Source organism: Actinoplanes aureus (genome assembly GCF_015704865.1).
Classification (GTDB): Bacteria; Actinomycetota; Actinomycetes; order Mycobacteriales; family Micromonosporaceae; genus Actinoplanes; species Actinoplanes aureus.
This window is the reverse complement of the sequence record NZ_JADQTO010000017.1, coordinates 1-110,796: the sequence shown is the minus strand read 5'-3', so window position 1 is coordinate 110,796 and position 110,796 is coordinate 1. Positions and strand designations below refer to the sequence as shown.

112 protein-coding genes, 1 tRNA gene, 4 pseudogenes and 1 riboswitch (1 of these 118 only partly in view) are annotated in these 110,796 nt (G+C 72.3%); of the genes and pseudogenes, 55 read left to right on the top strand and 62 right to left on the bottom strand.

What is annotated here, in order from left to right:
- The 3 genes in view from I4J89_RS31115 to I4J89_RS31105 are tightly spaced (at most 24 nt apart) and all read right to left on the bottom strand, a layout consistent with a single transcriptional unit that may run on beyond the window.
- Positions 1-124: the start of an ATP-binding cassette domain-containing protein gene (locus I4J89_RS31115; RefSeq protein ID WP_196417676.1), read on the bottom strand. It extends 752 nt beyond the left edge of the window; 124 of the gene's 876 nt are visible here — the first part of the coding sequence; the start codon lies at positions 122-124; its stop codon lies off the left edge, out of view.
- Positions 121-492, bottom strand: a complete 372-nt coding sequence (locus I4J89_RS31110) for a GntR family transcriptional regulator (RefSeq protein WP_196417675.1) — start codon at positions 490-492, stop codon at positions 121-123. The genes I4J89_RS31115 and I4J89_RS31110 overlap by 4 nt, the downstream gene beginning before the upstream one ends.
- A 24-nt stretch (positions 493-516) precedes the next feature.
- The gene (locus tag I4J89_RS31105; protein ID WP_196417674.1) at positions 517-1,365 is read right to left on the bottom strand and encodes a dihydrodipicolinate synthase family protein; all 849 of its coding nucleotides are present in this window, start codon (positions 1,363-1,365) and stop codon (positions 517-519) included.
- Positions 1,366-1,436: 71 nt separating this feature from the next.
- Here I4J89_RS31105 and I4J89_RS31100 point away from each other — a divergent pair, with 71 nt between their 5' ends.
- Positions 1,437-2,321 carry a LysR family transcriptional regulator gene (locus I4J89_RS31100; RefSeq protein WP_196417673.1) on the top strand — a complete coding sequence of 295 codons (885 nt, stop codon included), beginning with the start codon at positions 1,437-1,439 and terminating at the stop codon, positions 2,319-2,321.
- A gap of 70 nt (positions 2,322-2,391) precedes the next feature.
- Positions 2,392-3,984, top strand: a complete 1,593-nt coding sequence (locus I4J89_RS31095) for a methyl-accepting chemotaxis protein (RefSeq protein WP_230859883.1) — start codon at positions 2,392-2,394, stop codon at positions 3,982-3,984.
- Between the two features lie 35 nt (positions 3,985-4,019).
- Here I4J89_RS31095 and I4J89_RS31090 read toward each other — a convergent pair whose 3' ends face one another.
- Complete coding sequence (locus I4J89_RS31090; RefSeq protein ID WP_196417672.1) at positions 4,020-4,664, bottom strand: dihydrofolate reductase family protein; 645 nt, start codon at positions 4,662-4,664, stop codon at positions 4,020-4,022.
- A 6-nt stretch (positions 4,665-4,670) separates the two neighbouring features.
- A complete protein-coding gene (locus I4J89_RS31085; RefSeq protein ID WP_196417671.1) occupies positions 4,671-5,393 on the bottom strand; it encodes an AAA family ATPase in 723 nt (240 codons plus the stop codon).
- Positions 5,394-5,407: 14 nt separating this feature from the next.
- Between I4J89_RS31085 and pip the strand changes: the two genes are divergently transcribed.
- Positions 5,408-6,307, top strand: a complete 900-nt coding sequence (gene pip, locus I4J89_RS31080; protein ID WP_196417670.1) for a prolyl aminopeptidase — start codon at positions 5,408-5,410, stop codon at positions 6,305-6,307.
- Here the strand turns inward: pip and I4J89_RS31075 are convergent.
- Complete coding sequence (locus I4J89_RS31075) at positions 6,304-7,242, bottom strand: formylglycine-generating enzyme family protein (protein ID WP_196417669.1); 939 nt, start codon at positions 7,240-7,242, stop codon at positions 6,304-6,306. The two genes, pip and I4J89_RS31075, sit on opposite strands and share 4 nt — an antisense overlap.
- Positions 7,243-7,328: 86 nt before the next feature.
- On the opposite strand from I4J89_RS31075, the gene I4J89_RS31070 reads away from it, so the two are divergent.
- Both I4J89_RS31070 and I4J89_RS31065 read left to right on the top strand, forming a co-directional pair.
- Complete coding sequence (locus I4J89_RS31070) at positions 7,329-9,695, top strand: arylsulfatase (protein ID WP_196417668.1); 2,367 nt, start codon at positions 7,329-7,331, stop codon at positions 9,693-9,695.
- A gap of 224 nt (positions 9,696-9,919) precedes the next feature.
- Complete coding sequence (locus I4J89_RS31065; protein ID WP_196417667.1) at positions 9,920-10,408, top strand: flavoprotein; 489 nt, start codon at positions 9,920-9,922, stop codon at positions 10,406-10,408.
- Between the two features lie 27 nt (positions 10,409-10,435).
- On the opposite strand, the gene I4J89_RS31060 is transcribed toward I4J89_RS31065, so the two are convergent.
- Both I4J89_RS31060 and I4J89_RS31055 read right to left on the bottom strand, forming a co-directional pair.
- Positions 10,436-11,791: a DUF808 domain-containing protein gene (locus I4J89_RS31060; protein ID WP_230859882.1), complete on the bottom strand. Its 1,356-nt coding sequence runs from the start codon at positions 11,789-11,791 to the stop codon at positions 10,436-10,438.
- Positions 11,792-11,915: 124 nt separating this feature from the next.
- Entirely contained in the window at positions 11,916-12,404 is a 489-nt protein-coding gene (locus tag I4J89_RS31055) for an endonuclease VII domain-containing protein (RefSeq protein ID WP_196417666.1), read from the bottom strand.
- 187 nt (positions 12,405-12,591) lie between these two features.
- Here I4J89_RS31055 and I4J89_RS31050 point away from each other — a divergent pair, with 187 nt between their 5' ends.
- Positions 12,592-13,068: an NUDIX domain-containing protein gene (locus I4J89_RS31050; protein ID WP_309238542.1), complete on the top strand. Its 477-nt coding sequence runs from the start codon at positions 12,592-12,594 to the stop codon at positions 13,066-13,068.
- A 12-nt stretch (positions 13,069-13,080) separates the two neighbouring features.
- On the opposite strand, the gene I4J89_RS31045 is transcribed toward I4J89_RS31050, so the two are convergent.
- Positions 13,081-13,743 (bottom strand): tetratricopeptide repeat-containing protein, encoded by a 663-nt coding sequence (locus I4J89_RS31045; protein ID WP_196417665.1) that lies wholly within the window; start codon positions 13,741-13,743, stop codon positions 13,081-13,083.
- A 1,121-nt stretch (positions 13,744-14,864) separates the two neighbouring features.
- Here I4J89_RS31045 and I4J89_RS31040 point away from each other — a divergent pair.
- On the top strand, positions 14,865-15,602 hold the full coding sequence (locus I4J89_RS31040; RefSeq protein WP_196417664.1) for a Clp protease N-terminal domain-containing protein: 738 nt from the start codon (positions 14,865-14,867) through the stop codon (positions 15,600-15,602).
- Positions 15,603-15,850: 248 nt separating this feature from the next.
- Positions 15,851-16,036, top strand: a complete 186-nt coding sequence (locus I4J89_RS31035; protein WP_196417663.1) for a hypothetical protein — start codon at positions 15,851-15,853, stop codon at positions 16,034-16,036.
- A gap of 23 nt (positions 16,037-16,059) precedes the next feature.
- Here I4J89_RS31035 and I4J89_RS31030 read toward each other — a convergent pair whose 3' ends face one another.
- Complete coding sequence (locus I4J89_RS31030) at positions 16,060-16,710, bottom strand: TIGR03086 family metal-binding protein (protein ID WP_309238541.1); 651 nt, start codon at positions 16,708-16,710, stop codon at positions 16,060-16,062.
- Positions 16,711-16,752: 42 nt separating this feature from the next.
- Between I4J89_RS31030 and I4J89_RS31025 the strand changes: the two genes are divergently transcribed.
- A complete protein-coding gene (locus I4J89_RS31025; protein WP_196417662.1) occupies positions 16,753-18,606 on the top strand; it encodes a tetratricopeptide repeat protein in 1,854 nt (617 codons plus the stop codon).
- 917 nt (positions 18,607-19,523) lie between these two features.
- Complete coding sequence (locus I4J89_RS31020; protein ID WP_309238540.1) at positions 19,524-20,924, top strand: amino acid permease; 1,401 nt, start codon at positions 19,524-19,526, stop codon at positions 20,922-20,924.
- Here the strand turns inward: I4J89_RS31020 and I4J89_RS50030 are convergent.
- Together I4J89_RS50030 and mycP are read right to left on the bottom strand one after the other, a co-directional pair.
- Positions 20,878-21,435: a suppressor of fused domain protein gene (locus I4J89_RS50030; RefSeq protein WP_196417661.1), complete on the bottom strand. Its 558-nt coding sequence runs from the start codon at positions 21,433-21,435 to the stop codon at positions 20,878-20,880. The two genes, I4J89_RS31020 and I4J89_RS50030, sit on opposite strands and share 47 nt — an antisense overlap.
- Before the next feature lie 67 nt (positions 21,436-21,502).
- Entirely contained in the window at positions 21,503-22,669 is a 1,167-nt protein-coding gene (mycP, locus tag I4J89_RS31010; RefSeq protein WP_196417660.1) for a type VII secretion-associated serine protease mycosin, read from the bottom strand.
- Positions 22,670-22,742: 73 nt separating this feature from the next.
- Positions 22,743-22,886, top strand: a riboswitch (adenosylcobalamin (AdoCbl) riboswitch).
- Positions 22,887-22,894: 8 nt separating this feature from the next.
- Here mycP and I4J89_RS51655 point away from each other — a divergent pair.
- From I4J89_RS51655 to I4J89_RS30985, 6 genes and pseudogenes are all read left to right on the top strand, one after another.
- Entirely contained in the window at positions 22,895-23,089 is a 195-nt protein-coding gene (locus I4J89_RS51655; RefSeq protein ID WP_196417659.1) for a CbtB domain-containing protein, read from the top strand.
- Positions 23,080-23,799: a CbtA family protein gene (locus I4J89_RS31000; protein WP_196417658.1), complete on the top strand. Its 720-nt coding sequence runs from the start codon at positions 23,080-23,082 to the stop codon at positions 23,797-23,799. The genes I4J89_RS51655 and I4J89_RS31000 overlap by 10 nt, the downstream gene beginning before the upstream one ends.
- Before the next feature lie 147 nt (positions 23,800-23,946).
- Positions 23,947-24,330 (top strand): hypothetical protein, encoded by a 384-nt coding sequence (locus I4J89_RS50020; protein ID WP_230859946.1) that lies wholly within the window; start codon positions 23,947-23,949, stop codon positions 24,328-24,330.
- Complete coding sequence (locus I4J89_RS50015; protein WP_309238553.1) at positions 24,276-24,536, top strand: tyrosine-type recombinase/integrase; 261 nt, start codon at positions 24,276-24,278, stop codon at positions 24,534-24,536. The genes I4J89_RS50020 and I4J89_RS50015 overlap by 55 nt, the downstream gene beginning before the upstream one ends.
- A gap of 43 nt (positions 24,537-24,579) precedes the next feature.
- A pseudogene (locus I4J89_RS30990) lies at positions 24,580-24,885 on the top strand (helix-turn-helix domain-containing protein); the annotation flags it as partial.
- Between the two features lie 16 nt (positions 24,886-24,901).
- Positions 24,902-25,159, top strand: coding sequence for a hypothetical protein (locus tag I4J89_RS30985; RefSeq protein ID WP_196417655.1), 258 nt, complete (start codon positions 24,902-24,904; stop codon positions 25,157-25,159).
- 254 nt (positions 25,160-25,413) lie between these two features.
- Here I4J89_RS30985 and I4J89_RS30980 read toward each other — a convergent pair whose 3' ends face one another.
- Positions 25,414-25,713 (bottom strand): hypothetical protein, encoded by a 300-nt coding sequence (locus tag I4J89_RS30980; protein ID WP_196417654.1) that lies wholly within the window; start codon positions 25,711-25,713, stop codon positions 25,414-25,416.
- Between the two features lie 194 nt (positions 25,714-25,907).
- Between I4J89_RS30980 and I4J89_RS30975 the strand changes: the two genes are divergently transcribed.
- Together I4J89_RS30975 and I4J89_RS30970 are read left to right on the top strand one after the other, a co-directional pair.
- Positions 25,908-26,291: a TSUP family transporter gene (locus tag I4J89_RS30975; protein WP_230859880.1), complete on the top strand. Its 384-nt coding sequence runs from the start codon at positions 25,908-25,910 to the stop codon at positions 26,289-26,291.
- Positions 26,292-26,342: 51 nt separating this feature from the next.
- Positions 26,343-26,894, top strand: a complete 552-nt coding sequence (locus I4J89_RS30970) for a DUF899 family protein (RefSeq protein ID WP_196417780.1) — start codon at positions 26,343-26,345, stop codon at positions 26,892-26,894.
- On the opposite strand, the gene I4J89_RS30965 is transcribed toward I4J89_RS30970, so the two are convergent.
- The 3 genes from I4J89_RS30965 to I4J89_RS30955 form a co-directional block, all read right to left on the bottom strand.
- Complete coding sequence (locus tag I4J89_RS30965; RefSeq protein ID WP_196417653.1) at positions 26,852-27,685, bottom strand: nitroreductase/quinone reductase family protein; 834 nt, start codon at positions 27,683-27,685, stop codon at positions 26,852-26,854. The genes I4J89_RS30970 and I4J89_RS30965 overlap by 43 nt on opposite strands.
- A 322-nt stretch (positions 27,686-28,007) precedes the next feature.
- Positions 28,008-29,039: a phosphotransferase gene (locus I4J89_RS30960; RefSeq protein ID WP_196417652.1), complete on the bottom strand. Its 1,032-nt coding sequence runs from the start codon at positions 29,037-29,039 to the stop codon at positions 28,008-28,010.
- Positions 29,023-29,934: an EamA family transporter gene (locus I4J89_RS30955; RefSeq protein WP_309238539.1), complete on the bottom strand. Its 912-nt coding sequence runs from the start codon at positions 29,932-29,934 to the stop codon at positions 29,023-29,025. Before I4J89_RS30955 ends, I4J89_RS30960 begins: the two co-directional genes overlap by 17 nt.
- Positions 29,935-30,003: 69 nt before the next feature.
- On the opposite strand from I4J89_RS30955, the gene I4J89_RS30950 reads away from it, so the two are divergent.
- Positions 30,004-30,858, top strand: coding sequence for a LysR family transcriptional regulator (locus tag I4J89_RS30950; protein ID WP_196417651.1), 855 nt, complete (start codon positions 30,004-30,006; stop codon positions 30,856-30,858).
- Between the two features lie 95 nt (positions 30,859-30,953).
- Complete coding sequence (locus tag I4J89_RS30945; RefSeq protein WP_196417650.1) at positions 30,954-31,355, top strand: MmcQ/YjbR family DNA-binding protein; 402 nt, start codon at positions 30,954-30,956, stop codon at positions 31,353-31,355.
- 10 nt (positions 31,356-31,365) lie between these two features.
- Here I4J89_RS30945 and I4J89_RS30940 read toward each other — a convergent pair whose 3' ends face one another.
- Positions 31,366-31,641 (bottom strand): hypothetical protein, encoded by a 276-nt coding sequence (locus tag I4J89_RS30940; protein ID WP_196417649.1) that lies wholly within the window; start codon positions 31,639-31,641, stop codon positions 31,366-31,368.
- A 216-nt stretch (positions 31,642-31,857) separates the two neighbouring features.
- Here I4J89_RS30940 and I4J89_RS30935 point away from each other — a divergent pair, with 216 nt between their 5' ends.
- The 3 genes from I4J89_RS30935 to I4J89_RS30925 all read left to right on the top strand — a co-directional run bounded on the left by I4J89_RS30935 (position 31,858) and on the right by I4J89_RS30925 (position 34,394).
- The gene (locus tag I4J89_RS30935; RefSeq protein ID WP_196417648.1) at positions 31,858-33,489 is read left to right on the top strand and encodes an alpha/beta hydrolase; all 1,632 of its coding nucleotides are present in this window, start codon (positions 31,858-31,860) and stop codon (positions 33,487-33,489) included.
- A gap of 87 nt (positions 33,490-33,576) precedes the next feature.
- The gene (locus tag I4J89_RS30930) at positions 33,577-33,987 is read left to right on the top strand and encodes a helix-turn-helix transcriptional regulator (protein WP_196417778.1); all 411 of its coding nucleotides are present in this window, start codon (positions 33,577-33,579) and stop codon (positions 33,985-33,987) included.
- Positions 33,984-34,394, top strand: coding sequence for a VOC family protein (locus I4J89_RS30925; protein WP_196417647.1), 411 nt, complete (start codon positions 33,984-33,986; stop codon positions 34,392-34,394). Before I4J89_RS30930 ends, I4J89_RS30925 begins: the two co-directional genes overlap by 4 nt.
- On the opposite strand, the gene selB is transcribed toward I4J89_RS30925, so the two are convergent.
- From selB to I4J89_RS30910, 3 genes are all read right to left on the bottom strand, one after another.
- The gene (selB, locus tag I4J89_RS51305) at positions 34,378-36,126 is read right to left on the bottom strand and encodes a selenocysteine-specific translation elongation factor (RefSeq protein ID WP_196417646.1); all 1,749 of its coding nucleotides are present in this window, start codon (positions 36,124-36,126) and stop codon (positions 34,378-34,380) included. The genes I4J89_RS30925 and selB overlap by 17 nt on opposite strands.
- A gap of 1 nt (position 36,127) precedes the next feature.
- Positions 36,128-37,432 (bottom strand): L-seryl-tRNA(Sec) selenium transferase, encoded by a 1,305-nt coding sequence (gene selA, locus I4J89_RS30915; protein WP_196417645.1) that lies wholly within the window; start codon positions 37,430-37,432, stop codon positions 36,128-36,130.
- 27 nt (positions 37,433-37,459) lie between these two features.
- A tRNA-Sec gene (locus I4J89_RS30910) sits at positions 37,460-37,555 on the bottom strand.
- Positions 37,556-37,632: 77 nt separating this feature from the next.
- On the opposite strand from I4J89_RS30910, the gene selD reads away from it, so the two are divergent.
- On the top strand, positions 37,633-38,643 hold the full coding sequence (gene selD, locus I4J89_RS30905; protein WP_196417777.1) for a selenide, water dikinase SelD: 1,011 nt from the start codon (positions 37,633-37,635) through the stop codon (positions 38,641-38,643).
- 123 nt (positions 38,644-38,766) lie between these two features.
- Here selD and I4J89_RS30900 read toward each other — a convergent pair whose 3' ends face one another.
- Entirely contained in the window at positions 38,767-39,390 is a 624-nt protein-coding gene (locus I4J89_RS30900; RefSeq protein ID WP_196417644.1) for a response regulator transcription factor, read from the bottom strand.
- On the bottom strand, positions 39,387-41,090 hold the full coding sequence (locus tag I4J89_RS51650) for a sensor histidine kinase (protein WP_196417643.1): 1,704 nt from the start codon (positions 41,088-41,090) through the stop codon (positions 39,387-39,389). Before I4J89_RS51650 ends, I4J89_RS30900 begins: the two co-directional genes overlap by 4 nt.
- A 132-nt stretch (positions 41,091-41,222) precedes the next feature.
- On the opposite strand from I4J89_RS51650, the gene I4J89_RS30890 reads away from it, so the two are divergent.
- From I4J89_RS30890 to I4J89_RS30880, 3 genes are read left to right on the top strand one after another with little or no spacing between them, the layout of a single operon-like run.
- Positions 41,223-41,699, top strand: coding sequence for a hypothetical protein (locus I4J89_RS30890; RefSeq protein WP_196417642.1), 477 nt, complete (start codon positions 41,223-41,225; stop codon positions 41,697-41,699).
- 19 nt (positions 41,700-41,718) lie between these two features.
- Positions 41,719-42,579 (top strand): alpha/beta fold hydrolase, encoded by an 861-nt coding sequence (locus tag I4J89_RS30885; protein WP_196417641.1) that lies wholly within the window; start codon positions 41,719-41,721, stop codon positions 42,577-42,579.
- A gap of 41 nt (positions 42,580-42,620) precedes the next feature.
- Positions 42,621-43,031 (top strand): SRPBCC family protein, encoded by a 411-nt coding sequence (locus I4J89_RS30880; RefSeq protein WP_196417640.1) that lies wholly within the window; start codon positions 42,621-42,623, stop codon positions 43,029-43,031.
- An 8-nt stretch (positions 43,032-43,039) separates the two neighbouring features.
- On the opposite strand, the gene I4J89_RS30875 is transcribed toward I4J89_RS30880, so the two are convergent.
- Positions 43,040-43,825, bottom strand: coding sequence for a polysaccharide lyase family 7 protein (locus tag I4J89_RS30875; RefSeq protein ID WP_196417639.1), 786 nt, complete (start codon positions 43,823-43,825; stop codon positions 43,040-43,042).
- 157 nt (positions 43,826-43,982) lie between these two features.
- Here I4J89_RS30875 and I4J89_RS30870 point away from each other — a divergent pair, with 157 nt between their 5' ends.
- Both I4J89_RS30870 and I4J89_RS30865 read left to right on the top strand, forming a co-directional pair.
- Complete coding sequence (locus tag I4J89_RS30870; protein ID WP_196417638.1) at positions 43,983-44,492, top strand: SigE family RNA polymerase sigma factor; 510 nt, start codon at positions 43,983-43,985, stop codon at positions 44,490-44,492.
- On the top strand, positions 44,489-45,073 hold the full coding sequence (locus I4J89_RS30865) for a hypothetical protein (RefSeq protein ID WP_196417637.1): 585 nt from the start codon (positions 44,489-44,491) through the stop codon (positions 45,071-45,073). The genes I4J89_RS30870 and I4J89_RS30865 overlap by 4 nt, the downstream gene beginning before the upstream one ends.
- Before the next feature lie 2 nt (positions 45,074-45,075).
- Here I4J89_RS30865 and nrfD read toward each other — a convergent pair whose 3' ends face one another.
- From nrfD to I4J89_RS30830, 6 genes and pseudogenes are all read right to left on the bottom strand, one after another.
- Positions 45,076-46,032 (bottom strand): NrfD/PsrC family molybdoenzyme membrane anchor subunit, encoded by a 957-nt coding sequence (nrfD, locus tag I4J89_RS30860; protein ID WP_196417636.1) that lies wholly within the window; start codon positions 46,030-46,032, stop codon positions 45,076-45,078.
- Positions 46,029-46,940, bottom strand: coding sequence for a 4Fe-4S dicluster domain-containing protein (locus I4J89_RS30855; RefSeq protein WP_230859879.1), 912 nt, complete (start codon positions 46,938-46,940; stop codon positions 46,029-46,031). Before I4J89_RS30855 ends, nrfD begins: the two co-directional genes overlap by 4 nt.
- A gap of 7 nt (positions 46,941-46,947) precedes the next feature.
- Positions 46,948-50,121: pseudogene (fdh, locus tag I4J89_RS30850) on the bottom strand (formate dehydrogenase); the annotation flags it as partial.
- 672 nt (positions 50,122-50,793) lie between these two features.
- Positions 50,794-51,357, bottom strand: a complete 564-nt coding sequence (locus tag I4J89_RS30840; protein WP_196417634.1) for a hypothetical protein — start codon at positions 51,355-51,357, stop codon at positions 50,794-50,796.
- A gap of 89 nt (positions 51,358-51,446) precedes the next feature.
- Positions 51,447-52,064, bottom strand: coding sequence for a lytic polysaccharide monooxygenase auxiliary activity family 9 protein (locus I4J89_RS30835; protein WP_196417633.1), 618 nt, complete (start codon positions 52,062-52,064; stop codon positions 51,447-51,449).
- Positions 52,065-52,340: 276 nt separating this feature from the next.
- Positions 52,341-54,776, bottom strand: a complete 2,436-nt coding sequence (locus tag I4J89_RS30830) for a hypothetical protein (protein WP_196417632.1) — start codon at positions 54,774-54,776, stop codon at positions 52,341-52,343.
- Between the two features lie 41 nt (positions 54,777-54,817).
- On the opposite strand from I4J89_RS30830, the gene I4J89_RS30825 reads away from it, so the two are divergent.
- Positions 54,818-55,549, top strand: coding sequence for a PP2C family protein-serine/threonine phosphatase (locus I4J89_RS30825; protein ID WP_196417631.1), 732 nt, complete (start codon positions 54,818-54,820; stop codon positions 55,547-55,549).
- Here I4J89_RS30825 and I4J89_RS30820 read toward each other — a convergent pair.
- The 3 genes from I4J89_RS30820 to I4J89_RS30810 all read right to left on the bottom strand — a co-directional run bounded on the left by I4J89_RS30820 (position 55,542) and on the right by I4J89_RS30810 (position 57,564).
- Complete coding sequence (locus tag I4J89_RS30820) at positions 55,542-56,237, bottom strand: alpha/beta fold hydrolase (protein ID WP_196417630.1); 696 nt, start codon at positions 56,235-56,237, stop codon at positions 55,542-55,544. The two genes, I4J89_RS30825 and I4J89_RS30820, sit on opposite strands and share 8 nt — an antisense overlap.
- 69 nt (positions 56,238-56,306) lie before the next feature.
- Positions 56,307-56,552: a hypothetical protein gene (locus I4J89_RS30815; RefSeq protein WP_196417629.1), complete on the bottom strand. Its 246-nt coding sequence runs from the start codon at positions 56,550-56,552 to the stop codon at positions 56,307-56,309.
- A gap of 418 nt (positions 56,553-56,970) precedes the next feature.
- Complete coding sequence (locus tag I4J89_RS30810; protein WP_196417628.1) at positions 56,971-57,564, bottom strand: TetR/AcrR family transcriptional regulator; 594 nt, start codon at positions 57,562-57,564, stop codon at positions 56,971-56,973.
- A 69-nt stretch (positions 57,565-57,633) separates the two neighbouring features.
- Between I4J89_RS30810 and I4J89_RS30805 the strand changes: the two genes are divergently transcribed.
- Entirely contained in the window at positions 57,634-58,908 is a 1,275-nt protein-coding gene (locus tag I4J89_RS30805) for a lactate 2-monooxygenase (RefSeq protein WP_196417627.1), read from the top strand.
- Here the strand turns inward: I4J89_RS30805 and I4J89_RS30800 are convergent.
- Entirely contained in the window at positions 58,905-60,008 is a 1,104-nt protein-coding gene (locus I4J89_RS30800; protein WP_196417626.1) for a glycoside hydrolase family 130 protein, read from the bottom strand. The genes I4J89_RS30805 and I4J89_RS30800 overlap by 4 nt on opposite strands.
- Before the next feature lie 153 nt (positions 60,009-60,161).
- On the opposite strand from I4J89_RS30800, the gene I4J89_RS30795 reads away from it, so the two are divergent.
- On the top strand, positions 60,162-60,938 hold the full coding sequence (locus tag I4J89_RS30795; RefSeq protein ID WP_196417625.1) for an SDR family NAD(P)-dependent oxidoreductase: 777 nt from the start codon (positions 60,162-60,164) through the stop codon (positions 60,936-60,938).
- Positions 60,939-61,194: 256 nt separating this feature from the next.
- Positions 61,195-62,427, top strand: coding sequence for a polysaccharide deacetylase family protein (locus tag I4J89_RS30790; protein ID WP_196417624.1), 1,233 nt, complete (start codon positions 61,195-61,197; stop codon positions 62,425-62,427).
- A 12-nt stretch (positions 62,428-62,439) separates the two neighbouring features.
- On the opposite strand, the gene I4J89_RS30785 is transcribed toward I4J89_RS30790, so the two are convergent.
- On the bottom strand, positions 62,440-62,628 hold the full coding sequence (locus I4J89_RS30785; RefSeq protein ID WP_196417623.1) for a hypothetical protein: 189 nt from the start codon (positions 62,626-62,628) through the stop codon (positions 62,440-62,442).
- A 21-nt stretch (positions 62,629-62,649) separates the two neighbouring features.
- A complete protein-coding gene (locus tag I4J89_RS30780; protein WP_196417622.1) occupies positions 62,650-64,863 on the bottom strand; it encodes an ATP-binding protein in 2,214 nt (737 codons plus the stop codon).
- 61 nt (positions 64,864-64,924) lie between these two features.
- On the opposite strand from I4J89_RS30780, the gene I4J89_RS30775 reads away from it, so the two are divergent.
- Both I4J89_RS30775 and I4J89_RS30770 read left to right on the top strand, forming a co-directional pair.
- Complete coding sequence (locus I4J89_RS30775; protein WP_196417621.1) at positions 64,925-65,557, top strand: GNAT family N-acetyltransferase; 633 nt, start codon at positions 64,925-64,927, stop codon at positions 65,555-65,557.
- A gap of 26 nt (positions 65,558-65,583) precedes the next feature.
- On the top strand, positions 65,584-66,012 hold the full coding sequence (locus I4J89_RS30770) for a hypothetical protein (protein ID WP_196417620.1): 429 nt from the start codon (positions 65,584-65,586) through the stop codon (positions 66,010-66,012).
- Between the two features lie 4 nt (positions 66,013-66,016).
- Here I4J89_RS30770 and I4J89_RS30765 read toward each other — a convergent pair whose 3' ends face one another.
- From I4J89_RS30765 to I4J89_RS30755, 3 genes are read right to left on the bottom strand one after another with little or no spacing between them, the layout of a single operon-like run.
- The gene (locus tag I4J89_RS30765) at positions 66,017-66,868 is read right to left on the bottom strand and encodes a hypothetical protein (protein ID WP_196417619.1); all 852 of its coding nucleotides are present in this window, start codon (positions 66,866-66,868) and stop codon (positions 66,017-66,019) included.
- A 16-nt stretch (positions 66,869-66,884) separates the two neighbouring features.
- Positions 66,885-69,095 (bottom strand): putative bifunctional diguanylate cyclase/phosphodiesterase, encoded by a 2,211-nt coding sequence (locus I4J89_RS30760; RefSeq protein ID WP_196417618.1) that lies wholly within the window; start codon positions 69,093-69,095, stop codon positions 66,885-66,887.
- A 50-nt stretch (positions 69,096-69,145) separates the two neighbouring features.
- A complete protein-coding gene (locus tag I4J89_RS30755) occupies positions 69,146-69,406 on the bottom strand; it encodes a hypothetical protein (protein ID WP_196417617.1) in 261 nt (86 codons plus the stop codon).
- A 103-nt stretch (positions 69,407-69,509) separates the two neighbouring features.
- On the opposite strand from I4J89_RS30755, the gene I4J89_RS30750 reads away from it, so the two are divergent.
- On the top strand, positions 69,510-73,229 hold the full coding sequence (locus I4J89_RS30750; RefSeq protein ID WP_196417616.1) for an AfsR/SARP family transcriptional regulator: 3,720 nt from the start codon (positions 69,510-69,512) through the stop codon (positions 73,227-73,229).
- A gap of 208 nt (positions 73,230-73,437) precedes the next feature.
- Here the strand turns inward: I4J89_RS30750 and I4J89_RS30745 are convergent, their stop codons facing one another.
- Positions 73,438-74,451 carry a LacI family DNA-binding transcriptional regulator gene (locus I4J89_RS30745; RefSeq protein ID WP_196417774.1) on the bottom strand — a complete coding sequence of 338 codons (1,014 nt, stop codon included), beginning with the start codon at positions 74,449-74,451 and terminating at the stop codon, positions 73,438-73,440.
- Positions 74,452-74,618: 167 nt separating this feature from the next.
- Here I4J89_RS30745 and I4J89_RS30740 point away from each other — a divergent pair, with 167 nt between their 5' ends.
- Positions 74,619-76,502 carry a glycoside hydrolase family 127 protein gene (locus I4J89_RS30740; protein WP_309238537.1) on the top strand — a complete coding sequence of 628 codons (1,884 nt, stop codon included), beginning with the start codon at positions 74,619-74,621 and terminating at the stop codon, positions 76,500-76,502.
- A gap of 60 nt (positions 76,503-76,562) precedes the next feature.
- Positions 76,563-76,736, top strand: a complete 174-nt coding sequence (locus tag I4J89_RS30735) for a CsbD family protein (RefSeq protein WP_196417615.1) — start codon at positions 76,563-76,565, stop codon at positions 76,734-76,736.
- Positions 76,737-76,788: 52 nt separating this feature from the next.
- On the opposite strand, the gene I4J89_RS30730 is transcribed toward I4J89_RS30735, so the two are convergent.
- From I4J89_RS30730 to pdxR, 5 genes are all read right to left on the bottom strand, one after another.
- Entirely contained in the window at positions 76,789-77,619 is an 831-nt protein-coding gene (locus I4J89_RS30730) for a PIG-L family deacetylase (protein ID WP_196417614.1), read from the bottom strand.
- Positions 77,620-77,704: 85 nt separating this feature from the next.
- Positions 77,705-78,610, bottom strand: a complete 906-nt coding sequence (locus I4J89_RS30725) for a TPM domain-containing protein (protein ID WP_196417613.1) — start codon at positions 78,608-78,610, stop codon at positions 77,705-77,707.
- A 226-nt stretch (positions 78,611-78,836) separates the two neighbouring features.
- Positions 78,837-79,736, bottom strand: coding sequence for an LLM class flavin-dependent oxidoreductase (locus I4J89_RS30720; protein ID WP_196417612.1), 900 nt, complete (start codon positions 79,734-79,736; stop codon positions 78,837-78,839).
- Between the two features lie 44 nt (positions 79,737-79,780).
- The gene (locus tag I4J89_RS30715; RefSeq protein WP_196417611.1) at positions 79,781-80,209 is read right to left on the bottom strand and encodes a MarR family winged helix-turn-helix transcriptional regulator; all 429 of its coding nucleotides are present in this window, start codon (positions 80,207-80,209) and stop codon (positions 79,781-79,783) included.
- A gap of 26 nt (positions 80,210-80,235) precedes the next feature.
- Positions 80,236-81,594, bottom strand: a complete 1,359-nt coding sequence (pdxR, locus tag I4J89_RS30710; RefSeq protein ID WP_309238536.1) for a MocR-like pyridoxine biosynthesis transcription factor PdxR — start codon at positions 81,592-81,594, stop codon at positions 80,236-80,238.
- A 46-nt stretch (positions 81,595-81,640) separates the two neighbouring features.
- On the opposite strand from pdxR, the pseudogene I4J89_RS50005 reads away from it, so the two are divergent.
- A pseudogene (locus tag I4J89_RS50005) lies at positions 81,641-81,871 on the top strand (carboxymuconolactone decarboxylase family protein); the annotation flags it as partial.
- 20 nt (positions 81,872-81,891) lie between these two features.
- Here I4J89_RS50005 and I4J89_RS50985 read toward each other — a convergent pair.
- Complete coding sequence (locus tag I4J89_RS50985) at positions 81,892-82,020, bottom strand: hypothetical protein (RefSeq protein WP_255521853.1); 129 nt, start codon at positions 82,018-82,020, stop codon at positions 81,892-81,894.
- A 53-nt stretch (positions 82,021-82,073) separates the two neighbouring features.
- Here I4J89_RS50985 and I4J89_RS30700 point away from each other — a divergent pair, with 53 nt between their 5' ends.
- Positions 82,074-83,102: an MFS transporter gene (locus tag I4J89_RS30700; RefSeq protein ID WP_196417610.1), complete on the top strand. Its 1,029-nt coding sequence runs from the start codon at positions 82,074-82,076 to the stop codon at positions 83,100-83,102.
- Here I4J89_RS30700 and I4J89_RS30695 read toward each other — a convergent pair.
- On the bottom strand, positions 83,050-83,934 hold the full coding sequence (locus tag I4J89_RS30695) for an oxidoreductase (protein WP_196417609.1): 885 nt from the start codon (positions 83,932-83,934) through the stop codon (positions 83,050-83,052). The two genes, I4J89_RS30700 and I4J89_RS30695, sit on opposite strands and share 53 nt — an antisense overlap.
- Before the next feature lie 82 nt (positions 83,935-84,016).
- Positions 84,017-85,240, bottom strand: coding sequence for a CehA/McbA family metallohydrolase (locus I4J89_RS30690; protein WP_196417608.1), 1,224 nt, complete (start codon positions 85,238-85,240; stop codon positions 84,017-84,019).
- A 104-nt stretch (positions 85,241-85,344) separates the two neighbouring features.
- On the opposite strand from I4J89_RS30690, the pseudogene I4J89_RS30685 reads away from it, so the two are divergent.
- Positions 85,345-85,798 (top strand): annotated as a pseudogene (locus I4J89_RS30685) (M20/M25/M40 family metallo-hydrolase); the annotation flags it as partial.
- Between the two features lie 119 nt (positions 85,799-85,917).
- Positions 85,918-86,439, top strand: coding sequence for an AAA family ATPase (locus tag I4J89_RS30680; RefSeq protein WP_196417607.1), 522 nt, complete (start codon positions 85,918-85,920; stop codon positions 86,437-86,439).
- On the opposite strand, the gene I4J89_RS30675 is transcribed toward I4J89_RS30680, so the two are convergent.
- From I4J89_RS30675 to I4J89_RS50980, 3 genes are read right to left on the bottom strand one after another with little or no spacing between them, the layout of a single operon-like run.
- Entirely contained in the window at positions 86,440-86,907 is a 468-nt protein-coding gene (locus I4J89_RS30675) for a DUF1203 domain-containing protein (RefSeq protein ID WP_196417606.1), read from the bottom strand. It abuts the gene before it with no gap.
- A 56-nt stretch (positions 86,908-86,963) separates the two neighbouring features.
- A complete protein-coding gene (locus tag I4J89_RS30670) occupies positions 86,964-87,617 on the bottom strand; it encodes a response regulator (protein ID WP_196417605.1) in 654 nt (217 codons plus the stop codon).
- Positions 87,614-88,762, bottom strand: coding sequence for a sensor histidine kinase (locus I4J89_RS50980; RefSeq protein WP_196417604.1), 1,149 nt, complete (start codon positions 88,760-88,762; stop codon positions 87,614-87,616). The genes I4J89_RS30670 and I4J89_RS50980 overlap by 4 nt, the downstream gene beginning before the upstream one ends.
- A gap of 194 nt (positions 88,763-88,956) precedes the next feature.
- On the opposite strand from I4J89_RS50980, the gene I4J89_RS30660 reads away from it, so the two are divergent.
- Positions 88,957-89,616 carry a hypothetical protein gene (locus I4J89_RS30660; protein ID WP_196417603.1) on the top strand — a complete coding sequence of 220 codons (660 nt, stop codon included), beginning with the start codon at positions 88,957-88,959 and terminating at the stop codon, positions 89,614-89,616.
- A 56-nt stretch (positions 89,617-89,672) separates the two neighbouring features.
- Here the strand turns inward: I4J89_RS30660 and I4J89_RS30655 are convergent, their stop codons facing one another.
- The 4 genes from I4J89_RS30655 to I4J89_RS30640 form a co-directional block, all read right to left on the bottom strand.
- The gene (locus I4J89_RS30655) at positions 89,673-90,122 is read right to left on the bottom strand and encodes a nitroreductase/quinone reductase family protein (RefSeq protein ID WP_309238535.1); all 450 of its coding nucleotides are present in this window, start codon (positions 90,120-90,122) and stop codon (positions 89,673-89,675) included.
- A gap of 23 nt (positions 90,123-90,145) precedes the next feature.
- The gene (locus tag I4J89_RS30650; protein WP_196417601.1) at positions 90,146-90,412 is read right to left on the bottom strand and encodes a hypothetical protein; all 267 of its coding nucleotides are present in this window, start codon (positions 90,410-90,412) and stop codon (positions 90,146-90,148) included.
- A gap of 125 nt (positions 90,413-90,537) precedes the next feature.
- Positions 90,538-91,068, bottom strand: a complete 531-nt coding sequence (locus I4J89_RS30645) for a GtrA family protein (protein WP_196417600.1) — start codon at positions 91,066-91,068, stop codon at positions 90,538-90,540.
- Between the two features lie 62 nt (positions 91,069-91,130).
- Positions 91,131-92,477 (bottom strand): hypothetical protein, encoded by a 1,347-nt coding sequence (locus I4J89_RS30640; protein ID WP_196417599.1) that lies wholly within the window; start codon positions 92,475-92,477, stop codon positions 91,131-91,133.
- Between the two features lie 25 nt (positions 92,478-92,502).
- Between I4J89_RS30640 and I4J89_RS30635 the strand changes: the two genes are divergently transcribed.
- On the top strand, positions 92,503-92,934 hold the full coding sequence (locus I4J89_RS30635; RefSeq protein ID WP_196417598.1) for a hypothetical protein: 432 nt from the start codon (positions 92,503-92,505) through the stop codon (positions 92,932-92,934).
- Between the two features lie 2 nt (positions 92,935-92,936).
- Here the strand turns inward: I4J89_RS30635 and I4J89_RS30630 are convergent, their stop codons facing one another.
- The gene (locus tag I4J89_RS30630; protein WP_196417597.1) at positions 92,937-95,648 is read right to left on the bottom strand and encodes a helix-turn-helix transcriptional regulator; all 2,712 of its coding nucleotides are present in this window, start codon (positions 95,646-95,648) and stop codon (positions 92,937-92,939) included.
- Between the two features lie 63 nt (positions 95,649-95,711).
- Between I4J89_RS30630 and I4J89_RS30625 the strand changes: the two genes are divergently transcribed.
- Positions 95,712-97,160: an FAD-dependent oxidoreductase gene (locus tag I4J89_RS30625; protein WP_196417596.1), complete on the top strand. Its 1,449-nt coding sequence runs from the start codon at positions 95,712-95,714 to the stop codon at positions 97,158-97,160.
- A gap of 945 nt (positions 97,161-98,105) precedes the next feature.
- Here the strand turns inward: I4J89_RS30625 and I4J89_RS30620 are convergent.
- On the bottom strand, positions 98,106-98,732 hold the full coding sequence (locus I4J89_RS30620; protein WP_196417595.1) for a TetR/AcrR family transcriptional regulator: 627 nt from the start codon (positions 98,730-98,732) through the stop codon (positions 98,106-98,108).
- A gap of 65 nt (positions 98,733-98,797) precedes the next feature.
- Here I4J89_RS30620 and I4J89_RS30615 point away from each other — a divergent pair, with 65 nt between their 5' ends.
- The 3 genes from I4J89_RS30615 to I4J89_RS30605 all read left to right on the top strand — a co-directional run bounded on the left by I4J89_RS30615 (position 98,798) and on the right by I4J89_RS30605 (position 100,800).
- Complete coding sequence (locus I4J89_RS30615; RefSeq protein WP_196417594.1) at positions 98,798-99,523, top strand: MBL fold metallo-hydrolase; 726 nt, start codon at positions 98,798-98,800, stop codon at positions 99,521-99,523.
- A 210-nt stretch (positions 99,524-99,733) separates the two neighbouring features.
- Positions 99,734-100,495 carry an AzlC family ABC transporter permease gene (locus tag I4J89_RS30610; protein ID WP_230859878.1) on the top strand — a complete coding sequence of 254 codons (762 nt, stop codon included), beginning with the start codon at positions 99,734-99,736 and terminating at the stop codon, positions 100,493-100,495.
- Positions 100,492-100,800 carry an AzlD domain-containing protein gene (locus I4J89_RS30605; RefSeq protein WP_196417593.1) on the top strand — a complete coding sequence of 103 codons (309 nt, stop codon included), beginning with the start codon at positions 100,492-100,494 and terminating at the stop codon, positions 100,798-100,800. The genes I4J89_RS30610 and I4J89_RS30605 overlap by 4 nt, the downstream gene beginning before the upstream one ends.
- 30 nt (positions 100,801-100,830) lie before the next feature.
- Here the strand turns inward: I4J89_RS30605 and I4J89_RS30600 are convergent, their stop codons facing one another.
- On the bottom strand, positions 100,831-101,253 hold the full coding sequence (locus I4J89_RS30600) for a hypothetical protein (RefSeq protein WP_373688176.1): 423 nt from the start codon (positions 101,251-101,253) through the stop codon (positions 100,831-100,833).
- Between the two features lie 19 nt (positions 101,254-101,272).
- Positions 101,273-101,554, bottom strand: coding sequence for a hypothetical protein (locus tag I4J89_RS30595; protein WP_196417592.1), 282 nt, complete (start codon positions 101,552-101,554; stop codon positions 101,273-101,275).
- A 112-nt stretch (positions 101,555-101,666) separates the two neighbouring features.
- Between I4J89_RS30595 and I4J89_RS30590 the strand changes: the two genes are divergently transcribed.
- Positions 101,667-102,584: an oxidoreductase gene (locus I4J89_RS30590; RefSeq protein WP_196417591.1), complete on the top strand. Its 918-nt coding sequence runs from the start codon at positions 101,667-101,669 to the stop codon at positions 102,582-102,584.
- Here the strand turns inward: I4J89_RS30590 and I4J89_RS30585 are convergent.
- The 3 genes from I4J89_RS30585 to I4J89_RS30575 all read right to left on the bottom strand — a co-directional run bounded on the left by I4J89_RS30585 (position 102,574) and on the right by I4J89_RS30575 (position 104,661).
- Entirely contained in the window at positions 102,574-103,440 is an 867-nt protein-coding gene (locus I4J89_RS30585; protein WP_196417590.1) for a hypothetical protein, read from the bottom strand. The genes I4J89_RS30590 and I4J89_RS30585 overlap by 11 nt on opposite strands.
- Before the next feature lie 125 nt (positions 103,441-103,565).
- On the bottom strand, positions 103,566-103,757 hold the full coding sequence (locus tag I4J89_RS30580; protein WP_196417769.1) for a DUF397 domain-containing protein: 192 nt from the start codon (positions 103,755-103,757) through the stop codon (positions 103,566-103,568).
- A gap of 7 nt (positions 103,758-103,764) precedes the next feature.
- Positions 103,765-104,661 (bottom strand): helix-turn-helix domain-containing protein, encoded by an 897-nt coding sequence (locus I4J89_RS30575; protein WP_196417589.1) that lies wholly within the window; start codon positions 104,659-104,661, stop codon positions 103,765-103,767.
- Positions 104,662-104,847: 186 nt separating this feature from the next.
- Here I4J89_RS30575 and I4J89_RS30570 point away from each other — a divergent pair, with 186 nt between their 5' ends.
- Positions 104,848-105,126, top strand: a complete 279-nt coding sequence (locus I4J89_RS30570) for a hypothetical protein (RefSeq protein ID WP_196417588.1) — start codon at positions 104,848-104,850, stop codon at positions 105,124-105,126.
- Positions 105,127-105,135: 9 nt separating this feature from the next.
- A complete protein-coding gene (locus tag I4J89_RS30565; RefSeq protein ID WP_196417587.1) occupies positions 105,136-106,776 on the top strand; it encodes a hypothetical protein in 1,641 nt (546 codons plus the stop codon).
- A 113-nt stretch (positions 106,777-106,889) separates the two neighbouring features.
- On the opposite strand, the gene I4J89_RS30560 is transcribed toward I4J89_RS30565, so the two are convergent.
- Positions 106,890-107,900, bottom strand: coding sequence for a DUF2867 domain-containing protein (locus I4J89_RS30560; protein WP_196417586.1), 1,011 nt, complete (start codon positions 107,898-107,900; stop codon positions 106,890-106,892).
- 49 nt (positions 107,901-107,949) lie between these two features.
- Here I4J89_RS30560 and I4J89_RS30555 point away from each other — a divergent pair, with 49 nt between their 5' ends.
- From I4J89_RS30555 to I4J89_RS30540, 4 genes are read left to right on the top strand one after another with little or no spacing between them, the layout of a single operon-like run.
- The gene (locus tag I4J89_RS30555; protein WP_196417585.1) at positions 107,950-108,564 is read left to right on the top strand and encodes a TetR/AcrR family transcriptional regulator; all 615 of its coding nucleotides are present in this window, start codon (positions 107,950-107,952) and stop codon (positions 108,562-108,564) included.
- Position 108,565: 1 nt separating this feature from the next.
- Positions 108,566-108,754, top strand: coding sequence for a hypothetical protein (locus tag I4J89_RS30550; RefSeq protein ID WP_196417584.1), 189 nt, complete (start codon positions 108,566-108,568; stop codon positions 108,752-108,754).
- A 47-nt stretch (positions 108,755-108,801) separates the two neighbouring features.
- Positions 108,802-109,296 carry a DinB family protein gene (locus tag I4J89_RS30545; protein ID WP_196417583.1) on the top strand — a complete coding sequence of 165 codons (495 nt, stop codon included), beginning with the start codon at positions 108,802-108,804 and terminating at the stop codon, positions 109,294-109,296.
- Complete coding sequence (locus I4J89_RS30540; RefSeq protein ID WP_196417582.1) at positions 109,296-109,865, top strand: dihydrofolate reductase family protein; 570 nt, start codon at positions 109,296-109,298, stop codon at positions 109,863-109,865. The genes I4J89_RS30545 and I4J89_RS30540 overlap by 1 nt, the downstream gene beginning before the upstream one ends.
- Positions 109,866-110,796: the final 931 nt, after the last annotated feature.

Here is a 110,796-nt window from a genome sequence, read left to right as displayed (position 1 = left end):
CGGCACCGTTGCGGCCGAGTAACCCGTAGATCTTGCCGCCGGGCAGGTCGAGGTCGACGTCGTCGACGGCAACGGTGTCGCAGTAGCGCAGTTGCAGGTGGGTGGTCTGGATCGAGAGCGTCATCTGGCGTCCCCCGGTTCGGAGTGCTGTTGAAGGCGGGCCACGATGTCGGCGACCGGGATGTCCAGCGCGCGGGCCTCGGCGAGCATCGGGTCCAGCACGTCGGTGAAGAACCGCTCGCGCCGTTGCTCGCGCAGCCGCTGCCGGGCGCCGGCGTCGACGAACATGCCGACGCCGCGCCGCTTGTAGATCACGCGCTCGTCGACGAGCTGCTGGAACGCCTTGGCCGCGGTGGCCGGGTTGATCCGGTAGTACGCCGCGTACTGCGTCGTGGACATCACCTGCTCGTCGGCCTTGAGCACGCCGCGCAGCACGTCGCCTTTGATCTGCTCGGCGATCTGCCGGTAGATCGGGCTGCGGTCGTCGAACATCGGTGACCCGCCTTCATCGGTTCATTACTCTAGTAAAGAACCGTAGAGGTGCGGTGCAAGTCCGTCAACCGCGGGCAGCAACGGCAGGCGTACGTCCGGGGTCGGGATCTGGCCCGCCGCGTGCAACGCCGCCTTGATGACCGTGGGGTTGGGCTGGGCGAACGCCGCGGCGGACAGCCGCGCGAGCCGGCGTCCCAGCGGCCGCGCCCGGGCCGCGTCGCCGGCGCGCCACGCGTCAGCGAGCGCGACGAAGGCCGCCGTCTCCAGGTGCGCGGAGGCCAGAATGCCGCCGGCGGCACCCAGCGCGAGCATCGGCGACAGGAACACGTCGTCGCCGCACAGCACGGTGAACCCCGGCGGCGGATCGGCGAGCAGCGCGACCGCGTCCGCGTCGACCGCACCGGTGGCGTACTTGATCCCGATCACGCCGTCGATCGCGGCGAGCCGGCGCAGCGCGGCCGCGGACAGCTGCTGCCCGGTCCGATACGGCACGTGGTACACCACCAGCGGCACCGGGGCGGCCGCCGCGAGGGCCGCGAAGTGCGCCACCACGCCGTCCTCGCCGGGCCGCTGGAACGGCGGCACCAGCGTCAGCGCCGCCGCCGCGTCCGGCGGCACCTCGGCCAGCTGCGCCGGCGTGTTGGCCCCGACCAGCAGCCGCGCGCCACGCTCCCGGCACACCCGCGCCACCACATCGAGCACCCCGCGCCGCTCGGCGTCGCTCAGCGCCGCCGGCTCCGCCGTCGTGCCGAGCGCCACCAGCCCGGACGCGCCGGCATCAAGCAGGTCAAAAGCCAACTTCTCGAGTACGTCCCAAGCCGGCGACCCGTCAGCGGCGAAAGGAGTGATCAGCGGTACGTAGACACCATCCATACCATCCACGCTGCCCGACCCCGACCGTAAGCACCAGCTCCGATTCCTGACGCAAACCGTAAGCTGAACTGATGCTCGACGTGCGCCGGCTCCGTCTGCTCCGTGACCTCGACCGGCTCGGCACCATCGCCGCGGTCGCCGCCGCCAATACCTACACCCCGTCCGCCGTCTCCCAGCAACTCGCCGCCCTGGAACGCGAAGCCGGCGTCGCCCTGCTGGAACGCACCGGCCGGCGGGTCGCGTTCACCCCGGCCGGGCGGGTCCTGCTCCGGCACGCCGCAACCGTCCTGGCCGCCCTGGAGGAGACCGACGCCGCCCTCGCCGCCGTCCGTAGCGGACCGGCCGGTCCGCTGCGCATCGGCGCCTTCCCCAGCGCGGTCCGTACCGTCCTGCCCGCCGCCCTGGTCGCGCTCGGCCGCGCCCACCCCGCCCTGGAACTGCTGGTCAGCGAACTCGACCCGGCCGCCGTACCGGCCGCCCTGCGGGACCGGCGCCTCGACGCCGGCCTGGTGCACGACTACGACGTCGCCCCGGCCACGGCCGACACCGACCTCGACTCGGTGCCGCTGCTCGACGAGACGGTCCACCTCGCCACCCCGGCCGATCTGGACGCCGAAGGCATCGCCGACCTGCGGGACCAGCCGTGGATCATGGCCAGCCCGGGGACCCTCTGCCACGAGGTCACGCTGCGGGTCTGCTCGGCGGCCGGCTTCACCCCCCGGGTACGCCACCGGGCCGACGACTTCACCGCCGTGCTCGCCCTGGTCGCGGCGGGGCAGGGGGTCTCGCTCGTACCGCAGCTCGCCGCCGACCGGCCGCCCGCCGGGCTGCGGCTGATCACCGCGCCCACCCGCCGCCGGACCCGGGTCGCGTTCCGCCGCGGCGCCGCCGAACACCCCGCCGTCACCGCGCTCATCGCCGCGCTACGAACATCGGCTCTCACCTTTGCCCGGTAGTTGCCGATAGGCAAGTAGGCCGGAGGTCCCGCCACGGGCCCGGCGAACAGAAGCCAGAGGTGTCTCGACCATGAATAAACTGACCATCGGACGCCGCCTGGGTGCGGGCTTCCTCGTGGTCGTCCTCGCCATGATCGCGCTGGTCACCGTGGGCGTGTCCCAGGTCAACGGGATCAACGACAAACTCACCGTGATCAACGACGTCAACGCGGTCAAGCAGCGCTACGCGATCAACTTCCGGGGCAGCGTGCACGACCGAGCCATCGCGATCCGCGACCTGGTCTACGCGAGCGACCAGGCCGGCATCGACGCCGAGAAGGCGCTGATCGATGAGCTGGCCGCCAAGTACGCCGACTCGGAGACGAAGATGAACGACATCTTCGCCGACGCCGCCAAGGCCAACGACGCGGAGCGGGCCGCCCTGGCCGGCATCGCCAAGGTGCAGGACGACACCAACCCTCTGGTCGGGCAGATCATCGAGTTGCGGGAGAACGGGCAGCGCGCCGCCGCGATCGCCCTGCTCAACAGCGAGGCCAAGCCGGCCTTCATCGAGTGGCTCCGCGTGATCAACGTGTTCATCGACATGGAAGAGGCGATGAACAAGACGGAGACCGCCGACGCCCGGGACACCGCCGACAACTTCCTGATGACCATGGCCCTGGTGCTGCTCGCCGCCATCGCCATCGCGATCGCCGTCGCCTGGCAGGTGACCCGCAGTATCACCCGCCCGCTCGGCGAGGTGGCCGACACGATGGCCGCCGTCGCCGCCGGCGACCTGACCCACCGGCTGGACGTCCGCTCCGGCGACGAGGTCGGGCAGATGAGCCGGTCGGTCAACACCGCACTGGAGTCGATCGGCACCGCGATGAGCCGCCTCGCCTCCGGCGCCGAGACCCTCGGTGCCGCCAGCGAGCGGATGAGCCGGCTCACCACCCAGCTCGCCGACGGCGCCCAGAAGTCGTCCGAGCAGGCCGACCTGGTCGCCTCCTCGGCCGACGAGGTGTCACGCAACGTGCACACCGTCGCCGCCGGCGCCGAGGAGATGGGCGCGTCCATCCGGGAGATCTCGACCAGCGCCAACGAGGCCGCCACCGTCGCCGGCCGGGCCGTCATCGCGGTACAGACCACCACCGCGTCGGTGTCCCGGCTCGGCGCGTCCAGCCGCGAGATCGGCGACGTCGTCAAGACGATCACCAGCATCGCCGAGCAGACCAACCTGCTGGCGCTCAACGCCACCATCGAGGCGGCCCGCGCCGGCGAGTCCGGCAAGGGCTTCGCGGTGGTCGCCGGCGAGGTCAAGGACCTCGCCCAGGAGACCGCCCGGGCCACCGAGGACATCGCCCGCCGGGTGCAGGCCATCCAGGCCGACACCGCCGGAGCGGTCTCCGCGATCCAGGAGGTCGCCGACGTGATCGAGCAGATCAACAGCTACCAGACGACGATCGCGTCGGCGGTGGAGGAGCAGACCGCCACCACCAACGAGATCAACCGCAGCGTCACCGAGGCGGCCGGCGGCTCCGGCCAGATCGCCGCCAACATCGGCAGCGTCGCGACCGTCGCCCGCACCACCACCGATCTGGTCAACCAGTCCGAGCTGGCGGTGGGCGAACTGTCCCAGGTGACCGGTGAGCTGCGCACCCTGGTGTCGAAGTTCCGGTTCTGATTCCAGCGACGAGCACGGCGGGGTGGGGCTGAGCCTCACCCCGCCGCTGTGTCCGCCGAGACCGTGTACCGCAGCCACAGGTGGTCGTCGCGTAACCGCTCGGACCCGGCCAGCCGCAGCCGTGTCCCCGCGGCCGCGGTGAACAGCGGCACGGTCTCCCCCGCCGCCACCCGCGGCGAGACGATGACACTCACCTCGTCGACCAGGCCGGCGTCGAGCAGCCGGGCGTTGAGAGTGCCACCGGCGTCCACCTTGACCGTGCGCACGCCGTACCCCGCATGCAGTTGGGCCAGCCCCGCGGCCAGATCGACCCGATCGCCGGCGGTGACCACCCGCCGGGCCCGGTGCTCGTGCGGCGTAGCCGCACAGCACATGATCACCACATCGCGCCAGTGCGGCACGGCGCGCAGCCAGTCCAGGCGGGTGAGCCGGCCGCGGCCGTCCACGATCACCAGCAGCGGCCGCTGATCGCCGTCGGCCGGCGGTGACGGCGGCGGATCCTCACCCGACAGGTCGACGCCCTGCTCCGCGGCGGCGGCCAGCATGGTGCCGCTGCCGGACAGGATCGCGTCGGCCGGGATCCGCGCGGCGATCTCGTAGTGCAGCCCGAGATCGACCGGGAAGCCGGTGAGCCGGCCGTCGACGCTGACACTGTTGTGGATCACGACTCGTGGCCGCATGGGCGATCACTCCTCGAACAGCCGCTGCAGGAATCGTCCCGGGTCCGCCAGAAACGCCCTGGTCAACACTACGGCGTCGGCCTGGTCGTAGCCGATCTCGGCGATGTCGCCGGCCTTGCCGATCTCGTAGATCGTGGCCTGCGGGCAGGCCAGCAGGACCGGCGAGTGCGTCGCGATGACGAACTGGCTGCCTAGTTGGACCAGTTCGGCGATGCGCAGCAGCAGCGCCAGGCAGCCCTGCACCGACAGGGCCGCCTCCGGCTCGTCCAGCAGGTACAGCCCGGCCGGCCCGAACCGGTGGATCGCCAGGTCCAGGAACGACTCGCCGTGCGACCGCTCGTGCGGCGACACCCCGCCGTAGCCGGCCACGATCTCACCGATCCGCTCGATCTCGGTGGCCACGTTGTAGAACGACTCGGCCCGCAGGAAGTAGCCGGTCCGCGGCCGGCGGCCCGGCACCCGCGACAGCACCAGGTGCTCGCCCAGCACCGACTCGCTGGGCCGGGTCGCGAAGTTGAACGCCGTGCTGCCGCCCTCCGGGTTGAACCCGGCCGCCACCGCGATCGCCTCCACCAGCGTGGATTTGCCGGTTCCGTTGTCGCCTGCGAGCAATGTCACCGGGCTTGGTAGCTTGAGCCCGCCGCGCTCGCGCAGCGCCCGCACCGCCGGCAGGTCGAACGGATACCCACCGGCCGGGGCGCGGTCGAGCAGAACCTGCTTGATGAACACCTGGGGAGCCTCGCATGCCGGAGCTGGACGTGGGTGACGGCAACGTCATCCACTGGGAAGAACACGGAAACCCGGACGGCAAGCCCGCACTGATCGTGCACGGCGGCCCCGGCTCCGGATCCTCGCCCGGCTGGCTGCGCCCGTTCGACCTGGACCGCTACCGGGTGATCAGCTTCGACCAGCGCGGCTGCGGGCGCAGCCGGCCGCACGCCGCCGACCCGGCGACCGACATGCGGCACAACACCACCTGGCATCTGGTCGCCGACATGGAGAGACTGCGCGAGCATCTGCACATCCCGGCCTGGCTTCTGCATGGCGGGTCCTGGGGATCCACCCTGATTCTCGCGTACGCCGAACAGCACCCCCGCCGTGTCACCGAGATCGTGCTCGCCGCGGTGACGATGACCCGGCGCGCCGACATCGACTGGCTGTACCGCGGCGTGGGCCGCTACTTCCCCGCCGAATGGGAACGGTTCCGCAGCCTGGTCCCGGACGATGACGTGGTCGGCGGCTACGCCCGGCTGATGGAGTCACCCGACCCGGCGGTCCGCGAGAAAGCGGTGGTGGAGTGGTGCGCCTGGGAGGACACCGTCCTGTCCGGCGAGACCCGCGGCCGCTCCCAGCCATACGGCGACCGGCCGCCCCTGGACCGGCTCGCGCTCGTGCGGATCTGCACCCATTACTTCTCGCACGCCGCCTGGCTGGAGGAGGGTGTCCTGCTGCATCACGCCCACCGGCTGCTCGGCATCCCCGGCGTGCTGATCCACGGCCGCCTCGACCTCGGCGGCCCGCTGTCGGTGGCGTGGGAACTGCACAAGGCCTGGCCCGGTTCCGAACTGATCGTCGTCGACGAGGCCGGTCACCTGCTCCCCCGCGATCATGTCCGCCTGGCGCTGGACCGGTTCGCGGCCTAGACCGGATCCAGGGCCACGGTCCGGAAGCCGATGTTGCCGGTCGACGAGTCCGGGGTGTTCGCCGACCGGGCCGCGTTGCGGTAGCGGTTGCAGTACGAGTCGTGGCACAGGTACGAGCCACCGCGCATCACCCGCGCCGACCCGGACTGCGGGCCCGCCGGATCGTTCGCCTGCGACACCGCGTAATAGCGCCGGTCCCACCAGTCGGCACACCACTCCCACACGTTGCCGACCGGCTGCCACAGCCCGTAACCGTTACGCCGGTACGACCGCACGGGCGCCGTGGTCAGCCACCCGTCCGCGCCGTCGTTGTGCCGCGGGAAGTCGCCCTGCCAGATGTTGCACGGCCAGTCGGCGGGCAGCTCGTCGCCCCACGGGTAACGCCGCCCGGCCAGGCCACCGCGGGCGGCGCACTCCCACTCCGCCTCGGTCGGCAGCCGCCGGCCCGCCCAGTAGCAGTACGCGACCGCGTCGTTCCAGCTCACGTGCACCACCGGGTGGTCGTCCCGGCCGTCCAGATCCGACTTCGGGCCGCCCGGGTGCGCCCAGTCGGCGCCGCGGACGCCGTACCACCACGGTGTCGCGGTGGCCGGGCCCATCACGTCACCCGGGTCGGCGGCGATCGCCAGGTGGAAGACGGCGGAGAAGCCGTACCGTTCCGCCTCGGTCAGATATCCGGAGGCCGCCACGAACGCCGCGAAGTCACGGTTGGTGACGGTGGTCGCGTCGATGTGGAACTCGGGCAGGCTCACCTCGTGCACCGGGGTCTCGCCGTCGCCGTACCGGTCGTCGCCGTGCTGGTCGCCCATCAGGAACGTCTGCGCGGGGATGGACCGCTGCTCGATGCCGTGCCCGGACCCGCCCCGCGCAGGGCGTACGACCGACGCCAGCGGCCCCGCGCCCCGGGCCGGCGCGCAACATCCCTGTTCATGCATGCTCCGATCCTCGCCACCGGCCGCGGCCCGGCGCTTCACCCGGAGCGGATGAGGCGGGCACCGGCGGTGGCCCTGAGACTCGGCGGATGACCAGCACACCTGACCGGCACGCCCGTACCGCCCTGCCCATTCCGGACCGTCCCGCGCCCGGGCTGACCACCTACGACGCCAAGGACCCGGAAACCACGTACCCGCCGATCGAGCCGCTGCGACCACCCGCCGGCGCACCGAACGTGCTGATCGTGCTGCTCGACGACGTCGGTTTCGGCGCCTCCAGCGCCTTCGGCGGCCCCTGCCGGACACCCACGGCCGAACGACTCGCCGCCGGCGGGCTCAGCTACAACCGCTTCCACACCACGGCGCTGTGCGCGCCGACGCGCGCCGCACTGCTGTCCGGCCGCAACCACCATTCGGTGGGCATGGGCAGCATCACCGAGACCGCGACCGCGGCGCCCGGCAACAGCTCGCTGCGGCCCAACACCAAGGCGCCGCTGGCGATGACCCTCAAACTCAACGGGTACGCGACCGCGCAGTTCGGCAAATGCCACGAGGTCCCGGTCTGGCAGTCCTCGCCGATGGGCCCGTTCGACGCGTGGCCCTCGGCCGGCGGCGGCTTCGAGAAGTTCTACGGCTTCATCGGCGGCGAGAACAACCAGTGGGATCCCGCCCTCTACGACGGCACCACCCCGATCGAACCGCCGGCCACCCCCGACGAGGGCTACCACCTGACCGAGGATCTGGCCGACCGCGCCTGCAACTGGATGCGCCAGCAGAAGGCGCTGATGCCGGACAAGCCGTTCTTCGTCTACTTCGCCCCCGGCGCCACCCACGCACCGCACCACGTCCCGCCGCAGTGGCCCGAACGCTACCGCGGGCAGTTCGACGACGGCTGGGACGCCCTGCGGGAACGCACCCTCGCCCGGCAGAAGGAACTCGGCGTCGTGCCCGAGGACGCCCAGCTCACCGAACGGCACTCCGAGATCACCGCCTGGGACGACATGCCCGACGACCTCAAACCCGTGCTGGCCCGGCAGATGGAGGTGTACGCCGGCTTCCTGGAACACACCGACCACCAGGTGGGCCGGCTCATCGACACCGTCGAGCAACTCGGCGTCCTGGACAACACGCTGATCTACTACATCGTCGGCGACAACGGCGCCTCCGCCGAGGGCACCATGAACGGCGCCTTCAACGAGATGGCCAACTTCAACGGCATGGCCGCCCTGGAGACCACCGAGTTCCTGCGCGGCAAGCTGGACGAGTTCGGCTCGCCGACCTCCTACAACCACTATTCGGTCGGCTGGGCGTGGGCGATGTGCACCCCGTTCCAGTGGACCAAGCAGGTGGCCTCGCACTGGGGTGGCACCCGCAACGGCACCATCGTGCACTGGCCGGCCGGGATCACCGAACGCGGCGGGCTGCGCTCGCAGTTCACCCACGTCATCGACGTGGCGCCGACCATCCTGGAAGCGGCCGGGCTGCCCGAGCCGACGACGGTCAACGGCGTGCAGCAGTCCCCGATCGAGGGCACCAGCATGCTTTACTCGTTCACCGACTCGGACGCGCCGGAACGCCACGACCTGCAGTACTTCGAGATGTTCGGCAACCGCGGCGTCTACCACCGGGGCTGGAGCGCGGTCACCAAGCATCGCACCCCGTGGAACATGATGGGCCCGCCCCCGCCGCCCTTCGGCGACGACGTCTGGGAGCTGTACGACGGCACGAACGACTACAGCCAGGCCGACAACCTGGCCGCCAAGATGCCGGAGAAACTGGCTCACCTGCAGCGGCTGTGGCTGATCGAGGCGACCAAGTACACCGTGCTGCCGCTCGACGACCGTACCGCCGAGCGCATCGACCCGGGCCTGGCCGGCCGGCCGACGCTGCTGCACGGCAGCTCGCAGCTTCTCTACCCGGGCATGGGACGGCTGTCGGAGAACAGCGTGCTCAACATCAAGAACAAGTCGTTCACTGTCACCGCCGACATCGAGGTCCCGGCGGACGGCGCCGGCGGCGTGATCATCGCGCAGGGCGGCCGGTTCGGCGGGTGGACGGTCTACGTGCGCGACAACCGGCTCCGCTTCGTCTACAACGTCCTCGGCATCCGGCATTTCGCCACGTCCGCCGACGCCGACCTGCCGGTCGGCCGCCACCAGATCAAAATGCATTTCGCGTACGACGGAGGCGGGTTGGGCAAGGGCGGCGATGTCACCCTGCACCATGGCGACGCGGTGGTCGGGCACGGCCGGGTCGAGGCCACCCAGCCGATGGTCTTCTCCGCCGACGAGACCACCGATGTCGGCTATGAGTCCGGGACCACGGTCTCCGCCGACTACACGACCGCGACCAGCCGGTTCACCGGCAGAATCCACTGGGTGCGCATCGACCTCGGCGACGACGAACATGACGTCGACCCGCAGGAACGCCTGCGCGTCGCCATGGCCCGCCAGTGATTCGTGCTTGCGCTTATCTCCGCACCCCGGTGGCGCAGGTGGGTGACCCGGTCGCCCTGGTGCCGATGTGCCGCCGAACCCCACCGGCACCAGGCGGACCTGCAGCTCGTCGACCAGCCAGGTAGGCCGCGCTGGCCGCGGCAAGGCCGGCGGCCTCATCCGGTCCTGCTCGTAGGCGATGAAACCGTCGCCTTCGCTTCGCTCATGCGCTTACTCTGGCCGCCGTGCCCGGCCTACTGCATCTGGTGACCTGCGCGGCGACGCCGCTGCGCCGCATCGGCGAACTTCTCGACCAGCTGGTCGCCGCCCGCTGGGAGGTCCAGGTCATAGCGACGCCGGCGGCGGCCACATGGCCGTTCCTCACCGGGGTACGCGCGACCACCGGCCGCCCGGTGCTGCACCGGATGCCGCTGCCGGACGAGCCGTGGCCGGTCACCGCGGCGGCCGCGGTCCTGGTCGCCCCGGCCACCTTCAACACGATCAACAAGGTGGCCGCGGGGGTGAACGACAACCTGGCCGTAGGCGTGCTCAACGAACATCTCGGCGGGCCGGTCCCAGTCGTGATGGCCGCCCACGTCAAGCCGGAGCTGCGCGCCCACCCGGCGTTCGCCCGCAGCCGCCGCTTCCTGACCGAGGCCGGGGTGGTCTTCACCGACCTCGGCCACCCACTCGACTGGACGCAGACAGTCGCCGCCCTGGACCCCCATCGGTAGGGGATGCCAGGGCGGCGACTGTGCTGCTCAGTGCTCGGTGTCGTCGCTCTTGGCCGGCCGCTTCACCTCGGTGCCGCTCGTGGTCTCGCCCGCCGTTTCCACCCGGGTCACCGGCGTGCCCTCGGCCTGGCTGTTGGCCGCGGCCGCGTTCGGTGCTTCCACCTCGGTCGCTGGCGTGCCCCCGGCGTCGGTCTTGGTCGCGGCCGTGTTCGGCGTTTCCACCTCGGCCGCGGCCGTGATCGGCGTTGCTACCTCGGTCGCTGAGGTGCCCCCGGCCTCCGTCTTGATCGCGGCCGGGCTCGGCGTCTCCGCCGCCGCGCTCGCGATCTCCGGCGTGGTCGCCGCCACGGGCCCGGTCTTCACCGTGCTCGCCGTCTCCGCCTGGGTCGCGTCGCCGGGCTGGCTCGTGGGTGTGCTCGCCGCCTCCGGCGTAGCAGCGGCCTTGTGCTCGTCCGAACCGTGCGACTTCTTACGGTGGAACGTCACGCTCATCACCGCCACGACCACCGCACCGACGATCAGGCCGAGGATCGCGCTGGCCACCGTGTTGACCAGCCATCCGACCACGCCGCCGACAGCGCCGGTGGCGTCGTGGGCCGCCTCCTCCATGTGGTGCACGAACTCGTACAGGAAGTGCACGCCGAGCTCGTCCATGCCGACCAGCAGGATGTGACCGCCGACCCACAGCATCGCCGCGGTACCGATCACGCTGAGCGCGGTCAGCACCTTCGGCATCGCCTTCACCAGGCCACGCCCCAACCGCGCCGAACTCTTACTGTCCCGCTCGGCCAGCCGCAGACCGACGTCGTCCATCTTCACGATCAGGCCGACGGCCCCGTACACCAGCACGGTCATGATCACCGCGACCACCGACAGGATCAGCAGCCGCGACACGAACGTCTCGCTCGCCACCTCGTTCAGCGAGATCACCATGATCTCCGCCGACAGGATCAGGTCGGTCCGGATGGCCCCGGCGACCAGCGTCTTCTCATCCGGCTGCTGCTCGGCCTCGCCGTGCTCGTCATGGTGGGCGATCCGCTCCCAGACCTTCTCCGCGCCCTCATAACACAGATAGGCGCCGCCGAGCATGAGCAGCGGCGTCAGCAGCCCCGGCAGGAACTGGCTGAGCACCAGGATCACCGGCAGGATGATCAGAAACTTGTTGCGCAGCGATCCCAGAGCGATACGCCGGACGATCGGAATCTCACGCTCGGCCGCCAGCCCCCGCACATATTGCGGGGTGACGGCAGCGTCGTCGATGACCACGCCGGCGGCCTTGGCACCGGCCTTAGCGGCAGCCACCCCGACGTCATCGACAGACGCGGCTGCCGCACGCGCCAGCACCGCCACATCGTCCAGCAGGGCTGCGAGTCCAGCGCTCAAGAGAGGTCCTTCCCAGGTTGACGAGCACTTGTGCAGGCTCATTCTCGTTCAGTGGGGCTACCCACGCATGACCAGCCTCATGCCAGGCGCCTCACGGTAGCGGCACCGCCGAGATCAACAGAGCTCAGGCGCCCCCTTCCGCTTCGAGATATACGGCCCCGGCGCGCAGGATCTCCGGACGTTCGCGGGCCTGGCCGATCATCGTGTTGCAGCGATTGCACAGCAGCCCACGAACCCGGCTGCTGTTATGGCAGTGATCGACCACCAGGCGGACCGAAGGCGCAGTGGGCTTTCCGTCGAGGCGAGGACGGCCGGTGCGGACCATGGCGATGTCGTCCTCGTGGGTTCCACAGATCTTGCAGCGGTACAGCTGCGCCTCGCGGAGCAAGTCGTACCGCTCCGGCGTGATGCGGTACTTGTCCCAGAGGTTCGCGGCACGGACACCCTCGGGACCGATGCGCTCCCGTTTCAGGCGCGTCTTGAGTCGCTTGGCGTCCAGACATGCCTGGCAGTGCGTAGTCATGTGGCCCCGAGGCGACCGAAAGCTCGCCTCGGGCCAGAACCTCCCGCAGTACCGACACTTGATCGTCGCGGCAGCGGTCTCGTCTTCCATGCGGCGCACGGTAGTCGCTAGGTCCGACATTCTCGGACTACAACAGAACAGTCATTATGGTGTATCAACGTTTTGTCCGTTTCCCGCATCCTCCGCAATTATTGGATTACCGGTAATCGCAATCCAGTAATCAACGCCGAACGCCGCGCCGCGCAAGGCCGCCGCAGCCCGTGGATAACCTGGCGCGGTGACCCCGGACGACTTCACCGCCACGCTGCCGCGCAAGCGAATAGGAGCCGGAATCCTGCTCTCCGACGACCGCGGCCGGACGCTGCTGGTCGAGCCGACGTACAAGGACTACTGGGAGATCCCCGGCGGCGCGGTCGAGGCGGACGAGTCGCCGTACGCCGCGGTGGTGCGCGAGCTCAAGGAGGAACTGGACCTGCCCGTGCAGCCGGGCCGGCTACTGGTGACCGACTGGGTACCGCCGAGCCCGGGCCGCACCGAGGGCCTGATGCTGCTGTTCGACGGCGGGATTCTCACCCCGGAGCAGACGGCGCGGATCCGGCTGCCGGCCGACGAACTACGCGGCTGGGCCTGGTGCACCGAGCAGCAGGCGCACCAGCGGCTCTCCGGACTGCTGGCCCGCAGGATCGTCGCGGCGGTCCGGGCCCGGGCCGAGAACACCGTGGTCTACCTGGAGAACGGCTTCTTCGTGGCGTGACCCCCAGGCCGCTCACCAGGGGTAGATGTCGATGTCCTGGCTGAACCGCCCGTGTCCCCGCACCCGCGTGACCATGGGGTGCCTCGCACCGATGACGGCGGCGAACTCGCGAACCGCGTCCCGCCGCGAGTCGCCTTTCCCGCACCGGTGCGCGTCCATGGCGACGTTCACAGACATCCCCAGCACTACCGGGTGGCGGGCGCCCAGCAGATCGACCAGATCGTCGCGCGCCGCCAGGCCGAACTCCAGGGCCGCCAGCGAGTTCCCCACCGCGTCGTAGGCGTTCGCCACCTCGGGTGACTCTCCCCAACCGTGTCGGCAAGACCTCGATGTGCCGCCGTCGCCTGTTCCAGGGCCGGCCCGGTGTCGCGCGTGCGGCGCAGGATCGCGGCCAGATTGGATTGCAGGCATCTCGTCTCCGGGTGGTCCGTGCCGTTCGACCAGGTCCGCGGTCAGTTCGCGGGCCGCCGCGAGTGCGCGGGTGAAGCGCAGGTCGGCGGCGTGCGCCACGGCGATGTGGCACGTGTGCGGATGGTCCTCGCCGTAGATCAGGCGTGCGTGTCGCAGCGCCGCGCGACTGTGCCGCGGCGCGGCGGCGTAGTCGCCCGATTCGCTGAGGGTCGTCGTCAGCGCCCACCGGGTGCGCAGCGTCTCGACGTGGTCCGGCCCGAGCACGGTCTCCCGCCGCCGGAACGTGTCGAGATGGAGCCATGCTTCGGGCGTCCAGCGTCTGCGGTGACTCCGGGCCGCACGCGGTCGACGAGAGCCGGGCCGCGGACTCGAACAGGTCGCGGCTTTCCGCGACCCGGCCTTCCCTGAGCAGGACGTACGCGTAGAACTTGGCGACGGCGAGCCAGTCCTCGTGTTCCTCGCCCAGTACCTGGCGGCCCTGCTCGGTGGCGGTCCGGCTGAAGTCCCGGCAGCCGGCCAGGTCACCGGCCCGGTACAGGTAGTGGATGAACCGGTAGACGAGCCGCCAGGCGACCGGCGCGTCGTGCCGGTAGGGCTCGGTCGCCTCGATGTGTGGTCGCAGCGCCCGGTAGTCCGGCCACGCGGCGGTGTCGCTGGGCGGGTTGCGTACCGCTACGGCGAGCAGGACGAGTGACGCGAGCCGGTACTCGGCACGGGTCTGCGGCGGGCTCGCGTCGGCGACCACGGACTGGGTGAGGCGGTGCAGCCGCACGGCGTTCCCGGCGACCCGCAGGATCCCGAAGTTGGTGAGAACGGCGAGGGCGCGCGCGGCCTCACCCTCCTCGCCGGGCAGCAGTGGGTGCCCGCCGCCGCCCTCGATGGGCCATGACGAGGGCACCGGTTCGGGGGCGAGCAGTGCCAGCACCCGCAGCAGGTGCAGCGCCGGCGGATGGTGCTCGGCCAGGCGGTCGAGGGCCAGCAGGATCGCGGCGCTCAGCGACCGGGGGTACGCGCCCGTCGGCCCGCCGTCCAGGGCGAAGGTGGGCCGGTTCGCCAGCAGGTGGAGGTAGTCCGGCACGGAGATGCCGGTCTGGGCGAGGTAGCCGACGGCCTGTGTCAGTGCGAGCGGCAGGTCGCCCAGCGCTTCAGCGAGCCGGGCCGCGGACTGCGCGGGCAACTCGGGCAGCCTGGCCTTGATCAGGGCGGTGGAGTCGTCGCGGCCCAGGACGTCGACGGGCACCGCGGGGGTCAACTGGGTGAGCGGCCAGCGCACCGCGCTCCGCACTACTGCCTCCGCGAGGTGGGTGGCGACGCATACGAAACTGCTCACACCCTAAGCCCACCCGGCGATTCCCGTATAACCCTCTTGGGGTTACAGTGGGGGCATGCCGAAAATCAACGTGTACCTCCCCGACGACCTCGCCGACGCCGTCAAGGACACCGGCATCCCGGTCTCGGCGATCTGCCAGCGCGCCCTGGAGCAGGCGGTCCGCCGGATCACCGCGATCCGCGCGACGTCACTCGCCCAGCTCACGCGCGACGACCTCGACGAACGCTTCCCGCTGTTCACCGCCCGCGCCCGCACCGTCCTCACCCTGGCCATCGGGCAGACCGCACCACCCGCGACGGTCGGCACCGGCCAGCTGCTCACCGGCATCCTCGACGAAGGCGACAACCTGGCGCTGCGCGTCCTGCAAGCCATCGAGATCGAACCCGCCCAGGTCCGCCAGGCCCTGCAACGGCACACCGGCGAGGAGCCCGGCCCGGCATCCGGCGACGGCGAGTCACATTTCAGCACCGCGGCCGCCGGCGCCCTGGAGCTGACCGTGACCGAGGCGACCGCGCTCGGGCACAACTACATCGGCTGCGAACATCTGCTGCTCGGCCTGGTCAGCGAACCCGACGGCACCGCCGGCCAGGCATTACGCGAGCTGGGCGCCGACCCCCGCCTGACCCGCCGGGCGGTCACCGCCGCCCTGGCCGGCTACGTCCACCTGCGCGCCAACACCGCCGCGCAGCCACCGGCCGCCTCCACGCAGGCGCTGGTGACAGCCTTGCAAGAACACCTGAAGCCGCTGATCGCCCGGATCGAACGCCTCGAACAACGCCTCGACCCACAATGACGGCCCGCATCGCGGCACTGCTGCTATTCCTCTTCCTGCTTACCCCGCTGCTAATCGCCGGCTGATCCCGGGGGCACGCTCTTTTGGGGGTACGCCCCACGAAACGGTCCCGCCCTGCCACCGATCACCGAGCCGCACCGGGCCGAAACGCGGCCGCCGGGCCCAGGCAGGTGGTTGCGCTCCCGGCGACCCCGCCGATCACCCAAGATCTAGTGGAGGGTTCCTCGTCACGGAAAGCGGGTCGCGACATGTCCCATCCGAGTCACCGGCAGCTGGCCACGGAGATGCTGGCCAGCCTCGGCGGCAAGTTTCCCGGCACCCCGTCGATGATCGCGGCGGCCCACGCGCACGCCGTCCTGGCGCTCGCCGACGAGGTGGCCGCCCTGCGCCAGATCCTGCAGGGCCGCGCCGGCGATCCGGAGCGCCCGGCCTGACCGGAACCCGGCGACAGCGCCGGTCAGTTCGCCGGCTGCCACCGCGGGTCGCGGCCGGTGCGGGCCAGCAGCACGGCGAACGCGTCACTGTCGTCGGGGGCGGTTACCTCGGGGCCGAAGGCGCCCATCTGGCGGCCGGTGTCGCCCATGATGTCGAGGAACTCGCCGGTGGCGGAAAGCAGCACCGGCTCCACCGTGTACGGCTGGCCGGTGGCGATCGCCAGGTCCCAGGCGTGCACGACGAGCATCATGCCGACGACGCGCTGCGGCAGGCCCAGCCCGGGTGAGGTGCCGTCCAGCGTGGCCGGGTCGGACCACACCTCGCCGAGGGTGCGCACGTCGCCGGTGAACTCGGCGCGCCAGTCACCGGTGAGACGATCCGGTCCGGGCGCCCAGTCGACCTCTTTGCTGTGCGCCAGCGCCTGGAAGTTCTGCGCCACCTGCAGCAGGTGGTTGAGCAGGTCGCGCACCGTGAACTCGGTGCACGGCGTGCGCTCGTCGAGCTGGTCGTCGCGGACCGACTGGACGACGGCGGTGACGGCGGGTGCGGCGGCGTCGAGCAGATCACTGATCTCGGTGGACACCCGCACCACCCTACGGAGCGGGGCGGCGCGGGACCAGACCGTCATCCGGTCGGGGCGGCCCGCCGGGTTCAGAACGGTTGCCGTCGGCACGCTTTCCTCATCTGGGTAGCCCGCTGACCGACCGTGCGGCGCATGCAGCCCTCCCGCCCGGATCACGTCACCGCCCTCGCCGCCCTGTGGCCGTACCTTCGCCCCGAACGTGTCGGCGCCACCCAGCCGGTGGCGCGGCTGCTGCCGGCGGCGCGCGGCCGCTGCGGTGTCTACGTGCTCACCTTCGCCGACGGCCGGCTTCAGGTCGGCCAGGCGGCCAACGTGGTGAGCCGGTTCGCCACCCACCGCAAGAGCTGCGACGACCTGGTGGAGATGCACTTCTGGCGGTTCGCCCGGGCCGGGCTGGACAGTGCCGAGCAGGCCGCGCTGCACGCCCTGCAGGACGCCGGGTTCGCGCTGCGCACCGACGCCGGGTTCAGCGCCGCCGAGCTGCGGGCCTGGCTCGCCTCGCCACCGGCCGACACACCCGGCTGCGACGCCCGCCCGGTACGCCCACAGCTGCGCGCCTCCGGCCGGGACCGGTTCGCCCGGCTCGCCGCCGACCCCCGCTTCGACCCGCTGATCCCGGCGCTGCGCCGCTATCTGGCGCGCACCATGCCGTTCCCGCGCCGCACCGAGCTGTCCGGCTGGTCGGCCAGCGCGTGCCCGCAGACCGGCGCCGGCCTGCTGACGGTGACCGTGCACGGCATGGAGACGTTGTCCGCCGGTGCTGCGGCGGACGACCCGGACCGCACGATCATCCAGGTCAACCTGGACGCGGCGACGGTGCAGCGCTACCAGGGTGCCGTGGACCGGTTCGGTGCCGCACACTGCCGCACCGCCGGCCCCGGTGTACTCACCGTCAGCGTCGACGGCGCCCGGAACCTGATGCGCCTGCTGGACGTACCCGGCGTGGTCGACGCGGCCCGCCGGCTCAACCTCGACCTGATGCGCAAGGGCCCGGCCGTGCGGTGGCGCAGCCACTCGTTCGACCTGGCCGACCTGCTGCTGGAACCAGCCGCCGAGATCGGCGGAGACCCGTTCGCCGCCGGGCTGGCCTGCGACGAACGCGGTGACATCCCCCGCGCCGAGCACCTCTACCGGCGGGCCGCGCTGGCCGGCGACCCGCACGCCGCGTTCCGCCTCGGCGAGCTGTGGTCCGAACGCGGCGACGCCGACCAGGCCGAACCCTGGTACCGGATGGCCGGAGCCGGCGGTTTTCACGGGGTGCGCCGCCATCCCGCGGCCGGCAGCGTCTACGCCCTGATCGAGAAGGGACGCGACGCCCAGGAACAGGGCGAGCTGGGCCGGGCCGCCCAGTGGTACCGGCGCGCGGCGGTAGCCGGTTCCACGGCGAGCTACCTCGACCTCGGCGACGTTCTCGCGCTGCGCGGCCAGTTCGGTACGGCGGCCGACGCCTACCGCTCCGCCGCCGGATCCGGGCACCCGCACGGCTGGTACCGGCTCGGCGTGCTGCGCCACGAGCACGGCGACCTCGACGAGGCGGAAGCCGGCTACCGGCGCGCGATCGACGCCGGCCACCCGGCCGGATGGGCCGGTCTCGGGCTGCTGCGCCACCAGCGCGGCGACCTGGCCGAGGCCGAGGCGTGCCTGCGTACCGCGGTCGCCGAACGGCACACCGAATCCCACCTGCACCTCGGTGACCTGCTGCATGAACGCGGCGACCACGACGCCGCGGAACAGCAGTACCGGCTGGCCGCGGCGGCCGGGCACACCGCGGCGGTGACCCGGCTCGGCCGGCTCTACCTGCACCTGGACGAACTCGACGCGGCGGAGCCGCTGCTGCGGGCGGTCGCCGCCGACGACCCGGAGGCGATGTACCTGCTCAGCCAGCTGCTGGACCGCCGCCGCCAATGCGCCGAGGCGGACGGCTGGCTGCACCGGGCCGCCGACGCCGGCCACGAGCGGGCCGCGGCCCTGGTGGCCGCCGGATAGCCCGGACCGCCCGGATGTCCGGCCGGCGCTGGTTCCACGGCCTGGACAAGGCCTACGGCGGCGACGGCGCCGCGCTCACCGAACAGATCGGCCCGGTCCGGTTCGCGCCGGTGGTGGCGGCGGCCCGCAGCGCCGCCTGGCGGCAGCAGGCCGGGGACGCCCCCGGCCGGGCACGGCAGGGGAACGGACCCGGCCGCCGCGACCCACCTGGTCCGTGCGCACGGACCAGGTGGAGAACAACCGTGCCCGGCTCGGGTCGATGGGCCGGGAGCGGTAGCGCTGACGCCCCGGCCGGGCCCTACTACGTCCCCCGGCTACGAAGCCGCCGCCGCGCGCCTGGGCAGCAGCATGCTGAGGAGGCCCCGTCCCCCGGACATGCCCGGCGAAGTGACGGCCGCCCGGTTCGTCCGGGGGTTGACCACGGGGCGCGCGGCTAAAGCGTTCTCTCAGCGCGCCCACCCGCCGGCTCGAGCAGCGCGGCCACGATCCCACGCCCGCTGCGGCGGACTCTTCCCGCTCGGCTGCTCACCCTGCGAAGGTGACGCCTTGTGATCCCGCAGCGGTGGCGGCGCCGATGCGGGTCCTGGCCGAGAGCGCGGATCTGGTGATTGGCCTGCCCACGGCCGGGATCGCATTCGTCACTCTGGATGCGATCACGACCCGGACGTGATATTCCGGACGGGGCGGCCTGGCCTCGGCACGGGCTGGGCCGCACCGTCCGGGCACGCCCGCCGCATCAGCCCGGCGGTCGCCGGGCGACCTGGCGTGGCAGGTGATCGCGTGGCCGCGGCGGGACGGCGTGGCTGGGGTTGGTGACGGCGGGTCACGCGTACCCGGAACGGGGTTTGCGCACGGAAGACGACGAGCCGGGGTCGCGTCGCGGCCTCGTGTGGCAGCCGATCGCGAGGGGGTTTGCGGTGACGGAGCTGGAACGCGGTGAGGGGATCTTCCGGCGCAAGCCGGTCGACGAGATCACCGACGAGCGGGAGACCGGGCTCACGCGGACGCTCGGGCTGTGGCAGCTGACCGCGATCGGTGTCGGCGGCATCATCGGCGCCGGGATCTTCGCGCTGGCCGGGGCGGTGGCGCACGAGACCGCCGGGCCCGCGGTGCTGATCTCGTTCCTGCTGGCCGGCATCGCGAGCGCGGCGGCCGCCCTGTCCTACGCCGAGTTCGCCGGGCTGATCCCGAAAGCCGGATCGGCCTACACCTACGGGTACGCGGTCCTCGGCGAGGTGGTCGGCTGGTTCATCGGCTGGGACCTGCTGCTCGAATACACGGCGATCGTCGCCGTGGTGGCGATCGGCATCTCCGGCTACTTCAACTTCCTCATGAACGAGCTGGGCGCCGACCTGCCGGCCTGGTCGCTGGGCGCGCCCGGCACCGGCGACGGGCACGTCGTCGACCTGTTCGCGGTCATCCTGTGCCTGTTCATCGCGTTCCTGCTGAACCAGGGGATCCGCACGGCGGCCCGGTTCGAGACGGTCGTCGTCGTGATCAAGGTGGCCGTGGTGCTGCTTGTCGTCGGCGTCGGGGTCTTCTACATCGACACCGCCAACTACGACCCGTTCTTCCCGTTCGGCGTCGGCGGGGCGATCACCGGGGCGGCCACCGTGTTCTTCGCGGTGTTCGGCTACGACGCGATGAGCACCGCGGCCGAGGAATCCAAGGACGCCCGCCGGCACCTACCGAAAGCGATCATCTACTCGCTGGCCATCTCGATGGTCCTGTACGTGCTGGCCACCCTCGTGCTGACCGGCATGCAGGACTACCGGGAGATCAACCCGGTGAGCGGATTCTCCTCGGCGTTCCTCGCGGTCGGCCTGTCCGGGCTGGCCGACGTCATCGCGGTCGGCGCGATCATCGGCATCCTGACCGTCATGTTCACGTTCCTGCTCGGCGTCACCCGCGTCTGGTACGCGATGAGCCGCGACGGACTGCTCCCCCAGTGGTTCGCCAAACTCCACCCGGACCGGCACGTACCGACCCGGGTCACCTGGATCGCCGGCATCGCGTCCGCGGTCATCGCCGGATTCCTGCCGATCCGCGAGGCCGCCGAACTCACCAACATCGGCATCCTGCTCGCCTTCGTGGTGGTGTGCGTCGCCGTCATCGTGCTGCGCTACCGCAGGCCCGACCTGCCGCGCACGTTCAAGGTGCCGGGCATGCCGGTGGTGCCGATCATCGGGATCGTGTTCTCCCTGTGGCTGATCACCTACCTGGCGCCGGAGACCTGGCTCCGGTTCGCGGTGTGGTTCGTGATCGGCGCCGTCATCTACTGGACGTACGGTCGCCGGCACTCCCTGCTGAACCGCTGATCGCCGCCTCCAGGAACACCACCTTGCCGTTCGGGGTGTCGATCTCGCCGAGCAGAGGGTCCCGGGCGAACACCAGCACCGGATCCACATCGATCCGGTCACCGGCGTCGAGCAGCGCACCCCGGCTGTTCACGAAGGTGGCCGCCCGGTGCAGCAACGCGAACGGCCACCGCGGCGGCTCCGCCTCACCGTCGCGGGCCGCCCGCATGGTCAGCTCGAAACCCCAGCCCGACCAGTCCGGGTCGTCGTCCTCGGACTTGCCGTACAACTCGCTCAGGCCGTAGGTGACGTAGTGCCAGTGGCCGTCGGCGGGAAACGCCGAGCAGCCGTGCAACGTGCTGCCGGACTCGGCGGCCGGGACGAAGGTGACGTGCCGGGGCTCGACGCCCGGATACAGGCGGGCGAGCGCGGCGTCGATGGCGTCCCGGCCGGGAGCGGCGACGCCGGGCTCGGACAGGCCGCGCACGGCGCGCGACTGCCCGCGGCTCGCGCCGGGTTCGGTGCTGGTCACCGCGGCATTATGCACCGGCCACGGCCCTGTGTTGATCTTCGACGGGGATAGTGTCCGAAGACCGGGATCAGCCGGCGGCCGGACGCCAGCCGCGCCGCCGTCCCCGGCCGGCGACGGCGGCGACCACACCGGCACACCCCAGCACCCCGAACACCGCCCCGGCGAACCAGAACGCCCGAACCCGGGCCTGCCCGCGCCGCTGCGCGAGAGCCACCGCGTCCCGGACGGGGGCGGGCGTCGCCGCCGCCGGTGACCCGGTGGCCGCGGCGGGCAAGGCCCCGGTCAACGCCCGGTACGGGTTCAGCAGGCCGAACCCGTACTCGTCACTGCGCGACCCGGCCGGCGACGGATCCGCCGACGCGACCAGCCGGCGGCCGATCTCCGCCGGATCCGCCCGCGGGAACCGCTGCCGCAGCAGCGCGGCCGTCGCCGCCACGTACGGCGCCGCGAAACTCGTCCCCCGCGCCGCCCGATGCCCACCACCCGGCGCCGCCACCGTCACCCCGTCGCCGAACGCGACCAGATCCACCCACGGACCCCACTGCGAATAGTCCGCGCGCCGCCCCTCCGCGGTCACCGCACCGACCCCGATCACCCCCGGATACGCCGCCGGAAAAGGCACCGGATTGCCGTCACCCACCCGGCCCGCGTTCCCGGCCGCCGCCACCACGACCACCCCGGCACCGACCGCGGCCGCCACCGCCCGCCGCACCCGCACGTCGTCCTCGGTCATCACCAGCGAAATGTTGATCACCTGGGCGCGGCCGGCCGCCCACTCGATCGCCTCGGCGAACTGCGCCGCACTACCCCGCGACCCGACCACCGCACCGCCGGCGTCGCTCTGCTCACTGACCCGCACCGGCACGATCGTCACGTCCGGCGCCAACCCCCGAAACCCGCTACCCGCCACCGGACGCCCGGCGATCACACTCGCCACCCCGGTGCCGTGCCCCACACAGTCACGCCGCCCGTCCACGCCGCCGCGCAACAGATCCCGGCCCGCGGCGACCCGCCCCCGCAGATGCGGATGCCGCGGATCCACCCCGGAATCCAGCACCGCCACCCGCACCCCGGCCCCGGTCGCCAAACCCGACAGCCGCCCCGGCGCATACGCCGCCACCTCGAACGGAACCCCGGCGGCGACCCGGCCCGACGGCGGCACACAAGCCGGCGCGGCAGCCGCCGGCACCGGCCAGCCCACCACCAGCGCCACCGCAAGCCCAGCCCGCAACATCACGCCGACCCCCAGTGATCGGCGTGGATGCTACCCGGCCCGGTTGTGCCCGGACCGCCCCGGCCACTAGGTTGAGGACACGAAATCTGCGGCGTCGTGAGGGAAACCGGTGAGAATCCGGTGCGGTCGCGCCACTGTGAACCGGGCAACCGGTGAGTCAGGACACTCACGCGACGCAGGCCCCATCGATCGGGACGCGTCATCCCGTAGGAGGTTGATCCCACCGTGCCCAAGGCACAGCCCCTCGCCGTACCGGCCATCTCCCGCAAGGTCCTCGCCACCGCCACCGGCGTGACCGGCCTCCTGCTGCTGCTCGCCTACCTGGTCGCCTTCGACCAGGGTGCCGTCTCCCAGAGCGGCATGCTCCTGCACGAGCTCATGCACGACGGCCGGCACCTGCTCGGTGTTCCGTGCCACTGAAGGTCGGCTACGCACCACTCCTGCTCCGGGGGCTGCTCGCCGGCCTGATCGCGGGACTGCTCGCCGGCGGCTTCGCCTACCTCTTCGGTGAACCGCACATCGACGCGGCCATCGCCATCGAGGAAGCGGCCGCCGGCCACAGCCACGGCGACCAGGCCGAGATCAGCCGCGACACCCAATCCGGCGCCGGACTGTTCCTCGCCACCGGCCTGTACGGCGTCGCACTCGGCGGCATCCTCGCCACCGCGTACACCCTGCTACGCCGCCGCCTGCACACCACCGACACCCGCGCCGCCCTCGGCCTCACCGCCGCCGCGCTGCTCGGCTACGTCCTGGTGCCCTACCTCAAATACCCGCCCAACCCGCCCGCCGTCGGCGACCCGGCCACCATCAACCAGCGCACCATCGCCTACCTCGCGGTCGTCGTGCTCGGCCTGGTCGCGGTCTGGGCCGCCGTCCTCGCCGCCCGCACCCAGACCGACGACTGGCGCCGCGCCCTCGCCGCCACCATCGGCTTCCTGGCCGTGGTCACCGTCGCCCACCTGCTCCTGCCCACCTTCGACGAGGTACCCGACACGTTCCCGGCCACCCTGCTGTGGGACTTCCGGATCTCCTCACTCGGCACCCAGGTCGTCCTCTGGACCGCCCTCGGGCTGATCTTCACGGCCCTGCTCGCCCGCGTCCCGGCACGCGAAAAGGTCGCCGCGTAACGATCCGCATGCAACAACTCGACCTCGCGATGCAGGCCCGACTGGCGGCAGGTCAGTAGATCACGGAGGTCAGCTGCTGTCGATCAGCTCTCGCATGTTGCATCCGATGCGAGAACGATGCGTTGCAGGGTACGAGGCGCATCGGCGTTGACGGTTGCTCGGGCGCAGCGGGCGTCCGGGCCGAATCTTGGCGCGGCAGCGTTCCTGGACTCCGCTGTGGTGCACATGGACCTGCCGCAGGCGGTGTTCGACGCGATGCTGGAAGGCTTCGACGCCACGCCGGCGCGGGTGACGCACGAGTTGAACCTCATCCGGCACAAGGGCGACTACGAGGGACGCCCGGACGCCAACCGGCCGTTGAGCCGGGCCCACCTGGACAAGTTCTTCGGCACGGTGGACGCGCGGGCGCGCAACGCCGCGGAGTTCACCGCAAAGGCGCACCGCGACGCGGCCCTGTTCCTCTCACGCCGCGGCAGATCAACCTGCGCTTCGCGGCGATCCGGGACGAAGCGGGGCTGCCCGCGTACCTGAACCCGCATTGTCTGAGGCACACGTACGCGACGACGCTGATCGAGATGGGTTGGCCGATGGCGCTGGTGCAGGACCAGCTCGGGCACACTCACGTCGCCACGACAGCCGTCTACACCGCACTGTCGGACGACTTCAAGGACCGGGTGCTCTACCAGAGCCTGGGCCTGACGTGGGACGACGACAGCGAGCAAGGAGCAACCTCATGACCGGCGGGCCGGCGGGCCGGCGTTCGAGTGGAAGCTACGCGAGCTCATGGCGGTGCGCGGCATGTTCTCCACCTCCGACCTCATCGAGCCGCTGGCCGACCGCGGCATCGTCCTGTCACGTTCCCAGGTCTACCGGCTGGTCGCCGAGACCCCGGAACGGGTCACGATCCCGCTGATCCTGGCGCTCTGCGACATTCTCGACTGCCAGCTCACGGACCTCGCCGCCACCCCGGACCCGGCCAAGGCGACCCGACCGGCCAAACGTGCAGCCCGTAAGAAGACCGTGGGCGAGACGCCGCTGCCACCGTCGGCCGTGCCGCCGTCGTTCTTCGGCAGATCCGGTCCATGACCGGCACCTGCGCCGAATGCGGCCGCACAGACTGCCGGATCGCCGCTCACAACCGCTGCTCGCGCTACCCGCGCTGCTCGCGATGATGGACGACCGAGACCGGCTCGCCCTGGCCCAGCGGCTGCTGCGCGACCTGCCTGACGATCCGCCCGCACGCCTCGCGGCCGTCCTTGCCCTGCTCTTCGGCCAACGCCTCACCCACCGGGCCGCCCAGATGCCACCAGCACTACTCGCCGAACAGATCGGCCTATCCGTGGGCGCTGCCGCCAAGTAGTCCAAAGCCACCGGCGGTTCCCGTGCCACCTACGCCGGCCTGCGCACCCCATGACCGACCATCCAGCATCCACTTCGCCGCCGCATCATAGCCGTCAGACCCCAGCTGGCCCGGCTCCGCAGCACAAGTCCCGACGACATGACCCTTAAACGAATCCCGCCTCGAGCCGATCCGGAGTGAAACGAGGAGGGGTCCCCCCGGCATTCGAGCTCAGGGCGGGACCCCTCCCGGCGACCTACTGGCGGTGCGGCAGCCTAGGAGTTGCTCAAGTCGACGTCAGCCTTGATGACCGTCGTCCCGGTAGGACAGTAGTACCTGCTGTACGCGCCCGGGTACGGGTAGGACCAGGCACCGTAGAACTTGGAGATGACGTACTTGTAGTAATTGTCCTGGCAGGAGGCGATAACCCGGAACCGGCCGGTCCCCGCGGTGCACTCCGCCAAAGCGCCGCCGTTCGGCTGATAGAGCCGCGTGGTGCAGTTGACCGGGTATGCTTGCGCGGCGGCCGGAGTGAGCGCGACCAGCGCGCCGACGCCGACAATGGAAGCCGCCAAAACGGACTTGATTCGCTGGGTCCGTGACCCCCGTGAAATGTGCATGGCGTAAGTTATCCAGCGCCTATTGGCCCGCGCTTTGACGGATCGAAAACCTCGATATGGGGAGTGAGAAGAAGGGCAGATCTTCGGCCGGGGCGTCGCTGACACCCTGACCATGCTGTTCGGATTCGCCGCCCTGCAGGCCGTCATCCTTGAACAAGGCCCTCAGCCTCGTCGTGGTCCTCACCGCCCTGCCCACCGCCGTCACCGTCGCCGCCCTCATGGGCGTCGCCGGCGGCGAGCTCCTCATCCCCACCATCGTGCTGCTGTTCGGCACCGACATCAAAGTCGCCGGCAGTCTCTCCCTCGCCGTCTCCCTGCCCACCATGCTCGTCGCCTTTGCCCGCTACAGCCGCGACGGCAGCTTCACCGTCCTACGCTGCCACGCTCGCCTCGGCATCGCTCTCTCGATAGCCGGAACCGTGCTCGGCGGACTCCCGCTCGGCGTCCACCCCGAAGCCATCCTCGTGCCCGGCCTCGCCCTACTCCTGCTCCTGTCATCGATCAAAGTCTGGCGCCATGCAACGACGGAATGAGCGAGCAGCAAGCACCGAACTGCGCCAACGCCAGACCCATTCGTCACGAGGATTCCGATTCCACCCCGACTGGGAGGACTCCTGCGGCACCTGCACGCCCGCGACACCGAATACGCCGTCATCGCCCGCGCACCACTGGCGAAACTGGAGAAGTACCGGGCCAAGCGAGGCTGGCGGATCCAGCTGTACTCCTCCCACGGCTCGGACTTCAACTACGACTTCCACGTCACCCTCGACGCGTCCGTCACACCGATCCAGTTCAACTACCGCGACGCGGACGAACTGCGCGCCGCCGGAATGGACTGGATGCTCGACACCGCGAGCCAGCCGATGGAACAACCCGGCATGAGCTGCTTCCTGCGCGACGACGACCAGGTCTTCCACGCCTACTCGACGTTCGGCCGGGGCACCGAGCAGACCGGCGGGGCGTACGGATTCCTCGACATGACCGCCCTCGGCCGCCAAGAGGACTGGGAACAGCCGGCCGGGCGGGCCGGGACCGGACTTCAGATGACCACCGTGGTGCCGGCATCCACGGGGGGACGCCGGCACCACGAGCGTCACATCGCGTCGAGGACCGGAAGCAGGGCCTCCTCCTCGTGATCCAGATGCGACTCGAGCTGCCGGGTCAGCCGGTCCACCTCAGCGGCCAGCGCCGACCGCTCCAGACCCGGATCGGTGAGCACCTCCCGCAGCCGGGCGATCAACTCGGCGATCTTGTCGTGTTCGGCCCGCAACTCGGCCACCACCGGCGCCAGATCCGGCCGCTGAACCTCGATACCGGGAAACAAGCCCTGGTCCTCACGCACATGATGACCATGCAGGCCGGCACACAGGCTCAGACAGTTCACCCGCAACTGCGCGCCCAGCACCGGACCCGACCGCGCCACCTCGGCACGGATCAGCGCCAGCTCCCGCCGGAACGCGTCGTGCACCAGCTTCAAGAACCCACTGGGCGCGGCGACAACGACGCGCGGCGGGCCCGGCACGACGGTCAACGCCACCACCGGCAACTCGCGGCCGGACTTCTGCTCGTACTCGGCCCAGCCCGGATCCTGCTCCACCGCCCGGGCGAACGCCTCCTCCCGCTCGGCGCCGGCCAGCACCTCAGCGGTGACCTCGTAGGTGAACGTCCCGTCCTCGACGGTGGCGACCGGATCGGCCAGCAGATTGTGGAACCAGGCCGGATCACGCGGCGACCCACCCGCGGAGCCGATCACCAGCATCCGCTCGCCGCCGTCCGGCAGATAGCCGAGCGGCACCGTGTGCGGCCGGCCGGTACGCGCACCGGTCGTCGTCAGAAGCAGCAGACGAGCACCCTCGAACATGCCACCGACCACACCGCGGTTAGCCCGGAACTCCTCGATGACAGAGGTATTGAAATCGTTCGGCATTCTCAACTTTCACGTCTTTTGATCTTGCACAGGGATGAGTCGCACGCATTGCTCGCCGGGCAACGGCCGCGGGCGAGCGCGAGAAGGCATGGCAAGGCGACGGAAAGAAGGCGGGCCACGGGCAACAGGCGACCGGGGCGGCCGCCGGGCGGTCACGCGCCGGCCGGGTGCCCCACTCGGTAATGGCTCAAGGCCGACCCGGCAGTCACGAGCGACACCCTACCCGGCTCCGGCAAGCGTCGTCGTCCCGTTTTCGGGTTGTCGGCGAAGCCGTCCTTTGGGTTTTGACCGGTGCGGCTTGCCGCACGTCCTGTAGGGCGTCCTAGGATGGTAGAGCCTGATCGGCCCAGTCCACGATCACCTGGAACACCGGCGCCCGGCCCTCGAACATCTCCACCAGCTCGCGCCGGTCATAACCACCGGCACGCGGCCGGCTCCACGCCGACGCCAGCATCCGCGGCGCCAGCCAGAAGTACTTGGCCGCCCCGGTGACCCGCACCGCCCGCCGCACCAGGTCCTCCCCCACCACCCCACGCAGACCCCGGACATACGAACCGGTCACCGTCTCCAGGACCTCCGGCAGCGACGAAGCGTCGGCGAGACCGTCCCAGAACGTATCCAGGGCCAGATTCGCCGCATCCTCACCGATCGCGCCGGGTCCCGCGTACGCCCAATCGAGCAGGACCGGCCCACGACCGGAACCGATCAGATTCATCGGCCACAGGTCGTGATGGCACAGGGTGCGCGGCAGCGCATCCGCCGCCGCCAGCAACTCGTGCCGGCGCTCCCACATCCGCCGCAGCCCGGCACGCAACGCCGGCGGCCAGGCCGCCAGCGCGGCCGGATGATCCCAGTCCAGGCCGGCCGGCACCGGCTGGGCCAGCGTGTACTCACGCAGGAAATCCCGGGCCAGCCAGGGAATGCGCGGCGGCCTCCCCAGCCAGCCGGCCTGAGCGACGCCGATCCGGTACGCGACATCGCCCAGTTCCGCCGCCCCCAGCGACATACCCGCCGTCCCGGCCACATCCTCCAGCCACAACGCCACCGAACCGTCCGCCCGGTCCTGGATCCCGTAGCACAGCGGCCCGGTCAGCCCGCCGTCGGCGAACGCCGAGCCCGGAAACTCCGCCGCGTACGCCAGCGGCTCCCGCCGCCAGTAGTTGAAATGCCCCGGCTCGTCACTGGCCGCCAGATGTGCCGCCGCACCGGCCCGCCGCGGCGTCGCCAGCTTCAGGATCGCGGTGTCACCGTCGCGCCGCACCCGCCACACCCCACCGGTGATCTCGTTGGCCGTGCTGTGCTGCAGTTCCTCGGCGGTCCACCCGTGACGGATGAGATCACTCGGCAAGGTCACCACCAGAACATATGCCAGGCCGCTCCCCCGGCGCCGGCAAGACGGCGCCGGAGTGGCGGACACCCGCCGGACTGACCGCCAGGACGTTCACCGTGACCACCACCACGATCCCCAGCCACTCGTGGGACCGCAGCGTCTCACCGAGCAGGACCAGGCCGGCCAGAGCGGCGAAGACCGGGTGGACGCTCATCACCACACCGAAGAAGCGGGCCGGGACGCGGCGCAGGGCGATCAGGTCGGCGGCGTACGGGACCACCGAGGAGAAGACGCCCGCACCGACGGCGAACAGCAGGGCGGTCGCGGTCAACCCGCCCCGCGCGGCGAGCACCAGCACCACCGGCAGATACAGCAGCGCCGACACCGTGGTGGCCGCCGCCGGCGCCTGCAAGCCCGGCAGCCGGGCACCGACCAGCCGGTTGAGCAGGATGTACGCCGCCCAGCAGGCCGCCGCGACCAGGCCCGACCCGATGCCCGCCCAGTCACTGGCCGCGTCCGGCAGCACCAGCACGTAGACACCGACGCCGGCACCGGCGGCACACAGCAGATCCTTCCCGGTACGCGAGCCGGCCAGCGCCACCGCGAGCGGACCGAGAAACTCCAGGGTGACGGCGAGCGCGAGACCGACCCGGTCGACAGCCGTGTACAGGCTCAGATTCATGATCGCGAAGACCAGCCCGAGCAGCAGCGTCGGCCACCACTGCGCCCAGGTGAAGCGGCGCGGATCGGGACGGGCCACCGGCAACAGGACCGCCGCGGCCACCACCTGCCGCACGGCCACCACCCCGGCCGGGCCGATCGCCGGGAACGCGTGCGCACCGGCCGCCGCGCCGACCTGGTTGCTGGCCGCGCTGCCGATCATCGTGGCGAGCCCGCTGAGCAGGCGTTCTTGACTCACCGCCACAGTCTCGGCGCGAACCGGCGGCGGAGAGAAATACGCTCCGCGCACCGGTTATACGCTCGGCGCATGAATGTCGAACTGCGGCATCTGCGGGCGCTGATCTCCGTGGTGGACGCCGGGACGTTCACCGACGCGGCCGCGGAACTCGACGTGTCGCAGGCGGCGGTGTCCCGGTCGATCGCGGCACTGGAGAGCGCGCTGGGCGTACGCGTACTGGAACGCTCCACCCGGCACGTCGCGCTCACCGCACGCGGCACCCAGGTCCTCGCCGCGGCGCGGCGCGTCCTCGACGAGGTCGCCCATCTCCAGCGCATCGCCGAGCAGTCCCGCGGCGAACTGCGCGTCGGCTACGCGTGGGCCGCGCTCGGCAAGCACACCCGCCGCCTGCAACGGGCCTGGACCGGCGCTCCCCTGGTGTTCGTGCAGTCCAACACCATCACCGCCGGCCTGAGCGAAGGCACCGCGGACGTCGCCGTCGTCCGCCGGCCGCTGCCGGATCCGCGCTTCGCGACCGCACTGATCGGCACCGAAGGGCGGTGCGCCGCGGTGGCCACCGACAATCCCCTGGCCCGGCGGCGGACCGTGCGCATCGACGACCTGGCCCGCTACACCGTCGCGATCGACGACCGCACCGGAACGACCACCCTGGACCTGTGGGACCCGGGGCCGGGCCCGGTGGCGGTGCGGGCCACGCACGGCGTAGACGAGTGGCTCACGCTGATCGCCGCAGGCCAGGCGGTGGGTGTCACCTCCGAGGCGACCGCCAACCAGAACCCGAGGCCGGGAGTCGCCTACCGGATGCTGCGCCACGCGCCCCGCATCGAGGTCCGGCTCGCCTGGTGGCGCGACGACCCGCCGGCCGGCTTGGACGAGCTGATCCGGCTGAGCAGAGATGCCTATGGGTCGTCAGCCCGCCTGTAGGGCGGTCGTTCCAGTGGGTCACTGCCTCTAGAGCATCCTAGGAAGATAGGTTATTACGGTACGCGAGGCGGCCGGGCTTGTGGTTACCTTCCAATGTGGCGCACCCCATCATGTTCGACGACGCCGATCCGATGCTGGGCCGGGTCCGCGCCGTCGCCCTGGACTTCCCGGACGCGGCGGAGAAGGTCTCGCACGGGCGGCCGGCCTTCTACACCACGAAGGTCTTCGCCTACTACGGCGGATCCGTGAAGGTCGGCGGCGTCTACCGCCAGCACGACCATTCGGTGCTGGTCCTGCCCGGTCCGGGTGACCGCGAGGCGCTGCTCGAGGAGGAACGCTGCTACCTGCCTGCCTACCTGGGCACGGCCGGATGGGTCGGTGTGGACCTGGACGAGGACACCGACTGGGACGAGATCGAGGAACTGCTCGACGCCAGTTACCGGCTGACCGCCGGGGTCCGCCGAGTCGCCGCGCTCGACGCGCGCGGCGGTTCGTAGCGCGGCTCGCTCAACCGCCCGAGCGGGGCGGGCGCCGGCGGCGTGCGGTGGTGAGGGCGACGGCCAGGACCGCCCCGACGATCAGGCAGGTGATGACGACGCCGACCGTACCGGCGACGACCATCAGCACCGACAGGCCGGCCCAGAGCAGCCCTCCCCCGACCGCCAGCAGGATCCGTACAACGCGCCGGGGCAATACGCGCACCGGCCGGGTCAGTGAGGGGTAGTCGGCGGTCAGCCGACCGACGATCTCGTCGAACTCCCGACGCGTGTCTCTCGTGGCCATGTCGACCTCACCCGCCCTATCCCGATACCGCATCACACCCGGCCAGTCTTACCCAGCAATGGTGCCGCGCACTCCCGCTAAGCCATCCTAGGAAGATAGGTTTGCGGTGCCGACATGGCACACGTTCTGGTCGCTGACGGTAGGGATCCGGGGGCCGGTGCCACCTCATCCGTCGCGGATGAGGTTGTGCCCGCCCGGTCCCGCGACGATCGCCGGATGAGAATGTGGCTGCACCGCCGGCGGTACACCTACTCCGGGCTGGCCGGCGCCACGGTCATGTTCTGCCTGTCGCTGACGCCGTCGCTACTCCCCCGCGGCTACCTGTTCCAGGGACTGATCAGCGGGCTCCTCGCCGCCATCGGGTACGGAATCGGCACACTCGGCGTCTGGCTGGCCCGGCAGCTGTCCGGGCGTACCCCGGCGGTCCCGCACCGCCGGGCCTGGCAGGTGCTCGCCGGCCTGGCCCCGGTCGCGATCGTCGTCCTGTTCCTCGGCGCCCGCTGGCAGGCCCAGATACACCGGCTGATCGGCATGGATCCACCGCCGGCGTTCGGTTACGTGCTGGTCCTGCCGATCGCCGTGCTGACCGGAGCGGGCTGGGTGGGGCTGGTCCGGCTGCTGCGCCGGGCCGCGCGGTGGCTGGCCGCGCTGCTCGGCCGGTGGGTACCGGCCGCGGCCGCTCGGGCCCTGGCCGTGGTCGCGGTGGTACTGCTGCTGCTCGGGCTGCTCGACGGTGTGGTGCTGCGGGCGGCGTTCAGCGCGGCGGACGCCTCCTTCCGTACGCTCAACGGCGAGATCCGGCCCGACCAGGCCGCCCCGGCGGACCGGCTGCGCTCCGGCGGCCCCGGTTCCCTGGTGTCCTGGGAGTCCCTCGGCAACCAGGGCCGGAACTTCATCGGCGGCGGGCCGGACGTCACCGAGCTGGAACGGTTCGGCGGTCCCGGCGCCCAGCCGCCGGTCCGGGTCTACGTCGGCATGAACGCGGCCGCCTCGTCGCGGGAACGGGCCGCGCTGGCGGTCCGCGAGCTGCGACGGACCGGCGCCTTCGACCGGGCGGTACTCTGTCTGATCACGACCACCGGCACCGGCTGGGTCAACGAGCTGGCGGCGGATCCGCTCGAGTACCTGTACCACGGTGACACCGCGCTGGTCGCGACGCAGTACTCGTATCTGCCGAGCCCGATCTCGTTCCTGGTCGACAAGGAGCGGGCCCGCGACGCCGGGCGCGACCTGTTCGACGCCGTCTACGGGGTGTGGTCCCGGCTGCCCGCCGCCGGCCGGCCGAAGCTGCTGGTCCTCGGGGAGAGCCTCGGCTCGTTCGGTGCGGAGGCCGCGTTCAGCGGGGTCGCGGACATCCGCAACCGCACCGACGGCATGCTGCTGATCGGTCCGCCGAACCGCAACCAGCTCTGGGGCGACCTCGTCGGCGACCGGGAGCCGGGCACCCGCGCGGTGCTGCCGGTCTACGAGCAGGGCGAGACGGTACGGTTCGCCGCCGACCCGGCCGGCCTGAACCGCGCCGGATACATGTGGCCCGTGCCGCGCGTGGTGTATCTCCAGTACCCGTCCGACCCGATCACCTGGTGGTCGCCGCGGCTGATGGTGAGCCGCCCGGACTGGCTCGCCGAGCCGCGCGGCTCCGACGTGCTGCCCGCCGTGCGCTGGTACCCGTTCGTGACGTTCTGGCAGGTCTCGGCGGACATGGCGTTCGCGAACAACGTTCCCGCCGGTCACGGCCACAACTTCGGCACCGCACCGGCCGCCGCCTGGGCGCAGATCGCGCCGCCGCCCGGATGGACCGGCGAGCGGACCGCCGCGCTCGTCGGCCTGCTCGCCGGGGAACGCTGACGGCACGGGTTGGCACCGGGCGGCTTCACCGGGCACGCTGTGCGGGTGACCGGTAACCACGACCCGCACCTGCGCGAGCTGGTTCTGATGCGCCGTGTCCGCGACCGGATCGACCGGGACTACGCGCAGCCGCTCGACGTGGAGGCCCTCGCCCGGGGCGTGCACATGTCCGCCGGGCACCTGAGCCGGCAGTTCCGGGCGGCGTTCGGCGAATCGCCGTACAGCTATCTGATGACCCGCCGCATCGAACGCGCGATGACCCTGCTGCGCCGCGGCGACCTGTCGGTCACCGACGTCTGCTTCGCGGTCGGCTGCTCGTCGCTCGGCACGTTCAGCACGCGCTTCTCCGAGCTGGTCGGGATCTCACCGAGCGATTACCGGCGGATCGCGGTCGGCGACGCCGCAGGGCTGCCCAGCTGCCTCGCCAAGCAGGTGATGCGACCGATCAGGAACAGAGAAGCCACGCCCACCCGGACGCACCTAGCATCGCAGGCATGAACGTCACCATTCACAACACGTTCCTGCCGGCCGACGACCCCGAGCAGTCGCTGGCCTTCTACCGGGACGCGCTCGGCTTCGAGGTGCGCGGCGACGTCGGGTACGGCGACATGCGCTGGATCACGGTCGGCCCGGTGAACCAGCCGCAGACGTCGATCGTGCTGCACCCGCCGGCCGCCGACCCGGGCATCACCGACGAGGAGCGCCGCACCATCGCCGAGCTGATGGCCAAGGGCACCTACGCGGGCATCGTGCTGAGCACCCCCGACCTCGAGGACGTCTTCGAGAAGCTCCAGGCCAGCGGCGCGGACGTGGTCCAGGAGCCGATGGACCAGCCGTACGGCGTGCGCGACTGCGCGTTCCGGGACCCGGCCGGCAACATGGTCCGGATCAACCAGGCCGGCTGATCCGCCGGTCGTCGGGCAGCCGCTCGGTCACCCCGGTCCGGTCCAGCAGTTCGAGCAGCGGCACGGCCACCCGGCGGGTGGTGTCCAGGGCCCGGCGCGCGTCGCTGAGCGTGAACGGCTGCGGCAGCCGGGCCAGCACGCCGGCCGCCCGGTCCGGGGCGCCGGGCGGCAGCAGCACGTTGTCCGCGATCCGCACGACCAGGCCGGCCCGCACCGCGGCACCGATCTGCCGCGCGCCCAGGCCGAGCTCGGCGAGCCGGTTCGCCTCCGGCGCCGCGAACGGCCGGTCCGGGTCGAAAGCCTTCGCCACGGCCGCGACGAGTTCCCGGGGCACGCCCGGTTGTCCCGTACCGACCCGGCCGCCGGACAGCCGCAGCGGGGGCCGGACCAGGGCTTCCACCAGGGACCGGTCCGGCAGCCCCAGGCGGTGCCGCAGATCCTCCAGGGGCGCGCCGGGCGAAAGCGGGTCGCCGGCGGCGTGCCGGGCCACCTCGTCCCCGAGCCGTTTCGCCAGGCCGGCCCAGTGCTCCGGGTCGGCGAACCAATCGCCGGCCACCGGATCCCCCACGTCCGCCAAGCCCATCCGCCGCAGCTCGTCGCCCCGGATCAGCCGGCGCCGGCGCAGCTCGCCGGCCAGGTCGGGAACGCCGATCATCCGGTCCAGCTCGAGAGCCCGCCGGGCGGCCGCGCCGCGCCGGGTCAGCGCGGGCGGCGCCACGTCGAGGACGGTGACCCCGCCGGCGACGTGATGGCGGCCCGGATCCCGCAGCAGCGCCCGGTCACCGAGCCGCAGCGGCAGCGGCCGGTCCAGGCGCAGCCGGGCGGTGTCCACACCGAGCGGACGAACCCGGACCGGCACGGCGGCCGAGCCCGCGTGCAGGGTGACGGTCACCGGCAGGGCGGCCACCGGGTCGCCGTGCACCCGGACGTCGATCAGGTCGGTGAGCCGGAACCGGCCCGGAGTGAGCAGCGCGGCGCCCCGGGTGACCTGGTCCCGGTCGACGCCGCGCAGGTTCACCGCCACCCGCGCGACGGCCCCGACGTCGGTGGCCGGTTCGCCGAGGCTCTGCAGGCCGCGGACCCGGACCGGCCGGGACGCCCCGGTCAGCTCCAGCTCGTCGCCGGTACGCAGCGAACCCGAGCCCAGGGTCCCGGTCACCACCGTGCCCGCGCCTCGGATGGTGAACGACCGGTCGATCCACAGCCGGACCGGATCCGCGAGCGAGGGCGCCGGCAGGGCACCGGCCAGGCGGTCCAGGGCCGCCCGCAGATCGTCGAGGCCCGCACCGGTACGCCCGCTGACCGCCACCGCCTCGACCGCCTCGAGCGAGGTCGCGGCGATCCGGGCGGACGCGGCCTCGACGGCCGGGCCGGGGTCGGCCAGGTCGGCGCGGGTCACGACCAGCAGGCCGTGCCGTACGCCGAGGGCGTGCAGGGCGGCCAGGTGCTCGGCGGACTGCGGCATCCAGCCCTCGTCGGCGGCGACCACGATCATCGCCGCGGGCACCGGGCCGACACCGGCCAGCATGTTCGGCACGAACCGTTCGTGGCCCGGCACGTCCACGAACGCGACAGTCGCCCCGGAGTCCAGGGTGGTCCAGGCGAAGCCGAGGTCGATGGTCATGCCCCGGCGGCGTTCCTCGGCCCAGCGATCCGGCTCCATCCCGGTCAGAGCCCGGACCAGCGTGGACTTGCCGTGGTCGACGTGGCCGGCGGTCGCGACGACGTGCACGTCAGCGTCCGGGACCGGCACTCGGACCGCCGGCGACGGCCAGCACCGCCCGGGCGACCTCGGCGTCGGCGGATGGCGGCACGCACCGCAGGTCGAGCAGCAACCGGCCGCGTTCGACGCGTCCGAGCACCGGCGGATCCCCGGTTCGCAGCGATTCGGCGTACCCCGCTGGCAGAGACAGCGACCACGAGGCGAGCGTGAGCTCCGGAGCACCGCCCCCACCGACGACCGCGACCGACGCGACCACCTCGGCGTCCCCGCCCACCTGGTCGCGCAGGCGTTGGGTGCGCGAGCGCAGGGTCTCCGGGTCGGCGCGCAGCGCCGCCCAGGTCGGCGTGACCGGCCCGCCCAGCGTGGCGGCGAGCGCCGCGAGCGTCAGCTTGTCCACCCGCAACGCCCGCGCCAGCGGATGCCGCCGCAGCCGCTCCACCAGGTCCGCGTCACCGAGCAGCAGCCCGGCCTGCGGGCCGCCGAGCAGCTTGTCGCCGCTGGCCACCACCAGGTCGGCGCCGGCCCGCAGGGTGCCGGCCGCGTCCGGCTCGTCCGGCAGCAGCGGGTCGGGCCGCAGCAGGCCGGAGCCGATGTCGGCGACCACCGGCACGCCCAGCCCGGTCAGTTCGGCGATCCCCGCGGCGCTGGTGAAGCCGCGCACCACGAAGTTCGACGGGTGCACCTTCAGGACGAACCCGGTGCGCGGCCCGATCGCGGCGGCGTAGTCGGCGGCCGACGTGCGGTTGGTGGTGCCCACCTCGCGCAGCCGGGCCCCGGTGGACTCCAGCAGGTCCGGCAGCCGGAACCCGTCACCGATCTCCACCATCTCACCGCGGCTGACCACGATCTCCCGCCCGGCGGCCAGCACGGTCGCGGCGAGCACCAGGGCGGCCGCGCCGTTGTTCACCACGTGCACCTCGCCCGCGTCCGGCACCGCGGCCGCCAGCGCGGCCATCGTGCCGCGCCCGCGCCGGGCCCGCCGCCCGGTGCCGAGATCCAGCTCCACATCGGTGTATCCGCTGGCCGCGACGATCGCCTCGGCCGCCGCCGGGGACAGCGCGGCCCGGCCCAGGTTGGTGTGCAGGACGACGCCGGTGGCGTTGAGGACCGGGCGCAGGCCGCCCGCGGTGACCGGAAGCGCCGCCACCGCGGCGTCCGCGACGGCGGCGGGCGCGAGCTCACCCTGCCTCGCGCGCTGCTGGGCGGCGACGACCGCGGCCTTGACCGTGGCCCGGCCGAGCCGATCCTCGGCGGCACGCAGGCGCGGATCTTCCAGGACCGCATCGGTACGGGGTACGCGCCGCCGAGGATCCACGCCCGCTTCCTCTCCGATGTCGACGTTTGGCGGAGGCGGACGGGAATCGAACCCGCCCGGCCCGGATACCGGGCCACAACGGTTTTGAAGACCGCGAGGAGCACCAGCCACCTGAACGCCTCCGCCGATCACCGTAACCGCATCGGCGTACCGTCGCCGGGCTGGAACGTGATGTCGCCCCGGCGGCGCCGGGTCCGCAGCTGTGCGACAGTGCCAGGGTGACGAGGCTGACGACTTACGCGCACGGCGGCGGCTGCGCCTGCAAGATCCCGCCCGGCGAGCTGGAGGGCGTGGTAGCCGGGCTGATCGGCGGCGCCGCGCCGGCCGGCCCGGGCGAGCTGCTGGTCGGGCTGGACGACGGCGACGACGCCGCGGTCGTGCGGATCGCCGCCGGCACCGCCGTCGTCGCCACCGCCGACTTCTTCACCCCGGTCGTCGACGACGCCTACGACTGGGGCCGCATCGCCGCCGCCAACGCGCTGTCCGACGTGTACGCGATGGGCGGCACCCCGGTCGTCGCGGTCAACCTGCTCGGCTGGCCGCGCGAGAAGCTTCCGATGGAACTGGCCGCCGAGGTGCTGCGCGGCGGCCTGGACGTGGCCCGGCAGGCCGGCTGCCACGTGGCCGGCGGGCACAGCGTCGACGACCCGGAACCCAAGTACGGCATGGCGGTCACCGGCATCGCCGACCCGGCCCGTCTGACGCGCAACGACGCCGGCACCGCCGGGCTGCCGCTCACCCTGACCAAGCCGCTCGGGATCGGCGTACTGAACAGCCGCCACAAGGCCACCGGCGAGGTGTTCCCGCAGGCGATCGCCGCGATGACGACCCTCAACCGGGACGCGGCCGTTGCCGCCGCAGCGGCCGGGGTCACCTGCGCCACCGACGTGACCGGCTTCGGCCTCCTCGGCCACCTGCACAAACTCGCCCGCGCCAGCGGGGTCACGGCCGTGGTCGACGCGGCCGCCGTCCCCTACCTCGAGGACGCGCGCAAGGCACTGGACGACGGCTACGTCAGCGGCGGCACCCGCCGCAACCTTGACTGGGTGCGCCCGCACACCGATCCCGGCCGCACTCCCGAGGACGAACTTCTGCTCCTGGCCGACGCGCAGACCTCCGGCGGCCTGCTGATCGCCGGCGAGATCCCCGGCCACCCCGTGATCGGCGAGCTGGTCCCGCGCCGCGGCGACGTCACCCTGCGCATTCGATAAAACCCTTTTGGTACGCCCTACCCGGTCACTGAAACCACACCTCCCGCCGCGACCAGCGCGGCCACCCGCCCGGTCGCGGCCGCAGCGCGACCGCCGGGCTGATGCGGGACGCAGCAGCCCGGCTCAGCCCAGCCCGCACGCCCGGGCGAGAGCGATGGCGTCCTCGCGGCTGGCAACACCGAGCTTGCCGAGCATCTCCGAGATCCGGTTCCGGATCGTCTTCGGTGCCAGGAACAACCGCGCCGCCACCTGGGTTGTCGACAGTCCCCGGACGAGCAGTTCGAGGATCTCCAGGTCGCGAGAATCCAGGGCCGCAAGGCTCGCCGGCGGCGGCGCCGCGCGGGTGGCCGCCACCACAGCGGCCTGCGCACCCCGGCCCAGCACCAGGGCACCGCGGGCGGCCGAGTGGATCGCGGCGAGCACGTCCTCCGGATCGGAGTCCTTCAGCAGGTAGCCGTCCAGGCCGGAACCGAGACTGCGTACCACGGACTGGTCGTCGGCGTGCATCGTGAACAGCAGGACCCGCAGGCGTGGCCGGCGCTGTTTGAGGGCGGCGCCGAGGCTGATGCCGTCGCCGTCGGGCAGCCGCAGGTCCAGCACGGCGATGTCGGCTCCGGCGGTGACCGCGAGGGCCTCGGCGGCCGAGCGGACCGCGGCGACGAGTTCCAGGCCGGGATCGGACTCGACCAGCGCGGACAGGCCGGCCAGCACGATCGGGTGGTCGTCGGCCACCAGCACCCGGATCATCCGGCCGCCCCGTCGCCGGCCGGCAGTTCCACCCGCAGCCGGGTGCCCCGGCCGGCGCCCGCGGCGACATGCAGGGTGCCGCCGAGCTCCTCCGCGCGGCGCCGCAGCGACGACAGGCCGACGCCCGGGGCGAACGGGCCACCGACACCGTCATCGGTGACCTCGACGAGCACCGTGCGGTCGGGAGTAGTGCGTACCTGCACGGCGACCCGCTGCGCGTGGGCGTGCCGTAGCGCGTTGGTGAGGCCCTCGGCGACCGACCGGTAGACCGCGACCGCGATCTCCGGAGCGAGGCGCGCGTCCAGGTCGCTGCCGAGCGTCACCTCCGGACCCTGCCCGGCGAACGAGCCGGCCAGGCGGTCGAGGGCCGCGGCGAGATCACCGTCGTCCAGGACCGACGGGGTCAGGCCGGAGACGATGCGGCGCAGGTCGCTGCGGCAGTCGGCGAGATCGCCGGCCAGGGCTTCGAGGACCGGGGACGGCCGGTGCCGCAGTTCGGCGCGGACCCGCATGCTCATGCCGACGAGCACCGGGCCGAGGCCGTCGTGCAGGTCGCCGAGGATCCGCGCGCGCTCGGTGTCGCGTTCGCGGGCCAGATCCCGGCGGGCGTGGCCGGCCTCGACGGCCAGGTCGACGGCCTTCGCGACCAGCGACACCGTCGGCAGCAGCTGCCGGACGATGCGCTCCTGGCGCGGTTCGGGGCCCTCCGGGTGGCGTGGCTCGAGGTAGAGGCTGCCGACCCGGTCGCCGCCGACGGTCAGCGGGTACAGCGCCCAGTGCCCGGGCACGTCGGGCAGGTCCGGGCCGACGACCAGGCCGACCTGCCGGTGCCCGCTGGCGGCGGCCACCATGGCCGCGGCCTTGCCCAGCAGCTCACGCGGATCCTCGGTACGGGTGTGCAGGTCGGCGGTGATCTCGGCGACGTCGGCCGCGGACAGGGCGCCCGGGCCGTACCGCCGGGTCAGGAACTGGCGGCGCAGCCACAGCCCGGCCGGCAGGAAGAGCACCGCCGCCACCACCGCGGAGAACGCCCCGGAGACGTCGGGCCGGGGCACCCCGGTGTGCTCGCCGCCGATCCGGACCAGGGTGCCGACACCGGCGCCGATCAGCAGCGTGGCGGCCGCGACCGCGGCGTCGACGAGCGGTTCGTCGACCGGGCGCAGCTCGCGCATCGTCGCCAGCCGGCAGATCAGGGCCGCGGTGCCCCACAGGCCGAGGGTCGTCACCACCGCGGCCACCCGCGAGCCGCCGGACGAGAACGCGGCCAGGACCGCGGCCACCAGCGCGGCCGACCCGGCGACCAGCCAGACCAGGCGGCGCCGTGACATCCGGTCGGCGGCGATGTCCACGCTCCAGGCGATCACCGCGAGGGCGGCGACGATCAGCGGGACGGCGAACCGCTGCCAGCGCTGTTCGACGGCTTGCCAGCCGGATGGCGCGCCGAGCGCCGTCATGGTGACGATCGCGGGGACGACGGCGAGCGCGACGAGGGCCCGGCCGAGACGGGACCGCGGGTCGCGGTCGAGCAGCAGCGCGGCGGCGATGCCGAACGCCGGCCAGCCCAGGCCGTACAGGGCGCCGGTCGGGAGGGTGGTCTCGCCGAGGCCGAGCAGGCCCGGTGCCGCGCCCGCCGCGGTCGCCAGCGCCGCACCGGCGACCGGTCCGGACACTCCGCGGTGGACTACGACGGCGTCGTTCACAGGTCCATCGTGCAGCACTCGTCGCGGCGGTCACAGCGGCGCGGGACGGCCCGGGACTTCGCGGGACTGGTGCCCGGGACATCCCGGCGCGCACGGTGAATCCAGTCCGTCATTCACCAAGGAGGTTCTCCGATGTCGTACACCACCTCACACCGCACCTCTCGCGGCCTCTCCGCGTCTGTTCTGGTCGGTGGAGCGTTCCTGCTCTCCACCGTCGCGAACCTCGCCTTCCGGGTCGCCGACATCCTGTTCACCGACAGTGATCCATACCGGCCGGAGGGACCGGTGGAGAGCATCGTCAGCATCGCCGTGGTCGGCGGGATCGGGCTGCTCGTCGCCCTCGCCGTCGCGCTGCCGCTGATCCGCGACCCGGCCCGGGCCCGGGTCGGCGCGATCGTCCTGGGCTCGCTGGCCCTGGTCACGCTGCCGGTGTGGTGGTCCGGCGCACCGGCCGTCCTCGGCGCCGCGGCGGCGTGGCTGGCCGGGCTGACCAGGGACGGGTCGCCGCAGCCCGGTGTGGCCCGCGGCTTCGGCATCGTCGGATTCGTCGTCGCGGTGCTGGTGGTCGTCGGCGTGTTCGCCGGCAACCTGGCGTCACTTCTGGGCTGATCTGGGTAACAGCTGCTCCATGTTCGAGGGATTCAAGGACGAACGGGTCGGCGTCGGTGAGGTGGAGCTGCGGGTACGGCACGCCGGTGAAGGGCCACCGGTGCTGCTGATCCACGGTCATCCCCGCACCGGCGCCACCTGGCATCGGGTCGCACCGCAACTGGTCGAACGCGGTTTCACCGTGGTCTGCCCGGACATGCGCGGCTACGGGAGCTCCGGGAAGGCCACGCTGCGCCCGGACCACTCCCAGCAGTCGAAACGGGCCGTCGCGCGAGACCTGGTAACGCTGATGCGCCACCTGGGACACACCGAGTTCGCCGTCGCCGGCCACGATCGCGGCTGCTACGTGGCGCTGCGGCTGGCCCTCGACCACCCGCGGGCGGTACGCCGCCTGGTCGTGATGGACGGCGTACCGATCAGCGAGGCCCTGGCCCGCTGCGACGCGAAGTTCGCCCGCGACTGGTACCACTGGTTCTTCTTCGCCGTGCCGGACAAGCCGGAGCGAGCCATCATGGCCGACCCCGACGCCTGGTACACCGCCGACCCGGAAGCCATGGGCCTCGACAACTACCAGGAGTTCCGGTCCGCCATCCACGACCCGGCGACCGTGCGCGCGATGCTGGAGGACTACCGCGCCGGCCTCGGCGTCGACCGCGACCACGAGGAGGCCGACCGCCGGGCCGGGCGCACCGTCGGATGCCCGGCGTTGTTCCTGTGGTCCACCCGCGACGACATGGAGGACCTCTACGGCGACCCGCTGGCGATCTGGCGGTCGTGGGCGGACGACGTCCGCGGCCTGCCGATCGAGTCGGGCCACCACATGGCGGAGGAGAACCCGGCCGCCGTCGTCGCCGCGCTCGACCGGTTCCTCGCGCAGTAGCCGGCCGGTAGACCCGCTAGGGTCGGTCCCGTGGAGGACGGATGGCAACGGTGAGCGTCGAAACCGTCATCGGCGTACCCGCCGCTCAGGTGTGGGACGCCATCGCCGACGTCGGCGCGGTGCACCGGCGGCTGCTGCCGCACCGCGTCGCCGACGCCCGCGTCGAGGGTGCCGTACGGATCCTGACCATGCCGGACGGAGCCGAGGTCCGTGAACTGATCGTCGCGGTCGACCATGACGCGCGCCGGATGGCGTACACGGTCACCGGCGGCCAGCGGCTGCCCCTGACCTATCACCACGCCGCGTTCCAGGTGTTCGAGGAGGGCGAGGCGAGCCGCCTCGTCTGGCTGACCGACGTGCTTCCGCACCCCATGGCCGCGCACGTGCGGGCCCGCGTCGAGCGCGGCATCGACGAGATCAGGGACCACCTCGAGCGGGCACACCGCGCTTGACGCCTGGTTCAGCCGTGCTTGACCGTGAGGCTGTAGAACTTCACCTTCGCGCCGTTGGTGGTGCTCTCCGACGAGGACTGGTTGTACGAGCCGGCCTTGAAGTACTGCCGGTACGGGCTGAACGCCGACGGGATCGAGTAGCCGGTGCGCGTACCGTTGACGGTCAGGTTGAGCCGGTTGCCGGTCACGTTGAGGACGTAGGTCCACTTCACGCCGAGCGCCACGTTGCCGACCTTGTGCAGCGTCTGCCCGCTGGCGTCCGGCGAGTTCTGGGTGCCGAGATAGATGTCGCCGTTCGGGCGGTAGTAGAGCTCGGCCAGCGGCTTGGTGGACGTCCCGCCGGTGCCGAGCTTCACCTGGCCGACGGCGACGTTCTTGGTGACCGACACGACCCGCAGCTGGGCGCTGAGCGTGTGGTTGCCGGCCAGGGCCCAGTCCGCGGCGCTGCCGTTGGGGTTCATCTCGCGCAGTTCGCAGCGGGCATACTTCGAGTTCGGCGTGGTCACGCCCTTCTCCGGCGCCCAGAACGTCATCGAACCGTCGTTCTTGTCGGTCCAGAAGAAGGCGGGATCGGTGTATCCGGAAGCGCCCTTGAGCCGGGCCGGCGGGATGGTGTCGGGCTTGCCGGGGCTGCCGGTCGGCAGTTGCAGCGACCAGATCGACAGGTCGAAGTTGCCGCCGGGCGGCAGGTTCGGGTCCAGCGTGGCGGCCGACGCCTGGCTGATGCCCACGGCGCCGAGCGTACCGACGACGGTGGTGGACAGGGCGGCGGTGAGCAGGGTGCGTCTGTGCATGGGGATGACCTCGATACCGTACGGGGGATTCCGGTAAAGACAGTTAAATAAAGCAGCTCGTCGATGCGTACTCAAGCGTTTTCGCCTTAAAGAACCTTAAATCGGACCGGGCCGGCGGACAGGTAAGCGGAGGACCGCCCTCGGGCGTGAAGAGATCGTGGAACAGGAACCGGGAGACTTCGCGGCCTTCTACCAGGCGGCCGGCGATCACTGTTTACGAGCTGTGCTGGTCGTGGTCGGCGACCGCCACCTCGCGGAGGATCTGGTCGCGGAAGCGTTCGCCCGGGCCTGGTCGTCGTGGTCCAAGGTCGCCCAGCACCCGGCGCCTGTGGCATGGGTGGTGCGTACCGCGCTCAACACGCGCATCTCCTGGTGGCGGCGCCGCCGCCGGGAGGTCCACACGGCCGACGTGCCCGAGCGCGACCGCCCGGACCAGGCCGTGACGTCCGAGACCGTGCCGGACGCCCGGCTGATGGCCGCGCTCAAGGCCCTGCCGAAGCGGCAACGCGAGGTCGTGGCGCTGCGGGTGCTGCTCGACCTCGACGCCGAGACGACCGCGCGGACCCTCGGGATCGCCACCGGGACCGTCGGCGCCCATCTCTCCCGGGCGACCCGCGCACTGCGCATCCACCTGGGTACCGCCACCGAACAGGAGCCGCTGCGATGATCACCGACGACGAGGTGTACGGCCACCTCCGCGACGAACTGGCTCCCGTCCGGATGGGCCCGGACGTAGCCGCCGTCAGCGCCCGCGGCCGGACCCTGCGCCGCCGGCGGCGGGTGGCCCCGGCGGCCGGCCTCGCGGTGGCGGCGGTCGCCGCCGGTCTGATCCTGGGAATCCCCACCGGCACACCGCCCCGGATGGAGTCGGTGGCCTGGTCGGTCGAGTCGCAGCCGGACGGTTCGGTCACGCTGACCGTCCGGCAGCTTCAGGACCCGGAGGGCCTGTCCGGGACGTTGCGCAAGGCCGGGGTGCCCGCGAAGGTCGAGTTCAAGCGGCTCGGCCCCGGGGAGGCCGGTGGCTGCGCCGAGACCGGCCAGGTGAGATCGCCCAAGCTGCCGAGGGTGGTCTCCCCGGAGTGGGGCGCCGACGAGCAGCGGATGACCATCCGGCCGGATCTCATGCCGCCGGGCACCACTCTGCACATCGTCATCTTCCAGATGCCCGACCCGAAGGATCCCGCCGGACACGACTGGAGTGCGCACCTGAGCCTGGTCGAGGGCGAACCGATGCCCTGCACCCCCTGAGATCAGTCAGCCGCGGCCCGGCGAGCCAGCCGCTCCCGCTGGGGGACGACCGTGTACTTCGGGTCCCTCGCCGAGGCCATGCCGCCCTCGAAGATGCCGAAACGGGTGGCCAGCGAGGCGGCGAGCAGCGACAGGCCGGACAGCCCGGACACCACCCGGCTGCGCCGGCCGAGCAGCGCGCCGGCCACGCCGAGCGCGGTCAGCGCCCGGCCGGCGCGCAGCAGCCGGCCGGGCCGGCCCTGCGTGTAGGGCTCGCTGAGGATGCCTTTCGAGGTCTCCACCCGGTGCGCGCCGTAGAGTTCCAGGGCCGCGCCGAGCACGGCCATCCGCCGGGCCGGCCCGGCCTGCGATACCGGCGCGCCGAGCAGGCCGACGCCGGCGCCGCTGGCGAGGGCGCTGCCGGCGAAGACGAAAGGCAAATCGGGGTACGCCGCGTGCCAGCTCGGCGTGGCGGTGCCGGACAGCAGCACCGCGGTGTACGTGGCAAGCGCGGGAGCGGTGGCCGCGGCGGCGTACTGGCCGGCGGTGCCCAGCGGCGTGATCAGCCTGCCGACCGGAGCCGGCAGCAGCGGCGCGGCCTCCGCGACGGCGGAGACCCCGGCGGCGGCGCCGAAGGCGCTGAGGATCCAGGTGCCCATCGACATCGGCGAGGTGGGCTTGGCGACCCGCAGCATGTGGTGGAAGCGTTCCGGACGGCCCAGGTCGGCGACCAGGAAGTAGGTGCTGGCGAGCAGGGCGCCCAGCGCGGTGGTACGGCCGGCGCGGCGCAGCGCGGGCCGGCCGGTGGCGTCCCCGCCGGCCGCGAGCAGGGCGGATCCGGCGGCGAGCCCACCGGTGAACAGGTACGCCGCGACGTCGTGGGTCCAGACCGCCGGGCGGACGACGGGCCGGCCGTAGTAGGAGCGGAAGTCGGCCGGCGGCACCATCGGCCGGTCACCCCTGGACCCCTTGGGGCTCATGACCGCCCACCCAGGAAGGACACGGCGACCGCCGCCGCCATCGCCAGGCCGGCCAGCCCGGCCCGCTTCCACATGGCCGGCAGGTCGCGGGTGGACACGACCGGGTCCGGCGGCAGCCCGTACACCTCGGGTTCGTCCAGCAGCAGGAAGAACGCACCGTCGCCGCCCACGCCGTCCTCCGGATCGTGCCCGTACAGCCGGGCCTCGGTGACGCCCTGCCCGCGCAACCGCTCGACCCGCTCGCGGGCCCGGCCGCGCAGTTCGTCGAGCTCGCCGTACTGGATGGACTGCGTCGGGCAGGCCTGCGCGCAGGCGGGCGTCAGCCCGTCGCCGATCCGGTCGTAGCAGAGCGTGCACTTCCAGGCCCGGCCGTCGTCCTCGCGCCGGTCGATCACACCGTACGGGCAGGCCGGTACGCAGTAGCCACAGCCGTTGCAGATGTCCTCCTGCACCACCACCGTGCCGAACTCGGTGCGGAACAGGGCGCCGGTCGGGCAGACGTCGAGACAGCCGGCGTGCGTGCAGTGCTTGCAGACGTTGGACATCATCAGCCAGCGGAAGTCGGTGCGCGGCGCGTCCAGGGTCCGGCCCGGCAGGTCCTTGCCGGGCATGCCGAGGAACTGCGGCCCGGTGGTTCCGGCGGCCGCGAGGGCGTCCACCGCGGGCTGCTCGATGAAGGCGACGTGCCGCCACGAGTTCGCGCTCAGCCCGCCGGTGTTGTCGTACGAGCTGCCGAGCAGGTCGAAGCCGTCGTCGGGGACACCGTTCCACTCCTTGCAGGCCACCTCGCACGCCTTGCAGCCGATGCAGACGCTGGTGTCGGTGAAGAACCCCATCCGCGGTGGCGCGTCCGGGTAGCCCGCGTCCGGCGCGGGATCCAGCGGGCCGTAGAGGCTGTTACTTCCCATGATCCTCCGACCGCTTGCGGTAGCCGTCCACGAGCTCCAGAAGAGCGGGCCCGACCGGCCGCCGGCCGGGCCGGATGTCGCAGGTGCCCACCTTGCTCTCCTGGATCAGCACGTTCGGGTCGAGCGTGATGCCGATCAGGTCGTTCGCCGAGTCGCCGGTGACCAGGCCCGCGCTCCCCCAGTGATACGGCATCCAGATCTGGTGCACGGTCCGGCCGTCGACGCGCAGCGGGGTGAGCCGGTCGGTGACCAGCACCCGGGCTTCGATCGCGGCGCGCGAGGTGACGATGTGCGCCCAGCCGAGATTCTCCAGGCCGCGTTCCGCGGCCAGCTGCGGGGAGACCTCGACGAACATCTCCGGTTGCAGTTCGGAGAGGTACGCCAGCTGCCGGCTCATGCCCCCGGCGGTGTGGTGCTCGGTGAGCCGGCTGGTGGTGAAGACGTACGGGTAGACGTCGTTCGCCATGGGATTGGTCGGGTTGTCCGGGCGGTCGTACACCTTGCGGGCCGGGTTGGCCTGCTGGCCGTAGAGCGGGTTGCGGACCGTCGACTCGGCCGGCTCGTAGTGGGTCGGCAGCGGTCCCTCGATCAGGCCGCTCGGCGCGTACAGCCAGCCCTTCCCGTCGCCCTGCATGATGAACGGGTCGTCACCGGAGATCGCCGCGACACCGGTGGCGCCGTCCGGCGGCCGGTACGACGGCGGCTTGTTCTTCTCGAAGTCCGGCACGTCGTACCCGGTCCACTCGCCGGCCTCCGGGTCCCACCACACGTACTTCTTCCGCTCCGACCAGGGCCGGCCCTCCGGGTCGGCGGAGGCCCGGTTGTAGAGGGTGCGCCGGTCGGCCGGCCACACCCAGCCCCACTCGCGGGCCACCCAGTCCTGCTCGCGGCCGGGCTTACGACGGGCGGCCTGGTTCACGCCGCCGGCGTAGACACCCGAGTAGATCCAGCATCCGCAGGCCGTCGACCCGTCGGCCTTGAGCGCCGTGAAGGTCGGCAGCAGCTCGCCGGTGGCCACGTCGAATCCGTTGATCTCCTTGAGCACGTCCTCGCCGGTGGGCTCCTCGTCGGCCCAGGTCAGGTTGAGCAGTCCCTGGTCGCGGGGCAGGGTGGAGCCGGCCAGCCGCTCCCGGACCAGGCGGCCCAGCTGGTGGAAGAACCACAGCTCGGAGCGGCAGTCACCGGGTGGGTCGAGGGCCTTCTCGCGCCACTGGAGCATCCGCTGGGTCTGGGTGAACGTGCCCTCCTTCTCGGCGTGCGAGGCGGCCGGCATGAAGAACACCTCGGTCCGGCACTGCTCGGGGACGATCTCGCCGGTGGCGATCTCCGGCCCGTCCTTCCAGAACGTCGCGCTCTCGATCATGAACAGGTCGCGGACCACCAGCCAGTCGAGGTTCGCCATGCCGAGCCGCTGTGCCTTGCCGTGCGCGGAGCCGACCGCCGGGTTCTGGCCGAGCAGGAAGTAGCCCTTGATCTTGCCGTCGATCATGTCGAGGACCTGCTGGTACGTACCGTGGTCGCCGGTGAGCCGAGGCAACCAGCCGTACCCCCAGTCGTTGTCCGCGGTTGCCGCGTCGCCCCAGTACGCCTTGAGCAGGCTCACCGCGTACGCCTCCGCGTTCGCCCAGAACCCCTGCTGCTCGGGATTGCGGATCGCGTCGATCCACTGCCGGAACGTCTCGTGCTGCCTGTGGTGCGGCATCGGCAGGTAGCCGGGAAGCAGGTTGAACAGCGTCGGGATGTCGGTGGACCCCTGGATGCTGGCGTGCCCGCGCAGCGCCATCACGCCGCCGCCGGGCCGGCCCATGTTGCCGAGCAGCAGTTGGATGATCGCGCCGGTGCGGATGTACTGCACACCGACGCTGTGCTGGGTCCAGCCGACCGAGTAGACCAGCGCGGTGGTGCGCTCGCGGCCCGAGTTCGCCGTCCAGGCCTCGCAGACCTCGTCGAACTTGTCGCGCGGCACGCCGCAGACCCGCTCCACCATCTCCGGGGTGTAGCGGGCGTAGTGCCGTTTGAGGATCTGGAAGACACAGCGCGGGTGCCGCAGCGTCGGGTCGCGGGGCACGTCGGCGGGCACCGGCGGGCCGTGCGACTCCTGCTCCAGGCCGGAGGCGGTCTCCCGGTCGGTGTGCGCCTCGCCCTCCTCCTGGCCCTCGTCCTGCTGCCCGGCGTACTGCCAGCTGGACTGGTCGTACACGTTCAGCTCGGGGTCGTAACCGGAGAACAGCCCGTCCAGGTCCTCGGTGTCCCGGAAGTCCTCGCTGACGATCATGGAGGCGTTGGTGTACGCGACCACGTACTCCCGGAAGTCCTTCTCGTTGCTCAGGATGTAGTTGATCACCCCGCCCAGGAAGGCGATGTCGGCACCCGCCCGCATCGGCACGTACGTGTGCGCGAGCGCGCTGGTCCGGGTGAACCGCGGGTCGATGTGGATGACCTTCGCGCCGCGGTTCTTCGCCTCCACCACGTACTGGAAGCCCACCGGATGTGCTTCCGCCATGTTGGAACCCTGGATGATGATGCAGTCGGCGTTAGCCAGATCCTGAAGGAATCCGGTGGCCCCGCCACGGCCGAAGCTGGTCCCCAGACCGGGAACGGTGGCGGAGTGTCAAATACGCGCCTGATTCTCGATCTGTATCGCGCCCAGCGCGGTGAACAGCTTCTTGATCAGGTAGTTCTCCTCATTGTCCAGCGTCGCGCCGCCGAGGCTGGAGATGCCGAGCGTACGGTTCAGCGGCCGGCCCTCGTCGTCGGCGTCCTCCCAGGTCGCCTCGCGCGCCGCGAGCACCCGGTCGGCGATCATGTCCATCGCCGTGTCCAGGTCGAGCTCTTCCCAGTCGGTGCCGTAGGGCCGGCGGTAGAGCACCGTGCGGACCCGGCGGTCGCTGGTCACCAGGCTCTTGCTGGCCGAACCCTTCGGGCAGAGCCGGCCCTTGGAGATCGGGCTGTCCGGGTCGCCCTCGATCTGGACGACCCGGCCGTCCTTCACAAAGATCCGCTGTCCGCAGCCGACCGCGCAGTACGGGCAGACGGACCGGGCCATCGAGTCGGCCGTCTCGGTACGCGCGGTCAGCTCCCGGGAACGCCGGGACTGCGCGGCGGCGCCCCGGCCCAGCGGGTCGGTGCCGGTGAGTTGCCGGTACACCGGCCACCCCTCGATCCAGGTGCGGACGCCCATAGATCGACCCTAAACCCGTTGCCTGGCCCCCGCATGCCGGACCGGGCTCAGCGCCCGCCGCGGCGGCGTCCGCGAGGCCGGCTTCCGTACCCGTACCGGTTTGCCGGGCGCCCTCGGTGTGCGGCTGAGGCGCGCCACCACCCGGTCGCGGCCGGCCAACCGCATCCGCGGCGGCCGCGGGTTGCTCGCCTTCGCGCTTCGGAGCGCGAGGCGTCCTGGGCTGACAGCGATGTCGTCGGCCTGACCGGGATCGGCCGGACGAAGCGGACCGATGTGTCGGGCACCTCGACTCGTTCCAGGACCGTGAGTCCGAGGGTCAGCCCGCATCCGGCGCATGGCGTCGTTGTGAGTCGTCGTGCGGTGTTGATCACTAGTGGATGTACCGATCTGCTGCGACATTTCCGTGCGGAGACGGCGCTCCGCGGAGAAGATCCGCGCATGACGGAGAAGCGGCCGGGTGTCACGACGGCGCGCCCTACTCGCTTGGTCCATGCGGGATGTCAGTGCGCGAGGCTCGCACGCTTGCAAATCACGGCGTGGCTACTCGGCGCGGTGAATGTCTCAGCTGATGTACAACGGCCTGTCCCTTGCGGATGACGGCGTGGCGGGAGGCGCCACCTGGCTCCGGCGACGCTAGCAGCGCGCCGGCGGACGACTCCACCGGTTATTGAGTCAGAGCCCGGCGGCCGCGTCGTACCGGCGGCGCAGGTCGGCCATTTCCTCGTCGGTCAGGGCCTCCTTGAGCGCCAGCTGCGCGTACTTGTCCGGGAACATCTCGCGCAGCCGGTCGACGTACATGACGTCGGCGGTCGCCTCGACCACCTGGATGCCCGGCGGCTCGGTGGCCATGTCCAGGATCACCGGGCCGGCCAGCTTCACCGCCACGTCCCAGGGACGGTCCGGTTCGGCGACCCCGCAGAGGTGGAAGCCGTACACCGTGCGCACCTCGGCGAGCGTGGTGACATCGGACGGCTCGTGGCCGTAGACGCGGACCCCGCAGATCACCGACGGCTTCGCCGGCTCCCCGGTGGCCGTCGGCTGGACGTGGTGTCCGGCGTGGTTGTGCTCCTCCGGGTTCGACTGTTGGAGCGTGGTACGCATCCGGGTCATGATCTGCGCCTGCAAATCCGCCGGCTCCGCCTTCGGGCCGCCCGAGTCGGCCAGTACGACCGCACCGGCCGACGCCGCCAGCAGTATCACCGCGGCCCACACGTAGCGGCTGTAGCGGGTAGTCATGGTCGTTTCTCACCTCGTTGTGGTCCGGGCTACCGGCCCAGGACGTCAGCCGACGTCCTGGGCCGGAAAGCGGTGCCTGGTCGTGCCGATCAGGCGAAGGTCACGTCGCTGCACCACATGTAGGCCTGGTCGAGGTGCGAGGCCTGCCAGATGACGAAGACGATGTGATGGCCGGTGTATCCCGAGGTGGAGACGTTGAACTGGATGTTCTGCGACGGCGCGTACCGTCCGGTCTGCGTGATGAAGTCGAGGTTCCCCCAGCCGAGGCGCTGGGTGGCCGGGTTGAACCCCTGCTTGCTGACGTAGACCCGGAAGAAGTCAGCGCCGTGGCTGGCCTGGTCGTACAGGTGGATGGTGAAGTTGCGGCTGATGGCCGTGGTCTTCCAGGCGCCGGGCTGGTTCAGGCTGTCGTTCCTGGCCAGACCATTGCTGCAGAGCTGACCGTCGGGCGTGCGGGCCTGGTACTGCTGGCCGAGGCCGTCCCGCAGCGCGCTCATCCAGTTCCACATGGTGTCCGGGTTGGCCTGGAACGCCTGCCAGCACATCGGGTCCTGTTGCTGCATGGCCGGGTTCATGTGCTGGCTGCCCCAGGTCTTCCAGCACTGGTAGGCGCGCGTTGCGGGGCTGATGATCGTGCCGTGGGCCTGGGCCGCACCGGACCAGGGCAGCAGGCCGATCACCGTCGTGAGCAGCGTGACAAGCACCATGACGTGCCGGCGAACCGCTGATGGGGATCGGCGACCGGATCGACGGGACTCGTGTGGGGGCACGGGATGTCCTCCATTCTTCGGCGTTCGGGGGAATGGGAGCGCTCCCGGTCAGCATCACATCTCGCTGCCCGAATATCAACCGATGTCTATTGATTTCGGCGTCTGCCGAGGTAGACGGCGCGGTCAGGGTCCTCTCCGGCCCAACGTGGGTGCTGTCTGGCAGCCGTTGAGACAGCATTGGGCTTGGGCCAAGACCCTGACTGCGGGAGCCCTCTATGCGGTCAGCAGCGGTTCGACGAAGATCACCGACTGCCCGGGGCGGCCCGATTCGGGCAACCGCTCGACCGCGCCGTCACGGATCGACAAGCGCACGCCGGTCGCGGGCTCGGGCGGGAAGTGCCACGGCTGAAAGCCGAACAGGACGTGGTCACGGTCCTCCCAGACGGGCTCGCCGTACGCACCGTGCGGCCCGCGCCGGCCGCGCTCGGGCAGCCACCACACCTGCGGGCGCACGTCCGGGCCCGGCCGGACCGGGAACAGCGTGAGCGCGGCCGGCTCGACGCGTGTCGTCCACAGCTGTTCGCCGCCGGGTGCGAGGCGGGCCCTCGTGTCGACCGGTACCGTCACCGCGCTGCCGCCGGGCCGCGCCACCCGGACACCACCCATCGTCCGTGCGAGTCCGGTCCCGGTGAGGGGGTCGATCTGATCCAGGGTGTCCGGGTGGCGCTCCGGAGCGCTGCCGGGCGTCCAGCGCATGATGGCGTGATCCTGCTGGTCGCGGAAGTAGAGGGTGTCACGGTACGCCCCGAGCAGCCCGACGGACCGGTCCTCCGGCCATGGCATGGTCTCGGCCGGCCCACCGGTCAGATCGATGACGCGCAGCCGGTACCGCGATTCGAGGCGATGATGCGCGCTGTCGACGACCGCCACCCGGCGACCGTCGCCCAGCAGCACCGGCACCGGGCCGCGGAGCTCGCCGATCTCGGTCGTCTCGCCATCGGCGGAGATCAGCTGGGCGGGCATGTCGTGGCCGAGCACGAGCACACCGCACGCGGTCCGCAGCGCTCGCGCCCGCCTCTGCCCGGGCTCGAGCTGGGTGAGTTCGACCCGCACGCCGTCCCGCCACTCGACGACCGTGCCGTCGCCGGCGATCATCCCGGCGATGGGCGGCGCGCCGAACGGCGGCTGGGGCGGCTCCTGCCGTTCCTGTCGCGGGCCGCCCATGGACAGCCGCGGACCCGCTGTCGTATTGACCGTCAGGCGGGCCAGTCCAGGCCTCAGGAAAGCGCCCGATTTGTCCCGGCCGGGCGGACGCGGCGCAGCAGGTGGAGCCACAGGCGGAGGCGGCGCGGACGGCCGTGTCCCAGACCGAGGCGCAGCAGCCGGACGCGGCGCAGCGGGCGGAGCCACAGGCGGAGGCGGCGCGGACGGCCGTGCCCCAGACGCAGGAGCGGCAGCCGGGCGGGACGCCGGCGGCGCGGCGGCAGGACGGGAGGCAGACGGCGGCCCGCCAGACGGACCGGGGACCGGCGACGGCGAGGGATCCGGCGCGGGACGCCGGCCGAGCCTCAGCCGCAGCGTCTCCACACCGTCCGCGTGCAGCACACCGCTCTGCTCCGCGAATGCCACCCCAGCCCGCAACTCCCCCTCGCTCACCAGCAACCGCCCGGCCAGCTCCGCCGCCGCGACCTCATACGGCTCCCCCGGCGCCCACCGCAGCACCGACCGCAGATCCTCGGCCAGGTCGCCGTACCGATATCGGGCGTCCTGCTGCTCGAGCGACCGGACCCGATCCGGCGGCAGGGACAGCACGGTGTCGACCCGGGCGGGCTGCCCGGGCTGATAGCCCGCTGCCGCGGAGCCGGTCAGGATCCCGGCCGCCGCCAGCAGCGGCAGCGCGTCCCGGCGGCTGCGCACCGGCGGGACGCCGAGTTCGGCGGCGATCTCGTCGAGGCGGCGCTGCTGCCCGGCCAGCCGAGCCACCACCTCCTCGTGCTGGGCGGCCTTGCGCTGGTCGAGGTCGGCGTGGCCGGTGGTCAGCGGCGCGCGGGGCGGCTGCCACAGCGGCACGTCGAGCCAGCCGGCCGGGCGGTGGTGGGCCTGGCACCAGGCGTCGACGTCCGCCACGGTCACCGGGCCGCCGCGCTCGCGGGCCGCCGCGGCGACCACGCCGGCCAGTTCCATCGGCTCGTACTGGAGTTCGGACTGCCATCCGGTGTAGCCGGGGCCGACGGCGGGCCGGGAGCGCACCAGCCAGGCCGGCGGCGCGGGCACCGGCTCGGGCCAGAAACGCAGCAGCCACCGGTCGCCGGCCCCGTCGGGGGTGTCGCGGCGGCGGCGCGACACCCGTACCCGGAACCGGCCGGCGCCGTCCAGGTCCAGGTCCACCGGGCCGGCGCCGCCGGTGAGATAGGTCAGGGACAGCCCGCCGGAGCCCGCCGCGTACGGCGTCTCCACGACGTCGTCGAACCCGGCCTGGTCGGCGGGCGGCGGGCCGTCGTGCAGTTCGAGCCGGACCACGTGGTGACCGTCGCCGGCGCGGCAGGTGAGCCAGCCCCGGCCGGCGGCCGCGAACGTGCCGGTCGGCTCCTCACCGTCGCCGCTCTCGCGTGGCGGCTGCAAATCGTCGCCCGGCGATGGGTCGCGCAGCACGATGAGGCCGTACTCCGGCAAATAGTCGTCGTTCTCGAACTCGCGTACGACTGTCACGCCGGGCAAAATACCGGAATTCACCGGCTACCGTGGGGCAGGTGGAGATCAGCACTGCTCAGTGGACGGTCGCGGGACGACGGTTGACCGGGGCGGCGGGCAGTGTCGTCGGTGTCCGCTACCGGGAGAACTACGACGTGCTGCACCTGGACGCCGGGCGGCCGCTCGCCGTGGTGGCCGACGGCATGGGCGACGGCCCGGGCAGCCGCGCCGCCGGGCGCACCGCGGTGGACGTCTTCGTGCGGCGGAGCGTGCTCGGCCCGTACCCCGAATGTTTGCGCTCCGCGGTGGCCGAGGTGCAGCAGGCCGTGCGCGCGGCCGGCCGGGGTCTGCCCGGCCTGACCGGCTGCACCCTGACCGCGTTCGTGGCCGACCCGGCGGACGGCACCGGCTGGCTGGTGCAGCTGGGTGACTCGCGCGCCTACCGGCTGCGCGACGGGCTGCTCGAACTGCTCACCGTGGACCACACCGTGGCCTGGCTCGGCCTGGTGAACGGCTGGTACGCCGCGGACTCCGCGCAGGCCCAGACGGATCGCTACCGGCTGACCCGCTATGCCGGGCATCCCGGCGCGCCGGAGGCGGACCTGCTCAACGTCAGCCTGAGGCCCGGTGACGGGTACCTGCTCTGCACCGACGGCGTCGCCGACCAGGTGAGCTATCAGCGGGTCGCCGAGGTGCTGCAAGCCGATCGGGATCCGGTCGCGACGCTGCTGGACGACACCCTGCGAACCGGCGCCGACAACGCCACCGCGGTGTTCCTGCGGGTCAGCTGAGCAGGCGATCGGCCATGGCGACGATCCGGCCGGTCACCGCTCCCGGGTCCACGATCTGGTGGAGATGCCGGCCGGGCACCTCGTCGACGTCCCAGCCGCGCTGCCGGGCATCCTCGGCGATCTTGTCGTAGGGCGGCCCGAACAGCAGATAGCCGCAGGGCATGCCGTCCCAGCCGGCCGGGACGGGCACCCGCTGCTCGTAGTAACCGAACGGCAGCCGGGGCTGCTCGGCGGAGACGGCCTGCCGGGTCCGCCGATCCGGGAACATCGGCGCGACCTCGGACTCGCCGAACCAGGACGTCCACTGCGGCAGCCGGCCGTCGGCGGCCACCGTCGGCCGGAGCACGTCGAGCAGCTCGGGCGTCAGGACCGGGGTCGGCCCGGTGCGGGCCGGCAGCGCCGCGTCGACGAACACACAGGCGGCGACCGGCTGCCGGAGCGCCTCGGCGACGACCGGGACGAACAGGCCGGCGTTACTGTGCGCGACCAGCACGAGCGGCACGTCCGCGGGCGCGCCGGCGGTGACCGCCTCGACGACCGCGGGCCAGAACGGCGGACCGGCGTCCGCCACGCCGAGCAGCGACGGCACGACCGCGATCCGGCCGGAGCCGGTCAGGCGGTCCGCGACGGGCTGCCAGGTCAGCGGCCCCACCGACGGGCTGTGCACGAGAACGAAGGCGGCGTCCACGAGGTCACCCTCGCGGACGCCGCCTTGCCGTCGCTACCCGGTGGATCACGCCGAGAGCGAACAGGGCGCTTACGAGTTGAGCAGGACCGCGTTGAGGATCACGCCGAGCACGCCGCCGGCGACACCGGCCGCGGCCGCGTACCAGCCGAGCGGGCGGTCACCGAGGTAGCCACCGACGAGGCCGAGCACCAGCGCGGCCAGGCCGAAGACGAGGGGGCTGAGCAGGACGGCGGCCACCGCGAAGACGAAAGCGAGGATGGTGCAAACGCGGGCGGCGGTGGTGGCGGGGCGCCGGGTGCTCGTCGTCTGGGTCATTGCGGTTCCCTCCGCGATCGAAGTTCGTTGACGCGCTAGGTCTACCCACGACGATCCAATTCACAAACCCGGTTCGTGGTACGCGTCACCCGCCGTAACCACCGCCGCCGGGGTGGTAGGGCCGCTCACGGTCGGCGATCGGCGGGGACCCGAGCACCTACCCCGGCGGCGCCGCCGGGGCGGACCGCGATTCCCGCGTTCGCCGTCGTGACCGTCAGGTGATGCTGTTTCCCGGCGGTCGCGCTGGGGCGGTGAGGGTAAGCCGGGCTCGCGCCGGGAAAGCGGGAACGGCGTCGGCTTCGGCGCGACGACGGTTACGCGTACCCCGAAGAAGCAGGACCGAGGCTAGATGTCCCGTCGCGCGCCTCTGCGGGCGAGGCGCTGAGCCTGCCCGTCATGCACATCGCTGCCGTTCCCGTCACGCGTACCGGATGAATTGGCGTGCGAGAATCTCTCGCAAGGTCTCCCACCGCGGTACGGCGCCGGCGGTGCCGGGGATGGCCGCGATCTGCGCGGTGGCGCGGATCGCGGCGAGCGTGGTCAGCATGACGTCGCGGAAGCCGGGCGCGGCGGCGTAGGACGGCATCAGCTCGGCGGCCAGGGCGACGATGTCGTCGTGCACGGTGGTCAGCGTGGCGGCGAGCAGGCGCGCGGTCTCCGGGTCGGTACGCGCGACCGTGAAAACCTCGTGCACCACCGCGATGACCGGCCGGTTGTGCGTCTCCCACAGCTGGTCGAGCAGCCGGTGCAGCCGCTCCTCCGCCGTGTCCCCGGTGATCGACGCGGCGCGCAGGCCGGCGACGAACTGCTCCATCAGCCGGATGATCGTGGCGTCGACCAGCAGCGCCTTGGTCGGGAAGTGGTGCTGCTGCGCGCCCTGGCTCACCCCGGCCCGCTGGGCGACCCCGCGCGTGGTGGTCGCGGCCAGACCGACCTCGACCAGGCTGCGCAGGGTGGCGTCGAGCAGCGCGTCGACGGTGGCGGCGCGGCGTTCCGCCTGGGTACGTGGCACGCCACCAGTTTACAAGTCACGTGACTTGTTTCTATCGTGACTCGCGAACCCGCACAGAGGAGAAGCGCGATGGCGGCAGGTCCGGGACGCGTCCGGCAGAACCAGGTCTATCGGGCCGGCGTGCTCGGCCGCCGCCCGGCCGTGCCTACCGACTTCGCCGAGCTGGAACGCCGGGCGCGCAAGGCCAGCAGCCGGACCGCGTGGGCGTACGTGGCCGGCGGCGCCGGGCTGGGCCGGACCATGCGCAACAACCGGGAGGCGTTCGACCGGTGGGCGATCGTGCCGCGGATGCTGCGCGGCGCGGCCGACCGGGACCTCTCCCGCGACCTGCTCGGCACCCGGCTGCCCGCGCCGATCCTGCTCGCCCCGGTCGGCGCCGGCCAGCTGATGGCAAGAGACAGCGACCTGCACACCGCCCGGGCGGCCGCCGCCACCGGCGTCCCGTACGTCTACACCAACCAGGGCGGCACCCCGATGGAGGACGCCGCCGCCGCGATGGGCGACTCGCCGCGCTGGTTCCAGCTGTACTGGAGCACCGACGAGGGCCTGGTCGACAGCCTGATCCAGCGGGCCGAGGCGATCGGTGCCGGGGCGCTGGTGATCACCCTGGACACCACCGTGCTGGGCTGGCGGCCGCAGGACCTCAACCTGGGCTCGCTGCCGTTCGCGCGCGGGCTCGGGATCGCGCAGTACACGTCCGACCCGCGGTTCCGGTCGCTGGCCGCCGAGCGGGTGCTGGAGAATCCGGCCGAGGTGACGCTGGCCGCGGTCCGGTCGCTGCTCACGATGGTCCGCAACCACCCCGGCGGGTTCCTGGACAACCTGCGCTCCGGCCGGCCCCGCGCCTCGGTGGAGACGTTCCTGGACATCTACTCCAACCCGCGGCTGAGCTGGGACCACATCGCCACCGTCCGGGAACGCACCAGCCTGCCGGTCGTCCTCAAGGGCATCCTGCACCCCGACGACGCCCGCCGCGCCTTCGAGCTCGGCATGGACGCGATCGTGGTCTCCAACCACGGCGGCCGGCAGGTGGACAGCTCGATCGCCGCGCTCGACGCCCTGATCCAGGTGCGCGAGGCGGTCGGCCCGGAGAAGACCGTGCTGATGGACAGCGGCATCCGCAGCGGCGCCGACGTGTTCACCGCGCTGGCCCTCGGCGCCGACGCGGTCCTGCTCGGCCGCCCCTACATGTACGGACTGGCCGTCGCCGGCCAGCGCGGCGTCGAGGAGGTGATCGCCAACGTCATCGCCGAGCTGGACCTGACGATGGCCCTGACCGGCGTCACCGACCTGGCCGGCATCACCCGTGACCTGGTGCAGCCCGTGCCCGGCAGAGCCGTCTAGGCCGCGCGGCCGTCGGACTGCGACGACACCGGCTCGACGGGCTGCCAGACCGGATCGGCGGACCCGCCGTCGCCGCGTTCCAGGCGGGCGACGCCGATGTAGCGGTCCGAGACGCCGTAGAAGAGGTAGCCGACCTCGCCGATGCACGCCAGGCCGCTGGGGAAGACGATGTGCCGGTCGATGCCGGCCGTCTCCTCGGTCGTCTCCGGGGCGAGCACCGGCGAGGCCGTACGGTAGAGGACCCGGGCGACGTCGTCGGCGTCCAGCAGCATGGCCCCGGCCGCGTAGTCCAGCCGGGGCACCCGTCCCCCGTCGTGGTGCTCGCTCACCCCGTGATGCACGAGCAGCCAGCCCTCCGGGACCCGGATCGGCGGCGGGCCGGCCCCGATCTTGGTGCTCTCGTACGGGTAGCAGGGCTCGGCGACCGGCCGGTGCTGACCGAGCAGGGTGAGCGCGGCGAGGTCGGCCGTGACCGCGTCGACCGGGGCGAACGACACCCAGATGCTGTGCCGCGGATCGGTCACGCCGGCCGGCAGGTCCATGTGCGGATCCCACATCGGCCGGTGCAGGAAGGCGTACGACGGCCGGCCGTCGGGGGCGCGGACCACCTCCGGGAAGAGCACCACGTCCTTGTTGGGGAAGACGTTCATGTCGTGCTCGAGAGCGGGCTGGTACGCGAAGTGCAGCGGCCCGAGCCGGCGCCAGGTGCGGAAGTCGTCGGAGACCGCCAAGGCCGGCCGGGCACCGTACGCCCCGCCTTGCGCGGTGTACGACAGGACGTACATGCCGAGCGTCTCCATCCAGGTGGCCCTCGGGTCCTCGATCCCGCCCCGCCCGCCGCCACGTTCCCACGGCTCGTCCGGCGCCATCACCACGTCACCGCGCCGTACGCCGGCCGGCACCCCGTCGTCGAGCACCAGTTCCACCATCCGCAGGCGGGACACGTTGCCCTCGGCGGTCACCCGGGCCAGCAGATGCCACCGGCCGTCCGGTGTCCGTCCCACCGTCGGGTTGAACGCTCCCCAGAACTCCATCGGGTCATCCGGGTCCGGCGACATGATCGTCCCGATCCGGCGGAACCGGTAGGTCGGTGCTGTCATAGCGGGTCCGCCTCTCTCCTCGCCCGGTGACCCGCGATATTTACCCTAAATCCGACATTTCATGTCACCTCGTGAATCGAGCGCTCGGTTTCGCGAAACCGGCCTGGGGTAGCCGAACCACGACAGCACCGCCCCCCACCGGAAGGAACCGCTGTGGAGACCACCGGCAAGCCCCTCGCCGCCGTCACCGGCGCGTCGAGCGGCATCGGGTACGAGCTCACCAAGCAGTTCGCGCAGCACGGCTTCGACGTGGTCGTCGCCGCCGAGGACGAGCGGATCCACACGGTCGAAGCCCTCGCCGCGGTCCGCACCGACCTGGCCACCCCCGAGGGCGTCGAGGAGTTCTACGCCCGGATCACCGCGACCGGCCGTCCCCTCGACGCGATCGCGATCAACGCCGGGATCGGGGCCGGCGGCTCGTTCGCTTCCACGGATCTCGCCGCCGACCTGGCGATCGTCGACCTGAACGTGCGCTCCTCGGTGCACCTGGCCAAGCTGGCGGTCCGCGACATGGTGGCCCGCGGCCAGGGCCGGATCCTGTTCACCTCGTCGATCGCGGCGACCCAGCCCGGCCCGTTCGAGTCCGTCTACGCCGCGTCGAAGGCGTTCCTGCTCTCCTTCTCCGAGGCGCTGCGCGAGGAACTCAAGGACACCGGCGTCACGGTCACCGCGCTGATGCCCGGCCCGACCGAGACCGAGTTCTTCGACCGCGCCGGCATGCAGGACACCCGGGTCGGCGCCAGCGACAGCAAGGACGACGCGGCGCAGGTCGCGAAGCAGGGCTTCGAGGCGCTGATGAAGGGCAAGGACCACGTGGTCGCCGGCTCGGTGACCAACAAGGTCATGGCCGGCGCCGCCAAGGTCACCCCGGAGACGGTCAAGGCGCGCATGCACCGCGCCATGTCCGAGCCGGGTTCCGGCCAAGACTGAAAACCCTCCGGGGTACGGGTGACCGGCCGTCCCGCCGGACCGGGACCGTCCCCGGCCCACCGCGCGATCACCTGCCCGCTCCCGGCCCCAGCGCGACCGCCGGGCCCGGGCGGGTGGCCGCGCGTCCGCTCGCCGGAGACGCACCCGAGGTGCACCCAGCCGCCCGGTAAACCCGGGCCCTCCGGGACCGACCCACACAGGCATGAGTCCCAGGTGGTGGCGAGCGGCCGCGGCGGCAGCGACAACGATGATGAGTGTGTCCGGCCTCTTCACGGCCTTGCCGGCGGCAGCGGCACCCGCGTCCGCGAAGACGGTGTACTTCACGTTCGACGACGGGCCCGGTGCGGGCACGGCGGAGCTGCTGGACGCGGCCGCCGCCTACGACGCCAAGGTGACGCTGTTCTACGTCGGTCGCAACGGTGAGGCGAGGCCGGAGCTGGTGGCACGTGCCGCCGCTGAAGGGCACGTGATCGGGAACCACACGTACAGCCACAAGTCGCTTCCCGCGATGAGCATCCGCGAGATGCACCAGCAGCTGACGAAGGCTCAGGAGGCGCTGCGGCCCCATGTGAGCAACTGCTGGCGGCCGCCGGGCTGGGCCACCTCCGCGGTCGTCGAGCAGACCGCCAAGGAGCTGGGCCTGCGCCAGACCCTGTCGGTGATGGACCCGGCGGACAGCCGGCGCGTGTTCGTCCCGGCGGCCTGGACCGATCCCGACATGATCGTCTCGGCCGTGCAGGAGCAGGTGTTCGACGGCGCGATGGTGACGCTGCACGCCGAGGGTGCGCACGCCTGGCCCCAGTTGCAGGCCTTCAAGCAGCTGCTGCCGTTGCTGACCGCCGAGGGCTACACCTTCAAGGCGCTGCCCTACTGCACCATGCCGACCCACAAGCTGCTCGCGGTCGGCGACAGCGTGACCAGCGGGACCGGCACCGCGAACTACCGGAGCCGGCTGGACTCGCTGCTGCGCCGGGGTGCCGAGCCGCGCGGGCTGAACCACCGCTGGGTGGGCAGCGTGGCGAACAGCCCCGCCATCGGGCTGAACCACGACGGGCACCAGGGCTGGACGGTCCAGCAGATGGATCGCAGCATCGGCGTGCTGCAGGCCCGGTACCGGCCGGACGTCATCCTGGTGAACGCCGGCACGGCCGACATCGTGCGCGGCGCGAACGCCGCCACCGTCGCCCGCCGGGTCGCCGGGCTGCTGCGGCACATCCGGCAGAACCAGCCGGAGGCGAAGGTGTTCGTCTCCATCCCGCCGGCACTCGCCGGTGGACGGAACCCGGCAGCGCAGCGGCAGAACGCCGCTCTGCAGCGGGAGATGCCCGGCGTGATCCGCGCGGCCGGCCCCGGCTTCCACCCCGTCGACCTGAGCGGCGCCGGTGCCGCGGACTCCGCGAAGATCGCCATCCGGTACTACCAGGCGATCCGCGGCACCCTTCCGGGCAGCGGCCGGTGGCCCTCCGTCCCGAAGCCGAGCCACCGCTGATCCGCCACGGCGTCAGCCCGGGACCGAGCCGTCCCCGGACGCGCCCAGCAGGCGGAGCACGCTGGTACGCAAGGCCGTGATCGCCTGGTCCCGGGACATGCCGCCGGCGTCCACCTCGTCGCCGGCGGCGTGGCCCACCCGGACGACCACCGCGGCCAGCCAGCCCGCCGGCAGCTGGTCGTCGAACTCGCATGTGCTCACTCGTACGCTCGCCCAGTAGTTTCAGGCAGCGGCCCGCTGCCGGCAGCGGGCCGCGCCGCCGGGATCGCCGAGCCGCTCGAAGCGGGCCGCCGCCTCGGCGAAGTGCTCGCGCGCCGCCCGGTGCCGTCCGTGGCGCGCGGCGATCTCGCCGAGTGCCTCGTGGGCGCCGGCCACGCCGGTGCCGTGCCCGATGCCGTCGAGCACCGCGAGCATGCCGCGGAACTCGCGCTCGGCCTCGGCGTACCGGCCGTGTGCGACGGCGGCCCAGCCCCGCTCCTGGTGGCAATAGCCGAGGATGAACACGTCACCCAGGCGCCGCGCCGCCGCGGTGGCCGCTTCCAGATGCGCCGCGGCCTCCTCCTCCCGTCCCTCCTGGCGGTACGCGACCGCGAAACCCAGGTACACCCAGCCGTGGATCGGCTCCTCCGCGACCGGCAGCAGGTCCCGGGCCCGGGCGAGCACCGGGATCGCCCGGCCCGGCCGCCCGGAGTCGTTGTAAACGCCGGCGAGTGCCACCCGTACCTCGATCTCCTCCTCGTCCCGGCCCAGCGCGACGAACCGATTCATGGCCTGCGTCAGTGCCTGCTCGGCCTCGGCGTAGCGGCGCAGGCCGCGCAGCGCCTCCCCCAGCGTGCGACTGGACTGGGCCTGCTCCCACTCGTCGCCGAGCCGGTCCGCGAGCGTGACCGACTCCTCGGCGGCCAGCCGTGCGGCCGGCAGGTCACCGGCCATCCGGTGCGAGTGCGCCACCCAGCGCAGCGCCCGCGCCCGCCGCAGGTCGTCGCCGAGCCCGGCGGCGGCAGCCGCGCCCGCCTGCCACAGCGGTAGCCGGTAGACGTGGTCACCGGGTTCGGTCAGCAGCGGGTGCACGGCGTCGGCGAGGTCGTACGCCGCGGCGAACCGGCCGGCGCGGACGGCGGCGGCCAGCACGGCCACGGCGTTGTCCAGTTCGTCGGCCCGCCACTGCCCGGGTGCGGCGTTGCTGGTCAGCCACGCCAGGAGCCGGTCCAGGCAGGCCGCCCGGTCGGCGGTGGTCTCCTCGGCCTCGAACACCTCGCGGGCGTAGAGGCGCAGCAGGTCGTGCAGCCGGTACCGGTCCGGCGCCGGGCTCTCCACCAGCATCGCGTCGGTGAGGCGGTCCAGCGCTGCGGCCACCTCGGGCTGCTCGCGGCCGGTCATCGCGGCCGCCGCGGCGAGCCCGAAGTGCTTGCCGGGCTGGGCGCCGGCCCGGCGGAACACCAGCCGGTCGGTGCCGGCGAGCGACTCGTACGCGCTGCCGAAGGTGCTGCGCACCGCCGCGTCGCCCGAGCTGAGCTCGCCGAGCCGGCGCCGCTCGTCGTCGAGCCGCCCGGCGAGATCGCTGACGCTCCAGCCCGGCCGGGCGCGCAACCGGGCACCGGCCAGCTGGACGGCGAGCGGCAGCCCGGCGCACGCCGCGAGGACACGGTCGGTGCCACCCGGGTCGGCGCGCACGCGGTCCGCGCCGATCGCGGCCTCGAGGACGGCCCGGCCGTCGCCCGCCGGCAGCTCACCGAGCCGCACGAGCCGGGCACCGGGCGGCCGGAGCTGCCGGCGGCTGGTGATCAGGACGAACGAGCCACCGGCTCCGGGCAGCAGCGGGGCGACCTGGTCGTCGGTGCCGGCGTCGTCGAGCAGCACCAGCAGCCGGCGGCCGGCCACCGCGGTACGGAATCGGGCGGCCAGCTCAGCGGTGCCGCCGCCGGGCGCCGGGTCCGGGTCGCCGAGCGCGCGCAGGAAGCCGACCAGGACGACCTCCGGCGGCACCGCGTCGGTGTCGGAGCCGCGCAGGTCGAAGTAGAGCTGCCCGTCCGGGTACCGGCCGACCAGGTCGTACGCGGCCCGCAGAGCGAGTGCCGTCTTGCCGGCGCCCGGCACACCGGTGATCAGCACCGTGGAGCCGCCCTCGCGCGCGGCGGCACCGACGGCCCGCAGCTCACCGGCGCGGCCCACCAGCGGTCGCGGCGCGGGCAACTGGGCCGGCCGCGGCTCCGGCGCGGCGGCGGCCGGTCGCCCGAGGCGGTGCTGCCAGAGGGTGAGGCCGGTGAGGGTGAGCGCCAGCAGAGCCACGGCGGGCCAGGCCAGCCAGGCGAACGGTTGCACGGGCGCCGGCAGCTCACCGCCGGTGGCCACGTTCACGGCGACCGCGAGCAGGACGCTGAGCAGTCCGGAAACGACGATCTGCAGTACTGTCACGCGTTCCCGGCGGGCATCCACGCGATCGATTGTGGCGGATACCGTTTGCGTTATCCGCGGTGATCATCGAAAGGACGGCACAGTGGATCTGGTAAGTGAATGGGTGCGTGGCTGGGCGGTCTCCCGCTCCACCGAGCCGCCGGAGCCGGTGCCCGGCGGATGGCGCGTCCGGGTCGGGCTGCCGGGCCACCGGGTCCGCTACGTCCTGCCCGAGCACGACGAGCGGGTCCTGGCCGACCTCGGCCGCCGCCAGGCCACGCCGGGCACCTGGATCAAGGTCGCCGGGGAGCCGGGCCGGCTGCGTGCCGCCCTGCCCGCGACGTGGACCATGGCCGAGACCGCCTTCCTGATGCGGGTGCCGTTCGGCGCCGACGGTGGCGGGACTCCGCCGGAGCCGTACACCGTCCGGACGGTCGGCAGCGGGCCGGTGGTGATCGCTGAGATCCTCGACGGCGCCGGGACGCGGGCCGCCTGGGGACGGCTGGCGCCGGCCGGGCCGGTCGGCGTGGTCGACCAGGTGGAGACCGAGGCCGCGCACCGCCGCCGCGGGCTGGGCAGTGTGGTCATGCGTACGCTCGCCGGCCATGCCGCCGGTCTCGGCATGCACACCGGCGTACTGGCCGCCACCGAGCAGGGACGCGGCCTGTACCAGGCGCTCGGCTGGACGGTCTTCGGCACGCTCGCCGCCGCGTACGTGCCGGAGGCGCTTGACTGACGGCCCGGGTGGGAAAGACATCGGCCATGGTCGAACGAAGATCCCTGGAGAGCCGCCGGATCTCACTCATGGAGCGGCTGGGCGGGCCGCCCGGCCGGTTCGCCGTGCTGTCCGTTGTCCTCGGCCTCTTCTGGTTCCCGGTCCGCCTGTACCTCGACCAGGGCGAACCGATCGCGCAGAGCGTCGCGCTGTCCGGCCTGTACGGCGGCTTGTGGGCCCTGCTCGTGCCGGCGATCGCCTGGGTCGACCGGAAGGCGCAGAACCGCCCGGCCGGCACCGAGCCGGACGACCCCGCCTGGGTCCGCCGTGGCGCGATCATCGGATTGGCCGTCGGCGTGCCGTTCTACGGCGCCCTGCTGGTGTTCTGCCTGGTGACCGGACTTTCGTTGGCGTACCCGGTGCTCATGGGAACCATCCTGGCGGCCATCGTGGCGATCGCCGTGACCCGCCTGTGAACGATCAGCCGTGCCGGTGGTGCTTCTTCACGAAGGTGTAGCCGGGGGCCAGGGTGTCCTCGTCGATCTGCTCGTTCTCCACCGCGCGCCGGTACGCGGCCAGCTGCTTCGGTGAGGGCTGGGCGCCCGGCGGCAGCTTGCGGATGAAGCCGTTGACCCAGTGCTCACGCCGGTCGGCGCCGTCGCCCATCGGGATCGGTTCGACCAGCGGGGCGTAGAAGAGCATCTCGGCGGGCTCCTCGCCGTCGACCGCCGGATAGGACGGTTGGCCGTCGGCGCCGACGCTGCCGGGCACGCGTGTCACGTACCCCTCCCGGATCAGCTGGTCCACCGCGTTGCGGAACAGGAAGGCGCCGCGCGCGCCGCGGCCGAGGCCGCAGCGGGCGGCCACGGCCGCCTCGGTGGAGACCGCGCTGCCGTCGTCGAAGACCCGGCCCAGCCTGCGCACCACGCCCAGCACCTGCCCGTGGTTGGACTTGCCGGGCTCGAACTCGCGGGTCACGACCGTCGGGTCGTACTCGTGGAAGTAGCCGATCCCGTCGACGCTCACCGGATCCTCGACGGACACCGTGCGCAGGCCGATCTCGTCCTTGGCGGGCCGCCACGCGATGCCGACCAGCACCCCCGGGTGGAGGTCGGCCGGCCAGTCGATGCCGTGCAGGTGCCGGCCGGCGTCCCGGCGCACCGCGGCCTCGAACGAGGAGCGGGTGGCGGTACCGCCGTACGCCCGGTGCTCCAGGACGACGGTGACGCTCTCCCGGTCACCGAGGCCACGCGCGATCTCCTCCGGCACCGGGCAGACGGCGTCGTCGAGGTCGGCCCGCAGCAGCGCGAGCCGGCGGGTCACCGTCCCCACGATCACCTCCGTGCGTTCACGTGTGCAGCGAAGATACCTCGGCGTGCTCGCGCAGCAGCGAAGCGATCGCCTCCGGCCCGGCGGGGCGGCCGAACAGGTAGCCCTGGCCGTACTCGCAGCCCAGCAGGTGCAGCATCGCCTGCTGGTCGTCGGTCTCGATGCCCTCGGCGACGGTCTTCAGGCTCAGCGCCCGGCTCAGCGTGACCACCGCGTCGACCAGGGTCTTGTCCCCCGCGTCGGTGGCGACCTCGGCGATGAAGGCGCGGTCGATCTTGATGACGTCGACCGGGAGGCGCTTCAGGTAGTTCAGCGAGGAGTAGCCGGTGCCGAAGTCGTCGATGGCCAGGTGCACGCCGAGCCGGCGCAGCGCGTGCAGGGTCTCCGACGCGGCGTCGATGTCCTGGAGCAGCATCGACTCGGTCAGCTCCAGGGTGAGCAGGCCGGCTTCCACACCGGAGGAGGCGATCGCGTCCCGGACGTCGCCGACCAGGCCGGCGTACTGGAACTGCCGCGCCGACAGGTTGACGTTCATGGTGAGGCCCTCGGCGTACCCGTCGGCCTGCCAGCGGGCCAGCTGGTGGCACGCCTCCTGGAGCACCCACCGGCCGAGCGGCACGATCAGCCCGCTCTCCTCGGCGTTGTCGATGAAGTGGTTCGGTGCGAGCAGGCCGCGCTCCGGGTGCTGCCAGCGGACCAGGGCCTCCACGCCGGTGACCCGCTGGTGCGGCAGGTCGACGACCGGCTGGTAGTGGACCACGAACTGTTCCTCGGCGAGCGCCCGCTCCATCTCCATGCGCTGGCGCGCCTCGTTGATCACGCTGGCGTACATCGCCTCGTCGAACACCGCGTACGCGTTACGGCCCTGCCGTTTCGCGGCGTACATCGCCAGGTCGGCGTTGCGCAGCAGCTCCTCGGCGGTCACCCCGCCGACGGCGGCGGCCACACCGATGCTGGCGGTGCAGCGGATGTCGCACCCGCCCAGTTCGATCGGCCGGCGCAGCTCGGTGAGCAGGCGCTCGGCGGTGGCCGACGCGTCCCGCCCGTCCATCGACTCGATCAGCACGGCGAACTCGTCACCGCCCAGCCGGGCCAGGGTGTCGCCGGGCCGTACGCCGGACCGCAGCCGCCCGGCCACGCTGGTCAGCAGCTCGTCGCCGGCGCTGTGCCCGAGGTTGTCGTTGACGTCCTTGAAGTCGTCCAGGTCGATCAGCAACAGCGTGACACCGGCGTCGCGGCGCGCGGTGGCGTGCTCCAGCCGGTCGCGGAACAGCGCCCGGTTCGACAGCCCGGTCAGCGGGTCGGTGAACGCCTGCCGGCTCAGCTGCTCCTCGAGGGCCTTGCGAGCGCCGATGTCGCGGATGCTGATCACGACCGCCTCGAGGTCGGGGTCGTGCAGGCAGTTGGTGCCGATCGCGTCGAGCACCGCCCACGAGCCGTCGGCGCGGCGCAGGCGGGTCTCGGCCTCGTCGGTGGCGCCGGCGGGCGACGAGCGCAGCGCGGCCATCCAGGTACGCATCCGCGCCAGGTCCTCCGGGTGCACCAGTGAGCTGAGCAGCTCACCGGTGACGGCGGCCGCCGGATGCCCGAGCACGGTCTGCGCCGACGGGCTGGCGTAGGTCACCTCACCGTCGCGGCCGATCGCGATGACCGCCTCCGGCGAGTTCTGCAGCAGCGCCCCGGTACGCCGTTCGGCCGACCGCCGCCGGTCGTCCATCCGGCGGCGGTTGTGCGCGATCACCGCGCTGACCGCCACCACGAAGGCCATCACCGACGCCAGCCCGGCGACCAGCACCGCGCTGACCCCGGTGCCGGTGGGCAGCAGTGCGAGGAATCCGGCCAGCGAGAGCACGCCGAGGCCGACCACCATCGCGGGCGGGAAGAGGGCACCCGCCGTCACCACCATCAGCATCACGCAGGGCAGGTAGAGCACCGCGCCGTAGACGTCCACGTAGGCGAAGAAGCACAGCAGCGGGATCTGCGCCAGCCACCAGCCGAACAGGCCGGCACGGACCCGCGCGCTGTGTACCAGCCGCCGCCACGGCAGCAGCCAGATCAGCGACTGGGATAGTCCGGCGACCGCCATCGGCGCGGCCCACCAGCGCTGGCCGTCCACCCAGTTGACCGCTACGTGGACGGCACCCAGCAGGGTGATGATCACTGCGATCAGCACACCCAGACGGATCTGGCGCACCCAGAATTCGGCCTCGTGGTCGTCGATCCCGGGCATACCCATGACCCCCCGATCGGCATCCGGCCCGGCTCCATGAGGAACCCGCCTCAGCAGGCCGGCGCCGCCCGGCGCCGGGCCACCTCGGTGAGGGCGCGGTGGCGGTCGAGGGCGGGTGCGGCAGGCCGGCCGGCCGCGGCCGGGCAACTCAGCACCCGCAGGTGGCCGGTGACGGGCGCCACCCGCAAACCGGGCCGGCACCCGACCCGGTCGCGGGGCGGCGGCTCCGCCGGTCCGGTACGGGTCACCATCGCGAGACCCATACCGGCCACGATGAGCAGGGCCACCAGGGCCCGTGCGGTCGCGTTCACCGTCTCACTCCCCCGTGCTGCGGCGCGGCCGTTGCACCGGTCACGTTGCCGCAGGCCGCTCGGGAAATCCTCGGGGCGAGGCATCGAGGCTTATGGTGGCGGCGTGGAGTTCCGATTGCTCGGGCCGGTCGAGGCGCGCACCGCGGCCGGTCCGGTCGACATCGGGCAGCCGAGGCAGCGCGCCGTGCTCGCCGCGCTCCTGGTGGACGCGGGGCGCCCGGTGCCGATGGACGTGCTGATCGACCGGGTCTGGGGTGAGCGGCCGCCGGCGAAGGCCCGGCACGCCGTGCAGGCGTACGTCTCCGCGTTGCGCCGCGCGCTCAGCGACGGGCCGGTCGAGCTGCACCGGGCCGGCGGCGGCTATCGGATCGACGTGCCCGCCGACCTGGTCGACCTGCGCCGGTTCGAGAACCTCGCGGCCCGCGACGAGCCGGGACCCCTCGGCCAGGCGCTCGGGCTGTGGCGGGGCAGCCCGGTGGCGGACCTGCCCGGCCCGTGGGCGCAGCGGCTGCGCCGGCAGTGGCACAACCGCCGGATCGAGGTGGCGCTGGCCTGGGCCCGGGCCGCCTCCGCGGCCGGCACCGCCGGGCTCACGCTTGACGCGCTGTCCGCCCTCTGCGAGGAGTATCCGCTGGTGGAGCCGCTCGCCGCGGCCCTGATCCGGGCACTGCACGAGTGCGGCCGGACCAGCGAGGCCCTGGACCGGTACGCGAGCACCCGGCACCTGCTCGCCGAGGAACTGGGCACCGACCCGGGCCGCGAGCTGCATGACGTCTACCGGATGCTGCTGACCGCCTCCGGTGAGCCCGGCGACCGGTCGGTGGAGTTCCGGCTGCTCGGCCCGGTCGAGGTGGGAACCCGTGCCGGTGTCCTCCCGCTCGGCGGTGCGAAGATCCGCACCCTGCTCGCCACCCTGCTGCTGCCGGCCGGGCGGGTGATCTCGACCGACCGGCTGATCGACGTCATCTGGGACGACGACCCGCCGCCGACCGCACGCGCGCTCGTCCAGACGTACGTCTCGGCGTTGCGCCGCGCGCTGCCCGCCGACGTGATCGAGACCCGGCCACCCGGCTACCTGGCCCGTATCGACCCGGACAGCCTGGACCGCAACCGGTTCGACGCGCTCGTCGCGCGGGGCCGCGCGGCGGCCCGCGAGGGACGCCACGGCGAGGCGTCGGAGACGCTGCGTGCCGCGGCGGCGCTCTGGCGCGGCCCGGCCCTGGGCGGGGTACGCAGCACCGCGCTCGCCGCCGAGGCCGCCCGGCTGGACGAACAGCGGCTCACGGTCACCGAGGAGCGGATCAGCGCCGACCTCGCGCTGGGCCGCGCCGACCAGCTGTGCGGCGAGTTGTCCGTGCTCGTCGGGCAGCATCCGACCCGGGAGTCGCTGCGCGCGCTGCTGATGACCGCGCTGTACCGGTCCGGGCGGGCCGCGGACGCCCTCGCCGTCTACCGGCAGGGGCGGGCGATCCTGGTCGAGGAACTGGGCATCGAGCCGGGGCCGGAGCTGGCCCGGCTGCACGAGGCGATCCTGCGCGGTGACGCCGGACCGGCGCCGGTCGCTGCCGCACCGGCGCCGGTGCCCGCGCAGCTGCCGCCGGACGCGGCCGACTTCACCGGCCGGGAGGCGCAGAGCGGCCAGCTGATCCAGCTGCTGGAGAGCCCGTCGGCGGTCGGGGTGATCGCCGGGCCGGGCGGTGTCGGCAAATCGGCCCTGGCGGTCCATGTGGCGCATCGCGTCGCGTCCGCGTACCCCGGTGGGGTTCTGCACGTCGATCTGCGCGGCATGTCCGCGTCGCCGGCCTCGCCGGCCGAGGTGCTCGGCCGGTTCCTGCGGGCCTTCGACGTCGACCCGAGTGCCATCGAGAGCAGCCTGGACGAGCGGATGAACCAGTACCGCAGCCTGCTCGCCGGCCGCCGGGTGCTGGTCGTGCTCGACGACGCGGCAAACGAGCAGCAGGTACGGCCGCTGCTGCCGGGCAGCCCGCGCTGCGGAGTGCTGATCACCTCCCGGAACCGGCTGCCCGGGCTGGCCGGTGCCCGGCTGCTCGAACTGGACATGCTCAGCCGGCGTGAGGCGACCGCCCTGCTGGCCCGGGTGGTCGGCGACGACCGGGTGATCTCGTCCCCGGACGCGGCAGCGGAGATCGTCACGTCGTGCGGGCGGCTGCCACTGGCGGTGCGCATCGCCGGCGCCCGCCTCGCCACCCGCCGGCACTGGTCCGCGCAGCTGCTCGCCCGCCGGCTCGGTGACGAGCGCCGCCGCCTCGACGAACTGTGGGCCGGTGACCAGCAGGTCCGCGCCACGATCGAGATGAGCCTGCCCGGGCTGGACCCGCGGGCCCGGGTCGCGCTGCGGCGGCTCGGCCAGCTCGGGCCCGCCGACTTCCCGTGCTGGGTGGTGGCGGCCCTCCTGGACACCTCCGCCGACGACGCGGAGACGGTCGTCGAGCAGCTGGTCGACGCGCACCTGGTGGACTACACGTACGTCGACCACGCCGGACAGATCCGGTACCGGCTGCACGACCTGGTCCGGATCTACGCCCGTGAGCAGGCCGAACGCCACGAGTCGTACGCCGACCAGGTGGCCGTGACCACCCGGGTCGCCGACGGCTGGCTGACCCGACTCGACCGGCTGCGCGGGCACATCGCCGACCGGGTCACCTCCGGCTGCATCCCGCTCTGGCTGCCGTCCCGCGACTCCCCCGCCGGTGAGCCGGCCGGCGAGCCGGTCGCCGACCCTCGCGGGTGGCTCGACGTGGAGCAGACGTCGCTGGTCCTGGCCGTCGAACGGGCCGCCGCCCTCGACCTGGACGACACCGCGGTCCGGCTAGCCTCGCTGGTGTGCGCGTCCTCGTACCCGCTGAACAACGTCATCGAGCTGTGGCAGCGCGCCCACGACGCGGCGCTGGGCGCCGCCCGCCGGGCCGGCAACCGGCTCGGCGAGGCCGTCCTGGTCGCCGCGCTCGGCCAGTTCCGGTACGAGCAGGACCGCTACCCGGAAGCACGCCGGTACCTGTCCGAGGCCCTCGCCCTCTTCCGCGATCTGGGGCACCAGCGGGGTGCGGCGGCCACCCTGACCGCGCTCGGGCTGGCCTGCCGGGAACAGGGCCACCTGCCGGAGGCCCGGCACTTCCTGGAGCAGGCGATGACGGTCTGCGCGGTCCTCGACGACGACGGCGCGATCGGGCACTGCGCCCGCATCGCCGGTTCGGTCTATCTCGAGCAGGGCGCGATCGACGAGGCGAACGCGTCGCTGCGGCGGGCGCTCGACGCGTACCGGCGAGCCGGCAGCCGCCGCGGCACCGCGCTGACGCTGCGCACCATCGGCCTCGTCCACCGCGCGGCCGGCCGGCTCGGCGACGCCGAACAGGTGCTCAGCGAGGCCACCGACATGTTCCGGCGGCTCGGCGACGTCAAACTGGAGGGCTTCAGCTCCCGGGCGCTCGCCAAGACCCACGTCCGGATGGGGCAGCTGGACCGGGCCCTCGCCGTCCTTGAACCCCTGCTGGTCAGCGACCGCCACGGCCGCGACCGCTGGGCGGAGGCGATGACCCTGCGTACGCTCGGCGAACTGCACCTCAGCGCGGATCGCCTCGACGAGGCGGACGCCTGCCTGCGCGGCGCCCTCGAAGCCTTCCGTGCCCTGGAGATGCCGTTGTTCGCCGCCCGCACGCTGCGGGACATCGCGGAACTGCGGGAGGCGTGCGGTGAGCACGCGGCGGCCGCGGCGGCGCGGCACGAGGCCTTGGCGACCTTCCGGGCGTACGGGGCGCGCGAGGTCACCGAACTGTCCTCCAGGGTGGCTACAGAATCTCTATAGCGGGATCGGCCAGGCTCGGCGCCGTCTCACGTGAGGAAGGTCGCCCGGAGCGGGGCGCTTCCCCGCGGTCGGGGGGTAGTGGACCGGCCCGTGTCTGGCGCGGAGTCCGCTTCCGGGGAACTGCGCCCGCTCATCCGCACGGGAGACCGCGAGGCGGCGGCAGGGCTGGGTGCCGGCACCCGAGACCGGTGGACCTGCCGCCGGCGCCTCAGCTCAGCGGGGCGGTGGAGTCCCGGGTGATCAGGCGGACCGGCAGGGTTTCGGTGCCGGAGGCCGGATGGCCGTCCATCGCCGCGGACAGGCGCTGAGCGGCGGTCCGGCCCAGCTGCTCCAGGTTGAGGTCGACGGTGGTCAGCGGCGGGCGGGCGTTGGCGGCCAGGATGTTCCAGTTGTCGAAGCCGATCACCGCGACCCGCGACGGGACCGCGATGCGTTCCTCGTGCAGCACGTCGAGGACGCCGCGGGCGATCTCGTCGGAGCCGGCGAACACCGCGTCCACGTCGGGGCAGCGGTCGAGCAGCATGCGGGTGGCGCCGCGGCCCCAGGCCTCGGACCACATGCCGAACCAGACCTCGCCGCCGGCCAGCTCCAGACCCGCCGAGTCAAGCCGGTCGAGGGCACCGCGGGCGCGGTCCTGGGCGGCGCTGTAGCCGGGGTCGCCGGTGATGTGGGCGATGCGGCGCCGGCCGCAGCGGATCAGGTGGTCGACGGCGAGCCGGCCGCCGCCGACGTTGTCGGTGACGAGGGACAGGTCGGCCGGATCGTCGGACGGCGCGTACGCGTAGACCACCGGCACCGGCAGGTCGCGCCCCAGCGAGGCCCGGGTGTCCGGCCTCGCGCCCACCACGATGAGCCCGTCGACCCGGCGGGTCAGCAGAGCACGCAGGTGGTGCTTCTCGCGGATCGTGTCGCCGCGCGCGTCGCAGAGGAAGACCGACGTCTGGCCGGAGCCGAACGCGTCCTCGGCGCCCATCAGGATCGGGATCGAGAAGCGGCCCTCCAGGTCGGAGGTGAGCAGCCCGACCGTGCCGCTGCGCTGGGTGATCAGGCTCTGGGCGAAGGTGTTCGGCGAGAAGGCGAGTTGCTCGGCGGCCAGCACGACACGGGCCCGGGTCTCGGCGCGGACCTGCGGCTGGCCGTTGAGGGCTTTGGACGCGGTGGCGACCGAGACGCCGGCGAGCCGGGCCACGTCGCGCAGTGTCACGGGACGGTTGGCCGCCATGCCGTTCGTCGCCTCCAAGCCCGCGATTCCCGCCTCTTGACAGTGAAATCTACACAACGTTACGTTCTCGAAAACGTTTTCGGCAACTGCTTCCCGAGCTCGACGGCGCACATGATGACATCCCCGAAACAATTCTCGAAACGCCGCAACCCTGGGGTGATCCGCACGTGACCATCAACGAAGCACCCACCACGGTCTCCGGCGTGCCCACGATGCCGAGCCGCGGCCGCCTGCGCCCGCTGGGCCTGCACGAGGTCACCCTGCGCCCCGGGTTCTGGCAGCGCCGGCAGGAGGTCAACCGGTCGGCCACGCTCGCCCACGTCGAACACTGGCTGGAGCGCGCCGGCTGGCTCGGCAACTTCGAGGCCGCGCCGGCCGAGCGCCGGGGCCGGGAGTTCGCCGACAGCGAGGTCTACAAGCTGCTCGAGGCGATGGCCTGGGAGCTGGGCCCCGCCCCGGACGCCGAGCTGGACGCCCGCTACCGGGCGATCGCCGGCCGGGTGGCCGCCGCTCAGGAACCGGATGGCTACCTGAACACCAACTTCGGCCGGCCCGGGCAGCGGCCGCGCTACAGCGACCTGGAGTGGGGGCACGAGCTCTACTGCTACGGCCACCTGATCCAGGCGGCCGTCGCCCGTGCCCGCACCTTCGGCGTGGACGAGCTGGTCGGCGTGGCGATCCGGGCTGCCGATCACGTCTGCGACGTCTTCGGGCCCGGCGGCATCGCGTCGGTCTGCGGGCATCCGGAGATCGAGCCGGCCCTGGTCGAGCTGTACCGGGTCACCGGCGAGCACCGCTATCTCGAACAGGCGCGACTCTTCGTGGAACGGCGTGGGCGGGGCACTCTCGCCGACATCGGGTTCGGCCGCTCCTACTTCCAGGACGACCTGCCGGTACGCGCCGCCGACGTGCTGCGGGGGCACGCCGTCCGGGCCACCTACCTGGCGGCGGGCGCGGTCGACGTCGCCATGGAGACCGGTGACGGTGAGCTGCTCAATTCGGTCACCCGGCAGTGGCGCAACACGGTGGCCCGGCGTACCTATCTCACCGGTGGCATGGGCTCCCGCCACCAGGACGAGGCGTTCGGCGAGGACTTCGCGCTGCCGCCGGACCGGGCGTACTCGGAGACCTGCGCCGGCATCGGCTCGGTGATGCTGTCCTGGCGGCTGCTGCTGGCGCACGGCGACCCGCGCTACGCCGACCTGATCGAACGGACCCTGTTCAACGTCGTCGCCACCGCCGTGTCCGGCGACGGCACCCGCTTCTTCTACACCAACACGCTGCACCAGCGGGTCCTCGGCACCGAACCGCCGGCCGGCGCCATCGTCCCCCGGGCCGCCTCCACCCTGCGCGCGCCGTGGTTCGAGGTGTCCTGCTGCCCCACCAACCTCGCCCGAACCTTCGCCAGCCTCGCCGCCTACCTGGCCACCAGCGACGACGACGGCCTCCAGCTACACCAGTACGCCGCCGCGCGGATCCGCACCGCCCTGCCGGACGGCCGGGAGATCGGCCTCGAGGTGGCGACCGACTACCCGGCGACCGGCCGGATCACCATCCGGATCACCGAGACACCGGACACCCCGTGGACGCTCAGCCTGCGCGTTCCGCACTGGGCCGGCGGTGCCACCCTGGACGGCCTCACCGTCTCGCCCGGCAACGCGCGCCTGCGGCGGCGCTTCAGCGCCGGCGATGTCATCGAGCTCGATCTGGCCGTCCGGCCGCGGCTGACCGGTGCGGACGCTCGCATCGACGCGGTACGCGGATGCGTCGCGATCGAACGCGGCCCGGTGGTGTACTGCGTCGAGTCCGTCGACCTGCCCGCTCACGTGTCACTCGACGCGCTGCGGCTGGACCCGGCCGTGCCGCTGTCCGAGAGCGCCGAGGGAGTCGTGGCGTCCTGCCGGATCGTCTCGCCGGCCGATCAGGAGTGGCCGTACCCGGCACCGTCGCGGGAGGCCGGCGCGCGGTCCGCCGACGTCATCCTCCGGCCGTACCACGGGTGGGCCGGGCGGGGGCCGTCGACCATGCGGGTGTGGATACCGGCCGGGTGAGTTCAAGACGGGCGCGATCGGGTATTGCAGGGGCGTACATCTGTCTCGTGGAGGTGCTCGATGTCGTTCGAGGACAAAGCCAACAACAAGGCCGAAGAAGTTGGCGGCAAGGTCAAGGAAGGCGTCGGCAAGGCCACCGACGACGAGCGGCTGGAAGCCGAGGGCAAGGCCGACCAGACCGGCTCCAACCTGAAGCAGGCCGGCGAGAAGATCAAGGACGCTTTCAAGTCCTGACAGCGGCGATCACCGGGCCGGGGGCGTACATCGCTCCCGGCCCGGTCGCGCCCTACGGCTGGGCGGGGCGCAGGCCGGCGAACAGGTCGTCCTCCCTGGCCGGCGCGCCGGTGGTGTCCCGGACCCGGACGTAACACTCGGTGCCCATCACCGTGGCGAACAGCTCCCGGCCGAGGCCGAGGAAGAAGGCCCCGTCGCCCTGGCTGGCGTGGGCGGACAGGGCGTCGAACTTCTGATCGAGGACGCCGGCCACGTCGATCCAGGCGGTGATCTCCTCGTCCGGCCAGCCCATCTCGACCTGGTCGGCGGACTCCTCCGGGCCGATGCCCAGCTCGCGCATCCGCTCGCCGACGTCGCGCATCGTCGAACGCGGCACCGCGCTCCAGTACACCTTGGCCGGCCCGCCGGCCAGCTCGACCGCGGCCATCGTCACCCGGTTCGCCTGGATGTGGTCGGGGTGACCGTAGTTGCCGTTCTGGTCGTAGGTGATCACGACGTCCGGCCGGTAGTGGCGGATCAGGCCGGCGAGACGCTCGGCCGCCTCGGCCACCGGGGTGGACCAGAACGACCGCGGTGCCTCGTTGGCGGCCCAGCCCATCATCCCGGAGTCGTGGTAGCCGAGCATCTCCAGGTGGGTGACCTTGAGGGCGGCGCAGCTGGCCTCCAGCTCCCGGCGCCGGATGGCGGCGACCGCGTCCGGGTCGTGGCCCGGCTCGCCCGGCTTGACACCGTTCGGGCCGTCGCCGCAGCGCCCGTCGGTGCAGGTGACCACGACGGTGGTGACGCCCTCGGCGGCATACCTGGCGAGTGCACCGCCGGTGCTGGTGACCTCGTCGTCGGGGTGGGCGTGCACGGCCATCAGGGTCAGGGGGCGATCGCTCATGCGATCACCCTAGGGACCGCGGCGGTCAGATGGCGAAGCCGGTCGCGTACCGGGCCTCTCGGGGCTCGCCAGGAACGCGGCACCCTCACCAGGAGCCGGAGGAGCCGCCGCCGCTGGACGAGCCCCCGCCGAAGTCCGAGCTGGAACTGGAGTTGTTCGTCATCGATGAGTGCGGCGAGTGGTGATGCGGCATGGTGTGCGGGCGGGCCGGCGCCGGGTGGTGGCCGTAACGCCGCTCGGACGCGCTGGAGCCGAGCCGGCTGAGCACGAAACCGATCACGGCCAGCCCGCCGAAGAGCAACCCGAGCAGCACGAACGCCCCGGCCGACGAGCCGCCGGCCGGCTCCTCCTCGGCGAAGGTGGAGATCTCACCGTCCGGGCCGGTCACGAAGCCACCGTCATCCGGGATCCCGATCGGTCCAGCGTCGGGGTCGGCGCCGGGGTCGGAGGTAACCGGGGCCAGGCCGGCGAGCGCGGTCCCGGCGGGGACGTCGTGACCGATCCGGCGGCGTACCTCGTCCAGGCCGTCGAGGACGCCGAGCGCGTACTCGTCGGCGGCGAAACGCGGGGTGATCACGGTGTCCACGATGTCGGCCGCCGCGGTGTCGTCGAGCCGCTCAGCCATGCCGTCGCCGGTCGCCAGGCGCACCCGGTGGTCGTCGACCGCGACGACCAGCAGAACGCCGTTGTCCCGGTCGGCCTTGCCGACACCCCAGTGGTTGAAGAGCCCGGTGCTCCACGCCTCGATGCTCGCGTCGCCGGTGGTCGGCACCACGGCGACGGCGATCTCGTCGGAGGTGGCCTTCTCGTCGGCGCGCAGGATGGCGGTGATCTGCGAACACAGGTCGTCGCCGAGGACGCCGGTCCGGTCGACGCACCGGCCGTCGGCGGCCGGATAGGCGGGCGCCGCCGAGGCGGGCGCCGGGAGGGCGATCGCCAGCAGCGACGCGGCGGTGGCCGCGGAGGCGGCGGCAAGGGCACGCGCGATCATGCGGCCACTGTGCGATGCGACGTCAACAGGCTCACACCGCGCCTCGATCGGCGGATCGCCCGCCCGGTTGAGAAAGTACGGCCGGCAACCTGCCCGGCGGGGCCGCGTGAGCGGCCAACCACCTGCCCGGGCCCGGCGGTCGCGGTGGGGCCGCGAGTGGCGGCTGGATCGCGCGGTGGACCGGGGACCGTCCGTGACGCGTACCCCGAAGAAGCGGAACCGGTGATCATCGCTGCCCGGCTACCGCCTCGCGGACCGCCGGGACGATTTCCCGCGCCCAGCGGCCGAGGGTGACGTCGTCGTGGGCGGCGTGGCCGGGCGGGAAGAGGATGAAGCCGGCGGCGTCGTGGTCGAGCACGGCGGTGGTGAGCTCCTCGATCCACTGGGCGGTGGAGCCGCCGATCCAGCGGTTCTCGCGGTCGCGGGTCGCCGGCAGCGGGCGGTCGGTGATCCGGCCGGGGAAGTTGTAGACCGTCCGGATGTCGCGCGGGTCCCGGCCGGCCGCCTCGGCGGCGCGGTCTATGACCGGCCGGGACGTGCGGTACCGCTCGCTGAGCCAGTCGGCCGCGTGGCCGGGGATCCAGCCGTCGGCGACCCGGCCGGTGGCGGCGAGCGACGCCGGGCCCACCGAGCCGGTCCAGACCGGCGGCGCGGGGACGGGTGCCGGTTCGATCTCGCGTACCCGGTAGTGGCGGCCCTCGTGGGTGACCGGCGGCCCGCCGCCGGCGAGGCGCTTGACCAGGGTGATCGCTTCCTCGAAGGCGTCCACGGCGGCGCCCGGGGAGAGCCGCGGCACGCCCATGTCGGCGATCCGGTCCCACAGGCCGCCGGCGCCCATGCCGAGCACCACGCGGCCGCCGGAGAGGGCCGCGAGCGAGGTGATGGTGCGGGCCAGCATCGGCGCCGGCCGGGTGGGCAGGTTGGTGACGTTGGCCAGGGCGGCGATCCGCCGGGTGCGCCCGAGAAGAAAACCGATCGCTGCGTACGCGTCGACGCGCGCCCCGAAGTACGGATGGTCGGACAGCGACACCAGGTCGAGTCCGTCCTGGTCGGCCCGGTCGACCATGCGCAGCAGTTCCGGGATCTCGTCGATGCCGGTGTGCGCGCCGAATCCGAAGACGGTCATGGGTCTCCTCCCGCAAGTTCGCGTCACGAACTATACAGTTCGCACTACGAACTAAGAAAGACCAGCGGCACTTCGTTCTCGGCGACCACCCGGCCCAGCAGGGCGGCCAGGGCGTCCCGGTCGGCGGGCTCGAGGGACACCGCCAGCCGCTCGACGCGACGGCACGTCTCGGTGTAGAAGTCCTCGGCGAGCCGGCTGCCCTCCGGGGTGAGCGCGACCGTGACGGCACGGGTGTCCCGCGGATCCGGCTCCCGGCGGACCAGGCCGTTGCGCTCGGTCCGGTCGACCAGCCCGGTCAGGCTCGACTTGGCCAGCCGCAGCATGGTGCCCAGCTCACCCATGCCGTACGGCTGCGCCATGAGCACGCACAACAGCTGACCCTGCTGCTGGGTCAGCCCGTACTCGCGGGCCGACTCGGTGTAGACCGCGTTCACCAGGAATGTGGAGCGCACGAGTGCCGGCACGATGTCCATCCGGTCAGGATAATTCGTGTGACGAACTACTCCGGCAGGGCGCGGCACAACGCGTCGAGCGCCGCCGCGAAAGCGTGCTCGGCGGGCGTGCCGTAACCGACCACGAGGCCGTCGCGATGCGGCATCGTGCTGTCCGGGTGCCGGTACGGCGACAGCCCGTCCACCGCCACGCCGAACCGGCGACAGGCCAGCAGCGTCGCCGTCTCGGTGCCGGCCGGCAGGTCCAGGACGGCGTGCAGGCCGGCGGCGATCCCGCTGACCGGTACGGTGACCGCGTCGACCAGGTGGTCGCGCCGCCGGCGGTAGGTGCGGCGCATGGCGCGCAGATGCCGCTCGTACGCGCCGCAGGCGATGAAGTCGGCCAGGGTGAGCTGGTCCGGCACCCCCGACCAGAACTCCCGGCTGCCCTTCACGGCGAGCACGTCGTCGATCAGCCGGTCCGGCAGCACCATCCAGCCCAGCCGCAACGCCGGTGACAGGCTCTTGCTCGCCGAGCCGAGATAGACCACCCGTTCCGGGTCGAGCCCCTGCAACGCGCCGACCGGCTGCCGGTCGTAGCGGAACTCGCCGTCGTAGTCGTCCTCCAGGATCAGCCCGCCGGTCGCCCGGGCCCAGTCGACCACCTCGGCGCGGCGGCCGGCGTGCAGCGGGCCACCCATCGGGTACTGATGGGCCGGGGTGAGCAGCACGGCGGCGGCGCCGCTGCCGGACAGGCCGGCGACGACCGCGCCGCGCTCGTCGACCACCAGCGGCACGGTCCGTTTCAGCAGGTCGCGGTGGAACGAAAGGCCGTACGACTCCACCGCGACGGTGCCCGGCAGGATCTCGCCCAGCAGGCGCAGCCCGTGGGCGAAACCGGCGCAGATCACGATCCGCTCGGCGTCGGTACGCACGCCGCGAGCCCGGGTCAGATAGTCGGCCAGGGCCCGGCGCAGCTCCACGCGGCCGCGCGGGTCGCCCGGCCCGAACGCCGCGCTGGGTGCGGCACTCAACGCCCGCCGAGCGGACGCCACCCACGCCGCCCGGGGAAACGCCGACGCGTCGGGTGAGCTGGGCGCCAGATCGTGCACCGGGCGGCGTCCCGGCGACGGAACGGCACGCCGGACCGGCGGCGGCGGTGCGGCCCGCTGGGCGACCCGGGTGCCGGACCCCTGCCGGGCGGTCAGCCAGCCCTCGGCGACCAGCTCGGCGTACGCCTCGGCGACGGTGTTACGGGCGATCCCGAGATCAACGGCGAGCGCCCGGTACGACGGCAGCCGAGCGTCCGGAGCCAGCCGGCCGGACCGGATCGCCTCCCGCACCGCGTGCATGAGCTGGGCCCGGCGGCTGCCGGACCCGGACAGCTCGAGGTGGAGGTCCGAGGAATTGACCCATTCTTCTGCCACGGAATTGCACCCTACAGCCGGTCACTCACGCTCATAGCGTTGCCGCATGACCACCATTCAGGTTCCGCAGCGCATGAACTTCGCCCAGGTCGCCCCCAAGGTGTTCAAGGCCGTGCTGGCCCTCGACGCCGCCGCCCGGGACGGGCTCGACCCGGCGCTGGTGGAGCTGGTGCAGATCCGCGCGTCCCAGATCAACCGGTGCGCGTACTGCATCGACTACCACACCACCGACGCCCGGAAGGCCGGCGAGACCGAGGAGCGGATCTACCAGCTCAGCGCGTGGGAGGAGGCCGGCCTCTACACGGCGCGGGAGCGGGCCGCCCTGGCACTGACCGAGGCGGTGACCCGGCTGCCCGAGGGCGTCCCGGACGAGGTGTGGGACCGGGCCGCCGACGAGTTCGGCGAGGCGGAACTGGCCCGGCTCATCGCCCTGATCTTCACCGTCAACGCTCGACGTCTCCGAGGGCACCGCCGGGCTGATGGTGACCGTTCCCGGCCTGGTCGCCGCGGTCTCCGCCCCGCTGATCACGGTGGCCACCGGGCGGGTCGACCGCCGGATCGTCCTGGCCGCGCTGATCGGGATGATGGGCGCGGCCAACCTGGCGTCGGCGTTCGCGACCAGCTTCACCGTCGTGCTGATCGCCCGGTTCCTGATCGGGCTCAGCGTCGGCGGCTTCTGGTCCCTGGCCGGCGGCATCGCGCTGCGGCTCGTGCCGCCGCACCAGGTACCCCGGGCCACCGCCGTGATCTTCGGCGGGGTGGAGACCGCCTCGGTCCTCGGCGTGCCGGCCGGGACGATCATCGGTGACCTCAGCGGCTGGCGTACCGCGTTCGCGGCGGTGGGACTGCTCGGCCTGGCCGCGCTCACCTGCATGCTGGTGCTGTTACCGGCGATGCCGCCGCAGCGCACGATCACCCTGGCCGACCTGCCGCGCACGTTCCGGGACAGTTCGGCCGTACGGGTCGGGGTGGCCATGACGTTCCTGCTGATCACCGGGCACTTCACGGCGTACACCTTCGTCCGGCCGGTCCTGCTCGCCGACGGCGTACCGGCGGACCTGATCGGCGTGCTGCTGCTGGTGTTCGGCGTAGCCGGGATCTGCGGCAACTTCATTGCCGGCGCCCTGGTGGGCACGCGGCTGCGGCAGACCGCGCTGGGCATCGCGGTGCTGCTCACCGCCGCCATGGCCGCCCTGGCGGCGGCCGAGATCACCGTCGCGGCGGCCGCCGCCCTGCTGATCCTGTGGGGACTGGGGTACGGCGCGGTCCCGGTCGCGCTGCAGACCTGGATGCTCACCGCGGCGCCGGAGCGTACCGAGGCCGCCAGCTCGCTGCTGGTGTGCGCCTTCAACCTGTCGATCGCGATCGGAGCGCTGCTCGGCGGGCTGGCGGTCGGCGCCCTGCCCACCTCCGGCGTTCTCTGGATCGGGGCCGGGCTGGCCGCGCTCACGGTGATCACGCTGAAGCCGGAGAAGGCCCGGATGCGGCGGGTCGACAGCGCCCGGTGATCACGTCGGCGAAACGGACGCCGGTGAGGTGCTCGGACCTCGTCCACAGGTCGGCGGCGACGGCCCGGTCGTAGGACTTCCGGCTGGATCGGACGAGCGCCGGATGTCCCTGCCGCTGGAGGAACCCGTCCGGGCCGATGCAGGTGCCGCCGGGGACGCCGGGTGCGGTCGCCGCGTACAGGATCGGCAGCGCGCCCATCTCCACGGCCTGGGCGCGGCCGCCGGCCAGGATCTTGCCGGACAGCGACCTGTCACCGCGCTGCCCCTCGGTCGCGGTCACACCCGGGTGTGCCGCCACCGAGAGGATCGGCCGGCCCGCTGCGGCGAGCCGCCGCTGCAACTCGTAGGCGAACAGCAGGTTGGCCAGCTTGGACTGGGCGTAGGCGAGCCACCGCCGGTAACGGCGGTGCTCCCAGTGCAGGTCGTCGTGGATGCGGCCGAGGACGTGCAGGCCGCTGGTGACGGTGACGACCCGGTCGCGGACCCGGTCGATCAGCAGGCCGGTCAGCGCGAACGGGCCGAGGTGGTTGACACCGATGTGCGCCTCGAAACCGTCGGCCGTCGTGCCGTGCGGCACCGCCATCACCCCGGCGTTGTTGATCAATACGTCGATCTCGCCGGGAAGGGCCGCGGCGAAGGTCCGCACCGAGGACAGGTCGGCCAGGTCGAGAGCGCGCACCTCGGTCCGCCCGCCGATGCGGGCCGCGGCCGCCCGACCCCGCACCGGGTCCCGGCACGCCATGATCACCTTCGCACCGGAGGCGGCGAGCACGCCGGACATCTGCGCTCCGAGCCCGCTGTTCGCGCCGGTTACAAGCACTGTGTACGTCATGGGAGTCACGGTGCCGGAACTCGGGACGTAGCCGCATCCCACGGCGGGAGGTGATGCGGCTACTCCCCCGGAGGTACAAGATCTATCCGGCGGTGAGCCACCAGGGACTGGTGTAGGCGACACCCCAGTCGTTGCACGGATGGCCGGCCGGGCCGGGCGACGCGTTCGCCTGCGCCGGGTCGGAGATCCGCAGCACCACCCACGAGCCGTCCGCCAGGTCGAGCGGCACGGTGAACTCGGTGACCCGGCCGGCCGCGGTGTCGATCACGTCGGCCACGGCCGGTGCGGCCGTGCCCGGCCGCAACACCTGGATACGCAACGGCTTGCCGGCCCATTCCGGGCCGCGATCCAGGTCGACCACGAAACGCACGTCACCCTGGGCGAAGGGCAGGTTGCCGCCCATCCGTACGCCGGCCGCGGTCGCGTCCAGCCGCAGCCCACTGACCCGGGTGGCGAAGAACCGCCGGTCCCGCATCGCGGCGAGCACACCGTTACGGGTGTTCTCGACCGCCCAGATGCCGGTGCGGCCCTTGCCCTCCGGGTAGCCCCACTCGGTGCCGTGCTCGTCGGTCACCCCGGTCAGCCCGGTCCGCCAGCCGGCGTTGAGGCAGGCGGTCAACGGTGAGGTCTGCCCGTCGGACCAGCCGTCGAACAGGTAGTCGTCGCCCCGGTTGAACATCTCCAGACCGACCATCTGCTCACGCAGCGCCGAGTTGTACGCGAAGTTGTTGAACCGCAGCGCCTCCCGGCCCGGGTGGTTGAACCCGCCGATGCCGCCGGACCGCCCGATCCAGTCGTAGAGCCGGGACATGCTGCTCGATCCGCCGAGGTCGGTGAAGTTGCCGGTGTACCAGACGTTGACGTGCCCGAGCAGCGGATGCGACCACTCGAAACCGCGCAGTGCGGTGTAGACGCCGGGCTGGTCGGCGGCGTCGGCGAGCCGGCCGGTGCGGTCCCACTCGCTGCGCGACAGCCCGTTGATCGACAGGAGGGTGGTGTGGTCGGTGAGCGCGGCCACGTCCAGTCCCGCCGAGCGCATCGACTCGAAGGCCAGCGCGGGATCACCGTCGCCGTCCGACATCAGCGTGTGGTTGTGCAGGTCGGCGTGGACCAGGCCGGTGCCCTGGCTGATCGCCGACGCGCGGGCGGCGCCGGTGGCGCGCACCGGGCTCGCGCTGGTGGCGACCCCGGTGTTCGAGGCCCAGGCGGTGCCGGGCGCGGCCGCCAGCATGAGCAGGCCGCCGCTGCCGGCCAGCAGGGAACGGCGGGAAAGCGGACTGTGCGAGTTGTGCTCGTGTTCCGTCATGACGCCTCAGCCAAGTCGTCGGTGCGTAACGAAGTGATAGTAATGGATGTCCTTGCGGTGAACACCCGGTCATCCGCCGGTGCGGCCGGGACGAATCCGTGGGCATGACAGAGACGCTCGTCGACTTCTATCGCGATCTGCACGCGCACCCCGAACTCTCCATACGGGAGCACCGCACCTCCGCCCGGCTCGCCGATCGGCTGCACGCTGCCGGGCTCGACACGACCGAGGGCATCGGCGGCACCGGCGTGGTCGGCGTACTGCGCAACGGCGACGGGCCGACGGTCATGCTGTCGCGCCGACATGGACGCGTTGCCGGTGGCCGAGGAGACCGGCCTGCCGTACGCCAGCACGGTGCCCGGCGTGATGCACGCCTGTGGCCACGACGTGCACGTGACCGCGCTGGCCGGAGCGGTCGGCCTGCTAGCCGGCGCCCGCGAGGAGTGGTCCGGGACGCTGCTCGCCGTCGGACAGCCCGGCGAGGAGACCGCGCAGGGCGCGCTGGCCATGCTCGCCGACGGCCTGTTCGACACGTTCCCCCGCCCCGACGTGATCCTCCGCGCCCCCAGCGGTGATCTTGCTTGGCCCACGCTCAATGCTGTCTCAACGGCCGCCAGACAGCACCCACGTTGGGCCTGGCAAGACCCTGACCGCGAAGGCTGTCTAGCATCGGGCCCGTGATCGTATGGATCAACGGCGCCCACGGGGCGGGCAAGACGACGACCAGTGCGCTCGTGCAGCAGCTGATCCCGGACTCCCGGGTGTTCGACGCCGAGAAGGTCGGCGAGACACTCATGGACATCACACCTGGGCTGCCCGAGACGGACAACTTCCAGCACTGGCCGCCATGGCGGCCGCTCGTCGTCGACACCGCCCGCCGGGTACTCGAATACACCGGCGGCACCCTGGTCATCCCGATGACCGTCCTGGTCGAGCAGTACTGGCGCGAGATCAGCGCCGGCCTCGCCCACCATGCCATCCCGGTCCGGCACTTCGTCCTCCACGCCGACCAGGACACCCTCCGCGGGCGCATCGCGGGGGAACACCCCGTCCCCTCCCCGTTCCGCCTCAAATACCTCGAGCCCTACGCCGAGGCGGCCCGCACCTGGCTCCACGATGCGGCCGAGGTCATCGACACCACGCACCGCACGCCCGCCCAGGCCGCATTACAGATCGCGGAGGCCGTCAAGAACCCGTGATCAGTGTTCCGGGACGATCGCAAGCATGAAGCATCCGTACGTCACGTTGCGGGTGTGCACGAGCCGTACCGACGGGTCGGCGAGGATGCCCCGGATCGTGCCCTCCGGGTCGGTGCCGTCGTCGACCGTGGACGCCGGGTGGATCCAGCCGCGCTCGTCGTACGCCCGGAACACCTGCGCACGCCCGTGCCAGCCGGCCGGATAACCCCGCCCCACCGGCCCGGCACAGGCCTCGCGGTGCGCGAACACCGCACCCACCTCGCGGTACGGGCCGGCGGCCGGGAGCGGCGGCTCATACCCGAAGAGGATCAGCTCCTCGCCCGCGCCGGCGTCCCGCAGGCAGCAGCGCAGCGGTTCGCCGCCACCGGCGGTGACCCGTTCCACCGGGTTGCCGGACACGTCGAGCCCACGCTCACGAACCTCGCGGAGGACTTCACCGGGAATGGCGTCGATGCGGTATCCAGTCATGTCCCCATCGTCGGCGGCCGGGCCCCGGGCGTCTGGCGGGATTCGGTCACGGCGTCCTACGGCTCCGGGCTGACCAGGCCGCTGGAGTACGCGTACGCGATCGCCCTGGCCCGGTCCCGGAGGCCGAGCTTGTCGAGCGCCCGCCCGAGATGCGTCTTGACGGTGGTCTCGCCGAGGTGCAGCGCGGCGGCGATCTCGGTGTTCGACAGCCCCCGCCCGACCAGGGCCAGGACTTCCGCCTCGCGCGGCGTGAGCTGGTCCAGGGCCGGGTCGCGGGGCCGGGCCTGCGGGGTGCCCGCGTACCGGGTGATGATCCGCGGAACCACGGCGGGGTCGAGCAGGCCCCGGCCGGCCGCCACCTCACGCAGCGCGTCGAGGAGCTGCTCGGGTGGCGAGACCTTGAGCAGGAAGCCGGCCACTCCGGCGCGCAGCGCTCCGTCGACCAGGACCTCCTCGTCGAAGGTGGTGAGCACGAGTACGCGTACCCCCGGATGTCTCTCGCCGATCTGGCGTGCCGCGCCGATGCCGTCCAGGCCCGGCATGCGGGCGTCCATCAGGACGACGTCCGGGCGCAGCCGCTCGGCCTGCCGCACCGCCTCGTTGCCGTCGGCGGCCTCGCCGACGACCTCCATGTCCGGTTCGTCGGAGATGAGCATCCGCAGGCCGGCCCGCATGATGGCCTCGTCGTCGGCGAGCAGCACCCGGATCATCGGGCGGTCTCCAGCGGGAAGCTGGCGCTCACCTGGTAGCCGCCCTCGTCGCGTGGCCCGGTGCGCAGCCGCCCGCCGAACAGGCCGACGCGTTCCCGCATGCCGACCAGGCCATGCCCGCCGCCGGCACCGGCAGCGGCCGCGGTGGTGCCGCGCCCATCGTCGGTCACGGTCAATGCAACCTCATTCTTCCGGTACGCGACCTCGACGGTCGCCCGGCTCGCCTCGGCGTGCCGCAGCACGTTGGTGAGCGCCTCCTGGGTGACCCGGTAGGCGGACATGTCCAGCGCGGCCGGCAGCTCGGCCGGCTCCCCGGTGACGGTCAGGTCGACCTCGAGACCGGCGGCGCGGACGTGGTCGAGCAGGTCGTCCAGCCGGCGCAGCGACGGTGCCGGACCCAGCCCGTCGCTGTCGTCGGGGCGCAGCAGGCCGACCACCCGGCGGATCTCCTGAACGCTGCGCCGGCCCAGTTCCTCGACCTGGCCGAGGGCGTCGCGTTCCACCGGCCGGTCGGCGAGCCGGCGGCGCAGCACCCCGGCCTGCATGGTCATCACGCTGACCGTGTGGGCGACCGCGTCGTGCAGCTCGCGGGAGATCCGCGCGCGTTCCTCGTCGACGGCGGTGCGGGCCCGGGCCTCCCGTTCGGTGGCCAGCTGGGCGGCGAGCTCGGCAAGCTGGGCGGAGCGGATCTGCTCGCGGCGCAGCAGCGCCCCGACGCTCCAGCCGAACAGGCCGAGCACCGCGAAGAACACGAACTCCCAGGACGTCTCGCCACTCACGTGGAGCGCGGTCGCCGGCACGACCACCGCGAGCACGGCGGCGGGCACGGTGCGCCGGGCGGGCGCGCGGAAGGCGGCGTGCGCGACCAGCACCAGCTGGGCGATCAGCTGCGAGCCACCTACCCCGGGCAGGTCCGTGACCAGCGCGTACGGGACGACGAGCACGGAGAGCACCATGGCGGTGATCGGGAGGAAGGCGGCGAGCGGGAAGCAGGCGAACAGCACCAGCGCGGCACTGATCTCCCCCGGGTCGGGACCCTCGGGCACCTTGCCGCCGGTCATCTCGGCCACCGCGACGACGGCCCAGAGCACCCCGGCGAGCAGTCCGGCGACGAGCCACTGCCGGCGGCTCCGCGGTCCGCGCACCTGCGCCCCCTCTCCTTTTGAAGTACCCGCCCGACGGTAGTGACCGTCGGACGTCCGGCGGATCATCTCCCGGGACGACCCGGCCGTCCACCCGCGGGCGGACGGCCGGCACCTCGGGACGGACCCGCGATCGCACCATGATCGGGCTTGCGCGACGATCCGCGGCACCGGGGTGGATCAATAGTTTTCCCGGCATGACGAACACCAGCCCGAACCTTCGCCGCCTGGCCGGCGCCGCCCTCATCTCGACCCCGCTGCTGCTGCTCGGCGCGATGCTCACCTCGCCGCCGCAGGCCGACGACTCGGACGCGGCCTACCTGGCCTCGCTCGCGAAGGACGAGAGCCTGTCGATACTGTCGGCGAACTTCTTCCACTACTACTGGGTGGCGATCGCCATCGCCGTCCCGGCCGTGCTCACCCTGCCGCGCGGCGACCGGGGCCGGGCACTGACCGCGGCCGGTGTGGCGGGCACCGCGTTCGGCGCGATCCAGATGTCCGGCATGCTCTTCTCCGACTGGGTGTTCGCGGCGATGCCGAACCTCGCCGGCCTGGACCAGTCGGTTCAGGTGTTCGAGCAGATCACCGGCGACCCGTCACTGAACCTCTGGCTGCGTACCGGCACCGTCCTCGGCCTGCTGATGCCCGCGGTGCTGATGGCCGGCCTGGCGCGCAACGGCGTGATCGGCTGGTGGGCGGCGCCGGTGGCGCTGCTCCCGATGATCGCCGGCCCGATCGCCGGTGGCCTGGTGGCGCCGGTCGCGGGCAGCGTGGTGGGCGCGCTCTGCTGCGCGCCTCTCGCCCTGGTGGGCCTCCGGCTGCTGCGGCGTACGGCACCGCGGCCGAGGAGTCACTGACTCCAGCGGTCGCCGGGCACTGACGCGTAGAGACCGCGTACCGAAGCCCGCGCCCGTCACGGGAGCGGCTCCAGGAGCACCACCGTGGTCGGGGTCGAGCGCAGCGCCGCGAAGTCGTCCAGATCGGGGTTCATCGCCCGCCAGCGGTCCCAGAGACGGTCCCGTTCGGCGCCCAGCGCCGCGCGGGCACGCACCGGCCGCGAGCCGCCGGCCAGCTCGACATGGGCGTCCGGGTCGGTTCGCAGGTTGAGCCACCAGGCCGGTTCGCCGTCGCTCCAGCCGTTCATGGCGAGGGCGACCAGGTTCGGCCCGTCCTCCTGATAGGCGAGGATCACACTGCGCGGCCGGCCGCTGCGCCGCCCCCGCGTGGTGAGCCGCATGGCACCCCAGCGGCCGTTCCGCGGACGCCACAGGCCGAGACGGCCGCGGGTGAGGCGGTAGACGGCCCGGTGCACGGCCCAGGCGAGGCGGACGATCCAGCGCGGCGGCACCCGTGTCTGCGGCACAGCAGCCACTGTGCCCACCGCGGTCAAGCGACGAGCGTCCAGGCGCTGCGTGGGCGGCGGATGTCGTAGAGGTGTTCGACGATTCCCCGGGCCCAGCGCATCCGCGGGACCGCGCATTCGGGGTGGTCGCCGTACTCCGCGGCCACGTCGGCGGCGCAACCTCGCACGCCACCGCGTGCGCGTACGGCGGCGCGGATGGCCTGCTCGACGATGTCGTGGTCCGGGCGGCTGCCGGTGGCCAGCGGGCTGGTGAACAGAGCTTCCGCGCGGGCGTCGGTCAGTTTGGTCATCGTGGTCTCCTCGAACGGTGTGTTCTTCTCTGCTTCGGTGCCGGGCCGCTTCCGGATGAGACAGCTTCGGTACTTCGGTGTACCGGCGTCCGGGGCAGCGGGTTCACCACCGCTTCGCCGGGAGATCAGGGACTGAGTGTGTCGCGTACCGGCTCGTGCTTCACCACATGGCTGCGCGGTCCGCGCCCGGTCCGGCGGTGCGGGCGGGCCTCGGCGTGCGGGAACACGAACCGTTTGAACGCCCACAGCCGGAAGCACATCGCGATCAGCGTGCCGATGATGATGCCGCTGACGAAGTCGGCGATCTCCTGCACCGGCCGGCTGACGTCCGGAACGCTCAGGTGGAACACGTACCGGGAGACGGCGAGCGGCAGCGAGTTGAGCGCGATGCCGATGGCGCTCACCGAGAAGAACAGTGCGGCTTCGTGGTGCCGTTCCCGGCCGCCACGGGTGCGGAACGACCACTCCCGGTTCAGCACGTAGGACAGCACCGTGCTGATCAGGGTGGCCACCACGAGCGCGGTGACGGGCTTCTCGTGCAGGACGGTCAGCTTGAGCCCGTAGTTGATCGCGGTGGTGGCGAAAAAGCATACGCCACCGACCATGAGAAATTTGACCGCTTCGTGATGTTTACGCACCAGGCTGGTAAGCCACATTCCGGCGACCTTAGTGCACCTCCGGCATCGCGGCCGCCCCGCTACCCCGGTGGGCCGGTCGGTTACCAGGCCACCGAGCCGACCCGCAGATGCCGGTCGTTCGGGCTGTACCAGGAGAACAGGAACCGGCCGGCGGTGCTCAGCTCGGCGTGCCCGTTGAGCGCGTAGCAGCCGTAGCCCTCGCTGCCGCACGTGTCCGGCACCTTGCCGGCCGGGCCCAGGATCCACGGACCGGCCGGTGACGAGGCCTCCAGGATCTGGAACCCGCCGCTGCCGAACTCGGTCTGCACGAGCATGGCGAGCCGGTGCGACCCGAGGCCCGTGTAGTCGGCCACGTGGACCGAACCGGCGAACGGCACCGACGCGATCGAGACGGCGGCCGACGGGTCCGGACTCCAGGAGCCGTCCCACCAGCGGTAGTTCGCCGGGTCGCCCCAGTCCTGCGGGGAGGCGCCGACCCGGGCCACCGTGATCTCGCCGGTGGTGACGTCGTGGGCGTACAGGTAGAGGTGGCCGTCGCCGCCGAAGACCGGTGAGCCGAGACGCTGGGTGACCGGCAGGCCGGCTTCCAGGGGCAGCGCGGCGAACGGTGTGTGTGTCGCGGTGATCCGGTTGGCCGCCGGGTCGTAGACGGCCAGGCTGAGCCGCTGGGTGGACATCCTGGTGTGCGAGAAGACGCACGTCTGCGCGTACACCACAAGCAGTTGCCCGGTCTGGGGAATGCGAGCGAGACCGGTCGGCCAAGCGGCCGGATAGGGGTTGACGCCGTCGCAGCCCTGCTGCGCGGTCGCGCGCAGCCCCTCGGGGGCCGGCAGGAAGGGCGCCGGGCCCCGCGGCCCGGCATCGTGCGGCGCCGGCGGGGTGGGCACCTCACGCAGGTCATCCGGGACAAGACCGCGGGTGTACGCCCCCGCGGCCGCCGTCGTGCCCGGCAGGAACTCCGGCCCGTTGCGCTGCGAGGTGTCCCCGAACAGCCACAGGCTCTCGTCCGCCGACCAGGCGGCGCTGAGCCCGGCGTCGCGCGAGATCGGATCGCCGGCGGTGTCCGCGGTCGACAGCGGCCGCCCGAGGTCCACGGTGGCCGAGGTCCGGTCGCCGGCCGTGCGGAAGATCTGTACCGGGTCGCAGGAGCCGGTACGGCAGAACCGGCTGTGGTAGACCGTGTCCGGATCGAGCCCGCTGATCGCCTCCGACACCCGGCCGGTGCCCGGTCCCGCCTCGCGCCGCGGCGTGGTGCTCACCGTCACCGCGCCGGCCGGCCAGTACTCGAACCAGTACACGCACCGGCTGTCGCAGCCGGCCTGGGCGTGCACGATCGCGCTGGTCGTGGTGACACTCGGCAGCACGCTCGCCGAGCAGGCGACGAGCAGGAGGCAGAGGCCACACAGCACCGCACCCGCCGCCCTCATCGATTCATCCTGGCATGATCGTCGGATGATCAGTCATCGGAGATGGCTTCCGGCCGCCGTGGCGCTGGCGCTGCTGGCCGCCTGCTCGTCCGCGCCGACGGACGGGATGAGCAAGGACGAGCTGGTCGACGCGTACGTCCAGGCGATGCAGGACGGCGACCGGGTCCGGCTGGTCGAGCTGAACAATCCCCGGCTCGACCGGCACGAGGAGATCGACACGAAGCTCGCCGCGATCGGCGACCGGGAGTGGAGCGGAACCCGGGTCACCTGGCTGGAGAACCCGATCACCGGCCAGTTCGACGTCGCCCGGATCGAGGCCACCGACTCGCGGGGCAAGCCGGTCACGGATCAGGTCTCGATCTCGGACGTCGACGGTTCATGGGTCGTCAACCTCGGCGAACGTACCCCGCGTCCGGACGACCCGCCGACCGCCTCGATCGACCGCTCGCATCCGTGAAGTCACCGGTCCGACTGCGCGACCAGTTTGATCAGGTCGGCCCGGGACGAGACGTCCAGCTTGGTGAACACCTTGCGCAGGTGGTAGTCGACGGTGCGCGGGCTGAGGAACAGCTGGGCGGCGACCTCCCGGTTGGTGGCACCCTCGCCGACGATCCGGGCGATCAGCACCTCCTGCGGGGTGAGCTGCCGCATCGTGCCGGGTTCGCGTTTGCGGGCGGTCTCCCCGGTGGCCCGCAGCTCGGTACGGGCGAGTTCGGCCCAGCCGGGCAGGCCGAGCCGTTCGAACCGCTCGTGGGCGGCGCGCAGGTGCACCCGCGCCTCGGAGCGCCGGCGGCGGCGCCGCAGCATCTCGCCGTGCAGTAGTTCGGTACGGCTCGTGTCGAACGGCCGTCCGCCGTGCTGGTGCAGGCGGAGCGCCTCGGCGAAGTGTTCCTCGTCGCCGGTCAGCAGGCCACGGCAGCGCGCCCGCAGTGCCCGGCCCCAGATCGAGCCGGTCGCCTCCGCCCAGGTGTTCAGGCGTTCGCAGGCCCGGCCGGCCACCGCCGTCCGGCCGGTACGCACCGCCGCCTCGATCAGGTCGGCGGCGGAGAACACGTGAACGACCGGGTGCGACTCGCCCGGCCCGGCGGCGGCGAGCGCGTCCAGGCGGTCACACGCGTTCTCCGGCCGCCCGGCGCCGAGGTCCAGCAGTCCCAGGGCCCACGAGGCGATGCCGGCCGCCGGGCCGATCCGGTGGCCCACAGCGTGCGCGAGCGCCGCCGCCGCGTACTCCCGGCACTCCTCCTCCCGGCCGTGCACCGCCGCGATCCAGGCCAGCACGCTGCGCAGATGCGCGGCCGGATGGTCCTGCCCGGTCTCCACCGCGATCCGCAGCCCCTCGGCCGCGTGCGCCGCCGCCGCGCTGTACCGCCCGGTCCAGGCCTCCAGGGAGGAGAGCGGCGCCAGCAGGCCCGGCAGGAGCGCGGCGGCACCCGCCGACCGGGCTCGCGTGACGGCCGTCGCGAACAGCCCGATCGCGACCGCGTCGTCGCCGACGAACAACGCCCCGGCGGCGCACAGCAGCAGCGCCCGGGCGTCCGAGGCGCGCCCGGCCCGGCCGGCGGCGTCGCGCAGGTGCACGACGGCGGCGGCCGTGTCGCCGCTGAGCAGGTTGTCGAAGCCGAGCACGAGCTCCGCGCTGAGCGGCACCGCCTCGTCGGGTACCGGCAGGGCGGCCAGCCGCCGGGCCACCTCGTGCAGGCCCGGTACGTCGCCGGCCAGCCAGGCGGCCTGCCCCGCCTCGGTGAGCATCCGCGCGGCGCGTACCGGGTCCAGCGAGGCGATCGGCTCGGCCGCGCCGACCAGCATCGCGTACGCCGTGGTCAGCTCCCCGCTGGTCCCCTCGATGGACCCGCGCAGGTGCTCGACCCGGGCTCGCGTCAGCGGCTCGGTGGCGAGCTCCCCGGCCCGGTCGAGCAGCCCACCGGCCCGCGCCGGGAGACCGGCCTGCCATGCCGCCTCGGCCGCCTCGACCAGCCGCTCCCCGCGCGGCCCCGACGCTGCGGTCAGGGTCGCCGCCCGCTCGTACGCACTGCTCGCGGCCGCGTGCCCGCCCCGCTGCCGGGCCCGGTCGGCGGATCGGTGCAGGTCCGCCGCCACCGCCTCGTCCGGGCCGAGCGCCGCGGCGGCGAGATGCCAGGCCCGGCGGTCGGCGTCACCGTCGAGGGCGGCGGCGAGGGCGTGCCGCGCGTCCCGCCGCTGCCAGAACGTCGCACCCCGGTAGACGGCCGTGCGCACCAGCGGATGGCAGAAGACCAGCGTCTGCCCGTCCACCCGGATCAGGCCGGCCTTCTCCGCGGCGTCCAGTGCGCCGGCCTCCACGCCGAGGGTTTCCGCCGCCCGCAGGATCGGGCCGAGTTCGCCGCTGTCCTCGGCGGCGGCCAGGAGCAGCAGCGTCTGGGTGGGCTGGTCCTGCCGGCGTACCCGGTCCAGGAACACCTGCTCGACCTCGGCGCCCACCGGCAGCCGGTCGGGCAGCGGTTCGCGGCCGGTGAGCTGGTCCGCCGAGAGCGAACCGGGCAGCTCGAGCAGGCCGAGCGGGTTCCCGGCGGTGCTGCTCACCAGGCTGTCGCGGACCTGGGCGGGCAGGTCGGCACCGATCCGCTCGGCGAGCAGCGCGCCGGCCGCCGCCGCGTCGAGGCCGGTGAGCGGCAACTCCGGCAGGCCGGCGATCATCTCACTGCCGCGGGTCGCGAACAGCAGCACCACACCCTCGGCGTCCAGCCGGCGGGCGGCGAAGGTCAGCGCGCCCGCAGAAGCGCCGTCCAGCCAGTGCGCGTCGTCGACCAGGCACAGTAGCGGCCGGTCCTCGGCGGCCTCGGCGAGCACGCTCAGCACGCCCAGCGAGATCAGGAACCGGTCCTCGCCGCCGGCCGGGCCGATCCCGAACGCACCGCGCAGCGCCGCCGCCGGCCGGTCCGGGATCGCGTCGATCAGGTCGGCGACCGGGCGCAGCAACTGGTGGACGGCGGCGAACGGGAACTCCGACTCGGATTCGATGCCGGTGCCGCGCAGGATCCGCATGCCGGTTGCGTGCTCCGCCGCGTACGCCAGCAGGGCCGACTTGCCGATGCCGGCCTCACCCCGGACCACCAGCACACCGCTGCGCCGATCGCCGGCCGCGGCGAGCAACCCATCGACGATCGCGCATTCCCGCTGCCTGCCGTGCAGCATGGCCCGATCGTAACCGGTGACTTCGCTGATTCGAGCGGGCGTGAGTCCGCGCAGCCTGAGGTCATGAATACCGCAGATGTCATCGTGGTGGGCGCCGGACCGACCGGACTCACCCTCGCCTGTGAACTCGCGCTCGCCGGTGTCCGGGTCCGCGTGCTGGAACGGCGCGCCGAGGAACCCAACATCACCCGGGCCTTCGCGCTGCACGCCCGCACCCTGGAACTGTTCGACGCCCGCGGGCTCGCCGAGGAGGTGCTGCTGCACGGCGTACCGGTGCGCAGCGTCGCCCCGGTCCCCGGCGCCTCGCTCGACCTGGACATCCTGGACACCCGCTATCCGATGATCTTCATCGCCCCGCAGAGCGGCACGGAAAAGGTCCTGCAGGCCCGCGCCGAACACCTCGGTGTGCAGATCGTCCGCGGCGCCGAGGTGACCGGCCTGCGTCAGGACGACGCCGGCGTCACCCTGGACCTCGGCGACCGGACCGAACGGGCCGGCTACGTGGTGGGCTGCGACGGCGCACACAGTTCGGTGCGCCGGCTGATCGGCGTCGACTTCGCCGGCAAGCAGTACCAGACGCACATCATGCTGGCCGACGTCCGCCTCGGCGAACCGCCCGAGGAGGCGATGTTCGCACGAACCAGCACCGACGGCGCGGTGATCGCCGTACCGTTCGGCGACGGCTGGTTCCGGATCATCGCCTGGGACCGCCGCCGCGACCGGGTCCCGCTGTCCGAACCGGTCACGTACGCCGAGATGCGCGACGCCTTCCGCCGCATCGCCGGCAGCGACCTCGGCATGGGCACGCCACGCTGGTCCACCCGCTTCCTCAGCGAACGCCGCCAGGCCGCCCGCTACCGCGACGGCCGCGTCTTCCTGGCCGGCGACGCCGCCCACGTGCACTCCCCACTCGGCGGCCAGGGCATGAACACCGGCATCCAGGACGCCATGAACCTAGGCTGGAAACTGGCCGCCGCCGTCCACGGCACCGCCGCGCCCGGGCTGCTGGACAGCTACCAGGACGAACGCCACCCGGTAGGCGAGCAGGTGCTGAAGCTGACCGACACCTTCAACCGCCTGGTGCTGGGCCGCTCCAAGGTCCGCAACGCGCTCCAGGCTGCCGCGATCCGCGCGATCCTGCACTTCCCGCGCAGCCGCCGCGCGATGGCCGGGCGGATGAGCGGAATCGGTATCGCCTACCCGCCCCGCACCCGCCCCGCCCACGCCATGACCGGGCGCCGCATGCCCGACCTGGACTGCGCCGGCACCCGCCTCTACGAACACCTCCGCGACGGCCGGTTCGCCCTGCTCACCCGAACCCCGCTGGACCTCGGCCGGCCGGTACACACCGTCCACTGCCCCACCCTGCCCGGCCCGGCGATGGTCCTGGTCCGCCCGGACGGCTATGTCGCCTGGGCGAGCGATCACGTGCTGCCGGTCGCGGAGGTCAGGGCCGCTATCGCGCCTTGGTGCCGATTCGAGGTACGCGTGACCGGCCGTCCCGCCGGATAGTGGCCGTTCCCGCTCTCCCACGCGATGCCGCACCTGCTCCAGGCCCCAGCGCGCCCGCCGGGCCCATGCCACTCAGCCGGCGGGTACGCGGGTGGCGGTTGCTGGCCATCTCCCGCGAGGCGCCCTGCCTGACCGAGACGTCCTTGCAGGTCAGGGGCTGCGGCGCCGCAGCCCTCAAGCCGAAGTCAACCCAGGCTAAGTGGCATTGGCGCCGGGTGAGCCGCCCCAGCGCACCCTACGCACGCCCGGACAGGTGCCCGAGCGACGGCCGCCCCGCACGAGCCGCCGCTGGCGCACCTGAGGAGGCCGGTGGCGTGCATGGGCGACGGCTCGCTCTGCTCGCGTGGCCTCGACTGGCATTGAAGCATGCTGTGGCTGGCCTATTCGGACTGCGTGCCAGCCGGGCGGTTTCCGTTGCCAACCCCGGCTGAGTTGATTTGGATTGCGGACCGCGAGGCTGCGGTTTCCTGGTCGCGAGGGCATCTCGGCAGGTCGCCGTCTAGGAAGTGGCTACCGCCACCGCATGCCCGCAGGTCAGCCGCCATGATCAACTCACGTTAAGTGGCATTGGGAATGCACTCGGCTAGCTCTGCGCATCACCGCACGGCACCCTCAGCCACCCTCGGCGTCAGCCGCACCGCAGAGCCGAAACGCCCAGCGTCAGCCGAACCGCACGGCTGACGCCCAGCGCTGCCAGGCGATCGACGATGATTGTCAGCTGGCTGAGGTCGAAACGTAGTCCCTGACTCCGGAACGTTTCTCGAGCGCTTCTGTAGGCAGGGTCCCCAAGCAGTGATCTTGCTTGGCCCACGCTCAATGCTGTCTCAACGGCCGCCAGACAGCACTCACGTTGGGCCGGAAAGACCTCTGACCACGAAGGCTGTCTCAACGGCCGCCGAGAGCACCCACGTTGGGCCGGCTCAGACCCCTGACCACGAAGGCTCTCTAGCTCGCAGCCTTGCCCAGAGCGTCGGCGAGCCAAGCGATGCCCAACTCGTAGGCCTCGTCCACGTCGCCGCCGAGCCGGAAGGCGCCGGCCAGCTCCATACTGACGAAGCCGTAGGCCCAGGCGGTGACGGTGCGCGCGCCCCCCAGCGCATGCCGCTCACCGGCGAGGGCGGCGGTGACCCGCAGCACCGGGGCGACCGCCTCGGCCAGAACGTCGGTGCTCGGAGTGGCCGCCTTCGCCGCGAAGATCAGCTGGCAGCCGACCGGGCGGGCGTGGGCGAAGGCCCGGAATGCCCGCGCGAGCTCAGCGAACTCCTGCCGGGGATCGGCGCCGGGCGCCCCAGCGTGCAGGCCCGCCGCCGGGGCGGGATGCGGGACGTCGGTGCCTCTGCTCGGATCAGGGCTGAGTGCGGCCAGTCGTTCGCCGAGGTCACGGACCGTGGCTTCGACGACGAGGCGGACCAGGTCGTCGCGGCCGCGCACCCGCTTGTAGAGCGAAGGCGCTCGCACGCCGACCCGGTCGGCGACCGCCTGCATGGTCAGACCGGCGACGCCCGCCGACTCCAGGATGTCGCGTCCGGCTTGGACGATCTCGTCGAGCGAGGTCCGTTCGGGCGTCGGCATGGCTCTATCCCTCCGGCACTGATGGCTATTGACCGTAGCCATCATAGCTACGTACATTAGCCATCATGAAGTTGGGACCGCACCTGCATCGCATCGGAAACGACCTCGTGGCCGCGTACCTCGTCGACACCGAGGACGGGGTCACCGTCATCGACGCCGGCCTGGCCCGACTATGGCGGGACCTGACAACCGAGCTCACGAGCATGGGCCGGTCGGTGCGCGACATCCGCGGCGTGGTCCTCACCCACGGCGACACCGATCACATCGGCTTCGCCGAGCGGCTCCGCCGAGACCACGGCGTGCCGGTCTACGTCCACGAGGCCGACGCGGCCCGCGCACGGGGCGAGGTCAAGACCAAGCCCGCCTGGGGCCACGTCAAGGTGGGCGCCGTCGCCGGCTTCCTCTGGTACGCGATGCGCAAAGGCGGCCTGCGCACCACCTACCTCTCCGAGGTCGTCGGCGTCCAGGACGGTCAGGTGCTCGACCTGCCCGGCGCGCCACGGGTGATCGGGCTCCCGGGCCACTCCCCCGGCAGCATCGCCATCCATATCCCGGTGGCCGACGCCATCTTCGTCGGCGACGGCCTGACCACCCGGCACGTGCTCACCGGGCAGCAGGGCCCACAGCCGGCCCCCTTCACCGACGACCCGAGGCAGGCGCTGGAGTCGCTCAGCCGGATCGAAGACGTCGAGGCGAAGTGGCTGCTCCCCGGGCACGGCACCCCGTGGTCCGGCGGGGTGACAGAAGCCGTGCGCGCCATCCGGGCGGCGGCCGCGGAGCAGCGGCGATAGGTCCCGCCCGAGCCGCCGAGGCGGATCCGGACGGAAGGTGCGGGGTTCTCGGCCGGCGCCCCCGGTAACGTCGCGGCGGTTGGGGAAACCGATCGCTGGCCGGCTCGGCGAGTCCAACAGGCAGCGGCATGTGGCGAACGCTACCGAGGGGGTCTGACAATTCCGCTCCGCTGCGCGTCGCTCCGGACGCGCGCGGGTAAGGCCGGAAGGATGCACGAGAAGAAGGAGAGCTCCCTCGACGGCACGCCGGCCAACACCGGCAAGACCGGACCACCGCACGAGAAGAAGGAAAGCTTTCTCGGCGGCATGCGGGTCGGCGCGGGCCTGGCCGCTGCGGCCTTCGTTCTCGCCATCACCTTCGGCGCTACGGCCCGTGAGCAGGGCTGGAGCGCCGTCGCCGCGATCATTGCCTCGATTCTGATCTTCTCCGGGTCGGCGCAGTTCGCGCTGATGACCGCCCTGGCCGGCGGCAGCGGTGTGGCACCGGCGATCGCCGCCGCCATGCTGATCAACGCCCGGTTCCTGCCGATGGGCCTGGCGGTCGGGCCGAGCCTGTCCGGCGGGCGGTTCCGGCGCGCGTTGCAGGGCCAGGCCGTGGTGGACGGGTCGTGGGTGGCGGCGCACCAGGGTGGCGGGCGATTCGATCGGTGGCGACTGTTCGGTGCGACGATCGTGCAGTGGCCGGCCTGGGTCGCCGGGACGGTCGTCGGCGTGCTCGGGGCGCCGTCGGCGCACCTCGTGGAGCGCCTCGGGCTCGACGTCGTCTTCCCGGCGTTCTTTCTCGCTCTGCTGCTGGACGAACTGCGGGCCTCCCGGCTGGCCCTGATCGCGGCGGCCCTCGGCGGGGCGGTCGCGGCCGGGCTGCTGTGGTGGGTGCCGGCCGGAGTAGCGCTGGTCGGCGCCACAGTGGGCGCCCTCATCGGCCTGCGCGGCCGGACACCGTCCGAGGAACCACAGGAGGCACGCGCATGACCTTGTGGATCGCCATCGCCGCCGTGGCCGCGGGCAGCTTCCTGCTGAAGGCGGCCGGTCCCGCGCTGCTCGGCGAGCGCGAACTGCCACCGTGGAGCGTCGGCGTCATCGCGCTGCTCGCCCCCGCACTGCTCGCCGGCCTGGTAGTGGTCGAGGTCCTGGGACGGCGCTGGGCCGACCTGGACTGGACGGTGCCGGTCGCGCTGATCGCGGTCGTCGGGGCACGCCTGCTGCGGGCTCCGGTGCTGCTCGCCGTACTCATCGGGGTGGTGACGGCGGCGGCACTGCGTGCCCTCACCGCCTGATCGGGGTGAGGACCGCAGCGGCGCCGCGCCCTATCGGCTGATCGCTTGCCGGGCGCCGAAGGCGCCGCGGTCATAGGCGAGGCCCAGGCCGGTCGCCACCGCGCCGGCGCCCTCCCACAGCGCGACGCCCAGGAACGACGCCGGCGCCACGTCGAAGATCACCAGGCTGCTGAACACAGCCAGAGTGAGCAGCCGGAACGGCACCGTGAAGCGGAAGAACGGCCGCCATTCGGTGGCCGCCGCGACCAGGTAGTAGACGCCCATGTTGAGCGAGGCCATCGAGGAGGCCGCGAGGAAGACCCGGCCCTGCCCTTCGAGCGCGTCGAACCCCATGCTGTCCAGCACGACGCCGGGCGCGATCAACCCGACAGCGCCGAACAGCGCGGCCATCGCCCCGAAGATCGCGATCGTCCAGCCCGCGGCCGTCCGCGGCAGCATCCGGTGCATGCTCATGCCCCTCCCAAGATCGGGGTCAATATAGGCGGTGCTCCAGGAACGCGTACGCGCGGCGCCGCATCTCCGCAAAGCCAGCTCCTCGGCACCACTTGTCCGAGTCGGTGGCCGAGATCAGCAGCGCGGCCTCCCCGAAGTCGTGCGCCGCGGCGAACCCGGGCACGACGAACTCGGCCTGAACCCCGCGCCCACAGCGCCATCTGTCCACGAGATTCGCCGGGATGCTGAGGTACGCCGAAACCCGCTCACCCTCGCCGACCAGATAACTGACCTTCTCGCGGACATAGCCGCCGCAGTCCACGCCTTCCAGGACTTCCGGTTCGAGGTCCGCCCTCGCCGAGCCATGTGTTCGCGAGCATCGCCGTCCTTTATGGTCGGATTATCGGGCGTCCGGAAGGTTCAAGGAGGCCACCATGAGCCCGCGCAACGATCGATGGACCTCCGCCGACGTGCCTGATCAGCGGGGACGTGTCGTGGTGATCACCGGCGCCAACACCGGGCTGGGCCTCGCCACGGCGAAGCTGTTCGCCGCACACGGCGCCACGGTGGTGCTGGCCTGCCGCGATCCACACAAAGCCGCTAAAGCGGCGGCCACGATCACCGCAGCCACTCCCGGCGCCGACGTGACCTGCGCCGAGTGCGACCTGGCTTCCCTCGATTCGGTACGCCGAGCAGCAGCCGATCTGACCACCCGCCATCCACGGCTGGACCTGTTGATCAACAACGCCGGGGTGATGTCACCGGAGTACCGGCGGACCGCCGACGGGTTCGAGCTTCACTTCGGCACCAACCACCTCGGTCACTTCGCCCTGACCACACTGCTGCTGGACCGGTTGCACGTCCCCAGGTCACGGGTGGTGACGGTGTCCAGCGTCTCGCACCGGCAGGGCACCATCCACTTCGACGACCTCCAGCTGGAGCGCCGATACCGGTGGCGAGCGGCGTACGCGCAGTCGAAGCTGGCGAACCTGCTGTTCGCGTACGAGTTGCAGCGCCGCCTGGCCGCCGCCGGTTCGCCGGCCATCTCGGTGGCCGCACACCCGGGCAACGCGGAGACCGACCTGAACCGCCGCTTTCCCGGGCAACAGCGGATGCTTGCGAACCCGGTGCTGCGCCGGGTGACGTCGTGGCTGTTCCAGAGTGCCGAGATGGGCGCCCTGGCCACCGTGCGGGCGGCGGTGGATCCGGGCGCGCGGGGCGGGGAGTACTACGGGCCGGCCGGATGGCAGGGGTTCACCGGGTATCCGGTGGTCGTGCGGTCCAGCGCGCGATCTCACGACCCGGTCGCGCAACGCCGTCTGTGGCAGGAGTCGGAACGGCTCATCGCCTGACGGCCCGCCGCGGAAGGCGTACCCCCTGAAGGGTGTGCAGGGCGGCCTGGCCGCGCGGGCGCCGCCGTGGCAGCGCGGTGGCCGCGTATCGCGTAGCCGGCGCGATCAGAAGATCGACGGTGGGTTTGTTCCGGTCGGCGGCTTCCTCGGCTCCAGTTTCGAGGTCCTGCTTGGCTTGCGCCTCGATGTCGCCGGTGTCGTCGTCCGTGGTCGGCACCTCGATGCCGCCGATGTCGCCGTCCATGGTCCGAACTTCGATGTCGCCGGTGTCGCCGTTCGTGGTCGGCACCGCGATGCTGCCGATGTCGCCGTCCATGGTCGGCAACTCGATGCCGCCGATGTCGTCGACGTCGTCCATGTCGTCGACGTCGTCCATGTCGTCGATGTCGTCGGGCGCGGTCCGGCCGATCCCGATCGCGCCGACCAGCGCGCCGGCTCGCTCCGGGTTGAGCAGTGCCAACGCGGCGGCCAGGTTCGCGGCGGCGAACGGTGCCGCGGTGAGCGCCAGCAGCGGCGACCCGGGGACGGAGAAGGCAAGGATCGTCCCGCTCAGGACCGCGATGCCCGCCGAGGCCACGATGCCGACACGGCACGCGTCGTAGGTGCCGAATCCGGCGAACCGGCCGGCGGCAGCCGCAGCCGCGGCGCCGAACACCGCGGCGGCGACCCAGCCGATGACGTACGGCCAGAGGCCCTGCCAGCCGCCGGCTTCGTCGCCGAAGAAGAAGATCAGGAAGGGCAGTCCGACCACGGCGACCATCAGGAGCGCGACGGCGTCGACGGTGAGCACGATGGCGGCCGGTGTGACCGCGTCGGCGCGGCGCTTCTCGATGAGTCCCGCGTCCGCGTCAACCATCGCGATACCGCCCCCGTTACCGATGCCTCACTGTCCGCTTCACCAAGATCAATCTGGCGACTTGACGCAGAACCGTAACGCATCGGTCCCGGCGGTGGCAGCCCCCGTACATTCGCCGTTGTTTCTCAGACGTCGAACCTTCCGGCTTTCACGTCATCGATGAAGGCGGACCAGACCTCGGGCGGGAACGTCAGAGTTCCACCTTCCCGGTCCTTCGTGTCCCGCACAGCGACCACGTGCGGGAGATTGTCCGCCACCTCGACACAATTGCCCTCCGCCCCGGAACGCCTGCTCTTGTGCCAGACCGCTCCGGACAGATCGACCTCAGACATGGGTCCCTCCCCCTTGCTGTTCCAGAATCCTTGTGATCATGTGGTCCGAGTCCCCCTCGGTCAGCGCCCGATTCACCAGGGCCGACCACGCCTGTTCGTAGACGTCCAATTCCTTCGGCCGGTCCAGATAGAGACTTCCGGTGAGGCTTTCCGAGTAGACCGTTGGTGGTTCCGCGCCGGTTCCGCCGGCGGATGACGGGAAATCTAAAATCGTGAAGGCGCCGGAAACGGACGCCCGGTGCGGCCACCCGGAAAGAGGGAGCACCCGGACCGAGACGTGCGGAATCTCATTCGCTTTCACCAGATGCCACAGCTGCTGTTGCAGGGCTCCCGGTGTTTCCGGCCGGGACAGCAGAACAGCCTCGGAGACGATCGCGTCGAATCGCGGTGGCAGCGGGAAATGACGCGACAACAGTCCCTGCCGTTGCCGGCGGATCTCGATTCTGCGCCGTACCTCCTCCTCGGTGAGATGCGGCCGGTCGGCCGCGATCACGCACGCCATGTAGGCGTGCGCCTGGAGCAGCCCGGGAACGAGGCAGGGCTCGTAGGTGCGAATCCGCGAGGCCGCCGACTCCAGGCCCAGAAACAGGTCGAACCATTCCGGTACGGCGTCGCCGTGCGCTGCCCACCAGCCTTTCTCCTTCGTCTGCCGGGCCAGGCTGACAAGTACCTCGGCGAGGTCCGGCGGTGTGCCGTAGAGCCGGCACAACTCCCGGACGTCGGTGCCACGGACCGGCACCGTACCCTTCTCGATCCGCCACAGCTTCTGCGTCGAGCACTCCAAGTGGCCACTCGCCGCTTTCACGGTGACGTTCGCTCGCTCCCGCTGCTGGCGCAGATACCGGCCGAGCTGGCGTCTCGGCACGGTGCTTCCGGGGTCGACGTCCATCGGGGTTCCTCCCCGCCGGGTCATTCCATATGCCGTGGAAGGTTTCTTTCCTCCCTCGCGGAATGCTTCCCAGAAATCATGGTCTTCTCCAGCCTCCGGCATGGATTTCACCCGATGGAATGTTGCGGCGGCGCGCGATCGTGAACAGCCTTGGAGCGAGGCGAGAACGAAAACGGAGGGGAACCGGTGAGTCACGACTACGAACCTGCCGTGGTGGTTCACTCCGCGGATTGCGACGACGCGCCCTCCACCACGCTGGTGTATCCGGCGCGGGCGGTGGCGGACGCGTACCCGACCGGCCGGCCGCACCGGTGCTTCCACCGGCGCACCGACCGGGCCGTCGTCGAGCACATCGAGTACGAGGCGCACATGTACGTCCCGTCGACGATCCGCCCGGACGACGCGACGCGTCCACTGTGCCGGGTCTGCCGCGGCACCCACGGTTGTTCCCCGGACTGCGCCTAAGCTCCTGGCGTGATCGATACGACCGGGGAGCTCGCCTGGGCGCTGAAGGCGCTCATCGATGACGACCTCACTGCGTCCCACTGGTTGCTCAGCAAGCCGGGCGCCGCCGCGATCCTGCTCTCCTCCGCGGCGACACCCTCGCCGGATCGCGACGCGCTCGTCCGGGCGATCGGGCACCCGGCTGCCGGCTCCTACCTGCGGACCGTGCTCGACCTGCTGCGCGAACGCGGCCCGGCATCGTGGCGACCGGACCGGGTGGCGGAGCTGAGCCGGGCCACCGGCCTCACCCGGGCCGAGAGCACCCTGTTGCTGGCCGGCCTGCCATTGCGCGACTGGAACGTGCCGGACTTCCTCGACGAATCCCAGCGCGGCATCCTCGCCCTGACCGCCCGCGAGGCCGAGATCGCCCGGATGGAATTGCACACCGTGCCGGTCGCGCACCGGATCGAGCTTCTTGACGCGGCCCGTCCCGGCGACCCGGCCGAGCTTTGGGAATGCGGCCCTGACGTGGACCGGCTCGCCACCGCGTGGATCGCGCTGCAGGGCCTGCGCACTCCGGTCCCCGAAGACCTGCTCGCCGAGCTCGGCGAGGTCATGGGCTTCCCGACCGACCTCCTGCGCACCTTCACCGCACCCGCGCCCGGCGATTGGCTGCACACCGACGGCGAATGCCGGATCGAGGGCGGCACGGTGCTCACCGAGGCGCCGTCCGGTGGCGAGCCGTTCAGCCAGCGCCACCTGCCGAGTGCCGCGACCGGGCTGGCCTGGCTGGCGTACCACCTGCCGGGCGGTGACCCGGTGCGGGCGAACCTCGGCCTGGTGTACCGGCTGATCCGCGAACGGCTGCGGAACCCGGGCCTGCTGGTCGGAGCCGCGTGGCTCGAGCAGGAGCAGGTGCCGAAGGCGCTGCCGCCGAGCATCGTCGCCGGATACTCGCCGTCTCCCGGTGTGAAGTCCTACCACTACCGCCCGGCCTTCCTCACCGGCCCGGACGATCCTGCCCTGGACGTGCTGCCCGACCACAACCCGCTGATGCTGCGGCAGATGCTCGATCCGGCGTTCGAACGCATGATCACCTCTCTGGAGGCCGCCGAAGGCTTCGCCCAGAACCCGCTGCTGTCCGCCCCCGACGCCGTCGAGCGTCTGGCGGCCCGGTTCGGGCTGGCCTCGCAGGCCGCATCGCTGTATCTCCAACTGCTCGCACTCCCTGACCCGACCGACCGGAACGTGCACCGCTGGAACGGCTGGTCACCCGCCCAGATCGCCGAGCTCAGCGCGGCGCTCCTGGAGAAGGACCTGGTCGTCGAGGCCACGCACGCGGCGGCCGGGCGCGCATACTTCGTTCCCGGCCCATGGCTGGAACGCCGTTTCGTGCCCGCGTTCGAGGCGTGGAAGTCGGTGCTGTACGGCTTCACGCCCGACCAGGACCCGCCATACCGGTGGACGCTGGTGAGCCGGCCGGTCGCCGAGGTCTTCCAGCACGCGGCCGAGCGCGTCCTCACCGGAGACATCCCCGGTAAGGCCGCCAACCCGCCACACACCGAGCCGTGGCCTTACCAGACCAAGCTGCAACGGTTCGCGGACCCCGCCGAGTGGGAGATCATGCGGGACGCCGAGCAGGCCTTTGACGACGAGATGCGCCGCCGCTGAGGCCAGCGGTCGGCCCCGCCAGCAGCCGAGCCGCAGCCAGCAGGCCCGTCCCCCGGCCGACCCGCTGCCGGCTGGCAGCGCGGAGCCGGGCCCGGTCTCGCGCAGCCGCGGCTTCAGCCTGCGGTGGTGGCCTTCGGTCGCAGGGCGTGACCGGCCTTTTGACCGGCGGGCGGGGCGACGGCCGCGCGGGCCGCCCGGCGCAGCATGGCCCTGACCACCGGTGGGTGGAACAGGCGCACGAGGCCAAGGTAAGCGCGGCCGGCTCGGGAACGGACGGTGGCGTGCGTGGAGAGCGTGACGGTCGTGCCGTCGTCATCCGGCTCGACCAGGACGCTGGCGCGGAAGTCCAGGTGTGGTGCGTCGACACCGAGCAGGACTTCCCGATCGGTGCGGGCGACGGTGTTGAAGGCGGATCTGTCGCCGCGCTCGATGCCGAACGGGGCCACCAGCGCGTTGCGCAAGTGAAGCAGCGCCGCGACGGCTGGTGGCGGGTTGCGGAAGATGCCGTCGGCCCAGGTCTGCGGATCGGGGTCGGTGCCGGGTGGGACGCGTACCGCGAACGCGTCAGCGAGATCCGGGTGTGGCAGCGCGGCGTGCAGCAGGGCAGCCTTTGCCAGCACGGGCACCGCGCGCATCTGGACGCTCTCGATCGCCACGGCGAGCCGGGCCCGGAGCGGATAGCGCACCGGCTCGGACACGGAGCCGGTGATGGCCCGCTCGGCGTTGTCGAGCAGGTGCTCGAGGACGGTGTCGTGGCAGACCCGGACGACGGCCGGCCACAGAAGCCGCATCCGGGCGACGGGATCGGCGATCATCCGGTGCCGGAGCACGCAGGAGTGCGGGCCGCGTTCCTCGATCTCGAAGGTGTGGGTGCCGGACAGACCGATCCGTGGGTCGAAGGTGAACTCGACGCGACGCCCCGGCTCATAGGCCGTGACGTGGTAGCGAACCGGACCGTGCCCGCCGTCGGACCCGACGCTGAGCGCGCGGTCGAGCCGCATCGGGATCCAGGTGGGCGATGGCCACAGCGGGTCCCCGGGCGAGCCGAGCCGGCCGAGCAGGCGACCGACCTCTGCCGCAGGGCCGGCGAGGATCCGCTCGTGGACGTTGTCGATGACAGCCATGGCACCTCCATACGGTGGCGTATGTTCCTCCGTACCGTACCGTATGGACATGGTCGAGCGCCGCCCCCGCAAGCAATCAGCGACCCGGCTCACTGCCGGTGACTGGACTTCCGCAGCCCTGGACGCCATGGCCCGCGGCGGCCTCGCCGCCGTGGCGGTCGAGCCCCTGGCCACCCACCTGGGCGCCACCAAGGGCAGCTTCTACTGGCACTTCGCCAACCGGGACGCCCTGATCGAGGCGGCGCTGCAACGCTGGGAGAGTGACCACACCGACGCGGTGATCACGCTCGTGGAGGCCCAGCCGGACCCCCTGGCCAGACTGCGGACATTGATCGCGATGGTGATGGAGTCGACCGCGGGCCCGCAGGCGGACTCCATCGAGCTCGCCATGCTCGCCACGGCCAGCCATCCACACGTCGCCCCGGTGCTCGCCCGGGTCACCGAGCGGCGGGTGGCGTACACGGCCGAGCTCTTCGAAGCGCTCGGCCTGCCGGCTGTGGAGGCCCGGCACCGGGCCCTGCTGGCGGTCAGCGCGTACCTTGGGCACGCCCAGCTCGCGCATGCCGCGCCACAGGTCGTGCCCGGCACCGCCGCGGAGCGCAGCGCATACGTCGATCGCATCATCCGCCTGGTCACGGCACCGGGCGACGACCGGCAGGAGTGACATGACCAGGCTCGAGATCTGTTTCGCCGGCGACGACCGTCTCCAGGAGTTCGACGTCCTGGACGGCACTGCGGAGAACATCGCCGGGCTGCTCAGTGATCCCGACGCCGTGCTTCCGTGCGGCGACCACCTCGTGGACGTCTACGTACCGGTCCGGCACATCGCCTACGTGCGAGTTCCGCGCACCTGACGGCCGCTCGACCGGAAAATGTCGGAGGCGGCTGTTAGCTTGCCGGCATGACGGGGATCGATGACGAGAAGGCGACGCTGTGGGAGTTCCTCGCCTATCAGCGGGCGTGTGTCCTGGCCATTCTGGCCGGGCTCGACGAGGGCCAGTTACACAAGGCGGTGCTGCCGTCCGGGTGGAGCCCGCTCGGGCTGGTCGAGCACCTCGGGCATGCGGAGCGGCACTGGTTCCAGGATGTCGTCACCGGCTCCGCCGCGCCGCTGCCCTGGCCGGACGACGACGCCCCACCGCTGACCACGCCACGTCCGGCGCCGATGGTCTTCGACTTCTATCGCGACCAGTGCCGGATCGCGGACGAGATCATCGCCGCCACTCCGCTCACCGCGGCGCCGGTCGGCCGGCACGAGGACGAGTGGCTCGCCGCGCAGACCACCGACCTACGCCGGATCATGTTGCACATGATCGAGGAGACTGCCCGGCACGCGGGGCACCTCGATGCCGTTCGGGAGCTGATCGACGGGCGCACCGGATTGGGTCCGCGCTGATGGGCCGCGTGATCGTGCAGCAGTGGATCTCGGTGGACGGGTTCGTGGCCGGTCCCGGCGGCGAGGCCGACGTCTTCGCCGCGGTCGAGGACTTCTCCGCCTCCGAGGCGCACAACCTCGCGCTGCTGGACAGCGTCGGCGAGATCCTCCTCGGGCGCCGCACCTACGAGGCCTTCGTTGCTTTCTGGCCCACCGTCCACGACGAGCCCATGGCGGGGCCGGTCAACACCATCCCCAAGACCGTCTGTTCGACGACGCTAACCAGGGCGCCCTGGGGTGAGCACGCTCCGGCCGCGATCGTCCCCGACGCGGTCGCACATGTCCGCAGCCGGCGCGATTCGCAGAAAGGCGACACCATCGTCTGGGGCAGCGTGCGCCTGATGCGGTCACTGCTGGAGGCGGGCGAGGTGGACCTTCTCGAACTGTTCGTCGCTCCTGTCGCCCTCGGGGCGGGCACACCGCTGCTGGGTCACGATGATCACCCGGTGACGCTCCGGGTTGCGGAGACCGAGAGCTGGCCGGGGGACGTGATCCGCACCCGCTACGCGGTCCGTGCCGGCAGGGGGTGACGCCACTCGGCTGGGGCCGAGCCGCCCGAGGCCGCCGCTGCCCACAGCCGGCGCTTGCCTCGAGCGGTGCCGGTCTCGAGCGGCGCCGGCTGAGATCCGCAACGAGGGCGTTGCGGCATGACGGCTGAGAGACAGGGCACATAGGAGGGAGTCACGGATACGGAGGTTCCGATGCGCTGGCTGCTGCTTTTGCTGATCGTAGTGATCATCGTGCTCGGCTTCTGGCTGCGCCGCCGGGCGTTCGAGGCCGGCCGCGCTGCCCGCCGACGCTTCGACGAACGCCGCTGACGATCGACCGCCATGCTGTCCGAGCGGGCTAAGACACGGGCAGGACGGAGCGCAAATGCGGCCCGGCACGGCATGAGCGCGGGCGAGGCATGAGCGGCGCAGCGCTGTCCGAGGAGCGCGGCACGGCATGAGCGACGCAGCACGGGCACGGCACGGACACGGCACGGGCACGGCACGGGCACGGCACGGGCACGGGATGAACGGCATGGCACAAGCGCGCGGCGCGCCATGAGCGGCTCAACGCCAGCGGCGCGGCACGAGCGACACGGCGCGGCGGGCATGAGCAGCGCGGCACGAGCGACACGGCGTGAGCGGCACGGCGTGAGCGGCACGGCGTGAGCGGCACGAGCAGCACGCCGAGCGGCGCAGGACGAGCGCGCGGCACCGCTTGAGCGCGCGGCACCGCATGAGCAGCGCAGCACGAGCGCGCGGCATCGCATGAGCGCCCGGCACGGCGCGAGCGGCGCAGCAAGAGCGCGCGGCATCGCATGAGCGCCCGGCACGGCACGAGCGGCGCAGCAAGAGCGCGCGGCATCGCATGAGGAGCGCGGCACCGCGCGGCGCGGCACCGCGCGGCGTGGCACCGCGCGGCGTGGCACCGCGCGGCGTGGCACCGCGCGGCGCGGCGCGGCACCGCGCGGCG

Bases quoted from the DNA above. Each gene is read 5' to 3' on its own strand.
- I4J89_RS31110 (WP_196417675.1), bottom strand. From the start codon at position 492: ATGTTCGACGACCGCAGCCCGATCTACCGGCAGATCGCCGAGCAGATC.
- I4J89_RS31105 (WP_196417674.1), bottom strand. From the start codon at position 1,365: ATGGATGGTGTCTACGTACCGCTGATCACTCCTTTCGCCGCTGACGGG.
- I4J89_RS31100 (WP_196417673.1), top strand. From the start codon at position 1,437: ATGCTCGACGTGCGCCGGCTCCGTCTGCTCCGTGACCTCGACCGGCTC.
- I4J89_RS31095 (WP_230859883.1), top strand. From the start codon at position 2,392: ATGAATAAACTGACCATCGGACGCCGCCTGGGTGCGGGCTTCCTCGTG.
- I4J89_RS31090 (WP_196417672.1), bottom strand. From the start codon at position 4,664: ATGCGGCCACGAGTCGTGATCCACAACAGTGTCAGCGTCGACGGCCGG.
- pip (WP_196417670.1), top strand. From the start codon at position 5,408: ATGCCGGAGCTGGACGTGGGTGACGGCAACGTCATCCACTGGGAAGAA.
- I4J89_RS31075 (WP_196417669.1), bottom strand. From the start codon at position 7,242: ATGCATGAACAGGGATGTTGCGCGCCGGCCCGGGGCGCGGGGCCGCTG.
- I4J89_RS31070 (WP_196417668.1), top strand. From the start codon at position 7,329: ATGACCAGCACACCTGACCGGCACGCCCGTACCGCCCTGCCCATTCCG.
- I4J89_RS31055 (WP_196417666.1), bottom strand. From the start codon at position 12,404: ATGGAAGACGAGACCGCTGCCGCGACGATCAAGTGTCGGTACTGCGGG.
- I4J89_RS31040 (WP_196417664.1), top strand. From the start codon at position 14,865: ATGCCGAAAATCAACGTGTACCTCCCCGACGACCTCGCCGACGCCGTC.
- I4J89_RS31035 (WP_196417663.1), top strand. From the start codon at position 15,851: ATGTCCCATCCGAGTCACCGGCAGCTGGCCACGGAGATGCTGGCCAGC.
- I4J89_RS31025 (WP_196417662.1), top strand. From the start codon at position 16,753: ATGCAGCCCTCCCGCCCGGATCACGTCACCGCCCTCGCCGCCCTGTGG.
- mycP (WP_196417660.1), bottom strand. From the start codon at position 22,669: ATGTTGCGGGCTGGGCTTGCGGTGGCGCTGGTGGTGGGCTGGCCGGTG.
- I4J89_RS30985 (WP_196417655.1), top strand. From the start codon at position 24,902: ATGCGGCCGCACAGACTGCCGGATCGCCGCTCACAACCGCTGCTCGCG.
- I4J89_RS30965 (WP_196417653.1), bottom strand. From the start codon at position 27,685: ATGCCGAACGATTTCAATACCTCTGTCATCGAGGAGTTCCGGGCTAAC.
- I4J89_RS30950 (WP_196417651.1), top strand. From the start codon at position 30,004: ATGAATGTCGAACTGCGGCATCTGCGGGCGCTGATCTCCGTGGTGGAC.
- I4J89_RS30940 (WP_196417649.1), bottom strand. From the start codon at position 31,641: ATGGCCACGAGAGACACGCGTCGGGAGTTCGACGAGATCGTCGGTCGG.
- I4J89_RS30935 (WP_196417648.1), top strand. From the start codon at position 31,858: ATGAGAATGTGGCTGCACCGCCGGCGGTACACCTACTCCGGGCTGGCC.
- I4J89_RS30930 (WP_196417778.1), top strand. From the start codon at position 33,577: ATGCGCCGTGTCCGCGACCGGATCGACCGGGACTACGCGCAGCCGCTC.
- I4J89_RS30925 (WP_196417647.1), top strand. From the start codon at position 33,984: ATGAACGTCACCATTCACAACACGTTCCTGCCGGCCGACGACCCCGAG.
- I4J89_RS30900 (WP_196417644.1), bottom strand. From the start codon at position 39,390: ATGATCCGGGTGCTGGTGGCCGACGACCACCCGATCGTGCTGGCCGGC.
- I4J89_RS30890 (WP_196417642.1), top strand. From the start codon at position 41,223: ATGTCGTACACCACCTCACACCGCACCTCTCGCGGCCTCTCCGCGTCT.
- I4J89_RS30885 (WP_196417641.1), top strand. From the start codon at position 41,719: ATGTTCGAGGGATTCAAGGACGAACGGGTCGGCGTCGGTGAGGTGGAG.
- I4J89_RS30880 (WP_196417640.1), top strand. From the start codon at position 42,621: ATGGCAACGGTGAGCGTCGAAACCGTCATCGGCGTACCCGCCGCTCAG.
- I4J89_RS30875 (WP_196417639.1), bottom strand. From the start codon at position 43,825: ATGCACAGACGCACCCTGCTCACCGCCGCCCTGTCCACCACCGTCGTC.
- I4J89_RS30865 (WP_196417637.1), top strand. From the start codon at position 44,489: ATGATCACCGACGACGAGGTGTACGGCCACCTCCGCGACGAACTGGCT.
- nrfD (WP_196417636.1), bottom strand. From the start codon at position 46,032: ATGAGCCCCAAGGGGTCCAGGGGTGACCGGCCGATGGTGCCGCCGGCC.
- I4J89_RS30855 (WP_230859879.1), bottom strand. From the start codon at position 46,940: ATGGGAAGTAACAGCCTCTACGGCCCGCTGGATCCCGCGCCGGACGCG.
- I4J89_RS30840 (WP_196417634.1), bottom strand. From the start codon at position 51,357: ATGACTACCCGCTACAGCCGCTACGTGTGGGCCGCGGTGATACTGCTG.
- I4J89_RS30835 (WP_196417633.1), bottom strand. From the start codon at position 52,064: ATGGTGCTTGTCACGCTGCTCACGACGGTGATCGGCCTGCTGCCCTGG.
- I4J89_RS30815 (WP_196417629.1), bottom strand. From the start codon at position 56,552: ATGACCCAGACGACGAGCACCCGGCGCCCCGCCACCACCGCCGCCCGC.
- I4J89_RS30805 (WP_196417627.1), top strand. From the start codon at position 57,634: ATGGCGGCAGGTCCGGGACGCGTCCGGCAGAACCAGGTCTATCGGGCC.
- I4J89_RS30800 (WP_196417626.1), bottom strand. From the start codon at position 60,008: ATGACAGCACCGACCTACCGGTTCCGCCGGATCGGGACGATCATGTCG.
- I4J89_RS30770 (WP_196417620.1), top strand. From the start codon at position 65,584: ATGGTCGAACGAAGATCCCTGGAGAGCCGCCGGATCTCACTCATGGAG.
- I4J89_RS30760 (WP_196417618.1), bottom strand. From the start codon at position 69,095: ATGCCCGGGATCGACGACCACGAGGCCGAATTCTGGGTGCGCCAGATC.
- I4J89_RS30745 (WP_196417774.1), bottom strand. From the start codon at position 74,451: ATGGCGGCCAACCGTCCCGTGACACTGCGCGACGTGGCCCGGCTCGCC.
- I4J89_RS30735 (WP_196417615.1), top strand. From the start codon at position 76,563: ATGTCGTTCGAGGACAAAGCCAACAACAAGGCCGAAGAAGTTGGCGGC.
- I4J89_RS30730 (WP_196417614.1), bottom strand. From the start codon at position 77,619: ATGAGCGATCGCCCCCTGACCCTGATGGCCGTGCACGCCCACCCCGAC.
- I4J89_RS30725 (WP_196417613.1), bottom strand. From the start codon at position 78,610: ATGATCGCGCGTGCCCTTGCCGCCGCCTCCGCGGCCACCGCCGCGTCG.
- I4J89_RS30720 (WP_196417612.1), bottom strand. From the start codon at position 79,736: ATGACCGTCTTCGGATTCGGCGCGCACACCGGCATCGACGAGATCCCG.
- I4J89_RS30715 (WP_196417611.1), bottom strand. From the start codon at position 80,209: ATGGACATCGTGCCGGCACTCGTGCGCTCCACATTCCTGGTGAACGCG.
- I4J89_RS50985 (WP_255521853.1), bottom strand. From the start codon at position 82,020: ATGAGCCGGGCCAGTTCCGCCTCGCCGAACTCGTCGGCGGCCCGGTCC.
- I4J89_RS30700 (WP_196417610.1), top strand. From the start codon at position 82,074: ATGGTGACCGTTCCCGGCCTGGTCGCCGCGGTCTCCGCCCCGCTGATC.
- I4J89_RS30695 (WP_196417609.1), bottom strand. From the start codon at position 83,934: ATGACGTACACAGTGCTTGTAACCGGCGCGAACAGCGGGCTCGGAGCG.
- I4J89_RS30690 (WP_196417608.1), bottom strand. From the start codon at position 85,240: ATGACGGAACACGAGCACAACTCGCACAGTCCGCTTTCCCGCCGTTCC.
- I4J89_RS30675 (WP_196417606.1), bottom strand. From the start codon at position 86,907: ATGACTGGATACCGCATCGACGCCATTCCCGGTGAAGTCCTCCGCGAG.
- I4J89_RS30670 (WP_196417605.1), bottom strand. From the start codon at position 87,617: ATGATCCGGGTGCTGCTCGCCGACGACGAGGCCATCATGCGGGCCGGC.
- I4J89_RS30660 (WP_196417603.1), top strand. From the start codon at position 88,957: ATGACGAACACCAGCCCGAACCTTCGCCGCCTGGCCGGCGCCGCCCTC.
- I4J89_RS30650 (WP_196417601.1), bottom strand. From the start codon at position 90,412: ATGACCAAACTGACCGACGCCCGCGCGGAAGCTCTGTTCACCAGCCCG.
- I4J89_RS30645 (WP_196417600.1), bottom strand. From the start codon at position 91,068: ATGTGGCTTACCAGCCTGGTGCGTAAACATCACGAAGCGGTCAAATTT.
- I4J89_RS30640 (WP_196417599.1), bottom strand. From the start codon at position 92,477: ATGAGGGCGGCGGGTGCGGTGCTGTGTGGCCTCTGCCTCCTGCTCGTC.
- I4J89_RS30635 (WP_196417598.1), top strand. From the start codon at position 92,503: ATGATCAGTCATCGGAGATGGCTTCCGGCCGCCGTGGCGCTGGCGCTG.
- I4J89_RS30630 (WP_196417597.1), bottom strand. From the start codon at position 95,648: ATGCTGCACGGCAGGCAGCGGGAATGCGCGATCGTCGATGGGTTGCTC.
- I4J89_RS30625 (WP_196417596.1), top strand. From the start codon at position 95,712: ATGAATACCGCAGATGTCATCGTGGTGGGCGCCGGACCGACCGGACTC.
- I4J89_RS30620 (WP_196417595.1), bottom strand. From the start codon at position 98,732: ATGCCGACGCCCGAACGGACCTCGCTCGACGAGATCGTCCAAGCCGGA.
- I4J89_RS30615 (WP_196417594.1), top strand. From the start codon at position 98,798: ATGAAGTTGGGACCGCACCTGCATCGCATCGGAAACGACCTCGTGGCC.
- I4J89_RS30610 (WP_230859878.1), top strand. From the start codon at position 99,734: ATGCACGAGAAGAAGGAGAGCTCCCTCGACGGCACGCCGGCCAACACC.
- I4J89_RS30605 (WP_196417593.1), top strand. From the start codon at position 100,492: ATGACCTTGTGGATCGCCATCGCCGCCGTGGCCGCGGGCAGCTTCCTG.
- I4J89_RS30600 (WP_373688176.1), bottom strand. From the start codon at position 101,253: ATGAGCATGCACCGGATGCTGCCGCGGACGGCCGCGGGCTGGACGATC.
- I4J89_RS30590 (WP_196417591.1), top strand. From the start codon at position 101,667: ATGAGCCCGCGCAACGATCGATGGACCTCCGCCGACGTGCCTGATCAG.
- I4J89_RS30585 (WP_196417590.1), bottom strand. From the start codon at position 103,440: ATGGTTGACGCGGACGCGGGACTCATCGAGAAGCGCCGCGCCGACGCG.
- I4J89_RS30575 (WP_196417589.1), bottom strand. From the start codon at position 104,661: ATGGACGTCGACCCCGGAAGCACCGTGCCGAGACGCCAGCTCGGCCGG.
- I4J89_RS30560 (WP_196417586.1), bottom strand. From the start codon at position 107,900: ATGGCTGTCATCGACAACGTCCACGAGCGGATCCTCGCCGGCCCTGCG.
- I4J89_RS30555 (WP_196417585.1), top strand. From the start codon at position 107,950: ATGGTCGAGCGCCGCCCCCGCAAGCAATCAGCGACCCGGCTCACTGCC.
- I4J89_RS30550 (WP_196417584.1), top strand. From the start codon at position 108,566: ATGACCAGGCTCGAGATCTGTTTCGCCGGCGACGACCGTCTCCAGGAG.
- I4J89_RS30545 (WP_196417583.1), top strand. From the start codon at position 108,802: ATGACGGGGATCGATGACGAGAAGGCGACGCTGTGGGAGTTCCTCGCC.
- I4J89_RS30540 (WP_196417582.1), top strand. From the start codon at position 109,296: ATGGGCCGCGTGATCGTGCAGCAGTGGATCTCGGTGGACGGGTTCGTG.